Below are 110,928 nucleotides of genomic sequence, written 5' to 3' on the forward strand. Positions count from 1 at the left end.
CAATGACATCCAGCGACAATCCCGCACAGGATTTCGCTGAGCGACGATCTCTTCGAGATCGCGCAGGTGGGCATTGGCAATGAGAACGATCAAGTGTCTTAAGGGCAATTGGTGGATGCCTTGGCATGCACAGGCGATGAAGGACGTGATACGCTGCGATAAGCTACGGGGAGGTGCGAATACCCTTTGATCCGTAGATTTCCGAATGGGGAAACCCACCTAAGGTACTTGGAAAATCAGAGCAGCAGGGCAACTTGCTGCTGTGGTTTCCAAGTATCGATAATAGGTAACTTACCCTGAATAAAATAGGGGTAAAGTGGCGAACGCGGGGAACTGAAACATCTAAGTACCCGTAGGAAAGGACATCAACCGAGACTCCGGAAGTAGTGGCGAGCGAACCCGGACCAGGCCAGTGGCGATGATGAGACAAGCGGAACCTTCTGGAAAGTAGGGCCATAGTGGGTGACAGCCCCGTACGCGTAATGCAAATCATCGTCCTCGAGTAAGGCGGGACACGTGAAATCCTGTCTGAAATTGGGGGGACCACCCTCCAAGCCTAAGTACTCGTGCATGACCGATAGCGAACTAGTACCGTGAGGGAAAGGTGAAAAGCACCCCGACAAGGGGAGTGAAATAGTACCTGAAACCGATTGCCTACAAACAGTGGGAGCCCAAGGTTCGTCCTGGGTCACCACGTACCTTTTGTATAATGGGTCAGCGACTTAGTGTGACGAGCAAGCTTAAACCGATAGGTGTAGGCGCAGCGAAAGCGAGTCTGAATAGGGCGTTCAGTTCGTCGCATTAGACCCGAAACCGAGTGATCTAGCCATGAGCAGGTTGAAGGTAAGGTAACACTTACTGGAGGACCGAACCCATAACTGTTGCAATAGTTCGGGATGACTTGTGGCTAGGGGTGAAAGGCCAATCAAACTCGGAAATAGCTGGTTCTCCGCGAAATCTATTTAGGTAGAGCGTCGACCGAATACCCCAGGGGGTAGAGCACTGGATGGGCTAGGGGTCCTCACCGGATTACCAAACCTAACCAAACTCCGAATACCTGGGAGTAATAGTCGGCAGACACACGGCGGGTGCTAACGTCCGTCGTGAAAAGGGAAACAACCCTGACCTACAGCTAAGGTCCCCAAGTTATGGCTAAGTGGGAAAGGATGTGAGGATCCCAAAACAACCAGGATGTTGGCTTAGAAGCAGCCATCATTTAAAGAAAGCGTAACAGCTCACTGGTCTAAATAAGGGTCTTTGCGCCGAAAATGTAACGGGGCTAAAGCCATACACCGAAGCTTAGGGTTTGCAGCAATGCAAGCGGTAGCGGAGCGTTCTGTAAGCTGATGAAGCCATACCCGTGAGGGATGGTGGAGGTATCAGAAGTGCGAATGCTGACATGAGTAACGTAAGGGGAGTGAGAGACTCCCCCGCCGAAAGTCCAAGGGTTCCTGCTTAAAGCTAATCTGAGCAGGGTTAGCCGGCCCCTAAGTCGAGGCAGAAATGCGTAGACGATGGGAACCACGTTAATATTCGTGGGCCTGGAGGAAGTGACGGATCATTGAGGTAGTCCAATCTTATCGGATTGAAAGGGCTGCTGCGTGGTTCCAGGAAATAGCTCCTCCTTATAGACCGTACCCGAAACCGACACTGGTGGACTGGTAGAGTATACCAAGGCGCTTGAGAGAACTATGCTGAAGGAACTCGGCAAATTGCACGCGTAACTTCGGAAGAAGCGTGACCCTTTCATGCGCAAGCATGGGAGGGTGGCACAGACCAGGGGGTAGCGACTGTTTATCAAAAACACAGGGCTCTGCGAAGTCGCAAGACGACGTATAGGGTCTGACGCCTGCCCGGTGCTGGAAGGTTAAGAGGAGGGGTGCAAGCTCTGAATCGAAGCCCCAGTAAACGGCGGCCGTAACTATAACGGTCCTAAGGTAGCGAAATTCCTTGTCGGGTAAGTTCCGACCTGCACGAATGGCGTAACGACTTCCCCGCTGTCTCCAGCATAGACTCAGTGAAATTGAATTCCCCGTGAAGATGCGGGGTTCCTGCGGTTAGACGGAAAGACCCCGTGCACCTTTACTATAGCTTTACATTGGCATTCGTAGTGGCATGTGTAGGATAGGTGGTAGGCTTTGAAACCTGGGCGCCAGCTCAGGTGGAGCCACCCTTGAAATACCACCCTTATCACTATGGATGTCTAACCGCGGCCCGTTATCCGGGTCCGGGACAATGTATGGTGGGTAGTTTGACTGGGGCGGTCGCCTCCTAAAGAGTAACGGAGGCGCGCGATGGTGGGCTCAGAACGGTCGGAAATCGTTCGCTGAGTGCAATGGCATAAGCCTGCCTGACTGCGAGACTGACAAGTCGAGCAGAGACGAAAGTCGGTCATAGTGATCCGGTGGTCCCGCGTGGAAGGGCCATCGCTCAACGGATAAAAGGTACGCCGGGGATAACAGGCTGATGACCCCCAAGAGTCCATATCGACGGGGTTGTTTGGCACCTCGATGTCGACTCATCGCATCCTGGGGCTGGAGCAGGTCCCAAGGGTATGGCTGTTCGCCATTTAAAGCGGTACGTGAGTTGGGTTCAGAACGTCGTGAGACAGTTCGGTCCCTATCTGCCGTGGGTGTAGGAATATTGAAAGGATCTGTCCCTAGTACGAGAGGACCGGGATGGACGGATCTCTGGTGGACCTGTTGTGGCGCCAGCCGCATAGCAGGGTAGCTATATCCGGACGGGATAACCGCTGAAGGCATCTAAGCGGGAAACCCACCTTAAAACGAGTATTCCCTGAGAACCGTGGAAGACGACCACGTTGATAGGCCGGGTGTGGAAGAGCGGCAACGCTTGAAGCTTACCGGTACTAATAGTTCGATCGGCTTGATCGTTCTCATTCCCAATGCCCATCGTGAACACGATGGATGGCACAGAAAACAGCTTCTCGAGCAACGTGCGTTTTGCCGACCTGGTGGTTATGGCGGAGCGGCTGCACCCGATCCCATTCCGAACTCGGCCGTGAAACGCTCCAGCGCTGATGGTACTTCGTCTCAAGACGCGGGAGAGTAGGTCGCTGCCAGGTCTGCCAAGCGCACGTTGTTAAATCTTCTCCTTACGAACAGGCCCGCCAACGGGACTCCGGGCCGCGCAAGCGGCCCTTTCATTTGGCGGGAGCTTGAATCCAGTGAGCCAAGGCTTACTTCTAGGGTTGACGCGGGGTGGAGCAGCCCGGTAGCTCGTCAGGCTCATAACCTGAAGGTCACAGGTTCAAATCCTGTCCCCGCAACCAAATACGAAAACGGCCCGCCTTGTGCGGGCCGTTTTCGTATTGCTGGGCGATTGTTTCGATCCCCGTCAGGCCTCGCACGAAGCCGACACCCGGGACACCGAGACAGATCCTGCCCCCCCACCAAATTCCTTGCAATGCAAGCATCAAACCCCGGTAGCCTTACGGCGCTGGGGTTTTTGTTTTGGGGCGTGCTGCCAAACACCGAAGCTCGCGCGCCGGGACGGAGTTCCACGTCCTTGCCGGCACCTGAATGTGCTGCATGGATGCAGCTCTAGCCGGCATCCCGGTTGGTCAAAGCGATGTGGCAGCAGCCGGAACCGTGGCCCGGCGTCCAGGTGACGTTGTCGAAGCGCACCCCGGTGGCCTCGAACAGGCCGCGGTCGAAGGCGCCGGCGATGCGGCAGAGCGTGGCGAGCTTCTCGTCGCCGACGCCGGCTTCGACCCAGGCGTCCTTCAGCGGACAGCGCTTGACCTTGAAGGCGATGCGGCCTTGGCTGCGTTCGACGTCGGTCGGATACATGCGGCCGCCATCCGGGCTGACGGCCAGGAACGCCTCGCCGATCGCCGGTGCGTCGTTCGGGCCGAAATCGGCGAAGGCCGCCGCCGCAACCTCCTTGCCGCGTTGTTCGATGGTACGGATCATGATCGCCTCGGCTTTTTCCGCGCCAAGTTCCGCAGTCAGCTCATCGAGGAGCAGACGATAAAGATCGGCGCGGTTGCGGAAGGCGGAATCGAGTTCGCGCGACAGTTTTTCGGCTCGGGCTTCGGCGTCGGTCATGAGGCGTCCTGTTCGATCCTTGGCAGTCTTGGCGCTGCCGCCACAAGCGCCTTGCCGATTGCAGATTGCGGCGCGTCGATGACGTCGCGGGCGTCGCCGCTCTCGGCAATGCGCCCAGCGTCCAGAATGGCGACGCGGTGAGCGATGGCACGGACGACGCCGAGATCGTGCGAAATGAACAGATAGGCGATGCGCTCCTCGCGTTGAAGGTCGAGCAGCAGCCGCAGGATCTGCGCGCGCACCGACACGTCGAGCGCCGACACCGCCTCGTCGAGCACGACCAGCGACGGTTTTGTGGCGATGGCGCGGGCGATTGCGACGCGTTGACGTTGGCCGCCGGAAATTTCGTGAATGGCGCGGCCGGCGAGACCTGGGCTGAGGCCGACGCGCTCCAGCAGAGCGGCAATGCGGCGCGGGCGTTCGGCTCGCGAGGCGATATGGTGGATGCGCAAGGGATCGTCGAGCACGCGCGCCACCGTGGCGCGCGGGTTGAAGGCGGCGAGCGGATCCTGAAACACCATCTGCAGACGGGCGCGCCGGTCGCGCAAGGCAGCGCCGTTCAGTGACAGGAACTCGCTGCCTTCAAATTCGATATTGCCGGCGTCGGGTTCGATGAGCCGCAGCATCAGCCGAGCTATCGTCGACTTGCCGCTGCCGGAAGGTCCTGCCAGCGCCAGCGTCTCGCCAGGTTCGATGTGGAAGGAAACATCGTCGACCGCGGCGATGATCTTGCCGCCGCGACGGTATCGTTTGGTCAGGCCGGAAACGGCGAGCAGCGGACCGCTCATGTTCCGGTCTGCCGCAGCAGCGGCTCGACGTCGAGGCCGAGATGAGCTTCGAGCAGCGCCCTTGTGTAGGCGTGACGCGGCGCACTGACGACCTGCGCCGTCGAACCGAACTCGACCAGTTCGCCATGCCGGAACACGGCGATGCTCTCTGCAAGCTCGGCGGCCAGCGCGATGTCGTGGCTGATGAACAGCAGCGCCATACCGTCCTCGGCCACCAATTGCCGAATTAGCGCGACGATCTCGGCCTGCACGATGGTGTCCAGCGCGCTGGTCGCCTCGTCGGCGATTAGCAGTTTCGGGCTGGCCGCGATCGCTGCGGCGATGGCCACGCGCTGCTTCTGACCGCCGGATAGCTGGTGCGGGTAGGCGCGCATGGCGGCATCGGGAACGGGCAGACGGACGCGTTCGAGCAGGTCCCTGGCCCTGGTATAGGCGTCTCGCCAGGCAAGGCCGAGATGGGCGTGCGCGACTTCTGCGATCTGTTTGCCGACCGTCATCACCGGATCGATGCTGGCCGAGGGGTCCTGGAAGACGAAGCCGATGTCGCGACCACCGAGGGGGAGGCTATTGCGAAAAAGGAAAGATTGGCGATCCTTGGCGCCCCGGGATGGCGATGGGGGCACCCAATCGATGCGGCCCTCTATCCTGGATGAGGCCGGCAGCAGCCCGGCAATCGCAAGCGCCAGCGTGCTCTTGCCCGAACCGCTCTCGCCGATGATGGCAAAGCGCTCGCCAGTCGCGACGTCAAGGCTGATATGTTTCAGCGCCGCGACCTCAGCGCCGTCGCGGCGATAAGTCACCGACAAATCACCGATCGAAAGCAGCGCCGTCACGACAGGCTCCTCCTCACCGCCGTCGTCTCGACGACGCCTTCGCCGGTGAGATACACACCGAGCACGGTCAGCACGAGCGCTACGCCCGGAATGATCGACAAAAAGGGCGCGGTGCGCAGCACAGCGCGGCCCTCGGCGATCATGCCGCCCCAGGTTACGCGGTTGGGGTCGCCAAGGCCGAGGAAGGACAATGCCGCTTCGGTGAGAATCGCCGCGGCGACGATCACCGACGACAATGCCAGTACCGGCGGCAATGCGTTGGGCAGCACTTCGCGAAAGGCGATCTCCAGCGGATGCATGCCGATGACGCGGGCGCCGGCAACAAAATCGCGCTCGCGGATCGACAGCACTTCGGCCCGCGCCACGCGTGCCGGTCCTGTCCAGGCGCCAAGCGCTATCGCCACGACGACGACGCCGAGCGATGGCCCGACGATGCTGACGAAAGCCAAAGCTAGCAGGAAGGCCGGCACGGTCTGGAAAGCGTCGGTGATGCGCATCAGCACTTCGTCGACGAGGCCGCCGGCAAAGCCGGCCAACGTGCCGATCACGGCGCCGACGGCAAGGGCGGCGGCTGCTGCTGCCAGCCCGACCGCCAGGGAGGTACGGGCGCCATGGAAAAGCTCGGCAAGCACGTCGCGGCCCAGGCGGTCGGTGCCCAGTGGCAGCGACCAGTCCTTGAATGGCGGCAGCAATGCCGGCCCGGCAATCGCCTGCGGATCGCCGGGAAAGAACAAAGGTGCGGCAAGCGCCACGGCAAACAGTGCCGCCAGGAAGACCGCGCCGGCGATCGCTTCCGGCGTGCGAAGAAAGCGGCGAAGCGGGCTCACGCACCGGCCTCACTGGCGCCGACGCGCGGATCGAGGAAGGCGTAAGCGATGTCGACGAGAAGGTTGACGATGACGACCAGAACGGCGCTGACGAGAATGATGCCGAGCAGCAACGGCGTGTCGCGCGCGGCCACCGCTTCCTGCGCCAGCCGGCCAAGGCCGGGCACGGAAAAGACGCTTTCGATGACGACGCTGCCGCCCAGCATTTGCGCGGACTGCAGGCCAAGCATGGTGACCAGCGGCAACAATGCGTTGCGGGCGACGTGGGCGAGCACGATGCGCTGGCGGGAAAGTCCCCTGGCGCGGGCGGCGAGGACAAAATCCTGTCGCCAGACTTCGGCCATGCCGGCGCGCATCATGCGCAGGTAAAGCGCGAGATAGATGAAGCCGAGCGCGGACACCGGCAGGACGAGATGGCGGGCGATGTCGGCGGCGCGATCGAGGCCGGTCTTGCCCGAGGCGATGCTCTCGATGCCGCCGATCGGAAACCAGCGCAGGTCGACGGCGAAGACGATGATCAGCACCAGCCCGAGCCAGAATCCCGGTACGGCATAGAGCGCCAGCGAGCCGATGGACAGGAAGCGATCACGGAAGCTGCCGGGTCTGGCGCCGGCATAGATGCCGAGCGCCGAGCCGAGGCCGAAGGAGAGCGCGGTGGCGCTGCCCATCAACAGCAGCGTGGTAGGCAGGCGCTCGAGGATGACGTCGCGGATCGGCCGCGAGAAGGTGACCGACTGGCCAAGGTCGAGATGCAGCAGCGCCCAGAGATAGTTGGCCAGCCGCGTCAGCTCCAATTGGTCGAGACCCCAGCGGTGACGCAACAGCTCGATCATGCCGGCGTCGCCGCCGGTCGAGACGATATAGGCATCGACCGCGTCGCCGGGCGCTGCTTCGAGCAAAAGGAAGGTGCCGACGACGACGATCAGCAGCACGAAGATGCTGCCAACGAGACGGCGGCGAAGAAGGATGAGGGCGCGGGTCATGGCGCAGCACTGACAGGAGAGCCAAGTCTTCGGCGCTGCGTTCGGCACCCCCCTCGTGGGAGAGATGTCCGGCAGGACAGAGGGGGGCGCGAAGGAACTCTCATAGCCGAAGCTGAGCACCCACATAGGCGATGTGCAAGCCTTGAGCCGACCTGCCTAAGCCTCCAGCCAAGTGTCCGCCCAGTTCGATACCGCCCAGCGCGGGTTGTTGGCGATGTTCTTGACCGTGTCGCGGGCGACGCTGATGAAACTCCATTCGGCGACGTTGATGAGCGGCAGGTCGGCGGCAACTTTTCTCTGGAACTCCTTGTAGAGTTCGGTGCGGGCGGCGGTGTCGAGCGTCTCCGATGCCTTGGCGATCAGGGCATCGAGTTCGGCGTTCTTGTAGCCGCCCTGGTTGGAGAAGGGCACGCCGTCGGGAATGCCGCTCTGCACCAGGATGGTGGTCGAGATCGCCGGATCGCCGCGAAACACCGGCGGCCCGACCGCAAGGTCGAAGGCGTGGTCGGTGTAGACCGCCTTGATGTGCGCGGCCGAGTCGTTGTTGACCAGCTGGGCGTCGATGCCGATGGCGGCGAGCGCCTGGCGCAGATAGTCGCCGAACTGCTTGGTCTCGTTGAAGTAGGGCGCCGGCAGCAGTTTCAGCGAAAAGCGCTTGCCGTCATCGCCTCGGCTGTAGCCGGCCTCGTCAAGCAAGGCATTGGCCTTGGCAACGTCGAAATCATAGGTCGGCACGTCGGCGGTGTAGAATTGCGGGTCGTTTTTCGGCACCGGGCCGGTGGCGGTTGCGGCATAGCCGAGAAATACCGTCTTGACGACGAAATCCTTGTTGATGGCGTGAGCGATCGCCTGGCGCACTTTCAGGTCGGCCAGCTCCTTGCGGCGATGGTTGATCTCGACGATCAGTTGGTAGGTCAGCGCTTCGTAGCCTTTGGTGATAACCTTGAGGCCAGGCACCTTGGAGATGCGGTCGAGATCGGCCAACGGCACGGCGGAAAAGGCGGCGAGCTGGATTTCCTCCGCTTCGAGCGCGCTTGCGGCGGAGGTGCGGTCGGGCAGCACCTGATAGATGATCTCGTCGAGATAGGGCTGGTCCTTGCCCCAATAATCGGTGTTCTTCTCCAGCCGGTAATATTCGCCGGGCTTGTATTCGGCGAATTTGAATGGGCCGGTGCCGACCGGTGCGTTGTTGGCCGGGTTGTCCTCAATCTTTCCGGTCTCATAGATGTGCTTCGGCACCACGCTGGTGAGAGCCGGCAAGGCATTGCGGATCAGCTGGAACGGTGTCGGCTTGGCGAATTTGAACACGGCGGTGGCCTCGTCCGGCGTGTCGACGGCCTCAAGATCCTTGAACACGGTGCGGCCGAGATTCTGCAGCGGTTTCCAGACCTGCAGCGCCGAGAAGGCGACGTCGGCGGAGGTAAAGGGCTTGCCGTCATGCCATTTGACGCCCTCGCGTAGCTTGAATGTCACCGACAGACCGTCGGCGTCGCCTTCCCAGCTCAGCGCCAGGCGTGGATCGAGCCCGTCCTTGCCGTCAAAGGATGCCTCGGCCAAGGTTTCCACGACCTTGCTAGAAATGAAGAAGACACCGTTCGAGGCGACGATCGCCGGATTGAGATTGCGCGGCTCGGAATCGGCGGCAACGACCAGTCGTCCGCCCTTTTTCGGCGTCTGCGCCCAGCCGATCGTCGGCATGGCCGTGGAAGCCAGCAGCAATGCCGAACCGGCCAGCATCGTGCGTCTGGAAATGGTGAACTCTGACATGATCGAACTCCGTCCTCTCCGCGACCCGGCCGGGTCCGCCGTACCCCTCGGACGCTCATAAGCGTTCCGCAACGTGATTATGGGCCTTGTCCGGGGTTTCGCCAGAGACGGAATTGGCGCATCCTCACGTGGCTTTGAAATTTCCGTCCGCTGGACCAGTTGTACAGAAACGGTTCGATGCGCGGATTCTGGCAGGACCAGACTGGAAGGCAGCAAGTGAAGGAGCTTTTGGGGCTCGTTCGCCCATTCTGGCTGGACCAGATCGGGCAAAATGATGCAGATTTAAGCATAGCCGAGGATCAGAGCCAGAAAAGCTGGCGCCGCCGAGCGGCTGGCTAAGGGATTTCAGGGAGAGAGACATGAACATTGCCCCGGGCAAGAATGCCGTCGGCAGCGTGCCGTTCGACCAGGCCAGGGTGGACGGGCTGATGGAGGAGGCCGGCATCGACGTGCTGCTCGCCACATCCAAGCACAACACGCAATATCTGCTTGGCGGCTACAAGTTCATCTTCTTCGCCGCCATGGATGCGATCGGCCACAGCCGCTATTTGCCTGTTGTCGTCTATGAGAAAGGCGGCCCGGAGCATGCCGCCTATATCGGCAACCGCATGGAGGGCGGCGAGCACCAGAACCACCCGTTCTGGACGCCGACACTGCATGCCGCCTGCTGGGGCACACTCGATGCCGCCAATCTCGCGGTCGAACATTTGCGGAAGATCGGCAAGGGCAATGCCCGCATCGGCATCGAACCGGGCTTTTTGCCGTCCGACGCTTATATGCTGATCCGCAACGCACTGCCGGACGCCAAGCTGATCGACGCGACGCATATGCTTGAGCGCATGCGGGCGATCAAAACCGAGGCGGAGCTGGAGAAGCTGCGCATCGCCTCGGAACTGATCACCGATTCCATGCTGGCGACCATTGGCTGGGCCCGCGAAGGCACGAGCAAGAGCGAGATCATCGAGCAGCTCAGGCGCGAGGAGACCAATCGCGGCGCGCATTTCGAATATTGCCTGTTGACGCTAGGCTCCAGCCACAACCGCGCCGCGTCGCCGCAGGCGTGGAAGAAGGGCGAGGTGATGTCGATCGATTCCGGCGGCAACTACCACGGCTATATCGGCGACCTCTGCCGCATGGGCATTCTGGGCGAGCCGGACGCTGAACTCGAGGATCTGCTGGCCGAGGTCGAGGCGGTGCAGCAGGCGGCCTTCTCCAAAGTCGAGGCGGGCACGCTGGGCGGTGACATGATTTCTCATGCCGAAGGCGTGCTGAAGAAATCCAAGGTTGCGCCCTATACCGATTTCTTCGCGCACGGCATGGGGCTGATCACGCATGAAGCGCCGTTCCTGATGACCAACCATCCGGTGACGTATGAAGGCACCTATGCCGAAAAGCCGCTGGAGAAGAACATGGTGCTCTCGGTCGAGACGACCATGCTCCACCCGACACGCGGCTTCATCAAGCTCGAGGATACGGTGGCGGTCACCGATGCCGGCTATGTCATGTTCGGCGACCGGGGCAGGGGCTGGAACAGGGGCGGGGCTTAGGCGCCTTCTATCTCACTTCCCGCCTGGCGGCAGCAGCGTGAAATCCGGCAAATCCCGCAGTGCCAGTTCCGGCCCGGCCGGCGAATAGACGACGAAGAGCTGCATTGGCCCGTCGCCGGTGTTGAGCGTCGAGTGGAAGCGGCTTTCCGGCACATAGATGGTGCAGCCGGGGCCGACCTTCTCGACGACCGGGTTGCCCTTCTCGTCCTCGACCATCTGCTCGCCATTGCCTGAGATGACGAAGATGATCTCCTCGGCACCCGGATGGTTATGACGCGTATGGCCCTTGCCCGACGGCAGGTCGACGACACCACCGGAAAAGCGCGTCGCGCCGTTCACTTCGGGAGCGATCGTCAGCGACAGCTTGCCCCAGTCGAAGCCGAAGGCGCTGACGTCCTTCGGGTATACGAACACCTTGCTGTTGTCCGTCATCGTCTCATCCCTTGTTTTTCTTGCTGTTTTTTTGTGCCGCGCCGAACGTGACGGCCTTGAAATCCGCCGTCTGTCTCGCGATCGAGGCTTCCGCCGGCAGCCGTTCCATCGAACTGGCGCCGTAGAAACCATGCAGGCTCTTGCAACGCTTAAGAATATATTTGGCGTCGTCCGGCATCGAGATCGGTCCGCCGTGGCAAAGCAGGATGATATCCTCGCGCACTGAGCGTGCCGCTTCGGCGATGGCGTCGATTTCCCTCACACAGTCGTCCAGCGATTTGGCCGAGGTTGCCCCGATCGAGCCGCCGGTGGTCACCCCCATATGGGCGACAACGATGTCGGCGCCGGCTTTTGTCATGGCGCGCGCCTCGTCTGGATTGAAGACATAAGGCGTGGTCAACAGGTCAAGCTTGTGTGCCTCGGCGATCATGTCGACCTCGAGCCCGAACCCCATGCCGGTTTCCTCAAAACTCTGCCGCATCTGGCCGTCGAACAAGCCGATTGTCGGAAAGTTCTGCACACCGGAAAAGCCCATCGTCTTCAGCTCGGCCAGCAGCAGCGGCATGATGACGAAGGGATCGGTGCCGTTGACGCCGGCCAGCACCGGCGTCTTCTTCACCACCGGCAGCACTTCGTAGGCCATTTCCTTGACGATCTCGTTGGCATTGCCATAAGCGAGCAGGCCGGCGGCCGAGCCGCGCCCGGCCATGCGGTAGCGGCCGGAATTGTAGATGATGATCAGGTCGATGCCGCCGGCTTCTTCGGCCTTGGCCGAGAGGCCGGTGCCGGCGCCGCCGCCGACGATTGGCACGCCGTCGCCGATCATCTTGCGGAATTTTTCCAGGATTTTCTTGCGCGGTATGGCGGGCATGTCTTGGTGTCTCACTGTCTGGCGATGTCGAGGAAGGCCGTTGTCGCAGCCCAGGCGAATTCCGGGTCGTTGATGTGCAGCGGCAGGCGCAGCACGCGGCGCTTCTTGTCGGGTTTGATCGTGCGCTCGATCGCCTCGAACAGCACCGCATCGGCTTCAGGATCGAAGAAGGCGCCGCCTTCGATGTCGAGCGCCGACACGCCTTTCTCCGGAATGAGGAAACGAACCGGACCCTCGCAGAGGCTCAGCCTTGTGCCGATCCATTCGCCGATCGTGCGGCTTTCGTCGGCGGTGGTGCGCATCAGCGTGACGTTTGGATTGTGCTCGTAGAACAGCCGCCTGCGATAGCGTTCCGGAATTGTCGGCGGCGCCCAGAAATTGACCATGTCGAGCGCGCCGACCGAGCCGACATAGGGCAGCCTGTTGCGGGCGATGGCGCCAAAGCGATCGTCGGTCGCCGGCAGCACGCCGCCCAACAGAAAGTCGCAGACTTCCGTCGTGGTGATGTCGATGACGCCGGACAACAGGCCGCTATCGGCAAGCTTCTCCATGGCGCGGCCGCCGGTGCCGGTGGCGTGAAAGACCATGCAGTCATAGGTCGAACGAAGCTCATCGGCGATCGCCGTCACGCATGGCGTGGTGACGCCGAACATGGTGAGGCCGAGCGAAGGTCTGCCGTCAGGCGGCGGGGCCGGCTTCGCCGCCATGCCTGATATCGCCTGGGCGGCATTGTGCAGCACGACACGGGAAAGCCGGTTGAGGCCGGCCATGTCGGTCACCGACGGCATCATGACGATGTCGGAGACGTCGACATAGGGCGCGGTGTCGCCGGAAGCCAAAGTCGAAACCATGATCTTGGGCAGGCCGAGCGGCAGCGTTCGCATGCCTGCGGTGATGATCGAGGTGCCGCCACCGCCGCCAATGCCGATAATCGCGGCAATATCGCTGCGCGACTGGACAAACCGCGCGAAGGCGGTGGCCATTGCCGCCACCGATGTGCCGCGGTCGTCGATGCCGAGCACGGCATTGCGGCCACCGGGATGATGGCTGGCGACCTCGTCTGCCGAAACATCGACCGGCACGGTCGCCTCGCGTGTTCCGATGTCGACACGGGCAATCGATGCGCCGGTTGCGGCGACCGCATCGGCCAGAAAAGCGAGCTCCTCGCCCTTGGTGTCGGCGGTGCCCACCACATAGATGCGCTTCATCGCGTTTCCCCGGTCTTGGGCGTGCTCGGCGCTGCCGCCCCGTTGCCCGGCCGTTCGACGGCGCGAAGGGCCATTGCAATTTTTTGAGACGCGCGTATCGTATTGACATGGATGTCTCACGTCAACAAGCGACTGTGAACGACGATGCCGGCCAAGGGGCGAACCCGCGGGCCGAGCGCGGGCCCCGCGCCCGCACCAGGCGGCTGATGCTGGAGACGGCGACAAGGTTGATGCAGGCGGGCGCCACGCCGTCGGTCAGCGAGGTCGCGGAAGCAGCGGAAGTCTCCCGCGCCACCGCTTATCGGTATTTTCCGAGCCAGGCGGCGCTGGTGCAGGCGGTGGTCGACGAAGGGCTTGGGCCGATCCTCACCTGGCGATCGAACTCTACCGATCCCGAGCGCCGGATAGCCGAGCTGTTCGAAACCGCCATGCCGCGCATCGAGGCCTTCGAGGCGACGTTCAAGGCGGCGCTGAAACTGTCGCTCGACCAGTGGGCGCAGCGACAGGCAGGCACGCTGGGCGGTGAGCCGACCTTCACGCGCGGCCATCGCGTCGAGCTTTTGAAGGATGCGATCGCGCCGCTCAAGGGCCGGTTGCCGCCGCGCGAATTCAAGCGGCTCGCGCAAGCGCTGTCGCTGATCTTCGGCGTTGAGATGCTGATCGTATTGAAGGATATATGGGGATTGGATAGCCGCAGGATGATGTCGGTCGCGCAATGGGCAGCCAGCGCGCTGGTACGCGCGGCGGTGACGGAATCGATGATTGAAGGAGATGGGATCGCACCGGCGACGGCCGCTAGATGACGCCAATCTGGTTCGACCAGATTTGCACCCTGCATACCCATACTATTGGCGATGCAGCGGTCCAGGCAAGGCCCTTGTATATCAAATAGTAGGAAAATTCAGGGAAAACAGGGAGATACTGCGGAAACCGACTTGCCAGCCTGCCCGCCATCGGCCAAGAAAGGGCTTGACGTGCCTCTGAAATTGGTAATACCAGATTAGAATAAATAAAGCGGATCAAAGGTGAAGGCTGAGATCCGTTTCGGTCGAGCGAGGAGGCTCACAAACCGGAACGGTGCCGTCACGGGAGGACTACCAGGGCCGGCCTCGCTGCCGGTTCTCATGAACGGTAGAATGCGCACAAGGGAGGAAATCATTATGCGCAAGACAATGACCAGCGTGCTTGCTGGTATCGGCTTAGTGCTCGCCTGCGGAACGTCCGTCTACGCGCAGGAAAAGGAACTCACCATATTCTGGGCGGAATGGGATCCGGCCAATTACTTGCAGGAACTCGGCAACGAGTACGAGAAGGAAACCGGCGTCAAGATCACAGTGGAAACCACACCGTGGCCCGACTTCCAGACCAAGGCCTTCACCGAGTTCAACGCCCATGGCGACGCCTATGATATGGTCGTCGGCGACTCGCAATGGCTCGGCGCCGGCTCGACCGGTGGCCACTATGTCGACCTGACCGACTTCTTCAACAAGCACAAGGTCGGCGAAGTGATGGCGCCGGCGACGGTGAAATACTATGCCGAATATCCGGGCGGCAGCAGCAAGTACTGGGCCATTCCGCTCGAAGGCGATGCGGTGGGCTGGTCCTACCGCAAGGACTGGTTCGAAGACCCCAAGGAAAAGGAAGCCTTCAAGGCCAAGTATGGCTACGATCTCGACGTGCCGAAGGATTTCAAGGCGCTGCGCGACATCGCCGAATTCTTCTACCGGCCGGATCAGAAGCGATACGGCATCGCCATCTACACCGACAATTCCTATGACGCGATGGCGATGGGTTTTGAGAACGCGCTGTTCTCCTTTGGCGGCGAGCTGGGTGACTATAAGACCTACAAGGTCGATGGCTTCATCAACTCCGACAAGGCGATCGCGGCGCTCGACGCCTACAAGGAACTCTACAAGTTCACGCCTCCGGGCTGGGCCAAGTCGTTCTTCGTCGAGGACAACCAGGCGATCACTGAAAACCTGGCCGCCATGAGCATGAACTACTTCGCGTTCTTTCCCTCGTTGATCAACGAGGCGTCGAACCCGAACGCCAAGAACACCGGCTTCTTCGCCAATCCTGCCGGACCTGGCGGCGACCAGTTCGCCGCACTCGGCGGTCAGGGCATCTCCATCGTTTCCTACTCGCAGAAGCAGGAAGAGGCGACGAAGTTCCTTGAATGGTTCATCAAGGACGAGACCCAGAAGAAATGGGCAGCGCTCGGCGGCTACACCTGCAGTGCCGCCGTGCTCAAGTCGCCCGAATTCCAGAACGCCACGCCGTACAACAAGGCGTTCTACGAGACCATGTTCAAGGTCAAGGACTTCTGGGCGGTTCCGGAATATGCCGAACTGCTGCAGCAGCTCAACCAGCGCGTTTACCCCTACATGATCGGCGGCGAAGGCACCGCCAAGGAGACGCTGGACGCACTGGCAGCCGACTGGAACGCGACCTTCAAGAAATACGGCCGCGGCCAATAAGTATGAAGTTTCACGGAGGGGGCGTTCGTGCCTCCTCCGTTTCTTTTTCTGATTTTTGAACCGGGAGCAGGGTCTTGGCGACCACGATGATCACCACGCTGGACAGGTCCTCGCGGGCCGCCGCTCGCGGTCTCAGCGACATTTCGATCCGCAATCTCTTCATCATCCCGACGATCCTGTTTCTGATCGTCTTCAACATCTTCCCGCTGATCTATTCGCTGGGCTATTCGTTCACCGATTTCCGCGCCTCGACCAGCGCGGCGGCGAATTTCGTCGGGCTGCAAAACTATCGCGACCTGCTCGGCGATCCCTATGTCTGGTCCAACTTCGCCATCACCGCGAAATACGTCATCATCTCAGTCGCCGGCCAGCTGCTCGTCGGCTTCGGCGTGGCCATGCTGCTCAACCGCGACATTCCGCTCAAGGGCCTGCTGACGACGCTCCTGTTGTTGCCGATGATGCTGTCGATGGCCGTCGTCGGCCTGTTCTGGAAGCTGCTCTACGATCCGTCCTTCGGCATCATCAATTATGCGCTCGGCCTCGGCACCTTCGAGTGGCTGTCGGATCCGAAAATGGCGCTCTATGCGGTCGCGCTGACCGACATCTGGATGTGGTCGCCCTTCGTCATGCTGTTGTCGCTGGCCGGCCTGTCGGCCGTGCCCAAGCATCTCTACGAGGCAGCCGCGATCGACAGGGCCGGGCCGTTCTACACCTTCTTCCGCATCACGCTGCCGCTGGTGGCGCCGATCCTGATGATCGCGGTCATCTTCCGCACCATGGAGGCATTCAAGACCTTCGATCTCGCCTACATCCTGACCAGCCAGCCGACGGCCGAACTGATCTCGATCCGGCTCTATAAGATGGCATTCCAAGAATGGCAGACCGGGCGCTCCTGCGCACTCGCCTACATCGTGCTGATCATGGTGCTGGCTATCACCAATATCTATGTCAAATACCTCAACAAGGTGAAGGAGCGCTGAGATGGCTGCCGTGCGCACCTCCTCCGAAATCGGCTTCAATCGCGTTGCAATCGTCGCCGTCCTGTTGGTGACGATCATCTTCCTGGCGCCGATCTACTGGATTGCCTCGACGGCGTTCAAGCCGCGCAATCTCGCCACTACCATCCCGCCGACGGTCGTCTTCCAGCCGGAAATATCGCCCTTCGTCAAGCTGTTCACCAAGCGCTCGCAGCTACGCAACCCAGCGTCGCCGGAGGAGTATGCAGCCGCTCCCTGGTGGGAGCGCGTCGTCTTCGACGGCGGCGAAAAGATCGTGCGTGACGGCAAGGGCCAGGTGCAGTGGTCCGGCTATCCGAGCCGCTTCATGAACTCGTTGATCGTGGCCATAACCTCGACCATCCTGGCGGTCGGCATGGGCACCTTCACCGCCTACGGCTTCTCGCGCTTTAGGGTGAAGGGAGAGGCGGATCTGCTCTTCTTCATCCTGTCGACGCGCATGCTGCCGCCGGTGGTCGTCGCCATCCCCATGTTCCTGATGTACCGGGCGGTCGGCCTCAACGATTCCCACCTCGGCCTGATCATCCTCTACACCGCTTTCAACCTGTCCTTCTCGGTCTGGCTGATGAAAGGCTTCATGGACGAGATCCCGAAGGAATATGAGGAGGCGGCCCTGGTCGACGGCTACACGCGCATGGAAGCCTTCTTCAAGATCGTGCTGCCGGAGGCCGCCACCGGCATCGCCGCCACCGCCGTCTTCTGCTTTATCACGGCGTGGAACGAATATGCCTTCGCACTGATCATGACCAGCCGCCGTGCCCAGACAGCACCGCCCTTCATCCCCAGCCAGATCGGCTCCGGCCTGCCGGACTGGACGGTGATCGCTGCTGGAACCTTCCTGTTCCTGCTGCCGGTCGCGATCTTCACCTTCCTGCTTCGCAACCACCTGTTGCGCGGCATGTCCTTCGGAGCGATCCGCAAATGAGCTTTCGCGCCATCAACCAGAAATATCTCGAACCGGGCAGCCAGGTGCTGATGGTGCTCGGCATCATCGCGCTCTGCCAGCCATGGCATATGCTGCTGCACAGCTACGGCGTGACTATCATCCTGATCGGCCTGATCGGCTTCAACATCACCTCCAAGATCGCGCCGGAGGAGAAGGCCGGCACCGGGCAAGGGGCAAATCCGGGGGCACAGCATTGACCCAGATCGAGCTTCGCGGCGTCCAGAAATATTTCGGCGCCGTCCAGGTCATCAAGGACCTCAACCTGAAGATCGACGACAACGAGTTCATCGTGCTGCTCGGCCAGTCGGGCTGCGGCAAGACGACGACGCTCAGGGCCGTTGCCGGACTGGAGACGATCGACGGCGGCGACATCCTCATCGACGGCAAGCCGGTCCAGCACCTCAAGGCCGCCGACCGCGACATCGCCATGGTCTTCCAATCGTTCTCGCTCTATCCGCATATGAGCGTCTACGAGAACATCGCCTTTCCACTGAGAGCGACGCGCAAGAGCAAGGCCGAGATCGATAGCGAGGTGCGCTCGGTCGCCAAGACGCTGCAGATCAGCGATCTCCTCGCCAAGAAACCGTCGGCGCTGTCGGGCGGCGACATGCAGCGCGTCGCGATCGGCCGAGCCTTGGTGCGGCGGCCGAAGGCGATGCTGATGGACGAGCCGATCGGGGCACTCGATGCCAAGCTGCGCGAGGAGATGCGGGCCGAGATCAAGCGGCTGCACATCAAGCAGGGCTCGACCAGCATCTACGTCACCCACGACCAGATCGAGGCGATGAGCCTCGCCGACCGGATCGTCATCATGCATGAGGGCGTGCTGCAGCAGGTCGGCTCGCCGGACGAGGTCTATTCGCATCCGGCGAATCTTTTCGTCGCGCAGTTTGTCGGTAGCCCTGTGATGAACGTCGCCGACGCTTCGGTGACCGAGGAAGCCTCGTCGGCCTCGGTGACGGTCGGCGATGCGGCCGCCGGCTTCGAATTCCCGCGTGCGTTGCTGTCGAAGCTCAACGGCCATGCCGGCGGCCAGCTCGCGCTCGGCATCCGGCCGGAAGGCGTTCTCGTCCGCCGCGAAGCAGCCGAAGGGTTCCTGCCGGTAGAGACGCAGATCGTCGAGCCGCTCGGGTCGTTCGACATCGTCGACCTCAAGGTCGGCTCCAAGATGCTGCGCGCGCGCACCAAGAGCGGCTTCATCGGCGGCCCCGGCGAAAGGGTCTTCGCCAGGATCGATCCGGCCCAGGCGCATTTCTTCGACACGGCGAGCGGCAAGTCGCTGGGAGTGAGACTCTGATGGCCCACATCCAGCTCAAGAACATCTCAAAGAAATTCGGCAACCACACCGCCTTGACCGGGCTCGATCTCGACATCGCCGACGGCGAGTTCTTCGTCCTGCTCGGCGAGACCGGCGCCGGCAAGACGACGACGCTGCGCATGATTGCCGGCCTGGAAAAACCGAGCGAAGGTCAGGTCTTTATCGACGGCGTCGATGTCGCCGATTGGGGCGCGGCGGAGCGCGACGTGGCCCTGGTGCTGCAGCAATATTCGCTCTATCCGCGCTATACGGTGCGCGAAAATCTCGAATTTCCGCTAAAGCCGAAGATCCGCCGGCTGCCCGACGCCGAGATCAAGGATCGTGTCGACCGCGCTGCCAGGACGCTGCGGATCGAGCATCTGCTCGATCGCAAGACCGACCGGCTTTCAGGCGGCGAGATGCAGCGCGTCTCGATCGGCCGCGCCATCGTGCGCAAGCCGAGGGTATTCCTGATGGACGAGCCGTTGTCGGCGCTCGACGCCAAATTGCGCGAGGCGCTGCGCACCGAATTGAAGAACCTGCAGATGCAGCTTGGCGCCACCTTCCTGTTCGTGACGCACGATCAGATCGAGGCGATGTCGATGGGTGACAAGGTCGGCGTGCTCAACCATGGCCGCATCGTCCAGACCGGCACGCCGTACGAGATCTACAACAATCCGCGCGACACCTACGTGGCGAGCTTCGTCGGCTCGCCGCCGATGAACCTCATCGACGGCAAGCTCGTTAACGGACGTGCGGTGATGGCACCGCTGAATTTCGAATTGCCGCTTGCGGGGGGTGCCAAGACTTCGGGGGGTGCCAAGACGGGCGTGGCGACCGACGGTCGCCCGCTCGTCTTCGGTATTCGTCCCGAGGACGTCTATCTCGAGACCGGCGCGCCGGTTGAGGCGCGGGTCCACGATGTCGAGAACCATGGCGTGGAGAAGATCCTGACGCTGCGGGTCGGCGACACCATGCTGCGCGCCACTGTGCCGGCCAGGACCGACGTGCAGATAGAGCAGCCGGTGCGCTTTGCCTGGAACCCGGAAAAGGTGGTGCTGTTCGACAAGGGCAGCGGAATAAGCCTGCGTCACGCCGGCTAAGTACAAGCCTCTTTGCCGCAGCTGGAGCGGAATGCGTTCAAATTGAACCGTGCATCCGCTCTATCTATTTGTTTTAGCCGAATTTGTGCGACGCCAAGTGATTCCATGTGGCTGCAAAAAGCTCTAGTCTCTCGTCATCCCCCGTACGGGGGATGCGGATGCTCCGATTTGTCGAATAGGCTGATCCTTCGGTCCCAAAAAGGGCTTTGCATGCCCAAATTCGGAGGCCCAAATACGGAGGGTTGGCTATGGGAAATCTGTTCCGCAGTTTTGCGACTATCCTGCTTGTCGCGGGTATGGGATTGTCGTCCGCACATCTGAGCGAGGCGCAGGCAGCCAAGAAAGTTGTCGCCGGCGCGAAGGTGGACGCCAAGAAGATCAAAGGCCTTAACGGCACGGTCAATCTGTCCACCAGCGACTGCAAGCTGTTGTTGAGCGGCACCGTCGTCGAAGTCTCGGATGGCAGATGCGGGGCTTCCGGCAAATATTGCAAGAGCAGCGCCGGCTCGGCCTGCATCACCGAGCAATGAGCTCGGCCAGTTTTTAGCCGGCCTGGCGGATCTCCGCCTGTTCCTCGGCCCGGAAATGGCCGGGCGGCGATCCGATGACCCGCTTGAAGGCGCGGCTGAAAGAGGCGTCGGATTCGTAGCCGAGGCGCGCCGCGACGACGGAAATCTTCAGCCGGTCGCGGACCAGCCATTGCCGCGCCTGGTGCATCCGCACCTGCGTGACATACTTTGCCGGCGTCTCGCCGACGATGGTGGCGAAGCGCTCGGCAAAACCCGATCGCGACGCGCCCATCATCCTTGCCAGAGCCTCCACCGTCCAGTCGCGGTTCGGTTCCAAGTGGATCGCGGCCAGCACCCGGCCGATCTCGCGGTCCCTCACCGCCGCAATCCATCCGGAGGAGTCGCCGCAGCCGCGTTCGACCCATGAGCGGATGACGGTTGCGGCGAGCACATCGGCCAGCCGCGCCAGGATGCCGCCGGAGCCGACGCGCTCCATCGTCACCTCGCGGGCCATCGCCTCCAGCAGATGCGGGATGCCCGGCTCATAGGCTTCCAGCTCGTGCGCGCGCATCACGTCCGGCATCATGCCGAGCAATGGGTGCAAGCCATCGAGATTGAAATACATGCTGCCGAAAAACAGCAAGGTCCCTGGCCGGCAGCCCGGCACGCCGTCATTCGACATGCAATAGACATCCTTGCAGATCTCCTCGGCCTCATAGCCGTGGATCGGCGCCGCCTCGATGCCCGGTTCACTCGCCAGCGTGTGGGCTGAGCCGCGCGGCAACAACACGGCGTCGCCCGCCTTGAGCTCGACCCATTCGCCGGACGGCTGCAGCAACCAGCAGCCTTTGCGGCCGATGAAATGAAACCGTGCTGCCGCCTGAGCCGGAAAATGGATGCCCCAGGGCTCCTTCATCTCGCAACGGCCGTAATCGACGCCTTCGAGACGCAATCCGCGCAATATGTCCGTCAGCGGATCGCCGGTGGTGGGGATTTTGGACGAACGGTCAAACATAATGGTGTTTCTAGCATGGAAACTCCAGACAGTCACTCCCTATGTTGCACTGCAGCCAGATGCTGCGCTGCAACCAGATCGGAGATCATTCATGACCGAACCCGCGACAGGCGTCATGGACGCCGTTCTCGACCCGTCGGAAACCGGCGAACGATCCGAGCCCGCATGGGGGGCGGTGGTCTCCCTGGCGCTCGGTGTCTTCGGCCTGGTGACTGCGGAATTTCTGCCCGCCAGCCTGCTGACGCCGCTTGCGCAGGATCTCGGCATCACCGAAGGCGCCGCCGGGCAGGCGGTAACGGCGACGGCCGTCATTGGCGCAATAGCGGCGCCGACCATGGCTATCGTCACCAAGCGGCTGGACCGCAGGCTGGTCATGTGGGCGCTGACGGTGCTGCTCGTGCTGTCAAACCTGGTGGCCGCGTTTGCATCGTCGCTTCCCGTTCTTCTGATCGCCCGCATCATGCTCGGGATCAGTCTCGGTGGCTTCTGGTCGATGTCGGCAGCCATGGCGATGCGGCTCGTTCCGATGCGGCTGATGCCGCGCGCCATGTCGATCATCCTCACTGGCGTTTCGGTGGCGACGGTCTGCGCGGCTCCGGTCGGTGCCTATGTCGGTGACATCTGGGGATGGCGGACGGCCTTCATGATCGCCGCCGTGGTCGGCGCGCTGGCGCTGCTGGTGCAGGTGGCTACCATTCCGCGATTGCCGCCTGCAGGTACAGCAGGTTTTCGTACGCTGCTGGAGGTGATGAAGCGGCCGATGATCAGGGTAGCACTGCTGGTGGTACTGCTGGTCGCCTCGGGACACTTTGCCGGCTTCACCTATGTCCGCCCGTTTCTCGAGAAGGTGCCCGCGCTGGACATCGAGACGATCTCTCTGGTGCTGCTCGCCTACGGCATCGGTGGCTTCTTCGGCAATTTTGCCGGCGGCTTCATCGCCGAACGCAGCCTCAAGGCAGCCGTCAGCCTGGCGCCTCTGCTGATCGCGTTTTCGGCACTCCTGCTGCTGGTGGTCGGGGGCTCACCCGTAGTGGCTGCAATAGCGGTGGCCAGCTGGGGCTTCGCCTTCGGCGCCGTCCCCGTCGGGCTGCAGACCTGGCTGGTGCGGGCCGCCCCCGATCAGGCGGAAAGCGCCGGCGGGCTCATGGTTATGACGTTCCAGGTCGCCATCGCGTTGGGCGCCGTCTTCGGCGGCCTGCTGGTCGACAATACCGGCGTTGCCAGCGCCTTCGCCTATTGCGGGGCGGCGACGTTGCTGGCGGCACTGGCGGCGTTCTTCCTTGGCCCGAAGCCGATCGACAATTCTGAGGCCTAAACCGAACGACCGTCGAAGTCGAAGACCGGCACGGCGGCTAGGTCCAACGCGTCGATGCAATGGATATTGATGTAGGCACTTCGCCCGCTCCCTTCGCCGACATCCTCGGCGAAGGGGTGAATGCCGCAGCTCCGGCAGAAGCGGTGGGCGATAACATGGGCGCCGAAGCTGTAGCGGCCGAGATCATCGCCCCAGGCAAGCACCCGCAGGCTCTCATGCGGCACTGCCCATAGCAGCGCACCCTTGCGCGAGCAGATCGAGCAATTGCACCGCACGGCTCCGGTCAGCTCGCCTTCGACCTCGAACGCGACCTTGCCGCAGTGGCAGCTGCCTTTGTAGAGCATCGGGCTTCCTCCTTCGGTTCGACAGGTGCAAATCCGACCGTGCCGGGTTATGTCTCCTGCGGCCAGTTGCTGGCTACCTTAAGACGTTGCAGGCGTGCGGAGTCCGACACCGAAAATGCAATCAGCCCGTGATCGCCTCGAAGCAATTCTCTCGCGGCTTGCCGCTCGCGCCGACGATGAAAGCGTGTTCGTAAAGCTCTACCCGGAAGCTGCACGGGCGGCGGCCGACGCCGCCGATGCGCGGCGAAAAGCCGGCATCACGCTCGGGCCGCTCGACGGGGCGATCGTCTCGATCAAGGATCTGTTCGATGTCGCCGGCGAGCCGACCACGGCGGGCTCGCTGCTGCTTGCCACCGCTGCGCCCACGCTGCGGGACGCCCTTGTCGTGCGGCGGTTGCGCCAAGCCGGTGCAGTCATCCTCGGCAAGACCAATATGACCGAGTTCGCCTTCACCGCGATCGGCGTCAATCCGCATTACGGCACGCCCGGCAATGCAAGTGATGCCAGCCGTATTCCGGGCGGCTCGTCCTCAGGCGCCGCGGTTTCGGTCGGCGAAGGCACCAGCGAAATCTCCATCGGTTCCGATACCGGCGGTTCGGTGCGCATTCCGGCGTCGTTGAACGGCGTCGTCGGTTTCAAACCGACGGCGCGGCGCGTGCCGCTCGCGGGTGCGTTTCCGCTGTCGGCCACACTGGACTCGATCGGTCCGCTGGCCCGCACCGTCGCCGAATGTGCGGCGGCCGACGCGGTGATGGGGGGCGAAGAACCGAGAGCACTGTCGCCGCTTCCGCTGGCCGCCCTACGCATCGGCATTCCGCACGGCGTGCTGTTCGATGATACGGAGGAAGAGGTCGCGACGGCGTTCGACCGATGCCGTCGCAAGATGGGGCTTAACGGCGCGCGGCCTGTGGAGATGTCGATCGACGACCTGCTTGCCGAGCTGCGCGCGGCAACCAAACGCGCGTCGATCGCAGCAATGGAAGGGGCGGAGATCCATGCCGAGTGGCTGGCGACAGGAGCGGCGACGCCGGTCGACCCGCGGGTAAGCGGGCCATTGTCGCGCGCCTTCGCCATGCCGGCTACGGTCTATATCAGGGCCATGCGCCACCGCACGGCGCTGGCCGCTGCGATGGACGAGCGGCTGGCGGCGGTCGACGTGTTGGCCCTCCCGACCACGCCAGTGACGGCGCCGACGATCGTGTCGATGACGGGCGACGAAGCGTTGTGCAACAGGATGGAAGGCCTTCTGCTGCGTAACACGCAGGTCGCCAACCAGTTCGATCTATCAGCCATCTCGCTGCCAATGCCGGGAATGACGCGTCCGGCCGGGCTGATGCTGGTGGCGCGCAATGGCCATGACCACCACCTGTTGCGCATCGCCGCAGGAGTCGAGGCGCTGCTTGCAAATTAAAATGGTAGCGCGTGTGTGGCGGCGTGTCAGCGCGACGAGCAGTGGCCGCGCTCGCTGTCCTTGGCGGCGCGTTCGATGCCGGTGGCGACCAGCCAAGGCAAAGTATACTGCTTGCCGTTGAATGTCCGGATGCGGTTCTCGATGAAGCCGACAACAACGACCTTGCCGGCGTAAAGCTTGTCCGAAAGATCGAGCGCCTTGTCTTGCTGCGGCAAACGATCGATGTCGATCGAAACACCCTTGACGATCTTGCCGGTGGCGAGGTCGAGCGCGCTGTTGGATGGACAGGGTGCCGCCACGCAGCGCAGGCCGTTGTCGCAGAACACGTAGCTGCCCTGTTCGTTGGCGAAGGCCTGCGCCGTTGCCATGCAGAAACCGGCGGTCAGCAGGATTTTTGCGGCGTTTCCCATGCTGGCAACGTCGCTGACGAATTCGGGAAAATTGAGGCGCTCTCAGAGATCGACAGAGAACCGTCGCCGGTAGTGCTCGACCACTTCGGGGTTGCGCAGATTGACCGGCAATCTGTTGGCCAGCACCAGCAAAGCTTCGCCCGCCGCGCCGACGCCCATGCGCATCATCGACTGCTCGGTGATCCCAGCCATATGCGGGGTGACGATGACGTTGTCGAAGCCGAAATAAGGATGGTCGGGCGGCAGCGGTTGTGTCGCAAAAACATCGAGCGCGGCGCCGCCGATGCGGCCCTTCTGCAAGGCCTCGATCAGGGCGTCGTCATCGATCACCAGCCCGCGCGAAACATTGATCAGCAGCGCATCCGGCTTCATTCGGTCAATACGCTCCCGGCTGATCAGCCCGCGCGTTTCCGGCGTCAGCGGGCAGCACAGAACGATGACGTCGCTCTGCTCGATCAGCGCGTCGATCGACAGGAAGCCGACCCTTTCCGGCGCCGGCCGCATGCTGCGCGTCGTCGCCACCACATTCAGATCGAAACCATGTGCCGCGATATGACCAACCGCCTGACCGATCGCGCCGAGGCCGACGATGCCGATTGTTTTGCCGGCAAGCTCACTGGCCACGACGGTATGTTCGCGGCCGGCCAGCCAGCCCTTCGCCCGCAGATCGCGGTCCAACACACGAAAGCGCCGAAGCAGCGCCAGTGCCGCGAACATCACATATTCGGCGACCGACCGCGCGTTCACTCCCGGCACGTTCGCCACCAGCACGCCGGCCGCATTGGCCGCTTCCATCGGCACCATGTCCAGCCCGGCGCCGTGGCGGATCGCGGCCCTGAGCTTCGTCGCGCCTTCGAAAAGCGCCGCCGGCAAGGGAGCGCGAACGATGATGACATCGGCGTCCCTTGCCTCGGCGGCCAGCGTGTGCGCGTCGAGAGCGGAAGCAACGACGAGTTCGCCGGCCCCTGTCAGCATGGAAGAGGCACGAGGGTGCAGTCTGTGTGTCGACAGGATCTTGGGCATTTCAGGCCTTTTCGAGCGCTGGGCTGTGCGGTTCCGCCTCACGCCCTTCGATCAGCCCCTTCCAGTAGCTTTCCGCGCCTTGCAGATGAGCGCTCATCAGCGCCTGGGCGAGATTGCCGTCGCGGCGCAGCAGCGCCTCATAGATCTGGATATGCTCGGCATGCGAGCGCACGCTGCGTTCGGGATCGTTGAAATAGATCGGCAGGCGCAGCTCGCCCATCATGTAGTAGACGCTGCAGACATTGTGGAAGACGCTGTTCTTGGTCGCGCGCACGATCTCGAGGTGGAACTCGCGGTCTTCCCTGGCAAGGCCTTCGCCGGCGGCGATACGCTCCTCAGAGGCCTTCAGAATCTCGCGCAGCCGCTCGAAATTCTCCTCGGTGGCGCGCGAACAGGCAAGTTCGGCGGCCTTGATCTCGTGGATCTTGCGCAACTCGACCGTCTCGTAGATCTGGACAGGATCGAGCGGCAGGCCGGCGCGGGCGAACAGCGCCATCGCCTCGACGCTCGCCTGCTTTGTATCGATGTAGATGCCGGATTTCGCCCGTCGCTCGACGATGCGCATGGCCTCGAGAATGGCCAACGCCTCGCGGATCTGGCCGCGGCTGACGCTGAAATGCTCTGCCAGTTCGCGCTCCGACGGCGTGCGGCCCGTCTCCTTGTCCGAATGGGAGAACAGATAGGCGGCGAGTTCCGCGAGAAGGTTCTTTTCTTTCATTGTCAGCCGTGTTGCGCGTGCGCCTCCAGGAACCGCTCCGAAATGGTGAATCCCAGCCCGGGTCTATCAGGGATCGCTACCATACCGTCCTTTGCTTCGACAGTCTCTTCGATCAGATCGTGGATCATGGGGTTGGCGCCGAGCGAATATTCGACGGTGAAGCTCGCCGGCGATGCGGCGCAGATATGCAGCCCGGCAAAGAAACAGGGCGCACCGGCCCAAAGATGCGGTGCAAAGCGCAGATTGAAGGCGCTGGCGATGGTACCGATCTTCATCGCCTCGCTGATGCCGCCGCAAAAGGCCGGATCCGGCTGGAAGATATCGGCGGATCTGAGCACGGCGAGGTCGCGGAAGGCATAGCGTGTCGCCTCGCTTTCGCCGGTGGCGATCGGGATCGAGCCGCAGGCGCGCACCTCGGCCATGCCAGGTTTGTCGTCGGCAATCACCGGCTCCTCGAACCAGGCGAGATCGAGGTCGCCGGCAAGATGAATGAAGCGCTTGGCTTCGGCCACCGTGTAGGTGCCGTGCGCGTCGACCATCAGGTCGACATCGGGACCGAGCGCCTGTCTTGCGGCGCGGACGCGGGCCGCGGAGACGTGCGGGGCGCCGTCCATGGCGCCTACCCGCATCTTCAGCGCCTTGAAGCCGCCCTTGGCGATGTAGGACTGCAGCTGGTCGCCGATGTCTTCCGCAGTGGCCCAGCCGCCGGAAGCGTAGGCCGGCATGCGGTCCAGCTTGCGGCCGCCGAGCAGCCGCCAGACCGGAACGCCGAGCGATTTGCCAAGAATGTCCCACAATGCGATGTCGACGGCGCTGATAGCGGCGATGCTCATGCCGCGTCGTGCCAGTTGCGGCATGGCGTGGCCGGCGCGGGCGGCGCTGTCGTGGCGGACGCCATTGTAGAGCATCTCCCAGATGACGCCGATGTCGGCCGGGTCGAGGCCGACCAGCTGTGGGCCGACCTCGTGGTTCAGCAAATGGACGAGGGCGCCGTAGCTGCCGGCGCTGCCGGCGGCATTCTTGCCTTCGCCCCAGCCGACCAGCCCGTCGTCGGTTTCGATGCGCAGGATGGCGGCGTCGAACGTCGCCACCTGACCGAAGTCGCTGCGGTGCTGCTTCGCGGCCTCGATCGGTATGCGAATCCACCAGGCTTGGACCGTCTTGATGCGCATGTTCATCCTCGGCGCGGCCGCGGTGAGGCGGAAGGGCTCATTCCAAACGGCTCGGCTACTTGATCAGCGGCAGCAGCGTTTCCGCGTTGATGCGCATCTGGTCGGTGTAGAATTTCTCCGTGAGCACGCTGGAGCCGTGGTCCTGAATGAATTTCAGCTGCTCCGGCGATATGTCGACGGGGTTGCGTTCGACCATGTCGGGATAGGGGGCGGCCGGCGTGCGGTCGACAGGAGCGACGAATTCGTTGGTCAGCGCGCCGTCATAGCCGATCTCCTTCAGCGTGCCGACGATCTTCGGCCAGTCGATCTGCCCGAGGCCGGCGGCGAAGCGGTTGTTGTCGGCGACATGGAAGTCGTAGAGGCGCTCGCCGACCTGCCGGATCGCGTCGTAGACGTTAAATTCTTCCATGTGGATGTGGTAGGCGTCGAGGCAGACGCCGCAATCGGGGCTGACCGCATCGGCCAGCGCCAGCGCCTGGGCGCCGCGGTTGAACAGGTAGGTCTCGAAGCGGTTGAGCGGCTCGACCGCAATCTTGACGCCGACCTTCTTGGCGTGGGTGAAGCATTCCCGGGTGGCGTCTACCACCCATTTCCATTCCTCTTCCTCGGTGCCGTCCGGCACGACCTTGCCGACGGTGGCGGGAACCAGCGTGATGATCTCGCCGTCGAGCTCGCTGACCATAGTCAGCACGTCCTTGACGTATTGCACCGAGCGCTCGCGCTGGCCCTGGTCCTTGGCGGCGAGATTGCGCTCGCCCAGCATCAGCGTCACCGCTCCCCAGCAGCGGATGCCGTGCTCCTTCAATAGCGCGCGCGTTTCCTTGGGCTTGTACTGTTCGGGTTCGCCGGAAATCTCGATCGACTCATAGCCGAATTTCTTGATGCGTTTGAGCGTCGTTTCCAACGGCTCCGCCCGCATCCAATTGTGCGTCGAAAGATGCATGGTCTATCCTTCCCAGAATTCGCCTGTACCAGTTCGCCTGCAACGCGCTCTGCCGGAGCCCATCGCATGATTCCTCCCCAAGGCGTCCCAGCTTTTTTGCAAACTGGTTCGACCAATTGGGCCTGATGGGAGGTCTACAGCAATTTCATCTGGACGGCAAGAAGTGCTGCCATGACGCGCTGTTTCTCGTCTACACCATTGATTACGTTGGAATATGTGGCGCAACTCGGCATGGTTGCAAAGCTCCGGTGGCGCGTCAAATGGCTTGACCAGATTTCGACATTTGGTAATACCAGAATGGCGGTACGAAGCGCACAGTGCAAAGAGACCAAAGAGGCTGGCCCTGTTTTCAATCGGCGCTATGCTTGGTCGTGAAACATAGGGAGATGCCGATGCCGACGACGATGAAGGGCCCTGGTCTGTTCCTGGCGCAGTTTGCGGGCGATGCCGCGCCGTTCAATTCGCTGGGCTCGATCACCAAATGGGCAGCCGGGCTGGGCTACAAGGGCGTACAGATCCCGACCTGGGATGCACGACTGTTCGATCTCGAGAAGGCGGCGTCCTCCAAGGCCTATTGCGACGAGGTGAAGGGCGTCTGCGCCGACGCCGGCGTCGAGATCACCGAACTGTCGACGCATCTGCAGGGGCAGCTGGTGGCGGTGCATCCGGCCTATGACGCGCAGTTCGACGGCTTCGCGCCACCTGCGGTGCACAACAATCCGAAAGCCAGGCAGCAATGGGCGGTCGAGCAGATGAAGTTCGGCGCCAAGGCGTCGAACAATCTCGGGCTCAAGGCGTCGGTGTCGTTTTGTGGTGCCCTGGCTTTCCCTTATCTCTACCCGTGGCCGCAGCGGCCGGCGGGGTTGATCGAGGAAGCATTTGCCGAACTCGGCAAGCGCTGGAAGCCGATCCTCGACGTCTATGACGAGAACGGCGTCGATGTCGGCTACGAGATCCATCCGGGCGAGGACGTGTTCGACGGCGCGACTTTCGAGATGTTCCTCGATGCGGTCGGCGGCCACAAACGCTGCAACATCAACTACGACCCGTCGCACTTCCTGTTGCAGCAGCTCGATTATCTCGAATTCATCGACATCTACCACGAGCGGATCAAGGCATTCCACGTCAAGGACGCCGAGTTCAACCCGACCGGGCGGCAAGGCGTCTATTCCGGCTACCAGAGCTGGACCAACCGCGCCGGGCGCTTCCGCTCGCTCGGCGACGGGCAGGTGGATTTCGGCGGCATCTTCTCCAAGCTCACCCAATACAACTATGATTCATGGGCGGTGCTGGAATGGGAATGCTGCCTCAAGCACCCCGAGGATGGTGCTGCGGAAGGGGCCCCCTTCATCCAGCATCACATCATCAGGGTGACGGAAAAGGCATTCGACGATTTCGCCGGCGGCACGACCGACAAAAAGGTGCTGCGCGGCATGATGGGTATTTAGCGCTGCTTCCCTTCCCCTTGAGGGGAGGGTGGCCCGCAGGGCGGGGTGGGGTCGGTTCATGCCGAACTCTGCCTTTACGACCCCACCCCGACGCTACGCGTCGACCCGCCCCGCAAGGGGGAGGGTAACGAACAACGAGGGAGAAAATCATGGTTGGCGCATCGAAGGCGGAAACGGGGGGCGGTCCGATCCGCTACGGCATGGTCGGCGGCGGACAAGGCGCCTTCATCGGTGCGGTGCACCGCATCGCGGCGCGTATGGACAACGAGTTCGTGCTGGTTGCCGGTGCCCTGTCGTCGGATCCGGAGCGCGCCAAGGCCTCTGCGGCCGAGCTCGGGCTCGATCCGGCACGCAGCTACGGCTCCTATGCCGAGATGGCCAAGGCAGAGGCCAAGCGGCCGGACGGCATCGAGGTGGTGGCCATCGTCACGCCGAACAATGTGCACGTGCCGGCCGCCAAGGCTTTTCTCGAGGCCGGCATCCACGTCATCTGCGACAAGCCGCTGGCGACGACGCTGGCCGAGGCGAACAAGCTGGCGGCGCTGGTCGAAAAGACCGGCAAGGTGTTCGTGCTGACGCATAACTACACCGCCTATCCGATGGTACGGCAGGCACGCGAGATGGTGGCCAAGGGACAGCTCGGCGATATCCGCATCGTGCAGTCGGAATATCCGCAGGATTGGCTGACCGAAGACCTGGCCGCCACCGGCCAGAAGCAGGCGGCGTGGCGCTCAGACCCCAAGCAGGCCGGCGCCGGCGGTGCGCTGGGCGACATTGGCACGCATGCCTATAACCTCGCCCGTTTCGTCTCCGGGCTGGAGCTCGATTCACTGTCGGCCGATCTCGACGCCTTCGTGCCGGGGCGGCTGCTCGACGACAACATCAACGTGCTGCTGCGCTTCAAGCCGGTCGGCAAGTCGCACCCGGCCAAGGGCATGATCTGGGCAAGCCAGGTGGCGCCCGGCCACGAGAACGGGCTGAAATTGCGTATCTACGGATCGAAGGGCGGGCTTGAATGGGTGCAAGCCGACCCGAACTATCTCTGGTACACGCCGTTCGGCCAGCCAAAGCAATTGATCACCCGAAATGGCGCCGGCGCACTTCCCGTCGCCGGGCGCGTCAGCCGCGTTCCGCCAGGCCATCCGGAAGGCTATCTCGAAGGCTTCGCCAACATCTACCAGGAGGCCGCGCGGGCGATTCGTGCAGCACGTAGAGAGGGCGGCAAGCCGGCTAAGGATGTCGTCTTCCCGACCGTACAGGACGGCGTCGAAGGCATGGCCTTCATCGAGGCCTGCGTGAAGTCGTCCACGAAGAATGGGGCGTGGACGAAGCTCTGAAGGGATGGTGATATTCAGATGAGGCCGGCCTCATCTGAATCTCACCACTCCTCGGGTGATCGAGCGAATGATGGGAGAGGGGCGTCGATGAAAATCGGCATGTGCATGCTGTTGTGGACGACCAGTGTCTTGAAAAAACACGAGCCGCTGCTCAGGGACATCAAGGCGACCGGGTTCAACGGCGTCGAGATACCGGTCTTTGCCGGCACGCCGGACGACTACAAGAAGCTCGGTGAGCTGCTCGACCGCATCGGGCTGGAACGCACCGCGGTCTCGGCGATGGGCGATCCGGCGATGAACCTGATCTCGCCGGATGCCTCGACGCGCAAGGCCGGTATCGACTACATGAAATGGGCGATCGATTGCGCTCAAGCGCTTGGCGCGGACACCTTGAGCGGCCCGTTGCATTCGACGCTCGGGGCCTTCTCCGGCAGCGGGCCGACAGCGGCTGAGAAAAAGCGCTCGGTCGCCTCGCAACGTGCCATCGGCGACCATGCCGGCAACAAGAACATTACCATCGGACTGGAGGCGCTCAACCGTTTCGAATGCTATCTGCTCAACACGATGGACGACCTGTCGGAGCATATCGACGCGATCAACCGGCCGCACGTCAAGGCGATGTACGACACCTTCCATGCCAATATCGAAGAGGCCGATCCGATCGGCGCCTATACGCGCAATCGCAAAAACGTCGTCCATATCCACATTTCGGAGAACGATCGCGGCGTGCCGGGCCGCGGCCACGTCCCCTGGAAGGAGACGTTCTCCGCTATCCGCAAGAGCGGCTATGACGATTGGCTGACGATCGAGGCGTTCGGCCGTTCGCTGAAGGATTTGGCGGCAGCAACCAAGGTGTGGCGCGACTTTTCGGAAAGCCCGGAAGCTGTCTACCGCGACGGCTACAGGCATATCACGAGCGGCTGGAAGAAGGCGGCATAGCAACTGTTCCTTCGTCATCCTCGGGTCAAGCCCGAGGATGACGAAGGCGTGGAGACCTGCGGCCAATCGTGGTGATCACCCCTGGCCGGCCTGAATCCGGTTGTAGTCGTGGATCGTCCTGCTCAGCCGGCGGCGCAGGAAATTGGAAATGTTGTCGAAGATGAAAACGACGAGCAGGATCAGCAGCACCATGTAGAAGACATTGGCCCAGTTGGAGTTGGTGCGCATCGCCTCCCAGAGCTTCAGGCCGATACCGCCGGCACCGACAGCACCGATGATCGTCGCGCCCCTGGTGTTGGATTCCCACTGGTAGAGCGTTTGGCTGATGAAGACCGGGATCACTTCCGGCAGCACGCCATAGCGCTGCACCAGCAAGCCGTTGGCGCCGGTCGACTGGATGCCCTCGCGCGGCTTGTCGTCGATGTTCTCGAGACCTTCCGAATAGACTTTGCCGAGCGTGCCGATCTCGGTGAAGAAGATCGCGGCGCTGCCGGCCAGCGGGCCGGGGCCGAAGGCGCGGGTGAAGAACAGCGCCCAGATCAGCATGTCGACCGAACGCATGAAATCGAAAAAGCGCTTGAGCACCTGGCTAAGCAGGCCGCTCGGGGTGATGTTGCGGGCGGCGAAGAAGGCGAGCGGGAAGGCGACGATGCCGCCGAGCAGCGTGCCGAGAAATGCCATGACGATGGTCTGGAACAGCTTCGTCCAGACGTCGCCATGCTGCCATTGGGCATTGTACCAGATATTGTCGGCGGCCAGCGCAATGTTCGATGTGCCCGGCTTGAGCTCGGGTCCGGACATCAGCAACGAAACCACCTCGCCGGGCGACTTGCTGAAGAAGGGCGAGCGTGTGTCGAAGACGAAATTCGCCCAGCCGAGGAAGCGCTTGCGGACTTTGACGCGATCGACGGTTATGCGGACCTCGCCGGCAAAGCCCATCCTGGCAACGATTTCATCGTCGTGTGCGGTGATCCAGTCCGGCACGGGGCCGGATATCACCGGCTTGCCGCTGGTCAACGACACCGGTACCGTCTGGCCATTGGCGACCAGTATCGCCTCGGTCTTGTCGAAGGTGACCGATTTGGCCCGGCCGTCGATCAGGATGGTGTAGGAACCGTGGGCATTGGTGATGACCCAGTCGGGATGGGGATCTTCGCCAAGAGCCGAGAAACGCGGGTATTTGGGCGTGATCTGAGGCTGGTCGAGACGGAATTCCGGCTGCAGATCGTAGCTGATCCATTGCGTCAGGAAGAGCGGCAGGCGTTCCCAGTGCGATTCCCTCAGCACTTGCGGCAGGCTGAAGAACCACAAGGCGTAGACGAGGTAGAGCAGGATGCCGGCGAACAGAACCAGCGGGCCGAAGCGTTTGTGCACGGGCCGCCGGAACACTTGGGGAAAGCGCTCCTCGATCGACTGCATCTCATCGGCGGTCATCGCGGCCATGCTCAAGCGCGCATCATAAATGCCTGATCGCCGACGAGCTTGCGACGAAGCCAGGCGGAGAACTGGTCGACGAGGAAGATGGTGGTGAACAACAGCAGCACCAGTGCCAGTGTCTTGGCGCCGAAGCCGCGCGAGATCGAGAGCTTCAGCTCCTCGCCGATGCCGCCACCGCCGACCGCGCCGATGATGGTCGAGATGCGGACATTGATTTCGATCCTGAGCAGCGTGTAGGACATGAAATTGGGCAGCACTTGCGGCAAGCCGGCGAAACGTACGCGCTCGAACCAGTTGGCACCGACCGCGCGCAGGCCTTCTTCGGCGCGCATGTCGACGTTTTCGTTGATCTCGTAGAAGAGCTTGCCGAGGGCGCCGATCGAATGCAGGCCGATGGCGATGATGGCCGCGACCGGGCCGGTCGAGAGGATGGCTGCGAACAGGCCGGCAATGACGATCTCCGGGAAGGCGCGAAGCAGTTCCATGAAGCGCTTGACGACGAGCCTGAGCACCGGACTGGGCGTCAAATTGCGGGCCGCGATGAAGGAGAAGGGCACCGCAAAGATGAAGCCTATGAAAGTGGAAACCAGCGCCACATTAAGCGTGGTGAGCATCAGCTCGAAATATTCGGGCAGGTAAAAACCGCCCCAGAGATAGACGCGGCCAAGCGGGAAGTTGAACTCCTGGCTGCCCTTGTCGTGCGGCGATGCGATGTCGAACAGCGCGCGCCAGACGTCGTTGCAGTCCTTGGGAACAAGCCAACTAAGGAAATCCAGTATGTGCGGTAGCCGATCGAAGAAATGTCCGGCATTGGCCTCGTCGGCGAACCACATGGCTGTGCACATCGCGACAAGCAGCAAGCCGACGCCGAGCGCGGTGTAGAACCGGCGCAAGGACGTCTGGCGTTGCCAGGTGTCGGCCGTCCGCCGGGTCGTGTCTGAACGGATCGTGGCTGAGATGGTCATGATCGGGTATGCAAAAAGGGCGGCGCGGGTAACGCCGCCCTTTTCAATTGCATTCAGCCGCCGATCGCGGCTTTGCGGGCTTCGACGATGACGCTGTAGAAGTCCGGCTTCACCGGAACGTAGCCGGTGAAATCGCCGCCTTCGATGGCCTCGAAGCAAGGCTTGTCCTTGGCCGGCAGGCTGGTGAAGAAGTTGGCGAGCTTGGCGCTCATATCGCCGCCGAGCGCGGTGCGCACGACCAGCGGGCCGTTCGGGATCAGGCCGGAGCGCCAGACTTCGACGAAGTCGTTGGGGTCGACGGCGCCCTTGGCGATTTCCTTGTGGAAGGTGCCAGAAGTATAGCCGTTCTTGAAGTCGCCGATGCCCGAGGAATCGTCAACCGCAACATCGACCTTGCCGTCGCGGACGGCGAGAAGGTTGTTCTCGTGGCCGCCATTGAACTGCGTCGAGGCGAAGAAGGTTTCGTTCGAGGCGCCGGTGTCCTTCGGGATCTGGGTCAGCGGGATCAGATAGCCGGAGGTCGAATCCGGGTCGGCATAGCCAAGCTTCTTGCCCTTTGCCGACTTTATGTCGGTGATGCCGGACGACTTCAGCGCCAGGCCGATTGAATAATAGCCGGTCGCGCCGTCGGTCTGCTGGGTGGTGAGGATCGGGGTCACCGCGTTCGGATCCTTGAGATAGACGCTGGCATAGCCTGACGCGCCAAGCTCGGCGAAATCGAGCGTGCCGCCGAGCAGGCCCTGGATAACGCCGTCATAGTCGGCGGCCGGGAACAGCGAGACCTTTTCGAAGCCGAATTCGGACTTCAGGTGATCGGCGAGGCACTGAAAGTTGCGCAGCCGGTCTGCTTCATTTTCACCGCCAAGGATGCCGATGCGGAATTCCTTGATATCCTGGGCGTGAGCGGCACTTGCAGCGATGGCGAGCAATGAAACGGCGCCAAAAACCATCTTCCTAAACATTGGGTCTCTCTCCTTTGATCCGGCCTCGCGCCGGTTGCGATCGAATTTTGACGAGTGCCTTTGACGCGGGCGGGCGATCAGGCCGTTTTCATTGTTTGTCCATGATCTTTTCCGAAAACCGGTGTCCACTTTTTGCTACGCTGACCTTCGGTTCGGGATCATGGACTAGTATCCCGGAAATGCGGGCTCCAGCGGTCCGGCGGATGCAGCGATTTTCTGTTTGACGGCGACACTGGTCGAGGTGATGGCCTCGGAGATTTCGCCGCCATTGCTGTCGGCACCGTAGACCATGCGCACGGCCTCGCGGTTGAGATCTTCGGGCGGGCCGTCGAAGACGACCTTGCCGGCGGCCATGCCGATGATGCGGTTGCAATAGTTACGGGCCGTATCAAGGGTGTGTAGATTGGTGATCACCGTGATGCCTTCGCGCAAATTGATGTCCTGCAGCGAATCCATCACCACCTTGGCGTTGAGCGGGTCGAGCGAGGCGATTGGCTCGTCGGCGAGCAACACCTTCGGCCGTTGCATCATGGCACGCGCGATCGCAACGCGCTGCTGCTGACCGCCGGAAAGGGTGCCGGCAGGCTGCAGCGCGGTGCGGGCGATGTCGAGACGCTCGAGGGCTGCCACCGCCTCGGCGCATTCGTTGCGGGAGAACATGCCGAACAGGTTGGACAGGGTCGAGCGGTGGTTGAGCCGGCCGAGCAGCACATTGGTCAGCACGTCGAGGCGCGGCACCAGATTGAACTGCTGGAAGATCATGGCGCAGTCGCGCTGCCAGCGCCGGAGCGGCGAGCCGCGCAACCCGGAGACCTCGACGCCGTCGAACAGGATAGATCCCTGGCTGGGATCGATGAGGCGGTTGATCATGCGCAGAAGCGTCGATTTGCCGGCGCCCGAGCGGCCGATGATGCCGACCATCTGGCCTTGCGGAATGGAGATGTGAACATTGCTGACAGCAGTGTTCTTGCCGAACCGGCGGGTGACGCCGCGGATTTCGAGCGTAGCTGACATGGTGCAGGCTCCAGTCCAGTCGCAATTGAAGGTCTGTTAACCCTCGCTAGCGCAGCCACGTGAACCTGCGGTGTCTGATTGATGTCAGTTTTGTTACCGCCCACAGGTGTGCTGCAGGCGGCCCCGTTCGTCAGTCGGTTCCGAAGGGCATCAGCTTGCCGTTCCGCTCAGTAGGTGACTGTGACGACGACCGTATCGGTGTAGACACCGGCCGATGGCGTGGCTTGTGGCGGCACCCGACCATAAACGGTGAGGCTTTGAGGCGCGCCGGTTCCGGTGCCCGCCACTGTGCTACCAGGCGTCGACGCATCACCCCAGGGCTGAGTTCGATCGGTGTCCTTGTAGAGCCCGTAAGTCACGGTTTCCGCACCCTTCGACATCTTGCGCGCCGTCGGGGCCGAACCGGTTGTGCCGCCGCCCAGCGATACAGTGTAAGCAGCTGCCGGCGTGCAGGTTATCGAAACCTGACCGGCGGCATCGACATCTGCGGCGAGAACGCCCGTCGATCCGAAATCGACGTTGCTGGTCGATACGAGGCAATTCGCAGCGACCGTTGCATTTATGGTGAAAGTCGGAGCCGCCGCCAAGGTGCCGGTACCTGTATTGCAGTTGTTGGTGCTGCTGACGCGGTAACGAAATTCGACATTCGCACCAGAAAAGGTCGAGAGATAGGTCCCGGGTGGAGCCGTGCCCTGGCCACCAAATGCCGCGCCGTAGATTGTGGCGGTGCCCGTGGCCGTGCCCAAAAGACCCAGCGTCAACGTCAAGACCGGCGGGCGCGAAGCATAGGCCCAGGCATAAGATCCCCAGACGATGCTGCGCGCCGTATCCGAATAGAGCTGATAGTTGAGGCTGCTGGCTCCGCTCAGCATTTGTCGGGCCGCTGCCGTGGATGCGCCTCCGCTGCCGGCTGCAAGATGCGCACAAATAAGGATGCGCTGGGTGACCAAGCCCCCCGTGCAACTCATGTCTATCGTCGCGGTCGAGTTGGTCTGGCTGCTCGACAGAGTATCGACCGAGCCAAAATTCATGCCGGAAACGCCGAAACTGCAGCTCAAGGCCCAAGCGGCCGACGGGAACAGGACGACGATCAAGAGCATGACAAAGCGGAGCATCTTGTTTCCCATTGTCACCTTTCCCATTGTCACTGGCACGTCACGTCCTTGATCGCCACTTGCTGGCCGGGTGTGGGCAGGTAGAAAAATTCGGCCCGGCAGGAACTCCCATCGGAGCGAGCAATGACGAGTGCGTTTTCGGCACCCAGGTCGCGAATGTACGCCTGGCCGTCATAGCCGATGATGAAGTCTTCCGAACCACCCTCCATGCGGCCGCTCAGGCCGGCCTCGAGCGGTACCCCGCTGCTGTCGACCAAGGTGACGAGCGCCGCCTCCGGCGCTTCCGAAACACCGAATTTCACCACCACGCCGCTGCGATCGGCCGGCACCACGATTTCCCTGGTGGCCGGAATATCCGCGTCGACCGGCAGGTTCTTGGGATCGATCGAAATTGTGTTCGGCTCGTAGGAATTGAGGCCGGGGATCAGAATGCGGCCGCGACTGTCGGTCTTGCCGACCGGGCGATTCTGGAATTGCACGTCGACGTCGGGCGCGCCGACCTCGACGACCGCGAAAGCGTCGTCGATACGATTGGTGGCGAAAACGCCGCCACCTGCCACTGCGATTGCGCCATCCATCTGCGCGGTGGCTCTGAAATCCTTGTCATATTGTTGAACGTCGGCTTCGAAGCGAGCGAAGGGAGCCCTGTAGCTGACGGCAGCCGAACGGCTGGTTGTTTCTCCTTCCGACGTTCGCGCCCGCCAACCGATGCTGCCGTCCTCCAGACGCTCCGACCTGGCAACGTCGGCAACGACATTGAGGCCGTCGGGGCCGTTCTCCACGCCGGTCGAGGCGGTGATGTCGTCCCCGAATGAGATCGAGATCCCGGCAAACACGCCGAAGCTGTGATGGTCTTCGAGATCGGCAAAGGCCGTAGCGTAAAAGCTGCTTCGTTTGAATATTTGCTGACTATAGGAAAGGCCGACAATCTGGCTCTTCTCGCCTTCGGCGCTTTCGAGATGCGTATAGGAGAGATTGAGGCTCGAAAACTCAAGTGGTGCCGGAATGCTCAATGTTACTTGATCAATCGATCGCGGAACGTCCCCGCTGAAGATCGGGAAATCGCCGGGATCAGGAAAGGAAGGTTCGGCGGTCACCGAGGCGATATCCTGGTAGTCGCCGAAGGCGCGCTGAATCCGACCATAGATCGACCATCCCTCGGAACTCATCTCCAGCGACGCGTTCACCAGCGAGCCAGTGCGCCCGTCATGATTGCTGGCGGCAACGGCGAGTGAGGCAGCGCCGTAGTGTCCGAGCGGAAACGCGGCGCCCACCCCGCCATTGACCAACCCCTCGCCGCCCTCGGCATGGGCCTCGAGTGTCAGCCAGTTGGTGAGACCGTAACGCGCCGTGGCGATGCCAAACAGGCGCTCGTCATAGTCGGCGGATTCGATGCCGAAATTGCGCCGTGGAAGTCCAACTTCGGCGGAGAAATCGAGCAGCCCCTGTCCCAGCATCGAGCTGGAGGTGTAGAACGGAAGCGTGGCGGTGGTTTCACGACCGAGACTGTCTCGCAAGACAACCTGCGCTTCGCCGGCGCCTGCAAACACCGGCAGATTGGTAATCTGGAAGGGGCCGGCGGGAACCTCGCCGCTGTAGGTGCGGACGTTCTGGGTGTAGACTTCAAGCGTCGAAGGAACGGCTGCGGTTCCTCCGAAAGACGGCAGCGGCAGCGTGACCAGGTCGGATCGAAGCCGGAAGTTGCGCTGCGCCTGGACGCCGCCGAGGTAGACGGGCCGCGTCCATGACAGCCCGCCGGAAATGAAGTCACCTGCCCGATAGGTCATCAGGCGCTTCGGGTCCGAGTAGTTCCAGGTCGTGTTGAGCCGTACAAGTCCGCCAAACTCGCTGTCGGAATAGCCGGCGGTGAATGACTGGCTGAGCGTGCCGAAAGGGCTGAAAGCACGCGCGTCGAAGCCGCCGGAAATGCCCTGGAACAAGTCCAGATCATCGTCGAAGAAGCTGTTGGAGCTCGCAAAAAGCGAATAGTTCAGCACACCACCGTAGCCGGACTGCGGCTGAAGACGATCTTCCTTGTCGGTGCCGCGAATGTCGACGACGCGTGCGGCCCGACCCTCGTTGCTGGTCGTGACGTAAAGGCGCTGGGTTGCTTCGTCGATCCGAAAAGCGACCTCCGGCAGTCGGTCGAGCCTGACCAGGCCATCGTTGCCGATAGCGTCCTCCACGGGCTTCAAGCCGACTTGCTCCAGCTCGTCCGGAGTTGCCGCCAGGCCGCCGTCGGCAAATTCCGTAAAGGTGCCAATCAGTCCCGTCGAAACATCATTGATGAACACTTCGAGGTAAAGATCGCGGCGTCCCGCCGGGGGGAGAGCGGAGTCCACGACTTGCGGCTCAGCTTGCGAAACCTGAGCGACCGCCGGCAGGAGAGGGAAGATGATGCCCGCAACGACGACCGCGACCCTAGCGCCCCTTGATCGCCACTGGGGCATCGAATGGTCCACGATCACTTTGCCCTTTTAGCGTGATAGGGCTTCCAGCCAGCGATTTGCCGTTGCCGAGCGGCCATTGCATGGTCGCGCCGCCCAAAACATAACCGACAAGCCCGCTGCGACCACCCAGCTTCTTGCCGCCCTGAACCAAATTGAGATTGGACAGTCTCACGCGGCTTTCACCATTGTTGTGCGCTATCAGCATCAGCCTGCCTCCGGTCCGCGATACACTGAACGACACGTCAGATGCCTTTGCGTCGGGATTGCGAAAGAAGACAGGCACGGAATAGCGCAGCACCAGAGTGACAGTGCCGCCCTTCCTCCGCGACGGGTCAGGCAGTTCGTCCACCAGGACGCGGTAGCTTTCTTCCGTATCCACCGGCGCCTTGCTGACGCGAACGACACGAACGACGTAGTCGGCATTCGGTCCGATCCGCGTCGATGGCGGGCTGGCGACGACATCCGAGGTCGGCTCTAGTTGCTCCACGCCGCCTGCCTGGCGCCACCGAAAGACGCGGACCTGGACATTGATAGGCCGCTTGGCGTCATTGCGCAGGTTCAGAACCGCCGCGCTGTCGGGGGCGATCAATTCCAGATTGGTCGGGGCTACCCGCAAGGAAGCACCCTGAGAGTAGCCCGCGCACAGCAAGACGATCGCTGCGGCACTGACGTGTGTCAGCATGGATCGCATGCTAATTCCTTCGCGTTTGGGGAAGGTCAATAGGTTATGGTAATTGCAACGGTGTCCGTGTAGTCGCCTGCTGCCGGCGTCAGCTGCGCAGGTACCCGCCCATAGACGGTCAGGTTCTGGACGTTGCCGTCGCCGGTTCCCGTAACGGTGTCGGTGTTGACAGTGTCGCCCCATACCAGGGTGCGCGCGCTGTTACTATACATCGTGTAGTTTACCGTAGCAGCCGCCGGCGAAGTCATTTTGCGAACCGCAACCGTCGCGCCGGTGCCGGCACCTGCGCCGAGGCCCACATTGTAAGTCTGTCCGGAGGTGCATTGCACACCGATTGTGCTGGTCTCCTCGACGTTTCCATCGATGACGCCGTGCGAACCGAAATTCAGATCGCCAGCGGTTTGGACTTTGCATTGATTAGTGATCGTCAGGCGAACCGTCATACTACCGGCAGCCGTCACGGCAAAAGCGGAATTCGTCATCAATGACGCTGTCGAAAGAATAGCCAAAATGGCCGTCAGCTTGGCGCGCATCCGAGTGCTCCTTTTTTCTCGGCTGCTCGCCCATCGCGACAACCGTAGTACATACATCTCGCATGTCTCTGTTAAGATTCAGATAAGTTTAGACTCGGCTAAATTGTGGTTCCTGGTGCGCGAACGCGCGTGTCACTCGCCGGGTGGAATCTCTGCCGCGGTATCAGGGCTACGCGCCGTATTTCTCCAGAAACGCCTCGGCCGAAAGCGCGCGGAAATCGTCGAGTGCGGCGCGCAGCCGGGCATGATCCCAGTCCCACCAGGCGAGCGCCTGGTAGCGCTCCGCCGTGCGGCGGTCGAAGCGTTCGCGGATCGGTCTGGCCGGCACGCCGCCGACGATGGTGTAGGGCGCGACATCCTTCGAGACGACCGCGCCAGCGCCGACCGCCGCGCCGTCGCCGACGGTGATGCCGGGCAGGATGGTCGAGCCATGGCCGAGCCAGGTGTCGTGGCCGATGGTGACGCGTTTGGCGCGGCGCTGGGCGAAGAATTCGCTCTCGTGCTCGGCGTCGTCCCAATAGTCGGAGGCGCGATAGGTGAAATGATGCAGCGTCGGCCGCCAGGTCGGATGATTGGTGGCATTGATGCGGACGCTTGCGGCGATATTGGCGAACTTGCCGATGGTCGCGCACCAGACGGCACAGTCCTGCATCATGTAGGAATAGTCGCCAAGAATGCTTTCCGAGACCCGGCTGCGCTCAGCGATCTCGGTCCAGCGGCCAAGCGTCGAGTTCTCGACTTCCGCCGTCTCGTGGACCAGCGGCGCCTCCGACAATTTCTTGGTCATGCGGCGATTTTCCCGGCGGCGAAGGCGGTCACGTCGATGATGCGGTCGGCGACCGCCTCGCGCACGTCGTGGTCGTGGAAGATGCCGAGCAAAGCGACGCCCGCCGCCTTCTTGGCGGCGATCAACGCAATCACCACGTCGCGGTTCCTCGCGTCGAGCGAGGCGGTCGGCTCGTCGAGCAGCAGGATCGGATGCTCGGTGATGAAGCCGCGCGCAATATTGACGCGCTGCTGCTCGCCGCCGGAAAAGGTCGCCGGCGGCAGCGCCCAGAGTTTTTCGGGCAGGTTCAGCTGCCCCAGCAAGGCGCGCGCCTTGCCGCGCGCGACCTCACGGTCCTCGCCACGCTCGACCAACGGTTCGGCGACAACATCGAGCGCCGAGACGCGCGGCACGGTGCGCAGGAACTGGCTGACATAGCCGATCGTGAGTCGGCGAACTGCAAGCACGGTGCGCGGGCTGGCCGAGGCGAGATCGATGAGCCCGCCCTCGTGCTGGACGATGATCTGGCCTTCGTCGGCGGCATAATTGCCGTAGAGCATTTTCAGGATCGAGCTCTTGCCGGCGCCGGACGGACCGCCGAGCACAGAGCATTCGCCGGCCCTGATCGCGAACGAGACACCGACGACGACCGGCAATTTGATGCCGTCACGCAGATGCATGGTGAAGCTCTTGGCAACATCGGAGACAACGAGCGGGGTCGCCATGATTACACCTGCAGTATCGAGGAAACGAGAAGCTGGGTGTAGGGCGCGCGCGGATCGTCGAGCACGCGGTCGGTGAGGCCGCTTTCGACGACGCGGCCGTCCTTCATCACCATCATGCGCTGCGACAGCAGCCGCGCCACCGCGAGATCATGGGTAACGACGATGGCCGCGAGGCCGAGATCGGTGACCAGCCCGCGCAGCAGATCGAGCAAGCGCGCCTGTACCGAGACGTCGAGGCCGCCGGTCGGCTCGTCCATGAATACCAGCCGCGGCCCGGTGACGAGGTTGCGGGCGATCTGCAGGCGCTGGCGCATGCCGCCGGAAAAGGCGCGCGGCTCATCGTCGATGCGGTCCTCGTCGATCTCGACGCGCGACAGCCAGTCGACGGCCGTGGCGCGGATCCTGCCATAGTGGCGGTCGCCGACCGCCATCAGCCGCTCGCCGACATTGGCGCCGGCCGACACAGTCATGCGCAGGCCGTCGGCGGGGTTCTGGTGGACAAAGCCCCAGTCGGTGCGCATCAGGAAGCGGCGCTCGGCCTCGCTCATCCGGTAAAGCTCGCGGAACTGGCCGTCGCGCATGCGGTAGCTGGCGGTACCGGAGCTGGGTAGCAGCCGCGTCGACAGGCAGTTGAGCAGCGTCGTCTTGCCGGAACCGGACTCGCCGACCACCGCCAGCACCTCGCCCGGCCACAGGTCGAACGTGACGTTCTCGCAGCCGACGCGCGAGCCGTAGAATTTGGACAGCGCCGAGACGCGCAGCAACGGTTCGTCGATCATGGGCGCGATCCTGGCATGAATTCTATGCTGTCGGCTTCGCTGTCGATCTTGCCGTCAAGGAGTGCGAGGAAGGCCCTCCCGACCTCAACCAGACCCTTGGTTTGATAATCCAGCCCCCAGGAGTTTGTGAAACCAAGAAGGTTCATGGTTGATGCAGGGAGCTTGTCGCCATGCCGGGACAGTGCTTCGAGCAGTCTTTCGATAGCGGCGACGACGGAAGCTTTCGTTGCGGAGTCGGCAGCAGCCTCGTCGAGATGGGCGTCCATCGCCCCGACGATCTCAGCCTCTGACTGCCACAACCATTCGTCGCGCAGTAGCATAAGGGGATCTGCTCGATCTGCCTTGGTTTCCAGGTTCAAAGCCAACAGTCGCAGCCAAAGGGACAGGACAGAGTCGCGCATCCAGAAGCCTTTGTCGCCAATCGCGACGAATGAGGTGCCCATTATGTCCGCTCCTCAAGAGTGGCTGCTGGGTGCTGTCCATGACCCGCTTCGCGCCGCTTCTCGCAATGATCTGTGTCGGAGCAGACGAACATGTGGCCGCCATGATCATCGAGGATGACCTCGTCGAGATAGACGTTTTCGGCCGCGCACAGCGCGCAGGGCTGGTCGAAGGTCTGCACCTCGAACGGATGGTCCTCGAAGTCGAGGCTGACCACATTGGTGAAGGGCGGCAACGCATAGATGCGTTTTTCGCGGCCGGCGCCGAACAGTTGCAAAGCCGGCGAACGGTGCATCTTCGGATTGTCGAATTTCGGCGTCGGCGAAGGATCCATCACATAGCGGCCTTCGACTTTGACCGGATAGGCATAGGTGGTGGCGATGCGGCCGTGCTTGGCGATGTCTTCGTAGAGCTTCACATGCATCAGGCCGTACTCCTCCAGCGCATGCATTTTGCGCGTTTCGGTCTCGCGCGGCTCGAGGAAGCGCAGCGGCTCGGGGATCGGCACCTGGTAGACCAGCACCTGGCCGGCCACCAAAGGGTGTTCGGGGATACGGTGGCGGGTCTGGATGATGGTCGCCTTGGCCGTCTCGGTGGTGACGGCGACATTGGCGACCTTCTTGAAGAAGGCGCGGATCGAGACAGCATTGGTGGTGTCGTCGGCGCCCTGGTCGATGACCTTGAGCACATCGTCCGGCCCGATGATCGAAGCGGTGACCTGGACACCGCCGGTGCCCCAGCCATAGGGCATCGGCATTTCGCGCGAGGCGAACGGCACCTGATAGCCGGGGATGGCGATGCCCTTGAGGATCGCCCGGCGGATCATCCGCTTGGTCTGCTCGTCGAGGTAGGCGAAGTTGTAGGTGGCGATATCGGTTGGTTGGGCGGTCATTCCGCGGCCTCCCTTTTCTCTTCCATCTTGCCGGTGTTCTCGCGGGCGTCGTGCTCGGCGCGCATGCGGCGCACGAGGTCGAGTTCGGCCTGGAAGTCGACATAGTGCGGCAGCTTGAGGTGCTCGACGAAGCCGGTCGCCTGGACATTGTCGGAATGCGAGATGACGAACTCCTCGTCCTGGGCGGCGGCAACGACATCCTCGCCGAACTCCGAAGCGCGCAGCGCGCGGTCACATAAAGCCATGGCCATCGCCTTGCGCTCGCTCTGGCCGAAGACGAGGCCGTAGCCGCGGGTAAATTGCGGCGGCGCCTTGGCCGAGCCTTTGAACTGGTTGACCATCTGGCATTCGGTGACGCGGATTGAGCCGAGCGGGACGGCGAAGGGCAGTTCCGGCACGTCGAGTTCCAGCTCGACCTCGCCAATGCGGACTTCGCCGACGAAGGGATGATTGCGCGCATAGCCGCGCTGGGTGGAATAGCCGAGCGCCAGCAGAAACCCTTCGTCGCCGCGCGACAGCGCCTGCAGGCGGATATCACGCGCCATCGGGAATTCGAGCGGCTCGCGGGTGATGTCGCCTGGGACATGGTCCTGCGGCATGTCGCCGTCGGGCTCGATCAGGCCTTCGCGGGCAAGGATCGCCGAGACGCGCGGCATGGCTTCCGCCTCGCCCGCACGCTGCTCCGGCTCGGCGACATCGCCGCCGGCGGCAAGCTCGGGATCGAGCAGCCGGTGGGTATAGTCGAAGGTCGGGCCGAGAAGCTGGCCGCCCGGCAGGTCCTTGTAGGTCGCCGAGACGCGCCGCTCGACCAGCATCGTGCCGGTCTCAACCGCTCTGGTGTAGCCGAAGCGCGGCAGCGTCGTGCGATAGGCGCGAACCAGGAAGATCGCCTCGATCATGTCGCCGCGCGCCTGAACGATGGCGAGCGCCGCCAGTTCGCGGTCGTAGAGCGAGCCTTCGCTCATCACCCGGTCGACGCCGAGCGCCAGCTGCTCGACGATCTGGTCGAGACGAAGTGCGGGCACTGAACGGTCGCCGCGCCGGCGGTCGGCGAGCAATTGATGAGCGTTGCGAATGGCCGCTTCGCCGCCCTTTACCGCGACATACATCCTATGCCTCCATCATCTTGATGCGCGTCGTGCGCGGCAGGCAGGCAATTCCGCCAGGGGTGGCGAGGATGATGTCGACGCCACGCGGAAAGCGCTGGTTATTCTGCTTCCACTGCTCGACGAAATGACGCGGCATCCGTGCCGGCGCGATCGTCGCCGTCCGTTCGATGCCGGGGCCTTCGAGCAATAGCGGAGCGCCGGAGACGAGATCGCTGACCTCGAGGATCAGCGTCGTGGAACGGTCCGGATAGTCCTGGGTGCCTTGCGAAAAGCCGTCGAGCGCCATCATCTCGGCCGGCGAGGCGATCAGCGCGAAATGTGCGTCGGCCGGCGTGTTGGCCAGTGGCGCGCCGGTATGGAAGCCGAGCCAGGATTTGATAGCGGGCGAGGCCTGCAAAGCCGGGTCGAGCCAGAGCGGCGTGTCGTTGTCGCACAGCGCCAGGGCTATGGCGCCGGCGGTGGCCGACAGCGGCGCCGGAGGGTGGGCAAGGACCGGCAGGGGCTGCACGCTGCCCGGCCGTGCCATCGCGTCCATGACGGCGCGGAACACCGTCTGCGCGTTGAAGACCGGATCGGCGAAACCGCCTTCGATCGATTGCACGGCTGCGTCCATCAGTCTTCTCCGCGTACCATGGTGAAGAAGTCGACCTTGGTCGCCGCCGTCTCGGCGCGGCGCTGTTCACGCGCCTTGGTCAGTGCGGCCTGCAAGGGGGCGACGATCCTGGTCTCGACTGCGTTACGGTGGGCGGGGTCCTGCCAGAGCGCGTCGGCAATCGCTGCCAGCCTTGCCTTTTGCTTGTCGCGGCCGAGTGCGTAGCAGTGGCCGACCTGCCCGGACGCAAGCCGCACCGTGGCGCGGGTGACCGTCGCCTCGCCGACATTGAAGGGCGCACCGCCACCGCCAATGCGACCGCGCACCGTAACCAGGCCGGTTTCGGGACCACGCAAAAGCTCCGCCTGGGAAGGCAGGCCGGACTCATTCCAGAGACGGACGATATCGTCGCCGGGGGCTTGTGCCAGTGTCGCCATGGCGGCTTTGCGCTCGGCCTGCTCTCGCGCTTCCTGTCCCCGCATGGCCGGTGCTCCTTGTGCGCTTAATTTGTCTATTGATATAGACAACTATACAAATTATACCCGTTATCTAGCGCGTGTCCATGACGGGTGAGTGACAAGAGCCAAAGTGGGCGCAAAGTTGGGGGCGGGAATGATCGGGCATGCCAACAGCATCGAGCGGCGCAGCGGTGTTGCACTGTGGCGCCAGATCGCCGACCAGATCCTGCGTTCGATCGCTATCGGGGATTTTCCCGAGAACGCGGCACTGCCGCCGGAGATCGTGCTAGCCGAGCGCTATGGCGTCAACCGCCACACGGTGCGCAGCGCCATCGCGGCGTTGGTGCAGGAGGGTGTGCTCAAGGCAGAGCAGGGGCGTGGCACTTTCGTGCTGTCGCGCAGGCGGCTGTCCTATCCGATCGGCACGCGCACGCGCTTTTCCGAAGGCCTGCAGGGCCAGGCGTCGGAGCGCAGGAGCGTCTTGCTGGCGTCGGCGGTCGAGCCGGCCAGCCGGCGCGTCGCCGAAGGGTTGGGCCTTGCCAAAGGGTCCGACGTCATTCGCCTGGAGACGCGCGGTGAAGCCGACGGACAGGCGGTGTCACGGGCCACCGGCTGGTTCGACGCCAAGCGCTTTGCCGGCATCGATGCCGTCATGGCGGAGACCGGATCCATCACCGCATCGCTCCAGCGCTTCGGCGTCAGCGACTATCTCCGGCAGTCGACGGTGCTGTCGGCGCGCCATGCGGATGCCGCCGATCTTGCCGACCTCGACCTCCAGCCAGGGGCCATCGTGCTGGTCACGGTCGCCGTCAACGTCACGCCGGACGGAAAGCCGATCCAGTTTGCCGAAACGCGGTTCCCAGCGGAGCGCGTCGAGCTGAAACTTTCGGCTCTCTGAGGCGCGCCAGCTTCGGCATCACCCGACCTGGATGACCGCCTTGATCAACCCGGATTTCTCATGCGCCCAGCGGGCGAGGTCGCGCGGCGTCTCGCCAAGCGTCGTGCGGTGCGTGACGAGCTTTGCCAGCGGCACCGCGCCGTTGCGGATCGAGGCGGCGACATGGTCGAAATCGGCACGCAGGGCGTTGCGGCTGCCGATCAGCATCATTTCCCGCTTATGGAATTCAGGGTCGGAAAAGCTGATGTCGTCCTTGACGACGCTAACCAGCACCAATGTTCCGCCATGCGCGACATGGGCGAAGGCCGACTGCACCGATCGGGTGCTGCCGGTGGCGTCGAACACCGCGTCAAAACCATCGCCGCCGGTCGCCTGTCGGACCAGTTCGGGGGCAGCTCCCTGCGAGCCGTCGTGCGTCGCGAAGCCGAGTTCGCTTTCGGCAAAACCCAGCCTCTCCGTACTCATGTCGAGCAGTGTCACATCGAGCCCGGCGATGCGGGCAAACAGCGCCGTGCCGAGCCCGATCGGGCCCGCGCCTATGACCAGGGTGCGTGCGCCGGATTGAGCCAGCGAGCGCCGTACTGCATGGGCGCCGATCGCCAGGAATTCGACGGCGGCGGCATCGGCCAGCGACAGGCCGTTTGCCGGATAAAGATTTTGCGCCGGCACCAGGATCTGCTCGCACATGGCGCCGTCGCGGTGGACGCCGAGCACCTCGATCTTCACGCAGCAATTCGGCTTGCCTTGCCGGCAGGCGATGCATTGGCCGCAAGCGAGGTAGGGATTGACGATCACCGGCTCGCCGATTGCGAGGTCGACGCCTTCGCCAGCCTCGATCACGGTTCCCGAGACTTCGTGGCCCATGATGCGGGGATAGGCGAGGAACGGATGCTTGCCTTCGAAGATGTGATAGTCGGTGCCACAGATGCCGACATGGCTGACCGCGACCAGCGCCCAGCCGGAGGGCGGCGCGGCCGGCGCCGGCCGATCTTCAAGGACAAGGTCGCCGGGCGAGCGGCAGATGACGGCTTTCATGCTTCAATCCAGTTTATTTGCCGCGTCGGCGCAGGCCGTCGAAATAGACGATGACGATGATCAGCACGCCGGTGATGATGCGCTGCCAGAAGGCGTTGACGTTCAAGAGATTGGCGCCGTTGTTGATGGTGGCGAGGATGAAGGCGCCGAGCAGCGGCCCGTGCACGGAGCCGACAGCGCCGAACAGCGAGGTGCCGCCGATCACCGAGGAGGCGATCGCCTGCAATTCCCAGCCCTCGGCCTGCGTCGGATTGCCGATGCCAATGCGCGACGCGAGCAGCACGCCGACGAAGGCCGCGCATAGGCCCGACAGCGTGTAGGCCATGTAGATGGTGCGCTGGACGTTGACGCCTGACAGGCGCGACGCCTCGGCGTTGGAGCCGACCGAGAACAGATAGCGGCCCCAGCGGCTGTGGTGCAGGAAGATATAGGCCGGGATGCCGACCAGGATCACCATCCAGAACAGATTGGGGACGCCGACGAAGGAACTGCGCGAGAACGTCTGGAAGGCGTCGTTGTTGATCGAGATCGAGTTGCCGTTGGTCATCAACAGGCCGATGCCGCGCAGCGAGGTCAGCGTCGCCAGGGTGATGATGAAGGGCGGCAGGCCCATCTTGACGATGCCGAAGCCGTGGAACATGCCGATGGCGACGCCGACCAGCAAGGTAATCAGGATGGCGAGGAAAACCGGTGTGCCGGCGTTGATCAGCATCGCAACGATGACGGTGGCGAAGCCGACAACGGCGCCGACGGAAAGGTCGATGCCGCCGGTGATGATGACGAAGGTCTGGCCGACCGCCAGGATGGCGATCATCGACCCTTGCCGCAACAGGTTGGAGATGTTGTTGGCGGAGGCGAAGCTCGGCGTCGCTACCGACAGGATGATCCATAAAAGAACCAGCAGCGCCAGCAGTGTCAGCCCGAACAGGGCGTTGTAGTTGCGTTTCGGCCTTTCGGCAGGGATCGCCTCGGTGCTCATATCTGTCCTCCCGGTCTTTCTTGTTTCTCGGCCAGCGCCTGGGTGAGGATCTCCTCGTGATCAGCGGTCCGAAACCCATGCGTAGCCACCAGCTTGCCGCGCCGGAACACATGCAGCGTGTCGGCGAGTTCATAGACCTCCGGCAGGTAGGACGAGATCAGGATGATCCCGGCTCCCTTGGATAACAGCGCGCCGAACAGGCGGTAGATCTCGGCCTTGGTGCCGACATCGACGCCGACCGTCGGCTCGTCGAAGATGAACAGCTTGGCGCCGTGGGCGAGCCATTTGCCGATGACGATCTTCTGCTGATTGCCGCCGGATAGGCTGGAGGCCAGCGCGCTACGCGTCGGCGTCTTGATGCGCAGGTCGGCGATCTGGCGATCGGCCTGCGCCTTTTCCTGCGCGCGGGAGATCAGCAGATTGCTCGAGATGCGTTTGTAGATCGGCAAATTGAGGTTGAGCCCGACCGGCAGGTTGAGACAGAGGCCCTGGTCGCGGCGGCTTTCCGGTGCCAGCGCCATGCCAAGCCGGATCGCGTCATGTTCGGAATTGACCCTGACCTCCTTGCCCTCCCAGAGGATCTGGCCGGCCGACTTGCGGTGGCGGCCATAGAGCGTGGTGACGAACTCGCTGCGCCCGGCGCCGATCAGGCCGTAGAGGCCGACGATCTCGCCGGCACGGACGGACATGGAGACATTTTCGAAGCCCTTGCCGGACAGGTTCCTGGCTTCGACGATGGTCGCGCCGGGGGTGAAATGCTCCTTGTGGTAGACCTGCTCGATGGAGCGGTTGATCATCATCTTGACCAGTTCGGCGTCATTGGTCTCGGCGATGTTCCTGGTGCCGACCAGCGTGCCGTCGCGCAGCACCGAAACGCGGTCGGCGAGCTCGAACACTTCTTCCATGCGATGGCTGATGTAGATGATGGTGACGCCTTCGCCCTTCAGCCGGCGGATCAGCGTGAACAGCTGGTCGGCCTCCTTGCGGGTGAGGTAGGCGGTTGGTTCATCGAAGATCAGGAATTTGGTGCCGCGCACGGTGGCGCGGGCGGCGGCGATCAGCTGCTGCTGACCGATGGTCAGGTCACCCAGCATGACATGCGCCGGCAGGTCGAAGCCGAGATCGTCGATGATCTTCTGCGCCTGCCTGACCATCGCCCGCTGCTGCAGGATGCCGAAGCGGGAATCCTCCTCGCCGAGGAACATGTTGGCCGCGACCGTGAGATGTCGGCACAGGACGACTTCCTGATGCACGGCATTGATGCCGAGCGCCATCGCCTCATGCGGCGTCGCCAATGCGGCGGGCTTGCCCTCCCAGATGACGTCGCCGGATGTGCGCGGCATGACGCCGGTCAGAAGCTTGATCAGGGTGGATTTGCCGGCGCCGTTCTCGCCGACGATGGCATGGATTTCGCCGGCCTTGAAGGCGAGGTTGACCGGCTTCAGCGCGTGGGTGCCGGGATAGCGCTTTTCCAGCCCGTGCAGTTCGAGGATGGTCCTGCCCGGTTCCAGCGTTGGTGCCGGATGGAGTTCCTGCGCCGTCGAAGTCATGACAATCCTCCCAGATTGGCCCCCAGATCGGCCTCACGATTGGCGCGAGTACGGGGTGTTTCCGGGGCGAAAAGGCCCCGGAAACAGTTCGCCTGTGGCGATGCTCAGTCGAGCTTCGGGTTGAGCAGCGCGTCGATCTTCGGATCCTTCATGTTGGCCTTGGTCACCAGGTTGGCGCCGGTATCGACATTGGCCTCGACCTTTTCGCCCTTCGAGGCGGCGAGTGCCGTTTTGATGCCGTCATAGCCCATCCGGTACGGATCCTGGACGACGAGAGCCGAAATGACGCCGTCATTGAGGAACTTGATCAGCTTCTCGTCGCTGTCGAAGCCGACCAGCCCGACCTTGCCTGCGAGGCTGTTCTCGGCGATCGCCTGACCGACGCCCTGCGCCATGATCAGGTTGGACGCGAAGATGCCCTTGAGATTAGGGTTGGCGGTGATCAGGTCGGTGGCGATGTTGAGGCCGGTGGTGGCCTGGCCGTCGGCATATTTGTCGGCGACCAGCTTGAGGCCGGGATATTTGGCGGCGAGCTGTTCCTTGAAACCCTGGGCGCGCTGTTCGAGCGAGCCGGCGCCCGGAAGCGCGGTGATCAGGGCGACGTCGCCCTCGACCTTGCCGCCATTGGCTTCGCCGATGGCCGCTGCGAGGCCGTCAGCGGCGACGCGGCCGCCCTGGGTGTTGTCGGTGGTCAGGAACGAGGTGAAGGCCTTGGAGTCGGCGCCGGAGTCGATGCCGATGATCTTGACCTTGGTGGCGGCCTCGTCGATCGGCTTGCCGAGCGCCTTGGCTTCGGTCGGCGCGATGACGACGGCAGCCGGATTGCCGGCGACGGCATTTTCGAGGATCGAGATCTGGCCGTTGACGTCGGTCTCGGCCTGGGCGCCGAGTTCGGGAACATTGACGCCGAGATCCTTGCCGGCCTTGCGGGCGCCGGCCAGAACGATCTGCCAGTAGAAGGACGTGGTGTCCTTGACGATGATCGGAATGGTAACGTCGGCCGCGGATGCCGGCGCCGAATGCATCACGCCGGCAAGCATCGAGGCGGCTGCAAGTGCCACGAAGGCGCGGCGGTTGAGAATGCTGGTCACGAATTTCATTAGGAGTCCTCCCTAAGTCGCCTGGTGAACGTTACAGAAGCTCCATCCGGATGGCGCGGCCCAAACGGAACTTTATCAATAAAAAACAGTTACCGCATTTTGATAGTGTATCACCTCGGTCGGCGCAAGCGATGTTTGATGCCTGCTTCGAATGGCTGGGCGGGAGAGTTTTTTCCGTCGGAACTCCGCTGCCAATCTCCTCCAATATCCCGCATGGAATATTAATTCCATCGCTCAGTCAATATGGAATGTTCATTCTTTTTAAGGCTCGCAGAAGTGTGACACCTGGGATATGTCAGGTGTCCGCGATTCGCGGGCGGTCTGGTTTAGAGCGTCGCTCCGAGGTGCCAGGGTACGAACTCGTTGTCGCCGTAGCCGAACTCTTCGCTCTTGGTCTTGCGGCCCGAAGCTGTCTCAACGATCAGTTCGAAGATCTCGCGGCCCATGCCGGCGATGGTCTTTTCGCCCGAGGCGATGACGCCGCAATTCACGTCCATGTCCTCTTCCATCGTGTGGTACATTGTCGAGTTGCTGGCGACCTTGATCGACGGCGTCGGCCGGCAGCCGAAGCAGGAGCCGCGGCCGGTGGTGAAGACGATGACATTGGCGCCGCCCGCCACCTGGCCGGTGGCCGAGACCGGGTCGTAGCCGGGCGTGTCCATGAACACCAGCCCGTGCCCGGTGACCTTTTCGGCATAGCCGAAGACGCCGTTGAGCGGCGTCTGGCCGCCCTTGGCGACCGCGCCCAGCGACTTTTCCAGGATGGTGGTCAGGCCGCCGCGCTTGTTGCCCGGCGAGGGGTTGTTGTCGATGGAAGCGCCATGCTTGGCGACGTGGTCTTCCCACCATTTCACGTAGCCGTCGAGCTTGGCGGCGATCTCGGGGGTGGCGGCGCGATAGGCGAGCAGATGCTCGGCGCCGTAGATCTCCGTCGTCTCGGAAAGGATGCCGATGCCGCCGACGCCGGCCAGAATGTCGACGGCCGCACCCAGCGCCGGATTGGCGGTGATGCCGGACATGCCGTCGGAGCCGCCACATTGCAGGCCGACGACGATCTCGCTGACCGGGATCGGCTCACGCTGAAGCGTGCCGACCTCTTCGGCGATCTCGGCCAGCACGAGCAACGCCTTCTCGACCGATTTGCGCGAGCCGCCGGCTTCCTGGATGTTGAAATGGCGTTTTCCCGCGGCGACGCCCTTCTGGCCATAGAGGGTGAGCTGGTTGACCTCGCAGCCGAGCCCAACCATCAGCACGCCGCCGAAATTCGGGTGACGGGCATAGCCGGCAAGGGTGCGGTGCAACACCATCATGCCGTCGCCGGTGGCGCTCATGCCGCAGCCCTGGCCGTGGACGATCGGGACGAAACCGTCGATGCCGGGATATTGCGGCAGAAGCGTGCGGTTCGCCGCATCGGCGATGGCGTGGCAGACGGTGGCCGAGCAATTGACGCTGGCGAGAATGCCGATGAAGTTGCGCGTGCCGGCACGGCCGTCGGCGCGGCGGTAGCCCATGAAGGTGCGGGTGCGGTCCGCCTCGGTCGCGTGCACTGCCTCGCTCGGCGGCACCACCGGCAAACGACCGCTTTCGAAGACCAGGTTATGCGAATGGATATGCTCGCCGGGCGCGATGTCCTGCGTGGCGCGGCCGATCGCCTGGGCATATTTGACCACGGCTTCGCCGGCTGCAATCGGTTTGATCGCCACTTTGTGGCCGGGCTCGATCAGTGCGACGGCGACGGCGCCGCCCGGCAGCACGGTGCCGATCTCGATGCGGCCATTGGCGACCGCGACATTGTCGGCGGGAGACAGAAGAATGCTGGTTGCGGCGTTCACGGGAGCTTCCTGGGTATGTTCCTGGGTGCGCGAGCGGATTGACACGCGGCTCTTAACATATAATGTCTTTTATCGGGAAAAAACATTTTTGCGTCAATTGTTTTTTCGCACGAGCGCGCCGCGTCTTTTGGATGCGCGATGGAGGCACCAAAACTAGCGTTGCGCATGATGTTTTCCGAAGCGATTCCGATTTCATGCGCGAGAAACGCTTCAGGCCGGCCGCAAGCGCCGGTGCGCCACGGGGCAGGGGATGTCAAAGAGCAACAACGTTTACAAGGACGCCTATAATCGCGGTCTCCGGCTGCTCGACGAAACCAAGAGCCTGCCCTCGGAGCCGGAGCTGGGCACTCTGCTCGGCGTCAGCCGCACGACGGTCCGCACCATCCTTGCGCGCATGGAAGAGACCGGCCTGATCGACTGGAACAAGCGCAACAAGACGGTTCTGCGCGAACCGCGGCCGGACGATTTTTTCCCCGAGGAAGAGACCGACACGCTGGCTGAGATCATCGAGCGCTCCTTCATGCGGCGGCTGCTTGCCGGCGGTGCCGAAGCCGGCATGCAGATCAACGAACTCGAACTGGCGCGCGAGATCGGCGTCGGCACCACCAGCGTGCGCGAATTCCTGATCCGCTTCTCGCGCTTCGGCCTGATCGAGAAGCGCCGCAACAGCCACTGGGTGCTGAAAGGCTTTACCCGCGCCTTCGCGCTGGAGCTGACCGAAATCCGCGAAATGTTCGAACTGCGCTCGGCCGCCGCCTTTGCCGCTTTGCCCGAGGACAGCCCGGTCTGGGCCGACCTCGACCGCCTGGAGGACGAGCATCGCCGGCTGGCGCGCGAGATCGCCGCGCGCTTCAGCGAGTTCTCTGAGCTCGACGAACGCTTTCACAGGCTGATCCACCGCGCCTCGCACAACCGCTTCATCGTCGATTTCTATGACGTCATCGCCATGATTTTCCACTACCACTACCAGTGGAACAAGGCGCAGGAGCGCGAGCGCAACGAAGTCGCGGTCCAGGAGCATCTCGCCTATATCGCCGCGCTCAAATCGCGCGATCTAGCCAGGGTCGACGCCGCCTGCCGCAAGCACCTGAAATCGGCCCGCCACACGCTGCTGACGTCGATCCCGGAGGGAAGGCAGCCGCTACGCGCGTGATTGTGTTGCGTTGCCGCAGCAACGTTTTGGCGATTTTCCGGCCGCCGGCTCCGTGCTAGAGAGCTGACGTTGCTGCGTGGAGAGGCTGGTTCTTGACCATATGCCGGAAACGATGGAGCATGCCGGTCGCGTTCGCCGCGGCCTGGCTGCTCGTGCTCCAGTCGATGCTCGGCGCGTTCGCTTCCGGCATCGAACCGAACGCTTCGCAATTCGATGCTTTCGGCAACACCATCTGCACCCATGACGGTGCGACGCAACTCCCTGCCGGCGACCCGCACCCGCAGCACATGCCAGCCTGCTGCATGCTTGGTTGCAACCTCGTTTCGGCTGTCTACGCGCCACCGCCCGATGCCGGGGGCCCGGCTCGCAGCCTTTCCGTAGAAACCGTCGCCTTTATCCTGGCGGCATTCCGGCATCGCGATTTCGCCCGTGCCCGCACTCCATCCAATCCGCGCGCACCACCGGCGACGGCCTGATCCGTTCTGGTTCGCGCTGCGCAACCCTTCGCCGGCGCGTTTATCGACATCGTTCGCGACCGGCCACGGCGCGATCCCCTAAAGCTCATGGAGCAATCATGTCCCACTTTCTTCGCGCCGCCGCGTTCAGCCGCAGGCGTTTCCCGTTGCGCGGCTTCGAGGCGCATCTCGGCTTCGCGGTGTTCGTCCTTGCCCTCCTGTTCGCCAGCGCCCAGTCCGTCTTCGCGCATGAGTTCAAGGTCGGCGATATCGAGATCGGGCATCCCTGGTCGCGCGCCACACCGGCCGGCGCCAAGGTGGCCGGCGGCTATTTCACCATCACCAACTCCGGCAGTGCGCCGGATCGCCTTCTGTCGATCACCTCCGATATTTCGGCCAAGGCCGAACTGCACCAGATGGGCGTCAGCAATGGCGTCATGACCATGCGGCCGGTCACCGGCGGCCTCGAGATTCCGGCCGGCGGCAAGGTCGCGCTGGCGCCCAACGGCTATCATTTGATGTTCATGGATTTGAAGCGGCAGCCGAAGCAAGGCGAGACCTTCTCTGCCACGCTGACCTTCGAGAAAGCCGGTACCGTTACGGTCAACTTCGCCGTGCAAGGCATCGGCAGCGCGGCACCTCAGGACGACGACTGACTTGGCCGCTTCGAGAGGTACCATCATGAAGAAATCTCTTTTGCCCGGCTGCGCGCTTCTCGTCCTCGGGACCAGCATGGCCTTCGCCCACATCACGCTCGAAACGCCGGAAGCGGCGGTCGGCTCGACCTACAAGGCGGTGCTGCTTGTGCCGCATGGCTGCGAGGGCAAGGCAACGACCGCCGTTCGCGTGCAGATTCCGGAAGGGGTGCTCTCGGTCAAACCGATGCCGAAGCCGGGTTGGACGCTGCAGGTCAAGAACGGCAAGTACGAGAAGCCCTACCAGCTTTACGGCCAGGCAGTGACCAGCGGCGTCAAGGAGATCGACTGGAGCGCCGGCAGCCTGCCGGACGAATTCTACGACGAATTCGTCTTCCGCGCGACACTGGCGGCGGATCTGCCGGCAGGTCAGACGCTCTATTTCCCGGTGGTGCAGGAATGTGACGGCGTTGCCGATCGCTGGATCGAGATTCCGGCGGTCGGGCAGGCTGAGGACGCGCTGGAATTTCCGGCGCCCGGCCTCAAATTGTCGCCGAAGAAGTGAGCGCTAACGGCGGGCTTTGTTCGAAAGAGCGCGCCGCTGCTTTTGGCCATGAGATGAGCGCGGCATCCTTCCTGCGACGAGCCTGTATCGCCGGTAATTATACCGGCCGGCTTGCCGTTGGCCTGCTTGCCGCCATCATGCTGCTCGCCGCAATTGCCGCGCCGAACCCCGCCTTCGCCCACGCGGCGCTGATCAAGGCCGAGCCGGCTGACGCTGCGGTGCTGGCGCAGAGCCCGTCGCAATTGTCGCTGACCTTCACCGAGCCGGTTTCGCCGTTGGTGCTGACGCTGGTGCGGCCCGACGGCACGCCGGTCCCGCTGACCTCTTTCCGGCTCAGCGGCCAGACCGTCGAGATCGACAATCCGCAGGCGCTGACATCCGGCACGCATGTGCTGAGCTGGCGGGTGATTTCCGCCGACGGCCATCCGGTCGGCGGCTCGGTGCTGTTTTCGATCGGCACGCCGAGTGCTGCGCCGGCTGTCGCCGAAGCCGTCGACCGGGGGCTTCGTACGGCGATCTGGATCGGCAAGGTCTTTCTCTATATCGGCCTCCTTTTCGGCGTTGGCGGTGCCTTTGCGTTGGCCTGGCTGGCACAAGGCGGGCGATCCGGCCAGCGCCTGATCGCCGCGGCAATCCTGTGCGGGCTGGTCGCGGGACCCTTGTCGCTCGGCTTCCAGGGCCTGGATGCACTCGGTGCGCCGCTGGCCCGGCTGGCGCAGCCGGTCATCTGGCAGACCGCGCTCGGGACCAGCTTTGGCTGGACGGTGCTGATCGCGCTGATGGCGCTCGGCCTTAGCCTATTGTCGCTGGTTGTGCCGCCCGCCGACGCAAAGCCGCTCGCCTTGGCCGGGCTGGTTGGTGTTGGCGCAGCACTTGCCGCCAGCGGGCATGCCAGTGCTGCCGAGCCGCAGTGGCTGACCAGGCCGATGGTGTTTCTGCACGGCGCAGCGATCGCTGTCTGGGCCGGGGCGCTGGCACCGCTCGGTCTTGCCTTGAAACGGCAGCCGGCCAAAGCCGGGCCGTTGCTGCGCCGGTTTTCGCGAGCGATCCTGTTCGTCGTGGCCGTGCTTGCGGCAGCCGGCATCGTGCTCGCCGTCATCCAGGTGCAAACGCCATCGGCGCTGGTCCATACCGTTTATGGCCGGCTGCTGCTGATCAAGCTGGTGCTGCTTGTCTTTCTGTTCACGCTCGCCGCCGTCAACCGCTTTAAGCTAACGGCCCCGGCCGAGGCGGGAAATACGGAGGTCCAGAGGCGGCTGGCCCGCTCGATCGGCATCGAAGCGCTGATCGTGGTGGTGATCTTTGGCGTTGCCGCCGGCTGGCGCTTCACGCCACCGCCGCGCGCGCTGGCGATCGCCGCCGCACAGCCGGCATCGGTCCATATCCACACGCTGCAAGCGATGGCCGACCTCAGCATTGCGCCCGGCCACGCCGGGCCTGTTGCCGCTTCGATCTTCATCATGACCGGCGATTTCGGCCCGCTCGACGCCAAGCAGGTGACGCTGGTGCTGTCAAAGCCCGATTCCGGCATCGAGCCGATAAAGCGCCCGGCAACAAAGCCCGGCGACGGCACCTGGCGCGTCGACGATCTTGTCATCCCGGTCCCCGGCCGGTGGACGGCGCGGCTCGATATCCTGGTCTCGGATTTCGAGATGGTGAAGATCGAGGCACCGATCGACATCAGGCCGTGAGGACAAGCTGGTGGTCTGCAACACAATTCGGCGAGGCGGTTGACGCGGCCTTGAAGGCCCGTCAATCATCGTCATCAAGAATGGGCATCCAACCCAATCGCGGGCTCAAACCAACAAGATCCGAAAGCAGGGAAGAAACAATGGAAAAAGCCGAAATCGGCCTGATCGGCCTTGGCACGATGGGCTCCAACCTGGCGCTCAATATCGCCGAGAAGGGGCACCGCATCGCAGTCTTCAACCGCACCGCGGCGCGCACCGATGCCTTTGTCGAAAATGCCGGCGCGCTCAGGGATATGGTGGTGCCCTGCTATAGCCTCGAGGAACTGGCCTCCGCGATCCGGCCGCCGCGGCCGATCATCATCATGGTGCTGGCCGGCAAACCGGTCGACGAGCAGATCACGGCATTGCGCGGGGTGCTGTCGGCCAACGACATCGTCATCGACGCCGGCAATGCCAATTTCCGCGATACGATGCGGCGCTTTTCCGAGCTTTCCAGCTCCGGCCTGACCTTCATCGGCATGGGCGTGTCCGGTGGCGAGGAGGGCGCACGCCACGGTCCCTCGATCATGGTCGGCGGCACCGAAGAGTCCTGGAAGCGCGTCGAAAAGGTGCTGACCGCAATCTCGGCCAAGTTCAAGGGCGAGCCTTGCGCGGCGTGGCTCGGCACCGACGGCGCCGGGCACTTCGTCAAGACCATTCACAACGGCATCGAATATGCCGACATGCAGATGATCGCCGAGATCTACGGCATATTGCGCGACGGGCTCGGCATGGGGCCGAAAGAGATCGCTGAGGTGTTTTCCCAGTGGAACACCGGTCGGCTTAACTCGTATTTGATCGAGATCACTGCCAAGGTGCTGGCCGCCGACGATCCCAAGACCGGCAAGCCGGTCGTCGACATCATCCTCGACCGCGCCGGCCAGAAAGGCACCGGCAAATGGTCGGTGATCGAGGCGCAGCAGCTCGGCATCCCGGCCACCGCGATCGAGGCGGCGGTGGCGGCGCGCGTGCTGTCGTCGATCAAGGACGAGCGGCTTGCCGCCGGAAAGGTCTATGGCGGCGGCGTGAGCAAGATTTCCGGAGACAGGGACGCACTGCTCGGCGATCTCGAGCTGGCGCTGTTTGCCGGCAAGATCGCCGCCTACGCGCAAGGCTTCGCGGTGATGAGCGGCGCGTCGAAGGAATTCAACTGGAACCTGCCGATGCCGGTCATCGCCAAGATCTGGCGGGCCGGCTGCATCATCCGCTCGCAATTGCTGGATACGATGGCGGAGGCCTTCGGCGCCGGCGGCGCAGCCACCAACCTGTTGATGGCGCCGGCTTTCGTTTCATTGATGCAGGAGGCACATCCGTCGCTTCGCCGTGTCGTGGCAAGGGCAGCCGAAGCCGGCTCGCCGGTGCCGGCCCTGTCATCGGCGCTTGCCTATTTCGACAGTTACCGGCAGGGCCGCGGCACTTCGAACCTGATCCAGGCGCAGCGCGATTTCTTCGGTGCGCATGGCTTCGAGCGCATCGACGGGCAAGGCGCTTTCCATGGCCCGTGGGGAAGCGGCGCGGCGGGTTGACCGACGCCGCTTAAGTGGACGCCGGGCGGCGATAGGCCTGCACTTCGCCCGGCACGCTCAGGCTTTGCAGGGAGCCGGGTGCGGCGCCGCCGATCCAGCCCAGCACCGAGCGGGCGAGCTCGGCGCCGGCCAGCCGGAAGTTCTCGTTGACGACCAGCAATTCGCTGCGAAACAGATGCAGAAGCTCCGACGACTGCTTGGATACCACATCGACATCGCGGCCAAGCTTAAGGCCGGCATCTTCGATGCCGGCGACGATGGCGAGCGTCGCGGCGGCGGCGCTGCTGATGAAACCATCCGGACGGTTTTCGCGGCGCATCAGCTGCGCGGTCCGCATTCTGATCTGCTCGATCGAATGATCGATCGAAACGGTGTTGAACGGGATTTCGCTGGCGCCGACCTCGCTCAGCGCATCGGCAAAGCCGGCGAGCATGTGGCCGTGATAAGTCAGCTCGACGGGCGGCGCCAGCAGAGCCAGCCGGCGGCGGCCGATGCCGGCCAGATGGCGCACTGCCTCGGCCGCGAAAGCGTAATTGTCGAAATCATGGTAGGGGTGGATCAGCCCCATATCGGTGCGGCCGTGCGTGGCAAAGGGAATGCCGCGCTCCAGCATATAGCGGGCCCTCGGGTCGTTCGGCTGCGTGCGCGAAATGATGACGCCGTCGGCTGAACCGGTTTCCACGAGATAACGGATCGGGTCCAGCGGATCCTGCGAGCGCGAATAGGGCGTCACGATCAAATGATAGGGCGTATCGGCGATGACTTCCGAAACTCCGTAGATGATATCCGAGACAAAGCTCATGATCTCGTGCTCGGTGTTGAGCACCAGGCTGATGACATTGGTCTTGCCGGTCCGCAGGCGCACGCCGGCGCGGTTGGGCCGATAACCGATCTGCTTGGCGACAAGCTGGACGCGCCGCTTGGTCTCGGCGCCGATCTCAGGCGCGTCCTTTAACGCGCGCGACACGGTGGTGACGCCCAGCCCGGTCATGAAGGCGAGCGTCTTCAGTGTCGGCCGGCCCTGGCCCGACGCCTCGTCGGCCTTCTCTTTTTGATGCCTGTTCATTCGTCCCGCCCCGTCAGGCGCATAGCAGTTGCCGGGCAGGCCGGCAATCGGCGGGCCGCGGGTACGCCGCGGGCCTTCACCGAATGAGACCGCTATATACTGAAACGTTACAGATTGTCACTGCCATCGCCTTATCACTGGTGACAGGCGCAAAATGAGCGATACTTCAATCGGCGCAGAAAGAGCGACTGGAACGGGCTTTTCTCGTTTTTGGGCGCCGCAGCATTTACTTTCGCGATGCAACCTCTCTTGTTGCGTTGCGGTAGGCTGGCGAGCTGATTGATTTTATTCGTGTTTCGAAAAAATGTGATGGCGCCTTTGCCCGAGGGGTTGCGCGTCTGAAGCAATTGCCGTATCCAAAATCTGTAACGTTTCAGATTCTGGGAGGAACGAAATGCGATACCAACTCATGACTGCTGCGCTGGCAGCGACGGCCGCGCTGCAGTTCGCCGGCCCGGCGGCCGCGACGGATCTGGAAGTCACCCATTGGTGGACTTCGGGCGGTGAAGCGGCGGCGGTTGCCGAACTCGCCAAGGCTTTCGACGCGACTGGCAATCATTGGGTGGATGGCGCTATCGCCGGCTCCGGCGGCACGGCGCGGCCGATCATGATCAGCCGCATCACCGGCGGCGACCCTATGGGCGCGACCCAGTTCAATCACGGCCGGCAGGCGGAAGAATTGGTGCAGGCCGGGCTGATGCGCGACCTCACCGATCTCGCCACCAAGGAGAAGTGGACGGAAATCGTGCAGCCGAAGAGCCTGCTCGACGGCTGTACCCTCGACGGCAAGATCTATTGCGTGCCGGTCAATATCCATTCCTGGCAGTGGCTGTGGCTGTCGAACGCCGCCTTCGAAAAAGCCGGCGTGCCGGTGCCGAAGAACTGGAATGAATATGTCGCTGCCGCGCCCGCGCTGGAAAAAGCAGGCATCCAGCCGCTCGCGGTCGGCGGCCAGCCCTGGCAAGCCTCCGGCGCTTTCGACGTGCTGCTTGCGGCGGTCGGCGGCACCGACGCGTTCCTCAAGGTCTACAAGGACAAGGACGCGGAATTCGCCGCCGGGCCCGAGGTCGCCAAGGTCTTCAAGGCGGCGGACGACGCCCGCAAGATGGCGAAGAACACCAATGTGCAGGACTGGAACCAGGCCACCAATCTGGTCATCACCGGCAAGGCCGGCGGCCAGATCATGGGTGACTGGGCGCAGGGCGAGTTCCAGGTTGCCGGCCAGACCGCCGGCAAGGACTATACTTGCCTTCCGGGCCTTGGTCTCAACGAGGTCATCGCCACCGGCGGCGACGCTTTCTACTTCCCGCTGCTGAAGGACCCCGAAAAATCGAAGGCGCAGGAAGTGCTGGCCCACACGCTGCTCGATCCCAAGACACAGGTCGCCTTCAATCTCAAGAAGGGCTCGCTGCCGGTGCGCGGCGACGTCGACCTCAAGGCGGCGAACGACTGCATGAAGAAGGGGCTCGAAATCCTCGCCAAGGGCAACGTCATGCCTTGGACGGACCAGCTGCTTTCGCAGGATACGCAGAAGCAGAAGGAGGATCTTTTCTCCGAGTTCTTCGCCAAGCAGGACATGACCGTGGAAGATGCGCAGAAGCGCTTCGCCGCCATCGTCGGTTCGGCCGATTGACGATCGACAACTGCCCTCACTCCCGCCCCTGCGAGCGCAGGGTCGGGAGCGTACCGCCCTTACCCGATCCAGCGCGGCTGTGCAGATGAGCAAGAGCGAACGCCCTAGCCAACTCTTTCGCAACCTCAATGCGAAGATCGCCTCGATCCCAATGATCCTTACCGCGCTGGTGATCTTTGTCGGCGGCAGCGCGTGGACGGTGCTTTATTCCTTCACCAGTTCGAAGCTCCTGCCGCGGCTGAATTTCGTCGGGCTCGACCAGTACTACCGGCTGTGGTCGGTGCCGCGCTGGCTGGTCTCGATCGAGAACCTGCTGATCTACGGCGTGCTGTCGCTGCTGTTCTCGCTGGTGATCGGCTTCCTGCTTGCCGCCCTGCTCGACCAGAAGATCCGGTTCGAGGACACGTTCCGGACCATCTTCCTCTATCCCTTCGCCCTCTCCTTCATTGTCACCGGCCTTGTCTGGCAGTGGCTGCTCAACCCCGAATTCGGGATCCAGGGAGTGGTGCGCAGCCTCGGCTGGGAGAGCTTCAGCTTCAATCCGCTCTATGATTCCAGCATCGTCATCTACGGCATATTGATCGCCGCTCTCTGGCAGGGCACCGGACTCATCATGTGCCTGATGCTGGCCGGCCTGCGCGGGATCGACGAGGATATCTGGAAGGCAGCGCGGGTCGACGGGATACCAACCTGGAAGACCTATCTGTTCATCATCATACCGATGATGCGGCCGGTCTTCATCACCACGCTCGTCATCATCGCTGCCGGTATCGTCAAGATCTATGACCTGGTTGTCGCCCAGACCAGCGGCGGGCCCGGCATCGCCTCCGAAGTCCCGGCCAAATATGTCTATGACTACATGTTCTTCGCCCAGAACCTCGGTCAGGGGTTCGCCGCGTCGACCATGATGCTGCTGTCGGTGATCATCGTCATCGTGCCGTGGGCCTATCTCGAGTTTGGAGGCAAGAAGCGTGTCTGACCATACCGTTTCCTTGCCGGCCGGCCCCGGCACGCTCGAAGCGTACGGGCCGAGCGGGCCGAAGCCGCGGCATATGTTCTCGCGCCGCAACATCTTCCTCTACGGCACGCTCATCGTGGTGGCGCTCTACTATCTTTTGCCGCTCTACGTGATGGTGGTGACATCGCTCAAAGGCATGCCCGAGATACGCCTCGGCAACATCTTCTCGCCGCCGATGGAGATCACCTTCGAGCCCTGGGTCAAGGCCTGGTCGAGCGCCTGCACCGGGCTCAATTGCGACGGGCTGTCGCGCGGCTTCTGGAATTCCGTGCGCATCACCATTCCGTCGGTGATCCTGTCGATCGCGCTCGCCTCCGTGAACGGCTATGCGCTTGCCAACTGGCGCTTCAAAGGGGCCGACACCTTCTTCATCATCCTGATCGTCGGCGCCTTCATCCCCTACCAGGTGATGATCTATCCGATCGTCATCATCCTGCGCGAGATCGGCCTCTATGGCAGCCTCAGCGGCCTAGTGATCGTCCATTCCATCTTCGGCATGCCGATCCTCACACTTTTGTTCCGCAACTACTTCTCTTCCATGCCGGAGGAGCTGTTCCGGGCAGCGCGCGTCGACGGCGCCGGCTTCTGGGGCATCTATTTCCGCATCATGCTGCCGATGTCGCTGCCGATCTTCGTTGTCGCCATCATCCTGCAGGTGACCGGCATCTGGAACGATTTCCTGTTCGGCGTCGTCTACACCCGCCCCGACACCTATCCGATGACGGTGCAGCTCAACAACATCGTCAACTCGGTGCAAGGCGTGAAGGAATACAACGTCAACATGGCAGCCACCATCCTGACCGGCCTCGTGCCGCTGATCGTCTATTTCCTGTCCGGAAAATTGTTTGTGCGCGGCATCGCCGCCGGCGCGGTGAAAGGATGATGGCGATGACCGCAAACCGCAGCGTTGAGGTAAACGGCAGCAGGGGGGCAAACGGCACCAGCGTCTCGATCCAGAACCTGTCGCTGAATTTCGGCGCGGTATCGGTGCTGCAGACGCTCAATCTCGATGTCGCCGAAGGCGAGTTCATCGTGCTGCTCGGCCCGTCCGGCTGCGGCAAGTCGACCTTGCTCAACTGCATTGCCGGGCTGCTCGACGTTTCCGAAGGCCGCATCTTCATCAAGGGCAAGAACGTCACCTGGGAAGAGCCCAAGGACCGCGGCATCGGCATGGTGTTCCAGTCCTATGCGCTCTATCCGCAGATGACGGTGGAGAAAAACCTGTCGTTTGGGCTGCGCGTTGCCGGCCTCGCCAAGGACGAGATCGCCAAGCGCATCGCCCGGGCCGCCGAGATCCTGCAGATCGAGCCGCTTTTGCATCGCAAGCCCGCGGCTCTGTCCGGCGGCCAGCGCCAGCGCGTGGCGATCGGGCGCGCACTTGTCCGCGACGTCGATGTCTTTCTGTTCGACGAGCCGCTCTCCAATCTCGACGCCAAGCTACGCGCGGAATTGCGCGTTGAGATAAAGCTGCTGCATCGCAAGCTGGAAAACACCATGATCTACGTCACCCACGACCAGATCGAGGCGATGACGCTGGCCGACCGCATCGCGGTGATGAAGGGCGGCGTGATCCAGCAGCTCGATGCGCCGCAGACGATCTATAACCGGCCGGTCAACCGGTTTGTCGCCGGCTTCCTCGGCTCGCCGGCGATGAACTTTCTCGACGGCAGGCTGGAGCAGGCGGAAGGCGACTGGCACTTTGTCGTCGAGGATGTGCGGATCCCGCTTGCCACCTATGCTTTCGAGAAGGACCCGGTGCCGGGCCCGGCCGTGTTCGGCATCCGCCCCGAGCATGTCGCGTTCAACAGCGGGGCGGGATGGCCGTTCGCAGCCACGGCAAATGTCGAGGTCGTCGAGCCCATGGGTTCCGACACGCTGGTGTGGCTGAAGCTCGGCGGCCAGAATTTCACTGTACGCGTGACATCGGAACGCACGCCGAAGAACGCCGAGGCGGTGGGCATCGGATTTGACCCGATGCGCGCCTCGCTGTTCGACGCCGCAACCGGCAGCCGCCTCTAGATCATGATTTAACCGTCCAACATCCATCCCTCGCCCAAGACTTAACCCTCCCCCAAGACTAACCCTCCCAAGAAAACGGACAGACACGATGAACTGGTCATTCCAACTTTACAGCGCCCGCAATTTCCAGCCCTGGGAGGGCGTGCTCAAAATGCTGGGCGAGCTTGGTTACAGCCAAGTCGAAGGGTTCGGCGGCGTCTATGACGATCCCAAGGCCTTCCGTGCCGAGCTCGACAAGAACGGGCTCGCCATGCCGACCGGGCATTTCTCGATCGACGCACTCGAGAAGGATTTCGACGGCGTGCGCAGAACGGCCGATGCGCTCGGCATCACGCTGCTCATCTGCCCCTTCCTGAACGCCGAGTTCAGGCCGGCCGACGCGGCCGGCTGGCGCGGCTTCGGTGAACGGCTGGCCAAGGTCGGCGAGACGGCTGAGAAAGCCGGCTATGGTTTTGCCTGGCACAACCATGATTTCGAGTTCAAGGCGCTTGCCGACGGCTCGGTGCCGCAGGACCATATCCTGTCTTCGGCGCCCGATATCGGCTGGGAGATGGACGTCGCCTGGGTGGTGCGCGGCGGCGTCGACCCGCTGCCCTGGATCGAAAAGCACGGCAAGCGCATCGTCGCCGCCCATGTCAAGGACATGGCCAAGCCGGGCGAGGGCCTCGACGAGGACGGCTGGTCCGACGTCGGCCACGGCACCATCGACTGGCCCGGCCTGATCAAGGCGCTGCGCGCCAAAAGTGCGGCAAAATACTACGTCATGGAACAGGACAACCCCAACGACATCGAGCGCTTTGCCCGCCGCTCGATCGCAGCCGCCAAGACCTATTAGGAGCACACCAGCATGGCAACAAAACTTGGGATTGGCGTCATCGGCTGCGGCAACATCTCGAAGGCGTATTTTTCACTGGCGCCGCTATTTCGCGGCATCGAGATGCGCGCCTGCGCCGATATCAACATGGAAGCGGCGAAAGCGCGGGCAAAGGAGTTCAAGCTGCGCGCCGAGACCGTCGAGGGGCTGCTCAAGGCGGACGATATCGACATCATCGTCAACCTGACCATTCCGGCGGTGCATTACGAGGTGTCGAAGCAGATCCTCGACGCCGGCAAGCACGTCTATTCGGAGAAGCCGTTCGTACTGTCGGTCAAGGAAGGGCTCGACCTGAAGAAGCGGGCGGAAAACAAGGGGCTTCGCATCGGTTCGGCGCCCGATACGTTCCTTGGCGGCGCACACCAGCTTGTCCGCGACCTGATCGACACCGGCAGGCTCGGCAGGATCACCAGCGGCACCTGTCATGTGATGAGCCATGGGATGGAGCATTGGCACCCCAATCCGGACTTCTTCTTCCAGCCAGGCGCCGGCCCGGTGCTCGACATCGGACCCTATTATATCACCAATCTGATCCAGCTGATCGGGCCGGTGAAGCAGGTCGCCGCCTTCGCTTCGATCCCGATGACGGAACGCATCATCAGCTCGAAGCCGCGCGTCGGCGAAAAGATCCCGGTCTCCACGCCGACGACGATCCACGGGGTGTTGGAGTTCGAGAACGGCGCCGTGGTGACGCTCAATACCAGTTGGGACGTCTGGAGCCACGGCCACGCGCCGATGGAGCTCTATGGCGAGGCGGGCACGGTGTTCGTGCCGGATCCGAACTTCTTCGGCGGCGAGGTGCGCTACACCGAAGCCGCCAAGCCGGTGAAGAAGCTGCCGAAATGGCGGCACCCGTTCGGCGTGCCCAACGAGATGCACTCGCAAGGCATGATGGCCAACTACCGCACCGCCGGTCTGGCCGACATCGCGATCGCGATTACCGAAGGCCGGCCGCACCGCTGCTCGATGGAACTGGCGCTGCATGCCGTCGACGTCATGACCGGCCTGTTGCGTTCGGGCGAGACCGGAAAGTTCGTTGCCATGCAGACCAGCTGCGAGCGGCCTGAAGCGCTCGGCGTCAAGGCGGCGAAAGAGCTGCTGGCGAAGAAGAAAACGAAGTAGGCGGCGCACTCAAGGGATCGCGGCCCCCTCCCCGTTCTTACGGGGCGAGGGTAAGGGGTGAGGGGCGGAGCCGACTCACCCGTTTTCGCGGCGGCAATTGTCGAACTCGCTTCAATCTGAGGATTTCCCATGCCCTATGTCCCCGCCGAAAACCGCTACGAAAAGATGATCTACAATCGCTGCGGGCGGTCCGGCCTGAAGCTGCCGGCGATCTCGCTTGGGCTCTGGCACAATTTCGGCGACGACACACCGCATAGAACCAAGCAGGCGATCACCCGCAAGGCCTTCGACCTCGGCGTCACGCATTTCGACCTCGCCAACAATTACGGCCCGCCGCCCGGCTCGGCGGAGCGGGCTTTCGGCGAGATCCTGCGGACGGACTTTGCCGGCTATCGCGACGAGCTGATCATCTCGACCAAGGCCGGCTACGAAATGTGGGCAGGACCTTATGGCGAGTGGGGCGGGCGCAAATATGTGCTGGCCAGCCTCGACCAGAGCCTGAAGCGGATGGGGCTCGACTATGTCGACATCTTCTATTCGCACCGCTTCGACCCCGAAACACCTCTGGAAGAGACGATGGGTGCGCTCGATCACGCGGTGCGCTCGGGCAAGGCGCTTTATGCCGGCATTTCCTCCTACAATTCGCAGCGCACACGCGAGGCCGCCGACATATTGAAACAGCTCGGCACGCCTTGCGTGATCCATCAGCCGAGCTATTCGATGCTCAATCGCTGGGTCGAGGATGACGGCCTGCTCGATACGCTTGAGGGGCTTGGCGTCGGTTCGATCGTGTTCTCACCGCTGGCGCAAGGCATGCTGACCGACAAATATCTCGGCGGCATCCCCGACGGCAGCCGCGCCAGCCAGGGCAAGTCGCTGCGCCCGGCCTTCATCAACGACAAATCCATCGCCAATATCGAGGCGCTGAACGTGATCGCCCGTCGCCGCGGCCAGACGCTGGCGCAGATGGCGCTGGCCTGGGTGCTGCGCAGGGGCAGGGTGACGTCGGCGCTGATCGGCGCCAGCCGGCCGGAACAGGTCGAGGATTGCGTCAGCGCGCTGAAGGCGCTCGACTTCAGCGATGCCGAGCTCGCCGAGATCGACACCTTTGCACGCGAGTCGGATATCAATCTCTGGGCGGCGTCGGCCGAGCGCAAGGGTCCGCCAAGGAAGTAGGCGACTGCGGCATCCACGGCTCAGACCGGGAACGACGATGCGAGCATGGTGAGCCACGCGGTCAATCTACACAACGACAGCCGGGCGAACATAGTAAAGAGTGCACTGTCACCGTAATTCCTCGTAATTCCTGCCAGGCTTCAGGGAAGGTGTTCGAGTGTATCTGGCTTTGTGCGACGAAAGCTAACTTGCTCCAATTTTCCAATTTCTAGTTCGACAGAGATGCGTCCGCCGTCGTTGAGCTCTATTTCGAGGGCGTCTTGATCGAATTTTACGGGAACTATGCTCATACCTATTTTCCAAAGAATTGGAAGTGATCCTTTGTGTTTTACGACATCGTAATTTGAGAGCTCATCTGAAATATAGACTTTAAAATCTCTATTTATATCTATCGATATCCTATCGCCCATGTCTAAGGATAAAGCTTCAATCACAACCGAATACAATTCGATTCTAATCAAAGTTACTTCGGTATTCTCAACCCATGATATCCTATTACTCATTACGGAAACCTCAATGAATTGAATGGATCTACAGCATAGTAAGGCAAAGATCGCTATCATTCAGTACAGTCCACCCGGTAACTGGTGAAATTTAATTACGGTGACGGTGCACCTTTTTGAGCCGCGACATCCGTGTCGAGCAAATCGAACAGCCCGTCGACGATGGCAGCCGGTCCTTCATCGGTCTCAGATTCACAACGCCGTCGAGTTGATCCGTCAGATGCGCCCGGGCGCTTGACCAAGGCCAATCGGCCGCCTGCCTCACCAGTCCCGCGCGCACAGGGTCCGGCAACTCGCGTGCGCGGGGTCAGATTTGCCACTTCAGTTGGCAGCCGTCTTCGACCTCGACAGCCAGCGGCTAACTTTCGGCTGCCTTGAGGCTCCGCGCGGCTTCCTCGAGCGTCGCTCTATCGTTGCCAAGTCTGTCGATCAGGTCTTGCGCCTGATCACCGGTTATCCCGGTGCGCATCGCCAGCGCCTCGACCGTCAGAACGTCGGAACTGGCGATCGTTCCAGCCGGAACGCGGTCCGCGTCGTCGAGGTCAAGCTCATGTTTCGCCTGCTGCCAATGACGCTCATGGGCGCCGTGCGGGCGGCCCTCGCGCACCCAGATTTCATATGCTCGCTGCCGAATTTTTTCATGCCGATCGTCATCCATGGCGGTTCCTCCCTTGTGGGTTTTCACCAACGCCGGGAGTGCCGGAACGATCCGACGCTCGCGCCGATTTCGCACACAAGCCGGGACAAACCCGGATTTTCATCGAACAAACACCGGACAGACGCGTTTTGCGGAGGAACCTAGATAGCGGGCCGGCCGTTGATCCGAACCTGAGCAAAGGAGATAACGATGGCCGACGAACCGAACGAATCCGCAGCACCGAAAATAACTCAGCGTGAAGCTCAGGAAGCCCTGGAGAAGCAGGTCGCGCAGCTGAGGCGCGAGATCAACAAGATCAACCGGACCTTGGCCGAACGCGCGGAAGAGGCGATCGAGGACGCCGGCGATTGGTATGACAACGCTGCCGAGCGCGCCTCTCGGACGGCACAAGCCCTCCGCAACAGGGCGCAGACAGTGTCCGGGGTTGTCCAGGAGAATCCTGGCACAGTATCGTCCGCCTTCATACTCGGCGTGGCCCTAGGGGCATTACTGGGCCTCGCCTTGGCCGCCACAGACCAGCGCCGCGATCGCTGGTTCTAGTCCCAACCTAAAGTTTCCGGACAGAAACGGCGGGATTGCTCCCGCCGTTCATTCAGCAGGCGAACGCGGTCAGGGCGTGGCCGGCTTCTGAGCCGTGCCGAGGGCTTTGGGCGCTGCCGGTGCGGGAGCCGCCGTCTTCATCTTGTCCTCGATCCAGCCGATGTAATTGGCCAGCCGCGTGTAGATGCCGTAAGCGTTCTTGTGGCCGCAGGCGGCGCTGCCGTCGGCCGGACCTTCGCCCCAGCTGACGACACCGACCTGCACCGGACCGTCGGCGCCGGTCATGAACAGCGGTCCGCCGCTGTCGCCATTGCAGGCGTCGCGCTCGCCGCTGGCGGTGCCGGCGCAGATCATGTTGCCGGTCAGCGGATCGGCCATATCAGCAGCAATTGCGTTGGCGGCCGCCTCGATGCCTCTTTCCGAGTAACGCATGCGGCGGGCGAGCTCGCCGAGCGCAGCCTTCAAATCATGCGCATAAATCGCCATGATGCCGCTGTTGCAGATTGCGTTCGGCTGGAGGTCCAGGTCGGCGACCATCAGCGCCGTGGGAAATGTTCCGTCCTGCATCTTGCCCCAGCCGGTGACCGTCGTCTTACCGGCGTCGGGGGTCGGCCCACGGGCAAATTTGATGGTCGGGGCATCGGCCGGCTCGGCCAGCCGGATCAGGCCGAGATCGTTGTCCAGCGTCTGCTCGCTGTAGCCTTCGTTGACGATGATCTCCACCGCCTTGTAACGCTTGCCCTCGCTGAGATCGGTGGCGCCGGTGAGCACGGTGACCACATCAGGCGAAATCGGCTCGCCATTGTCATTGAGGCAATGTGCCGCCGTCAGCACCCATTGCGGCGCAATCAGGCTGCCGCCGCAGAACTGCGCATTCGCCTGCGAGGCCGGGCTTTCGTCCAGTCTGTCGGTGGTCAGCAACGCCACCTGGAACGGGTAAGCGCCCGTCTCGGCCTGCTTGCCGCCGTAGACGCGATCGGCGCCGTCGGGGTTCTCCGCCTTGGCTTTTGCCCGGGACTCGGTCACGGGTTTCATCGGCGAGATCGCCGCCTCCGGCCGGGCGGCCGCGTCATCGGCATGAACGGAATTGACGACCGGCAAGGCCGCCGCGATGCCAAGCAGCGAGGCGGCAGCAATCGGTCTGAACCTATGGATGATCTTCACCTCGAACCCCCTGAGACGATGTTCCGACAGATCAGCCTCGACGCATAATCCACTGAAATGGAACCGGCCGGTGAGGTCATGCCCCAAGGCGAAGCACGATCTGTCACCAAACCGAGTACCACTTCTGCTAATCGTGCTGTCGAGCCAAACCCGCCCAACATCCTATAGCCCCCCACGAGCTATGTGGAAGCAATTTGTCGTTGCCAATGTTGGATTATTTTAGGCAGTATACCGTTGCGGGCATTTTTGGCGGGGACCTAAACTGGCTGCACTGAATAATGGCCCGGTAAAGGCGCCGGCAACCAATTTCATTTTTCGGCGCCACCACGATCTCGACAATATTTCTATATCTTGATCCAGTCCTTGCTGACTTTTGGGAGCGTCTCACCATGACAAAACTGACACATAGCATTATTGTGTCCGCGTTGCTTTCCACCGCAATGTGGGCGGTTCCTGCCTTGGCTGCCGATCCAGGTTCCGCCAATGCCGGCAACGGCGAAAGCATGCGGGACGTGACATCGGGCGATTACAAGCCCGGCCGGGCGAAGCCGATCGCCCCGCCGAAACTGACCGACGACGAGGCCAACCGCGCCGCGCCGCTCGCCGACGAAGCAACGGCGGTCAAATCCTATGGCATCGTCGGCCGTTCCGCCGATGGCAAGGACATCAAGATCGACCCGAACGAGACGCTGAAGGACCTTGTCATCAAGGAAATGAACGCGCCCGCCGAGGGGCAGAAGTCCGACAATTCCGGGCTAAGCGGAGGCGAAGAGGCCGGCCGCCAGGTGTTCGGGGGGGACGACCGCGAGCAGATCAAGAATACCAAAACCTACCCGTTCACCGCGATCGGCTACCTCGAAGGCAAATCGAAGAGCGGCAGCTATGGCAGCTGCTCGGCGACGCTGATCGGTCCGCGCACGGTACTCACCGCGGCGCACTGCCTCTACAGTCACGAAGACAAGGCCTGGCTCGACAATATCCTGTTCGTGCCGGCTCTCAACGGGAAGACAGCCGACGACGCGCCGTTCGGCGCCTTCACTTATGAAAGCGCCTATATCGTCCAGGGCTTCATCGACAATTATCAGGGCTTTTACGGCTCGGTCGTGCCGTGGGATCTCGGCATCGTCACCCTGAAGCAGGATGTCGGCACCAATCTCGGCTGGCTGGGCTATGCCAATTACGTGGATCTCGGCGATTTCACTGCCAACATCATCGGCTATCCCGGCGACAAGCCGATGGGCACGATGTGGAAGGCGACCTGCGAAGTGCACGCCGAAAACATCGCCACCGAGTATTTCCAGTACGACTGCGACACTTATCCAGGATCGAGCGGCAGCTCGGTCTATGCCTATGACAATGGCTCCAAGCAGCGCGTCATCACCGGCGTGAACGTGGCCGAGAGCCCGGATGCCAATACCGCCGTGCGTCTGAACGCCATCAACGTCCAGTGGATCAACAGCCTGTACAAATAGGCCTGCCGAGTTTCCGCCGCGATCGTCGGGGCGGGCTATTTATTTAGCCGCATTTCTGCGACGCCAACTGTGATCACACTTGGCTGCAAAATGCTCCAAACCAAAGCCGGCGGCGGAGCATTTCCGTCGCCGGCTTTCGCATTTCGGGGATTATTCGGACTGGGCCGAGGGTGGCGCCTGGCGGACATAGTTCTCGATCGGCAGGGCGAAAGTCGGCGAACCGGCCTTGCGCTCCTTGTCGATATAGCCGGCAAAATAGCTCCAGAAGGAAGCGGCATAGTCGCGGAAATAGGAGTCGGCGACCTCACGCGAGCACAGCCCGCCTTCGACGCAGAAGGAAAGGCGGTTGAGGAAGTAGGCTACGCGGTCGAAATTGTCGCTGAACTCGGCAAGCGGCATGTCGCCGCCAGTTGCGCTCATCGCCTCGATACCAATGCGTTGCCTGAACACCTGTTCCTCGGTCGGCGTCGGATTGGCGCTGAGCAGATTGCCGTATTTGGCATTGAGTGCTGCAAGGCGTTGCTTGAGGGCCCGTTGCGCCTGCTGGTAGTCCTTGCTTTCCCAGAGCTCGACCAGCGACATCGTCTGCTCGACGCGCTTCTGCTCCTGGTTTGCCAGGAACTGGTAGACCGAAAAGATCAAGGTGAAGATGATCGCCAGGCGTACAAGCAATCCGGACCAGGCATAGACGAGCATGCGCCAGTCGCGATCGGTGAACGGGTTCGCCTCCTTCTTGACCTCGTGATTGCTCACCCACGGCAGGCCTTCGACGGTTTCCGGCAGTGACACCGGTTTCTTTTCCGATGTCGGCGCTGACACTGCCTGCTGTGTTGCGATGCCCCCCGCTTTTGTCATCCGCAGCTGTCCAGTTCTATGGTGGCGGACGGGTCGAGCACGATACCCGGCGTCTCAAGCTTCTTCTTCAGGCAATCCAGCTGCGCGCGCGAAACGATGAACTGCACGTCAGGCTCCACCTGCGCCTTGCCCGGCGACGGCAATGGCTCGACCACGCCGCGCGAGGCGCAGCTGCTGAGATCGACCACGACGGCGGTGTTGCCGGTTTTGGCGATTTGGTCATACTGGTCGAGAAAGCAACTCGCCAACTCGGAGTTGATGACGACCTCCTTGGCGCAGAGGCCGCAGGCCTCGTCCGCCGAGGCATTGGCGGCCAGCAACAGCCCGGCGACAAAGCCGGCGGTTGTTGCGCGCCACGAAAATACGATCCTGTTCACGAACGCCCTCATCCGTTTCGTTCGGCCGCCGACAGCGGCGGTCGAAGAATGTTCATTGTCAGCCGCCTAGGCAAGAGGCCTGGCCGGGCGCTTGATGTCGCCTCAAGCGCGCGGCACCGTCTCCATCGGGAAGATCATCACGGCGCCCTTCGATGCCTTGTCGTCGGTAAGCCGCATGGCCGACCGCGTCGCCGGCGCCATGCCGATATCGGCCAGCATGTCGGAGAAGCTTGGCTGTCCCAGTCCGCGCGTTACCGAGACAACGCCCTCTTGCGCCAGGAAGCTCAGATCCTGCTTCTCGCTCTGCGGCGGCGCTTGGGTCAAGACGGCGATCATCCGCTCCATGCCGAAGCTGGTGTCGGTGAATTTGAACAGGCCTTCCTCGAGGACGGCTCCCTCGGTTAGGCGCTCGGCGAGAAAATGCTGGATGGAATAATCAGAGCCGACATAGAGCACGTTGATGTCAACCAGGTTCGCCGAGCTGTTCCTGGCCAAAACATGCACCTGATCATCGGGCGAAACACGCGGCACCGTCGACGGCTCGATCGGCTGCAGCGTGTCACTATCGAGGCGCTTGATCCGGAACTCGACGTCGACCTCTTCCGGCCGATAGTCCGAAGCGGCGGCCAGCCTCGACAGGCCGATGGCGCGAAAGATTTTCGTCAGGTTCTTGGCCGCGGCATCGACCAACTTTCCGTGGTCATCCGGATGAATGACGATCAGCGGCGGCTTGCTGCCGTCCTTGAGCGTCATGTCGCCCGAAGCCGGCAGAAACCACAGTGCCGGCGCGTCGGTGGCATCTTCTGCAGCGCCGGCGACGGCATTCTCGCGCAGCACGGCGAGACGCAGATCGGCGCCCTTGCCCGGTTCGACCAGTGCGATATGGAAACCTGAGTTCTCCCTGGCCGCCAGTTCGTCGAGGACCGAACTGGCGAGCGCGGCCTCCGTCTCCAGGCCCTTGGTCGCCGCCGGCCGTGCGATCACGAGCTTGTAATCGACGGCGAGCTCGGCAAGCCGCGCATAGGCATTGGCGGGGATGTCGGCCAGCCTGAGCGCCGGCTTGCCGCCGAACTCGACCGGCTTGACGCGGCTTTCCAGATTCTTCGCCGATTGCACCTGGAGATAACCAAGCGCTTCGGACAGCGGCGACAGCGCCGAGGGCAATATTGCAAGCTTGCTGCCGGGGGTGAGGCGGTGCAGCAGTCCGGCGCCGATCGTGGCGTTATCGTCCTTGACGACGACCGGCCACTGCATGACCGCGTCGGTCTTGTCGGTGCCGAACACGCGTGCGTCGAGTTCTCCCTCGAATAGCGGCGTTGGCCGGTTGCGGCCGTCCGCCGAATACTGCTGCAGCACCGCCTGGCCGAGCTGGCGGTAGGTGATGTTGGGGTTCTCGGCCAATTTCGACAGGATGGTGAAGGTGAACAGGCCGAATCGAGGCGCATCGGCCGTGCCCTTGGGCAGTGGCATCTCAGGTGTCGTCTCCACCGTCTGCGCCGCGTAGAAGGCGACCAACTTACCCTTGGTGGTCGGCTCGGCGCCGGTCGGCGTCAGCTTGAAGGCCGGCTTGCGCTGGCCGTCCCCGTCAAAGCCGCGCGACGTGGCGGACGCAATCTCGTCATAGGCTTTCACCGCAGCCGCCCTGGCAGCGTCGTCGCCGCCGACCAGATCGGCGAACTCGACCTTGCGTTCCAGCTCGTCGTCGACCTCGGCCGCGCGCGTCGCCGTGCCGGAATGGCAGCAGTCGAACACGGCCCAGATAAAGGCGCCCTTGTCGCGGATGGCGTCGAGCGCGGTGCCGATCTCGTTGTCGACCAGCGCATTGGGCACGCCCTTTTCGCGGTTGACCCATTTGTCGATGTCGGACGGCAAGAAAATCTCGTCGAGGCCGTCGGTCTCGTCGCCCTTGTTCGCCGCGGGCTGCTGCGCACCATGACCGGACAAATGCAGGTAGACGAAATCGTCGCGCTGGACTTTGGCGGCAAGGTCGGCGAGTGCCGCCTTGATCGCCGCATGTGTCGGCGGTCCGTTGGCGCCCTCGACATCCTTGGCGAGCAGCGTGACGTTTTCGGCTGAGAACTTCACCGGCGCGGGCGTGTTCTTCAGAAGGAAATCGCGCACCAGGCCGGCATCGTTCTTCGGTCCGATCAGCCAGTTCTTCCGCGGCAGGTTCGGATAATCGGTGCAAGCAACGAGCAGCGCGTGGTAGGTGCGCGCCGCTGCGAATGCCCGGAACGGAAGCAAGCCGGCGGCCGCCAGCGCGGACGTGCCGGCAAGCAGCGTCCGCCGAGTCAATTTGATCATGATTGCTTCCCCAAGCCCGATCGAATTTCCAAGCACGGCCAGCCTGGCCGAGGATTTTGTCAGTATTTTGAATATCGCGCCGCTGCCCGGCCGACCACCGGCCGCGAATAGAAACAGTAGCAAAAAAGGCGGTTCGTCGCTATCTGGATGGAAGAGGCCTGATTGCATGCCCAACAGCGGCCATCGGCACGGAACGGCTTGGAACGGGATCATGGCGGCAAGGGATGTACTGACGAAGAACCAGCTTTGCGTGCTCGAGAAACTCGAGGCTGCCAGCGGGCCGCTCAGCGCCTATACGTTGCTCGACCAGCTGCGCGAGCGCGGTTTCCGCGCCCCGCTGCAGGTCTACCGGGCGTTAGACACGCTGGTGAAGTCCGGCTTCGTGCACAGGCTCGAAAGCCTCAATTCCTTCGTCGCCTGTGCCGAGCCGCACGACCATAGCCATTCGATGACAGCGTTTGCCATCTGCGATGCCTGCGGCCAGGTGACCGAGTTCTCCGACCACGATGTCGGCCACCGGCTCGACGAATGGGTGCGCTCGACCGGCTTCGCCGCCAAAAAGGCGGTGATCGAGTTTCGTGGGACTTGTGCGAAGTGTTTGGCCGAAGCGGCTTGAGGCCGGAGCCTCAGAGACAAGGCAAGGGAGCCTTTTACGTCTTGTCGGGTGACGCTAGAGTGTATCCTCATCTACGAAAGTGCCGTGGTCGGCCTCCGCGAGTCCTGCTCTGACGGCGCTGCGCTCCGATTCGGACGTGGCATATAGACCGGTTCGGCGGGCCTTGATGAGGCGGGCATAGTCGGCAAGCTCCTCCTGGTCTTCGCGAGGCCAAGCTTCCGCATGCTTTACCAGATTCTGGAGTGTCTTGGTGATCATGGGGGCTTTGTATCACACTGGGGACGGGTTTGGATTTTCACTTTGCGCCCATTCCAGCCGTTTGCGCTGCCCCTCACCCTCACCCTCTCCCCGTGAAGGACGGGGGCGTTGGTGCCGGCTTCCTTCTCCCCGTCATTTACGGGGAGAAGTGCCCGGCAGGGCGATGAGGGGCGGCGCCGAGGACTGTCAGTTGGTGCTGTTGTGAAAATGCAGAAGCCGCCATTCGCAGGGCGGCTCAGCGGCCCCGCCTCAATGTGCCTCTTCCCAGTTGTTGGCGGCGCGGGCGTCGACGTGCAGCGGCACCGACATCGATACCGCCGGCATGGCGGCGTTCTCCATGACATGGCAGACGACGGGGATCGTCGCCTCGACCTCGGCTTCGGCCGTCTCGAAAACCAGCTCGTCATGCACCTGCAGCAGCATGCGGGCGGAAAGCTTCGCCTTTTCCAGCGCCTCGTCCATACGGATCATGGCGCGGCGGATGATGTCGGCGGCGGTGCCCTGCAGGCGTGCATTGATCGAGGCGCGCTCGTTGAACGCGCGGACCGAGGGATTTGACGAGCGTATCTCCGGATAGTGGATGCGGCGGCCAAAAATGGTTTCGACGAAGCCGTGCTCGCGGGCATAGGCCTTGGTCGCGTCGATATAGTCGCGGATGCCGGGGAAGCGCTCGAAATATTTCTTGATGTAGTCGCCGGCTTCCTCGCGCGCGATCGACAGCTGGTTGGCGAGGCCAAAGGCCGAAATGCCGTAGATGATGCCGAAATTGATCGCCTTGGCACGGCGGCGCACTTCGGAAGGCATGCCCTCGACCGGCACGTTGAACATTTCCGAGGCGGTGATGGCGTGGATGTCGGCGCCGTCGGCGAAGGCCTGCTTGAGCTGAGGGATTTCGGCGACATGGGCGAGCACGCGCAATTCGATCTGGCTGTAGTCGGCGGAAACCAGCTTGTTGCCCTTGTCGGCGATGAAGGCCGTCCTGATCTTTCGGCCCTCGACGGTGCGCACCGGAATATTCTGCAGATTGGGGTCCGAGGACGACAGCCGGCCGGTTGTCGTCGCGGCAAGCGCGTAGGAGGTGTGGACGCGCCTGGTGTCGGGATGGATGAAGCCGGGCAGCGCATCGGTATAGGTCGATTTCAGCTTGGTCAGCTGGCGCCAGTCGACGATCTTGCGCGGCAATTCGTGGCCTTCGGCGGCGAGGTCTTCGAGAAGCTGCGCCGAGGTCGACCATTGGCCGGTCTTGGTTTTAGAACCGCCGGGCAGGCCCATCCTGCCGAACAGGATGTCGCCGAGCTGTTTTGGCGAGCCGATGTTGATGCGCTCGCCGACCAGCTGATAGATCTCGTCCTCGAGCCGCGCGGCACCCTGTGCCAGTTCGCCGGAGAGCCGCGACAGGATCTGCCGGTCGACGGAGATGCCGCGCTGTTCCATCCTCGCCAATACCGGCACCAGCGGCCGTTCTAGCCGTTCATAGACCGAGACAAGGCCCTTGGCGGCAAGCCGTGGCTTCAGCACCTGCCAGAGCCTGAGCGCGACGTCGGCGTGCTCGGCGCCGTAGGCGGTCGCCTTGCCGAGGTCGGCCTGATCGAGGCCGACGAAGCTTCTTCCCGAACCGGCGAGTTCCTTCAGCGGAATGGTCGAGTGGCCGAGCCATTTATCGGCCAGCGCCTCCAGCCCATGGCCACCATGGGTGCCGGCCTCGAGCACGTAGGAGATCAGCATAGTGTCGTCATAGGGGCCGATCTCGATGCCGTGACGGCTCATGACGACAAGGCGGTATTTCATGTCGTGCACGATCTTGAGGACGGATTTGTCCTCGAGCAGCGGCTTCAGCAACGCCAGCGCGTCGCGGATCGGGATCTGGTTTTCGACCGCGCCGCCGCCGAGCAGGTCGCCGTTGCCGTTCTTGTGGGCAAGCGGCACATAGGCGGCGTGGCCGGGCGCGACGGCCATGGCAAGGCCGATCAGTTCGGCCCGCATCGGATCGGGTGAGGAGGCCTTAACGTCGAAGGCGACGATGCCGGTCTCCATCGCCTCGGCGATCCAGGCCTTCAGCGTCGCGGCGTCGCGGATGCAGGCATAGGCGCCGGTGTCGATCTTACGGGCGGTGGCAGCCTCCAGGCGAAGCGCCGAAAGCAGAGATGGGGTGTCGCCTTGCGTGGCTTCGGCCGGGGCTTCGGACGCCGCTTCGTCCGACTTGACGCCCGGTGCGCTCTCGGCGGCCGCGGGCACGCCAAAACCCATGTCGGGGCCATGCGCGGTATCGGCACGCTCTATCGTGACGGCAGTGGCCGCAACGTCGCCTGCGTCGGTTCCGGTCGCTTCGGCGACGCGGCGGGTCAGCGTCGAGAATTCCATGGTCTTGAGAAAGCCGATCAGCCTGGGACCGTCCGGCGCGTGCAACACGAACTCGTCGAGCCCCTCGGTCACCGGCACGTCATTCTTCAGCGTCACCAGATCACGCGAAATGCGCGCCTTGTCGGCGTTGGCGATGATCGATTCGCGCCGCTTGTCCTGCTTGATCTCGCCGGCGCGGGCGAGCAGCGTGTCGAGGTCGCCGAACTGTTCGAGCAATTGCGCCGCCGTCTTCGGCCCGATGCCGGGCACGCCCGGCACATTGTCGACCGAATCGCCGGTCAGCGCCTGCAGGTCGATCATTTTCTCCGGCGGCACGCCCCATTTCTCGATCACCTCGGGAACGCCGATCTGACGGTCCTTCATCGGGTCGTACATGGCGACCGAAGGGCCAACCAGTTGCATCAGATCCTTGTCGGAAGAGATGATGGTGGTATCGGCGCCGGCTTCACAGGCAAGCCGGCAATAGGTGGCGATCAGGTCGTCGGCCTCGTAGCCTTCCGTCTCGATACAGGGCAGGTTGAAGGCCCTGGTCGCCTGGCGAATCAGGCCGAATTGCGGGATCAAATCTTCCGGCGGCGCCGAGCGGTTGGCCTTGTATTCAGGGTAGAGGTGGTTGCGAAAGGTTTTCGACGAATAGTCGAAGATCACGGCGAAATGCGTCGGCACGATGCCGACATCGGTGTTGCGGGCGTCCTGCGTCAGTTTCCAGACCATGTTGCAGAAGCCGAGCACGGCACTGGTCGGCAGCCCGTCGGACTTGCGGGTCAGCGGCGGGAGCGCGTGATAGGCCCGGAAGATGTAGCCGGAGCCGTCGATAAGGAAGAGATGATCGCCTTTTTTCATGGCACGAGGGATAGCGCGGCGCAGCGCCGCGGTCCATGCCAAACGCGGCTTCAGGCAAGGGTTCCGGCAACACCCTGACAGAGCTGGCCCATGAGGGCTTGGTTCAGAGCCTGGTTCAGAGCTTTGTTCGCTCACGCCTATGTTACGAAAGTGTAATTTTTGTGCCCTTGAATCGCCATGTTCGGAGACACAAATAAATGCCATCGGCAGTTTTCGCCGAAGTCCGGAGCAAGGCCCGTCCCCCGCCTATCCCGGACACTTGCGGCAGCCTATCCCCCCTCTCCGGGCTGCCGCATCGTTTCGAGTAAGGCCGCCGTGGTTCCCCCTCCACCACGGCGGCATTTTTTTGCCTTTCGACAGGATCCTACCTTGTGGCCTAACGGTCGCGGGCTTTCCGTTTCGCCGTATGGGCTCTAGATTCGCCGCCAGAATCGAAAGGCCCGCCAGATGTCTGCAGTTTCCCCGGTACTCGACCGCCTCGACAAGAATTTCGACCAGAGCCTCGAACGCCTGTTCGGCCTGCTCGGCATCAAGTCGATCTCCACCGATCCGGACTACGCGGCCGACTGCCGCAAGGCCGCCGAATGGCTGGTCGCCGAGCTCAAGCTGATCGGCTTCGACGCCAGCGTGCGCGACACGCCTGGCCATCCGATGGTGGTCGCGCATCACGACGGGCCGGCGGGCGCGCCGCATTTGCTGTTTTACGGCCATTACGACGTGCAGCCGGTCGATCCGATCGAACTGTGGGAAAGCGACCCGTTCGCGCCAGCGGTCAAGGAGATCGAGCCCGGCCACAAGGTGATCACCGGCCGCGGCGCGGCCGACGACAAGGGTCAGCTGATGACCTTCGTCGAGGCCTGCCGCGCATGGAAGCAGGTGCATGGCGGATTGCCGTGCCGCATCACGATCCTGTTCGAGGGCGAGGAGGAGTCCGGGTCGCCGTCACTGAAGCCGTTTCTCGAAGCGAATGCGGACGAGCTCAGGGCCGATTTCGCGCTGGTCTGCGACACCGGCATGTGGGACCGCGATACGCCGTCGATCTGCGTCTCGCTGCGCGGTCTGGTCGGCGAGGAGATCACGGTGACGGCCGCCGATCGCGACCTGCATTCCGGGCTCTATGGCGGCGCCGCCGCCAATCCGATCCGCATCCTGGCAAAAATCCTCGCCGACATCCACGACCAGGACGGTCACGTCACCATTCCGGGGTTCTATGACGGCGTCGAGGAAACGCCCTCGCAGATATTGCAGTCGTGGCTGTCGCTCGGCGAGACCGCCGAGACCTTCCTCGGCCCCATCGGCCTGTCGATCCCGTCCGGCGAAAAGGGCCGCTCGGTACTCGAGCTGACCTGGGCGCGGCCGACGGCCGAGTTCAACGGCATCATCGGCGGCTATACCGGCAAGGGCTTCAAGACGGTGATCGCGGCGCAAGCTTCGGCAAAAGTCTCCTTTCGCCTCGTCCACAAACAGGATCCGGAGAAGATCCGCGCCGCCTTCCAGGCGTTCGCCAGGGAACGTGTGCCGGCGGACTGCGCGGTCGAGTTCCACCCGCATGGCGCCTCGCCGGCAATCCAGCTTTCCTACGACTCGCCCTTTCTGGCCAAGGCCAAGCAGGCGCTCTCCGACGAATGGCCGAAGCCGGCCGTGGTGACCGGCAGCGGCGGCTCGATCCCTGTGGTCGGCGATTTCCAGACCTATCTCGGCATGGAATCGCTGCTGGTCGGTTTCGGCCTCGACGACGACCGCATCCACTCGCCGAATGAAAAGTACGAGATGAGTTCCTTCCACAAGGGCCAGCGCTCCTGGGCGCGCATTCTCGAGGCGCTGACACGCTGAAATTGCGCCATGATCAACTTTCTGTTGATTTTTCACCGGATCACGGCAAGGACGGGCATGGTCCGTCGCGCGTCTGTGCACGGGGCCGCGACCGGAGAAGACGATGAGCGACATCCGTTTCCACAAGAACGATCTGCCCGGCCTGCTGCATTACGATGTCGGGGCGGTCGCCATCGACACCGAGACGCTGGGGCTGAACCCGCACCGCGACCGGCTCTGCGTCGTACAGATCTCGCCGGGCGACGGCTCGGCCGACGTCATCCAGATCGCGCCCGGCCAGAAGAAGGCGCCGAACCTGGTCAGCCTGCTGCGCAACCGCAGCATCACCAAGCTCTTCCATTACGGCCGCTTCGACCTCGCCGTGCTCTACAACGCCTTCGGCGTCATGCCGGAACCGGTGTTCTGCACCAAGATCGCGTCGCGGCTGACGCGCACCTACACCGACCGGCATGGGCTGAAGGACATCTGCTTCGAGCTTCTCGGGGTCGGACTGTCGAAGGCGCAGCAATCGTCGGACTGGGCGGCCGAGACACTGTCGCCCGAGCAACTCGAATATGCCGCGTCCGACGTGCTCTATCTGCACCGGCTGCGCGACGTGCTGGGCGCGCGGCTGGCGCGCGACAACCGGACCAAGGAAGCCGATGCCTGCTTCCGCTTCCTGCCGACCCGTGCGAAACTCGACCTGATGGGCTGGGATGAAGAGGATATCTTCGCCCATAGCTGATGGCCTTCTGGCAATTTATCGCCGTCGGCCGGGAGGAACTGAAATGGCTGCCCGAAAATCAATCGAAACGGCGCCGAAGGACGGTTCCAAGGTCACCGTCTACTGGCAGGACAGCGACGGCGTCATGAACGAGAGCATCGCGCAATACCGTTCGCTCGACCGGCTGAAGGCGGCCGGCGGCGACTGGGACGAAAGCGATGCCGGCTGGTGGGCCTATACGGACGGCCATACGCAAAAGAAGATCGAGCCGATCAGCTGGCGGCCGGCTTCCGACGATCCGGACGCGGACGACTGAGGCCGGGTATGTCGCCGGCCGGCATCGCACGCTGAAGCGATTTATTCCTGGATGGCGTATTTTGTTCTTGCTTTGTGCCGGCAGCTATGCTAGTAATTTCCGTATGGTTGCTCATTCGCGCCGACGACCCGCCGACCGAGGCGGGTTTTTTCATTTCGGCTTTAGCGCCGGCGCGGGCCGCATCCGGTTGAATACAGTTTGCTTCGATTTTTCCCGACTTAACCCGCCTTTAAACCGCCGCATCTAGTCTTCAACTCGAACGCCATAGGCATCGGGAAAACAGCACAGCGCATGGCGAACCGGAAAGACAGCCGCATCGAGCCCAGCTTCGAGGCATCGCCGGCGGCGAGCTCCTCGGCCGGTTTTTCGGTGAGCGAGGAGGACCGCGTCGTGCCGAGCAACCGAAAAGCCGCTACAAAACGCAAATCGCCCAAGGCAAAACCGTCACGTGGCGGGCGCGGCAAAGGCCGGCGCGGCGTGTTCGGCGTGCTTGGCCGGCTGTTCTACTGGTGCTTCGTGCTGGCCATCTGGGGCGGCATCGCTGCTGCCGGCATCGTCGTCTATTACGGCGCGAAAATGCCGGCGGCTACCACCTGGGCCATTCCCGACCGCGCACCCAACATCAAGATCGTCTCGGTCGACGGCCAGCTGCTTGGCAATCGCGGCATGAGCGGCGGCGAAGCCGTCGGCCTGCACGAGATGTCGCCCTACATTCCCGAAGCCGTCATCGCCATCGAGGACCGCCGCTTCTATTCGCATTTCGGCATCGACCCGATCGGCCTTTCCCGGGCCATGGTGACCAATGTTCTCGGCGGGCATTTTTCGCAGGGCGGCTCGACGCTGACCCAGCAGCTGGCCAAGAACCTGTTCCTGACGCCGGACCGCACGCTGGAACGCAAGGTGCAGGAAGTGCTGCTGGCGCTGTGGCTGGAGCACAAGCATACGAAGGACCAGATCCTCGAAATGTACCTCAACCGGGTTTATTTCGGCTCCGGCGCCTATGGCGTCGAAGCGGCCTCGCGCCGCTATTTCGGCAAGAGCGCGCGCGACGTCACGCTGTCTGAGGCGGCGCTTCTCGCCGGCCTGCTCAAGGCGCCGTCGCGGCTGTCGCCGGCGCGCGACCCGAAGGCGGCCGAGCAACGCTCGCAGCTGGTGCTCGCTGCTATGCGCGACGAGGGCAAGATCAGCGCCAAGGAGCTGACCACGGCGATGAGCGCGCCGGCGACACGCGCGCCGTCCTACTGGACCGGCTCGGAAAACTACGTCGCCGACACGATCATGGAAGAACTGCCCGACCTGATCGGCGACGTGCGCCGCGATATCGTCGTCGACACGACCGTCGATCTGACGCTGCAGAAGCTCGCCGAGCAATCGATCCGCCGGCTGATCGACCAGAGCGGCAAGAAGCTCAACGTCAGCCAGGGCGCGCTGGTGTCGATCGACAATTCCGGCGCGGTGCGCGCCATGGTCGGCGGCTATGATTATTCGACCAGCCAGTTCGACCGCGCCTCGGAAGCGCGCCGCCAGCCGGGTTCAGCGTTCAAGCCGTTCGTCTATATGGCGGCGCTGGAATCCGGCCGCACGCCCGACAGCGTGCGCAACGATGCGCCGATCAAGATCGGCAACTGGACGCCCGATAATTACGGCGGCAAATATTTCGGCAAGGTGACGCTGGCGACGGCGCTGGCAAAATCGCTGAACTCGGTGGCCGCGCAGCTGACCATGGAAGTCGGACCGAGCGCGGTGGTCGAGGCGGCGCACCGCATGGGCATCCAGTCCGAGCTGACGGCCAACACATCGATCGCGCTCGGCACCTCGGAAGTGACGCCGCTGGAACTGACCTCGGCCTATGTTCCCTTCGCCAATGGCGGTTACAAGCCGGACATCCATTTCATCCGCCGGGTCACGACCAGCGACGGCAAGGTACTCTACGAAAACAATGGCGGCGGTGCGCCGCGCGTCGTCAAGCCCGACGTTGTCGGCATGATGAACTCGATGATGACCGGCACGGTCGAGATCGGCACGGCCAGGAAAGCGGCGTTCGCCTGGCCGGCCGCCGGCAAGACCGGCACCAGCCAGAACTCGCGCGACGCCTGGTTCATCGGCTATACCGCCAATCTCACCACCGGCGTCTGGTTCGGCAATGACGACGGCAGCGCGATGAAGAAGGTCACCGGCGGCGCCCTGCCGGCGCAGGCCTGGCATGAATTCATGGTCGCCGCACATGAAGGCGTGCCGGTGCGGCCGCTGCCCGGAACCTGGAAATCGACGCCGCCCGACACCATCGTCCCGGACGAGATACCGTCCGATACGGCGCCGCCTGCGCCGGTCGCTTCCGTTGGCCAATCAGCGCCGCCCGCAGCCACCCAGTCGCCTTCGCGTCCCGCGCGGCCCGCCGAGACGGTCGATGCCGGCGGCCTTGCCATGCCGGGTGTCGACGGCGCAACCGGATCGATCAAGCACCCGGTGCCGCCCGGCAATGTCGGCGGCCCGGTCAAGAAGCGGCAGACCTCGATCCTGGACATTCTGACAGGCGGCTGAGCTCTATCCCCTCGCAACCGCTGCCGCGTTCCGCTACATCTCTCGCTTGGAGGCAAGCGACATGGCCGAAACCGACACCAGAAAGACCATTGTGCTGACCGGCGCCAGCCGCGGCATCGGCCATGCCACGGTCAAGCGCTTTTCACGCGAAGGCTGGCGCGTCATCACCTGCTCGCGCCAGGCTTTTGCCGAGGACTGCCCGTGGCCGGCCGGCCCGGAAGACCACATCAAGGTCGATCTCGCCGACCAGGAGGATGTCGGCATCGCGATCTCCGAGATTCGCCACCGCCTGGAAGCACATGGCGGCCAGCTGCATGCGCTGGTCAACAATGCCGGCATCTCGCCGAAGCTCAAGGACGGCAACAGCCGCATGAACTCGATCGACACGCCGATGCATGTCTGGCGCGACGTCTTCCAGGTCAATTTCTTCGCCCCGATCATGCTGGCGCGCGGTCTGTTCAAGGAGCTGGCTTCGGCCAAGGGCTCGATCGTCAACGTCACCTCGATCGCCGGCACCCGCGTGCATCCTTTCGCCGGCACCGCCTACGCGACGTCGAAGGCGGCACTCGGCTCTCTGACGCGCGAGATGGCGCATGATTTCGGCCCGCACGGCATTCGCGTCAATGCGATCGCGCCGGGCGAGATCGACACCGCTATCCTGTCGCCGGGCACCGAAAAGATCGTCGAGACGATCCCGCTGAGAAGGCTGGGCACCACCGCGGAAGTCGCCGATATCATCTTCTTCCTGTGCTCGCAGCAGGCCTCCTACGTGACCGGCTCGGAAATCCACATCAATGGCGGCCAGCACGTGTAGAAGGCTTTTCCAGGCGAGCTATCCAGCCTGCCGTCCCGTTCCCATGTGATGGCACGCGGTCATCCTCAGCCGGCCAGGTGAATTGGGTCAGGCCGTCCCCGTCACCACTTCGACAATCCCACGGGCGATCTCGCGTTCGCCCATGATGACCGTGTCGGCACCAAGGCCCTTGAGGTGCTCGACCTCGGCATCGGAATGGGCGCGGGCGATGATTTCGATTGTCGGATTGGCGGCGCGGGCGCGCAGCACGATCTGCCCTGCCTCGAAGGCGTTGGGAATGGCCAGGATCAGCCGCTTTGCGCCCTCGGGATTGGATGCGGCGAATACGTTGCCATTCGCCGCGTTGCCGGCCACGGTTTCGACGGCTTCGGTCTTGAGCTTCGCCAGCGTCTTGTCTGCATCCTCGATGACGAGGAAGGGCAGGGCGGCCTGCTTCAGGGACGCGCCGACGAGACTGCCGACGCGGCCGTAGCCGATCAGGATGGTGTGGCCGGCCTGCCTCGTCCTGGGCGGCGGGCCATCCTCTTTCGCAGGTGCCGACACGGAAGCCACCTGGCCGGGCTCGGTTGCCGGGCCGATCGGCCTTACTTCGTCGGACGGCACCGTCTTGCCGGCGCGTTTTTCCAGCCAAGGTTTTACCCAGTCGACGGCAACAAACATCAGCGGGTTGAGGACGATCGACAGGATGGCGCCGGCGAGGATGAGGTCGCGGCCCTGTTCGGGCAGCAGCTTCAGACCGACGCCAAGTTCAGCCAGGATGAACGAGAATTCGCCGATCTGGGCAAGGCTTGCCGAAATCATCAACGCGGTTGCGATCGGATAGCGGAAAACGAGGACGATGACGAAGGCTGCCAGCGACTTGCCGATAACGATTATGGCCAGCGTCGCCAGGATCGGCCAGCCATTGCTGATCAGGCTGAACGGGTCGAACAGCATGCCGACCGAAACGAAGAACAGCACGGAAAAGGCGTCACGCAACGGCAGCGATTCCTCGGCCGCCCGGTGGCTGAGCTCGGATTCGCTCATGATCATGCCGGCGAAGAAAGCGCCCAGTGCCAGCGACACGCCGAACAGCTTGGCCGCGCCAAAGGCGACGCCAAGCGCAATGGCGAGCACCGCCAGCCGGAACAGTTCGCGCGATCCGGTATGGGCGACGTAGTGCAGGATCCAGGGGACAAGCCGGCGGCCGACCACCAGCATGACCACGACGAAGGCCGCGACCTTGGCCAGCGTGATGGCGACGACGCCCCAGATGCCGTAGTTCGCGGGCAGCGACAGCAGACTGCCGTGGACCTCGGCCTGCTGCTGGCCACCGAGCACGCCGGCCAATGCCGGCAAAAGCACCAGCGCCAGCACCATGGCCAGATCCTCGACGATCAGCCAGCCGACGGCTATGCGGCCACGCTCGGTTTCGATCAGCCGCCGCTCTTGTAGCGCGCGCAACAGCACCACGGTCGAGGCGACGGAAAGCGCCAGGCCAAAGACCAGCCCCGCACCCATCGACCAGCCGAGCATCCAGGCAAGGCCGGCGCCAAGGGCTGTCGCAAAGCCGATCTGCACGATGGCGCCGGGCACCGCGATAGCGCGGACCGACAACAGGTCCCTCAGCGAGAAATGCAGGCCGACGCCGAACATCAGCAGGATGACGCCGATCTCAGCCAGTTCATTGGCGAGGCCGGCATCGGCGACGAAACCCGGCGTGTTCGGTCCAACCAGAACGCCGGCGATGAGATAGCCTACCAGCGGCGGGACGCGGAAGCGGTTGGCAAGCGCGCCGAAGACGAAAGCCAGCCCCAGACCGGCAACGATGGTGGCGATAAGGGGCGTGTCATGCGGCATTGTCTATGGAGCGCCTTCAGGAATCGCGATGTCGGATATGCCGGCCAAAGCCGCCGCCCTGGCAGTATGGACAGTCGCGTGACAGCCCGCAATCCCATGAAATCAATGGCAAAGCAGCAAAAAGACGGAGAGCCGGCAAGATTTGCCACCACCACGGCGCGGCCTGCTCCAGCCTGGCGATTGATACGGAAATGAAGGTTGCGCGCAGCCGATGCCGCGATCAGGTCGCCTGCAGCAGGCTCTCGATATCGGGTATGCTGTGGTTGGTCAGCGTCTTTGGAATTTCCGCCGTTATCTTGTCAGCGACCTCCTTGTGCAGCTTCCTGCGCATGTCGCCCAGCACCGGCGGCGGCGCGATCAGCACGATCTCCTTGAACGTGCCGCGATGCGCGAGCTTGTAGAGCGTGTCGGCAATCTCGTCGGCAAAACGCTCCTTGCCGAGACGGTGCCAGTCGGTGTCCTCGACCGCGCTGCGGTGGACGGAAGGGCCGTCGCTGTAGCGGCCGGGGCGGTCCGTGCCTTGCTCTCGGGTCGCCGGATTTTCCTGCTCCATCTCGTGCACGACCTGAAGGTCGGGATATTGGACGTCTCCACGGTTCTCGAGGAATAGCGCCTTTTCGCCGTCGGCCACCACGATCCACAATCCGCGTTTCAGTCTGACGTAGCTCATGGGGCGCTCCTTTTTTGATTTTTCGAACCCATCGCCGGGCCTTTGCCGCAGGGGTATGACCGGGCCTGGGTCTACAGGGCAAACGCGTGCCGAGGCGTGAATGTTCCGGTAGGGATGGCGAGAGCGCCAAGCTGCCGTTAATGGCTCGGTTGGGATCCGGCGGCTTTAATCTACTAAATTGGTAGAATTTAGAAAAATCTGTTTTGTGGCGCGCTCGGCCAGCCGCTAGAAAGGCAGCGGATCAAGGGCCGCAACAGCAGCTTCAATCCGCTCCGCATTTGAATGTGGAATATTTTTCTCTTGGCCGTCATGCTTGCAGAAAAGAGATTGCCTGCTACGAAGCGATGCGCGAGTGGGTGCCTTCTGGTTTTTCGCGCCCCCGCGTAGAACTGGCAAACGGTTCCAGGATTCCGCTCGTCATGCCGCAAGCCAACCCTAAGCTCAACGCCTTTCCCGTCTTCATGCGGGTCGAGGGCGAAGCCGTGGCCATCATCGGCGGTGGCGAGGAGGCGCTGGCCAAGGCGCGGCTGCTCGCTCAGTCGAGCGCTGTGCTGCGCATCGTCAGCGATGCTGCAAGCCCCGAACTGCTGGCCTTCATCGCCGAGACAGGTGCCACCCACGTCGCCGACGCCTACGATGTCGCGCACCTCGCAGATGCGGTGATGGTGTTTGCCGCCAGCGGCAATGAGGCGCTCGACCGCCGCGTTGCAGGGGATGCGCGCCGGCTGGGCATTCCGGTCAATGCCGTCGACCGGCCGGAGCTCTGCGATTTCTTCACGCCGGCACTGGTCAACCGCGCGCCGGTCGCCATTGCCATCGGCACGGAAGGTGCCGGCCCGGTGCTGGCGCAGATGCTGCGCAGCCGCATTGACCGCATGCTGTCGCCTTCGCTCGGGCCGCTCGCCGCGCTTGCCGCATCGTTTCGCGGCGCCGCCGAAAAGCTGCTGCCGAAAGGCAATGCCCGCCGCCGCTTCTGGAGCGATTTCTTTGGCGGCGCGCCGGCCCGCGCCGTGGAAGCTGGACAGCTTTCTGAGGCGCATGACGCCGCCGTCCGCCTGCTGCTTTCGGATACACCGGCATCGGGCCATATCGCCCTGGGCAATGTTGCTTTGGTGGGGGCTGGTCCCGGCGCCGAGGACTTGCTGACGCTGCGCGCTCATCGCCTGCTGATGGAAGCCGACGTGATCGTCCATGACGCGCTGGTGCCGGAGGCGATCGTCGCCATGGGCCGCCGCGATGCCGAACGCCTGCCGGTCGGCAAGCGTAAGGGCTGCCATTCCAAGAGCCAGGCCGAGATCAATGCGCTGCTGGTCGAGCTTGGCCACGCCGGCAAGCGCGTCGTGCGGCTGAAATCCGGCGACCCGCTGGTGTTCGGCCGGGCCGGCGAGGAAATGGCGGCGTTGCGCGATGCCGGCATCGCCTATGAGGTGGTTCCGGGCGTCACCGCGGCCTTTGCCGCCGCCGCCGATTTCGAACTGCCGCTGACGCTGCGCGGCGTGTCGTCGTCAATGGTGTTCACCACCGGTCACGACTTAAAGGGAAATTCGCTGCCCGATTGGGCAAAGCTCGCTATTTCCGGTGCAACGGTCGCCGTCTATATGGGACGCTCGGTCGCCGCCGAGGTCGCCGGCCGTCTGATCGAAGCCGGCCTGTCGCCGGATACGGCCGTCGCCGTGGTCGAGAATGCCAGCCTCGCCAACCGCCGCCGTTTCCATGGCACGCTCGCCGACCTGCCGTCGCTGGAGGCGCGCGCCGATCTCAGCGGCCCGGTGATGACCATCATCGGCGACGCGGTCGCCGGCGCCAATTTCGAACGGTCCGAGCCGTTGGCGGCACACAGGCAGGAAAGCGTGGCCCGTGCTGCCGCGGTAGGAGTGAACCAATGAAAGTCCTGACCGCGAACCGCCTCGCCGACGGCATAGCCGTCTGGTACGCCAATGGCGGCTGGGCCGAGACCATCGACCACGCCGACATCGCCTATGACAAGGCGGCCGAGGACCGGCTGGAGGCGATCGGCGCCAAGGCCTCCGCCGACAACGAGGTGGTCGACGTCAATCTGATCGACGTGACCGTGCTCAACGGCACGGTCGAGGCGGTCCGGCTGCGTGAAAAGATCCGCGCCGCCGGCCCCACCACCCGTCACGATCTGGGCAAGCAGGCCCGTCCGCAAGCCGCCCGCGCGGCATAGATGACAGGAGCATGATCCCGATCATGCTCGAATGAAGAAAATAACGGGCGGACGCGCCCGGAAAGACCGAGACATGTACCGTTACGATGAGTTCGACCACGATTTCGTCAAGGCCCGCGTCGCCGAGTTCAGCGACCAGGTCGCACGGCGGCTTGCCGGCGAGATCACCGAGGATCAGTTCCGGCCGCTTCGGCTGATGAACGGCGTCTATCTGCAGCTGCATGCCTATATGCTGCGCATTGCGGTGCCCTACGGCACGCTGAACAGCAAGCAGCTGCGCATGCTTGGCCATATCGCCCGCAAATACGACAAGGGCTACGGCCATTTCACGACGCGCCAGAACATCCAGTTCAACTGGCCGGCGCTGTCGGACATTCCGGCTATCCTGGCCGACCTGGCAAGCGTCGAGATGCACGCCATCCAGACCAGCGGCAACTGCATCCGCAACGTCACCGCCGACCACTTCGCCGGCGCCGCCGCCGACGAGGTCGCCGATCCGCGCCCCTATGCCGAAATCCTGCGGCAATGGTCGTCGGTGCATCCGGAATTCTCGTTCCTGCCGCGAAAGTTCAAGATCGCGGTGACCGGCGCCGAGCGCGACCGCGCCGCCATCCAGACGCATGACATCGGCCTGCACCTGAAGAAGAATGCGGCCGGCGAGTTCGGTTTCGCGGTCTATGTCGGCGGCGGCCAGGGCCGCACGCCGATGGTGGCCAAGAAGATCCGCGACTTCCTGCCCGAAGCGGATCTGTTGTCCTACTGCACGGCGATCCTGCGTGTTTACAACCTCTATGGCCGGCGCGACAACAAGTTCAAGGCGCGCATCAAGATCCTGGTCCACGAGACCGGCGTCGAGGAGATCACCCGCCAGGTCGAGGCTGAATGGCAGGAATTGAAGGACGCCGAGCTGAAGCTGCCGGAAGCCGACATCCGTGCCATCGACGCCTATTTCGCGCCGCCGGCGCTTGTCGACCGGCCGGAAGGCGACGAGGCGGTCAAGCTTGCCCGGCTCGATTCCAAGAGCTTTTCCGAATGGCTGGACCAGAATGTGGTCACCCATCGCCATCCCGACTATGCCGCAGTGACCATCTCGCTCAAGGGCATCGGCGAGACGCCGGGCGATGCCTCCGACAGCCAGATGGAAGCGGTCGCCGACATTGCCGAAAAATATTCCTTCGACGAGCTGCGCGTCAGCCACGAGCAGAACCTGATCCTGCCGCATGTCGCGCGTGCCGACCTCAAGGCGGTCTATGACGCGCTGGTCGATATCGGGCTGGCGACGGCCAATTCCAATCTGATCAGTGACATCATCTCCTGCCCCGGCCTCGACTATTGCGCGCTGGCGACGGCGCGTTCCATCCCCGTGGCGCAGGAAATCTCGCGCCGCTTCGCTTCGCTGGAGCGCCAGCGCGACATCGGCGAATTGAAGCTGAAGATTTCCGGCTGCATCAATGCCTGCGGCCATCACCATGTCGGCCATATCGGCATCCTCGGCGTCGAGAAGAAAGGCGCCGAGCTCTATCAAGTGACGCTCGGCGGCTCGGCCGACGAGAACACCTCGGTCGGCGAGATCATCGGCCGCGGCTTCAGTTCGGAAGAGATCACCGATGCCATCGAGCAGATCGTCGAGACCTATCTCGGGCTTCGGCTGGACAGAAACGAAAGATTCATCGACGCCTACCGCCGTGTCGGTCCCGCGCCGTTCAAGGAGGCGCTCTATGCTGGCGAAGCCAAGGCCGCTTGATCGGATCGTCGACGTCGAGGCCGGCATCGCCGCCGAAGCGGCGGGTCTCGACGCGCTCTATGGCCATCTGAAGCCGCTGGAGATCATCGAGCGCTCAGCCCGGGAGTTGTTTCACGGCGAAATCGCCGCGGTTTCGTCGTTCGGCGCGGATTCGGCGGTGCTGCTGCACATGATCGCCGAGATCGACCGCACGCTGCCGGTGATCTTTCTCGACACCGGCAAGCATTTCGAGGAAACGCTCGGCTATCGTGACGCGCTGGTCGCCGATTTCGGGCTGACCGATATCCGGGTGATCAGGCCCGACGATACGGCGCTGGCAAGGATCGACCCGACCGGCAATCTCAACGAGACCGATACCGACGCCTGCTGCGACGTGCGCAAGGTCGAGCCGCTGGCGCGCGGCGTCGAGCCGTTCCGCGCCTGGTTCACCGGCCGCAAGCGCTTCCAGGCGGCGACGCGGGCAGCGCTTCCGGTGTTCGAGGCGGTCGGCTCGCGCATCCGCATCAATCCGCTGGCGCACTGGACGACATCAGACCAGGCCGGCTACATGCGCGCACATGCGCTGCGTGAAAACCCGCTGGTCGCCTATGGCTATCTGTCGATCGGCTGTTTTCCGTGCACGCAGCCGGTGCAGCCTGGCGATGACGCGCGCAGTGGCCGCTGGGCCGGGCACGCCAAGACCGAGTGCGGCATCCATTTGTCGGGGCTGGAGAAGTCACTGACCGACGCCTCGCTTTAGGATCTTTTGGGATCCCGGATTTTTGGGATCCAGGTTTTTGAACTTGGGAATTTTCTTGATGAGCGAATTGATAGCGGAAACCGCCACCCGCCTGTGGACGCCGAATGGTTTCTGCGAGGACGAGTGGGTTCATGCCGAAAGCGCCGAGGCGCTGGTCGGCAATGGCCGCTTCATCCTGCCGCTGCAGGCGTTTCTCGGCCTCGATCCGGAGGTGCGGCGGTCGGCGAAGGAACGCATTGGCGTGCTGCTGCAGCCCGGCGACCAGCTCGAAAAGATCGCCGGCCTGCTCGACCAGCTGTCGCTGGTGGCGCTGGCGTTTCCGGCGTTCAATGACGGCCGCTCGTTCTCCAAGGGCGAATTGCTGCGCAGCCGTTATCATTTTGCCGGCGCCATGCGCGCCACCGGCCAGGTTCTGATCGACCAGCTGCCGCATATGCTGCGCCTCGGCTTCGACGAATTCGAGGTGTCGCACCCGGTGCTGCTGAAGCGGCTCGAGCAAGGCCGCACCGGCGGACTGCCGCTGTTCTACCAGCCGGCGGTGAAGCCGGAGGCCAAAGGCCCGAAATATTCCTGGCGGCGGGTGCGCGCCGGCTGATCCGCCCCGCGGAACCAAAGCCGCATCTGGTCGGACCACATTGCCGATTCAGTCTTTTATTTTGCCCGTCCCCGCTTTAGGATAGGTCTATTATTTCGAGATCCGAAATAAATGTGTGGCCACAAGGGAGGAACCGGATATGGCTGGCAAGAAGATATTGATGCTCGTTGGCGAGTTCAGCGAGGAATACGAGATTTTCGTCTTTGAACAGGCCATGCATGCGGTGGGCCACACCGTCCATGTCGTCTGTCCCGACAAGAAGGCGGGCGATATCCTGAAGACCTCGCTGCACGACTTCGAAGGCCACCAAACCTATACGGAAAAGCTCGGCCACGACTACATTCTCAACAAGACGTTTTCCGAGGTCAACCCGGCCGAATACGACGCCGTCTACGCGGCGGGCGGGCGGGGCCCGGAATATATTCGTATCGACAAGCGCGTGCAGGCGCTGGTGCGGCATTTCCACGACACCGGCAAGCCGATCTTCACCATCTGCCACGGCGTGCAGATCCTAATCGCGGTCGACGGCGTCGTGCGCGGCAGGGAAGTCGCGGCGCTGCAGTATTGCGAGCCGGAAGTCACGCTGGCCGGCGGCATCTATATCGACGTTGCGCCGACCGGCGCCCATGTCGACGGCAATCTTGTGTCGGCCAAGGGCTGGCCGGGCCTTGCCGCCTTCATGCGCGAATGCCTGAAAGTGCTGGGCACCGAGATCCGCCAGGGCGAGATCCTGATGCGCGACGAACGCCAGGCGGCTTGATTTAGAGTCCTAAATAAACCGCCGCGCAGGCAGCGCGGCGGTGCGTCTACATGGCCATCCGCGCTTCGCGGAACGACACCAGCTTGTTGCGGCTCTCGTCCCACAGCGCCAGCTTGACGCAGCGCAGGCTGTCGAACAGCGTTATGCGGCCGATCTCACGCAGCTCCGGATAGTCCCTCAGCACTTCCGGAAGCCGGTAGCATGGCACCTTGGCGGAGAGGTGGTGCACGTGATGGACGCCGATATTGCCAGTGAGCCAGCTCAGCACCGGCGGCAGGTCGTAATAGGACGAGCCGTGCAGGGCGGCGCGCTGGAATTCCCACTCGGAGTCCTTTGTCCACTCCGTCTCCTCGAACTGATGCTGGACATAGAACAGCCAGATGCCGGCCGATCCGGCGAGGATGACGATCGGCAAATGGACGACCAGGAACGCGCCGGGGCCAACAAACCAGATGAGCAGGGCAGCGATGACGGCGATGGCGAGATTGGTGGACATCGACGACACCCAAGGGGTGAGACCGCCCCGCATCATGCCCAAGGGCAGTCTCTGCTCGAAAATGAAGATCCAAATCGGGCCAAGGCCAAACATCACCAGCGGGTGGCGATAGAGGCGATAGGCGAGCCGACCTCGCCACGACAGTTGCCGATATTCGGCCACGGTCAGCGTCTTGATGTCGCCCGTGCCGCGCTCGTCGAGATTGCCGGCGCTGGCGTGATGGGTTGCGTGGGCGCGGCGCCAGCAATCGTATGGCGTCAGCGTCAGCACGCCAAGCACGCGGCCGATCCAGTCGTCGGCATAGCGATTGGCAAAGAACGAGCCGTGGCCGCAATCGTGCTGGATCATGAAGATCCGCACCAGAAAGCCGGCGGCCGGAAGGATGAGGACCAGACCCCACCAATGGCCATAGGCATAAGCGGCCGAGGACAATGCCCACAGCGTGGCGAAAGGGATGAGGGTGATGGCGAGTTCGACGGCGCTGCGACGCCTGTCGGGCTTTTTATAGCGCGACAGGATTTTCAACCAGGCACGCTTGCTGTTTGCCACAGCTTCGGGGGAAATCATGTTCATCATGAAACATAGGCGGTGCAGGGCGCTGCCACAAGATGGGGTCACGCAAAGTTACTGCGCGTAAATGTCGCGCGATGCGAGGAGTTTCCGGCCGCAATCGCCGGGCGCGCCGCCGGCAACGGGGTCTACCGACGGCGCCCGCCTGCGACCATGTTGGCTTCGATGCCGTCCAGGCGGTCAAGCAATTCCTTCAAACGGTCGGGAATATCGGACTCCGTGCGGAAGGCCGGCAAGGTGCGCAGAAAGCGCTTGGTCGCTTCGGTGCCGAGCTGGCGCCGGATATCGGCGGCGAGCCCGTCGCGTTTTTCGCCATTCCTGCGGGGCATCATCCAAAATCCTGTGTCGGCTTCGAAACTCTTCCAGGGGAGGAATGGTTCCCGCTTTGTAGTATCCTGGCAAGCAAAGCCGGCAGCTGTGGTAAAGTTTGAATTAAAATCGAAAGGTCTGCGCCGTCCGCCATCAAGCCGCGACAGCGGCTGCAGTATCGCTTGCCCCTTGATTTTTGGCCGCTAAACCTCGATATCGGGCGCAAATCCACACCATTCGAAATGACGGGAAACGGCGATGAGCGACCAGGCAAAAGACGAACGCGCGCTCGATGAAGCCGAGAAGACCGAGGCTGCCGCGGAGCCAAGGGAAGGCGGCGTCGACGGCGACTATGAAGCGCTTGTGCGGCTTCTGAAGGAAAACGAAGAGCTGAAGGATCGCGCGCTGCGCGTCGCGGCCGACATGGAGAATTTGCGCCGCCGCACCGCCCGAGACGTCCACGACGCGCGCGCCTATGCGGTCGCCAATTTTGCCCGCGACATGCTGTCGGTATCAGACAATCTGCGCCGTGCGCTGGATGCCATCCCGGAGGAGGCCAAGGCATCGGGCGATGCCGGCTTCAAGGCGCTGATCGACGGCGTCGAGATCACCGAGCGCGCCATGCTGTCGGCGCTGGAGCGGCACGGTGTGAAGAAGCTCGAGCCCGAGGGGGAGAAATTCGATCCGAATTTCCACCAGGCGATGTTCGAGGTGCCCAATCCCGACGTGCCCGCCAACACGGTCGTCCAGGTCGTGCAGCCCGGCTATTCGATCGGCGAGCGCGTGCTGCGGCCGGCCATGGTCGGCGTCGCCAAGGGCGGCCCCAAGCATGTGGCAAGCGAAGCGCCGGAGCCGGGGCCGGTCAACGAGCAGGCTGAGAAGGATGCGTGAATGATGAATGGTCAATAGTGAATGGTTAGTAGTTGGTAGAAAGTAGTTTGTAGAAGCCAGACGGGCTTCGTTTCTATCATTCACTATTCATCATTCACTATTCACTATTCACGCAGCGAAGCGCTGCGCTTCCCCGCCATAATAGTTGACGTAGCGGGCGCCGATCTCCTTGACCGGCATCACCACGAACACGTCGACCGTCGAGAATTCACGATCGATGACGCAGCCGTCGCCGATGCGCGCGCCGACGCGCAGATAGCCCTTGACCAGCGGCGGCATGGCGGCGATCGCCGCCTTGGCATTGACGGCCTCGATCGGCATCAGATCCATGGAACAATAGCGCCCGGCGACGGCACGCACGTCCCAGGATGAATTCGTCCGGCAGTGATGGGCAAGATAGGTCAGCGCCTCGGCATGTGCCGCCGGCACGGTGCCGTGGAACGACGCGCAGCCTGTCATCACGCCGATGCCGTAATGGTTGATATAGGCCCAGATGCCTTGCCACAGCGCCTCGATGGTGCGCTTCGAACGGTATTCCGGCAGAACACAGGAGCGGCCAAGCTCAAGGAAGCGCTGGCCGGGATGCCGGGCGATCAACTTGGTCAGCTCGAATTCGCCCTCGGAATAGAAGCCGCCGGCTGCTGCGGCAATCTCCTGCCGCAGCAGGCGGTAGGTGCCGACGATGCGGCGATGCTCGGGGCCGGAAAGCGAAGTATCGAAGACCAGCAGATGATCGCAGAGGGGATCGAAGCGGTCGGCATCGCGGCGGTCCTGCATCTGGAACAGGTCCTTCCTGGCACCAAGCTCGTCGTAGAACACCCGGTAGCGCACTTCCTGCGCGGCAGCGATCTCGGCCTCGTTGCGGGCGAGCCGCACTTCGAGATTGCCGATGCGGCCGAGCGATGCGCCTTTTATGACGGCATCGGCGTTCCGGCCGACAAGCAAAGGCCCGCTGGCGTTCGGCCGAGCATCACATTCCGGCATGACTGTATGCACGAGTGATTCTCCTTCGAGCCATCCCTCTTGGCACGGGGATACGGTGTAGGTGCAACAGGATTGTGACAGTACCGTGATACGGCTCTGCGGGCAATACTTCGTCGGCTGGGTATCGCATGACCCCGGAAACCGAAATTGGTTTCCGGAAAGGATCATGCGAAAAAGTCAAAGTGTTAGAGCGTCCTTTGCGCGTCCAAGAGACGCGGGCGCTCTAATGCCAACCGGCTATCGGGTGATCGAAAGCGGCTCAGGCAGCCACTTGCCCTTCGACCGCGTGAACCAGGGCATCGGGGTCGAGCGGCTTGGTGACGAAGCCGCTGGCACCGTGAGCGAGCACGGCGTGGCGGGTCTTTTCCTGGCTGTCGGCCGACAGCACCATGATCGGCACCGGCGGCACCGCGGTCTCCTCCTCATAGCGGCGGATGGCGGCGATGGCGTCCAGACCGTCCATCACCGGCATATGCAGGTCCATCAGCACCACATCGAAGCGGTGCTTGTGGCCGGTGCTGATGACCGCCTCGACCGCGGCCTTGCCGTTGCCGACCACTTTTACGCGATGCCCGGCCTTCAGCAGCGTGGCGCGGGCCAGCATGGCGTTGATGTCGTTGTCCTCGGCGATCAGCACCGACAGGCCCTGCTGGCGGCCGCCAATGGCGTGCACAGCTTGCGCGCCGCGCTTTTGCGGCTGCGGCTCGGCGATGACCGGCGCATGGCTGGTCAAAAGCACGCGCAGCAGTGTCTCGCCGCGCACCGGCCTTGCCAGGAAGGTGGCGTAACCGTTGGCGCGGAACTCGCCAAGCATGCCGCGGTCGGTCGGCGCGATCAGCGTCACCGCCTCGCAATCGGCAAAGCCGCCCTGGCGCAGGCGCCTGAGCAGCCTGCCGTCACTTTCCTCCATGGCAGCATCGACCAGAAGCACGTCGCAGCCCTCGGCGAAAGGGGTGGCCTGGGCGGCGGTGGTGGCCAGATCGACCGTGCCGCCATTGGCGCGAATGGTGCGGGCGATGGCTTCGGCCTCGACGAGATTCTTCGACACGATCACCGCATGCCGGCCCGACAGCGCGTTCTGGCGGATCTGCGGCGCCTCGACTGCGGAAATAGCGGGAATCTCGAAGACGAATTCGGACCCCTGGCCAAGCCGGCTCGACACCGAGATAGTGCCGCCCATGGCGGTCACCAGGCGCTTGGAAATGGCAAGACCGAGGCCGGCGCCGCCATGCGCACGGGTCGAGGTGCCGTCGGCCTGTTCGAAGTCCTCGAAGATGCGCTCCATGTCCTCCTCACGCAGACCGGGGCCGGTGTCAGCGATGGTGAAGCGGATGCGATCGGTGGTTTCGGTGCGGACGCGGGCGATGCTTACCAGAACGCCGCCGCTGTCGGTGAACTTGACGGCGTTGCCGATGAGGTTGAGCAGCACCTGCCTGACCCTGCCGGGGTCGGCGGTGATCAGCTGCGGCACGTCGGGTTCGACATGGCAGCCGAGGCCGATATCCTTGGCAAAGGCCCGCGCCGCCAAGAGTTCGACGACGTTGTCGGCGATCTCACGCACCGACATCGGCTGCGGTTCCGGATCGAAGCGGCCGGCCTCGATCTTGGAGTAATCGAGCAGGTCCTCGATCAGAGCCAGCAGCGCGCTGGCCGAGGTCGAGATGGCGCCGACATAGGTCCGCTGCTCGGGCGAAAGGCTGGTGTCGGCGAGAAGCCGCGCCATGCCCATGATGCCGTTCATCGGCGTGCGGATCTCGTGGCTGACGGTGGCGAGGAAGCGCGATTTGGCTTGGCTGGCATATTCGGCCCGCTCGCGGGCGGTGATCAGCGACGATTCGGCGCGCTTGCGGGCAGTGATGTCGCGGGCGATGGCACGATGCGAAACGGCGCCGCTGTCCTTGTCGCGCACCGACAGCTCGATCCAAGAGAACCAGCGTGGACCGTCCGGCGTGCGAATGGCGACGTCGGTGGAACTCAGGCATTCATGGTCGGAAAAGGCGGCGTCGGGGACGATGCCGACATCGATGCCGAGTTCGGCCAAGGTCTTGCCGGCAAGGTCGCGCTGGTCGGTTTCGACAAGGTCGGCGAAAACCTTGTTGGCGTAGACGATGTGGCCGTCGCGGTCGCGGTGGACGACGAGATCGCCGAGCGCATCGATCAGCCCGCGGAAGCGCTCCTCGCTCTCCTGCATCTCCCACATGCGGTCGGCCAGCGTCTCGATCTCGGCGCGGCTGCGGGCCGCCGTCGCGCCGAGCAAGGCCACCGCGCGGCGCTCGGCGCGCCTGTTGCGCAGATGCATGGCGAGCCCGGCCATGGCTGTCGCCAAAAGGCCGATGGTGATGAAGATCGGCGCTCCGGTCAGATGCGACAGGCCTGCCAGCACGACGATGGCGACGAGCGTCAGGAACGGCAGGCCTTCGCGGTTGGCATCCGGCAATTCCGGCGCCAGCGGTGGAGCGGCGACAAGCTGCCGCCCTGGCGCCTCGGGAGCCGTCCCGTCGGCCCGTTCGGCTGGTTCCGCCTCTCTGATGCCGGGTTCCGCAATCATACGGAACTCCTGCCAGATAGAGCTTATGGAAGGTTGTGGCGGATCGTTCGAATTTTAGCGGTCGCGCTCTTTTTGTCCCTTGTTGCCCTTGGGCTCACATGTCCACCACCACTCGGCCGCGGATCCTGCCCTCGACGATGTCATGCGCCGCGCCGATGATGCCGTCGAAGCCGATGCTCGTCGACAGGCTGGCAAGCTTTGCGTGATCGAGATCGGTGCCGATGCGGCGCCAGGCCTCGATGCGGACCGCCTTGGGCGCCATCACGGAATCGATGCCGAGCAGGGAGACACCGCGCAGGATAAACGGAGCGACGCTTGCTGGCAGGTCCATGCCGCCGGCGAGGCCGCAAGCGGCGACGGCGCCGCCATAGGAGGTCATCGACAGAACGTTGGCCAGCGTGTGGCTGCCGACAGCATCGACGCCGCCGGCCCAGCGTTCCTTGGCGAGCGGCTTTGCCGGCTGGGTAAGCTCGTCGCGTGAGATCACTTCGGCCGCGCCAAGGTCTATCAGGTAAGGGCGTTCGGCACTGCGGCCGGTCGAAGCGATGACGTGATAGCCGAGGCTGGACAGGATCGAGACCGCAACCGAGCCGACGCCGCCGGCAGCACCCGTCACCACCACCGGGCCGCGGTCGGGCACGATGCCGTGCCGCTCCAGCGCGATGACGCAAAGCATGGCGGTGTAGCCGGCGGTGCCGACCGCCATCGCATCATGCGGGCTCATGCCGTCCGGCAGCGGCACCAGCCAGTCGCCGTTGACGCGGGCGCGTCCGGCATAGGCGCCGAAATGCGTCTCGCCGACGCCCCAGCCGTTCAATATGACGCGATCGCCCTTGCGCCAGTCGGGATTGGAAGACGAGGTGACGGTGCCGGCGAAATCGATGCCCGGCACCAGCGGCCAGCGGCGGATCACCGGTGCCTTGCCTGTTATGGCAAGACCGTCCTTGTAGTTCACCGTCGTCGCCTCGACCGCGACGGTAACGTCCCCCTCCATCAGGTCTGCCTCGGTGAGTTCGGTCACTGCGACCGACTGTTTTTTCTCGGCGTCGCGCGAAACGAGGATGGCTTTGAAGGTTTCGAGCATTTTTTCTCCTCGAGGCGTTCGGTTCTGAAGTGTGTGGCGCCCAGCCAGTGAGGTCAATCGTGCGAGGTCCCGCGCCCCCAGCCAATGAGTTCATCGAAGACGACCAGCACGGCACCGACCGAAATGAAGGCGTCGGCGAGGTTGAAGACGGCGAAGGACCAGACCGGCGTATGGAACAGGATATAGTCGATGACATGGCCATAGGTAGCGCGGTCGATCAGATTGCCGAGCGCACCGCCAACGATCAGCGCGAAACCGACGCGGGCAAGCAGGTGGCCGGGCGGCGTGCGGGCAGCGAGGTAGAGCACGAAAGCGACCACCAGGACCGCGACGACCACCAGGCCGGTGTCGCCAAAGGACGAAAACAGCGAAAACGCGATGCCGGTGTTGTAGGTGCGGTACAGTGCCAGGAACGGCAACAGATCGAGCCTTTGCTGAAAGGCAAGGCCGGTCTCGACCAGATACTTCAGCCACTGGTCGAACGCTATCGCGGCGACGACCAGAAGAGCGTAGGGGCTCCAGGACTTCATGGTTTGCAGTTTCACGGTTTGGGATGTCACGATCCGGCTTCCTCCGGGCCGAGCTTCAGCGCGCCGCGCCGGATCTCGAACAGCATGACGCCGGTGGCCACCGCCAGGTTGAGCGAATCGGCGCGGCCGGCCTGCGGTATCCGCAGCAATCTGTCGCAGCTTGCAGCCAACTCGTCAGGCAGGCCTTGCTGCTCGTTGCCCATCATCAAAAGCACCGGACCTTTTGAAAAATCGACCGATCTGTAATCGACCGCACCCTTAAGATGTGTGCCGGCGACGAGGCCGGGAAAGCTCTTTCGCCAGGCGAGGAAAGCCTCAGGCGTCGCCTTGGCGACCGGCACGGCGAAGATCGAACCCATGGTGGCGCGCACCGTCTCGACCGAAAAAGGATCGGTTGTCTCGCCGACCAGGATGACACCCGTGGCGCCGACGGCGTCGACTGTGCGGATGACGGTGCCGAGATTGCCGGGGTCGCGCACGCGGTCGAGCGCCACCCAGACGTCGCCGTCCTGGGCGCGGATGTCCTTCAGCGGCAGGAATTTCTGTGAGAACACGCCGACGACCATTTGCGGATTGTCGCGGCGGGTGATGGCGACCAGCACCTTTTCCGAAACTTCAAGCACGGTGCCGCCGGCGGCAACTGTGCGCGCCGCGACTTTTTCGACCGCCGCATTGCCGCGTGCGGCCTTGGCGAAGACCAGTGTCCTGATCGTCCAGCCGAGATCGAGCGCGTCGATGACCAGCTTCAGGCCTTCGGCCATGAAGGCATTCTGCTGGTCGCGGAATTTCTTCAAGGCGAGCGCCTTGATGTCCTTGATCAGCGGATTGGCGAGGCTGGTGACTTCCTTCACCTGCCCTGGCGCGCCTGCGTGCCGTTCGTATGTACTCATTCAGGCCACCCAGCGCGAGAACAGCGAGGTCGACAGCGCCCGGCCGGCGGATTTCTCGCGAATGATCAACTCGCCCGATTCGACCGTGCCGCCCATGCCGGCGAAGGTGTCGCGCAGCAAGGCATGGATGGCGAAGAAGGAGGCGCGGATCGAATAGGCGGTCAGCACCACGGCGAGCGGCTTCGGCGTCAGGATGGCGCGGCAGATGTCGGTCAGCGCCGGCAGATCCTCGAATAGCTGCCAGACCTCGCCCTTCGGTCCGCGGCCATAGGCGGGCGGGTCGAACAGGATGATGTCATAGCGGTTGCCGCGGCGCTCCTCGCGTTCGGCGAATTTCACGGCATCGTCGACGATCCAGCGGATCGGCTTTTGCGACAGGCCCGCCATCTCCTGGTTTTCGCGGGCCCAGCCGATCGCTTTCTTGGAAGCATCGACATGGGTGACCTCGGCGCCAGCACGCGCCGCCACGAGCGAAGCAAGGCCGGTGTAACCGAACAGGTTCAGCACCTTGACCGGCCGTTTTGCCGCCGCGATCAGCCCGGCCATGTGGTCCCAATGCGAGGCCTGCTCGGGAAAGACGCCGACATGGCGAAACGAAGTGAAGCGGCCGAGATAGTCGATGCCGTCATGCTTCATCGGCCAGGTCTCGCCGAGCGGTGTCTTCGGAAAGCGCCAGCGGCCGATGCCTTCCTCGTCGGTATCGCCGGTGAAAATGGCGTCGGCGCGCTCCCAGTCTCTGGCCGGCAAAGCCTTTTGCCAGATCGCCTGGCCCTCCGGCCGAACGATGCGGTAGGGGCCGTATTGCTCGAGCTTTTCTCCGGCGCCGCTGTCGAGCAGCGCGTAGTCCTGATTGGGACCGACTTCGAGGATCAGCGGCAAATGTTCGGCAGGCAGCGCGCCGTCGCGGCGCGACAGCAGGCGTGGCGCGGCTTTAGGCTCGGACCGGTCCTGCGGTTTTGTCTCCGGACCAGCAGTTCGATTGGCGTCGCGCTGCCGCGGCTGCTCCGCCACGCCCTTCGCGGGCGGGCGGCTGTCGCGGCGTTTGTCGCGAAAAGGTTTCAAGAAGGCGCATCTCCGGGCGGCGGCTCGGCCGCTTCTGCCACAGCACATTGACCGGCGCAACAAAGCGGCCGCCGGCATTTGCGAAAGGATCAGCCGCGCCGGATCGAAAGCAGGGCGACGACGAGCGCTATGAAACCGGCGGCCTTGAAGCCGGTGACGACCATATGGCCCGTTTCCCAGCGGCTCCGGATAGTTTCGAAATTGTCCGGGATCGGTCCGGGCACCCAGGTAGCCAGGACATCGTTTGCCGGTTTGACCAGCGCAACCCACGCCACAAGGGCCATCAGGTAAAGCATGGTGGCGGCCAACGCCCACCAGAATGCCGGGCGGTCGCCGCGCAGCATCCATGCGAGTAGACCCGGACAGACGATCGCCGCCACGTCCAGCGGTGCGCCGATAGTCGCGAAGAATTGGAACTGAGCGTTGAAGACCGTAGTTTCACGCCAAAGCGAAGGCGACCATCTGGTCAGTCGCGGCACCGATTCTAGCACATGGGCGAAGGATGGCCCAAGGCTGAGCGCAGCGACGGTGGTGGTCAAAATCGACCAGAACAATAGGAACCCGCGGATTTCCATAGGTTCGAACAACGGAGCGAGGCCGTAGATGTTCCCGTCCGCTACCATGTTGCTTGCCGCCGAAAGTGCTGGGGCTCTATCGTCGATTGAAACCAGGTTATGATTCATGTCCCGTGCTGAACGCCTGCTCGACCTGATCCAGATACTGCGCCGTCATCGCCGGCCGGTCAGCGGTCGCAGCCTTGCAGGCGAAATGGGCGTGTCGATCCGCACGCTCTATCGCGATATTGCCGCGCTGCAGGGGCAGGGCGCGCGGATCGAGGGCGAGGCGGGATTGGGTTATGTGCTCAGGCCCGGCTTCATGCTGCCGCCCTTGATGTTCACCGACGAGGAGATCGAGGCGATCGTGCTCGGTTCGCGCTGGGTGGCCAAGCAGCCGGATTGGCGGCTTGCGAACGCTGCCACCGACGCGCTGGCCAAGGTCGCCGCGGTGCTGCCGGACGATTTGCGTGAAGATCTCGATGCCTCGACGCTGCTGGTCGGATCGCGCACCGAGGTCATCGAAGGCATCGATCTCGGCGTGGTGCGGCAGGCCATCCGCGAGGAGCACAAGCTGAGCTTTGTCTATCGCGATGCCGGCGGCGCTGCCTCCGAGCGCACCGTCTGGCCATTTGCGCTCGGCTTCTTCGACAAGGTGCGCGTCGTCGCGGCGTGGTGCGAGATGCGCCAGGACTTCAGACACTTTCGCGCCGATCGGATATCCGGCCTCAACGCCACCGAGATGCGCTATCCGCGCCGTCGCCAGGTGCTGCTGAGGGAATGGCGGGCGACGCTCGACAAGCCAAGCTAAGGCTGCTGCCCAGGTTAAAGGCTGCCCGCAATAAAGGCTGCTGCCAGAATCTGGCAGTGGGATGCCTTATGCTCCTCCAGTCGAAACCATCTGGAGAGCAATTCATGACACCGCCCAATTTCGTCATCCTCTATGTCGACAAGCCTGAGTACAGCGGCGCCTTTTATAGCGCTCTGCTCGGGCGGGAGCCGGTCGATACCTCGCCGACCTTCGTGCTGTTCGTGCTCGACAACGGCTTCAAGCTCGGCCTCTGGTCGCGTCACACGGTGGAGCCGGCCGCCGCGGCAGCAGGTGGCGGCGCCGAGGTCGTCTTTGCGCTGGATACGCCTGCAGCCGTCGACGCCACCCATGCCGAGTGGGCCGGCCGCGGCCTGACAATCCTGCAGAGCCCGGCCGACATGGATTTCGGCCGGACCTTCGTCGCGCTCGATCCGGATAACCACCGGCTGCGGGTTTATTGGCAAAGGGAATAAGGCAGTAGGTTAGTAAGGCAGTAAGGCAGTAGGTGAATAGGAAATATGATTGGCACGAAGCCGCACGATTGGTACGGCTCCCTACTGCCCTACTGCCCTACTGCCCTACTGCCCTACGCTTGCGCGATACACGGCAATGCCGGCGGCGAGGTCCTCGAGGGCCGCACCGACCGACTTGAACAGCGTGATCTCGTCATCGCTCTGCCGACCTTTTTTCTGGCCGCGTGCCAGTTCATGCAGGTCTGCGACGATGGCTTCCGGTTTCAGCACGCCGGAGGCCAGCGGCTGGACGATATCGCCGGCTTCCTTGATGGCGCCAGCGCGGGTGTCGACATAGACGCGGGCGCGTGCAATCGCGTCGTCGTCGCTTTCGCGCATCGCCGGCGTGAAGCCGCCAACCAGATCGACATGGGCTCCTGGCTTCAAGAGTGCGCCCTTGATCAGTGGCGTGGTGGTGATGGTCGCCGACGACACGATATCGGCCTGGCCGAGTTCGGCGTCGAGATCGCCTGCTGCTTCGGCCGCAAAACCCTCGGCACGCAATTTTGCCGCGAGCTTTTCGGCATTGGCCGGCGTGCGGTTCCAGATGCGGATGTTCTTGATCGGCCGCACCGCCGAATGCGCCTTTGCAAGGAATGGCGACAGCGCGCCGGCGCCGACCACCAGCAGCCGCGAGGCGTCCTCGCGGGCCAGATACGAGGCGGCCAGCGCCGAGGCACAGGCCGTGCGCCACTGCGTCAGCCGCTGGCCGTCGATCAAGGCCTGCGGCTCGCCGGTGGCGCCGTCGAGCAAGAGGTAAAGCCCCATCACCGCAGGCTTGCCTACGGCATTGTTGTCGGGTGACACGGTGACAATCTTGACGCCGATATGGCCATCGGCCGAGGTGCCGGCTGCGTTGAAGTCGGTCCAGGCCGGCATCAAAAGCAGCGTCGAGGCGGCGCCATCGGGCCGCTCGACCGTGTGATGGTGCCTGATCGGCTGCACAGCGCCGTCGCGAAAAGCGGCGCGCAACGTCTCGACCAGCCCGGAAAAGGTCAGCGCACGGTCGACCTCGGCGGCGGAAATGGTCAGCATGGAAGGCTCCGTGGAGAAATAGGCCAGCTGCGCTTCAGGCCCGAACCGCGGCTCAGTTCGTCGGCTTCGGCAAGGCCGGGCCCTGCGCCGCGGTGGGCGCGCGGCTGACCGCCTGGCGCAGGTTCTCAGCCTCGGCGCCGCGCTGGCGCGCCAGCTTGCGGTAGCGACCCTGCTTGATCCAGGTCGCCAGGCTGCCGACGATCATGCCGATGGCCAGCGCCAGGAACAGGAAAATGAAGAGCGGCAAGGTCAGCGTCAGCGCCGGATTGCCGGGATTGAACGGATCGAGCGTGAAGGCCACCGGTTCGCGGTTGGCGACGGCCAGCGCAATCAGGATGACGGCCAGCGGCACGAAAACCACGATGAGGATGAAGCGATTGAACATGTTTTTCCGTTCGGAAGAAAAGGCAGGAGCGGGTCGGCGGGCGCCGCGCCTATTTGCCTCCGTTCAGCCTTTCACGCAATTCCTTGCCGGTCTTGAAGAACGGCACCCATTTCTCCTCGACCTCGACGGATTCGCCGGTGCGCGGATTGCGGCCGGTGCGGGCAGGGCGGTTTTTCACCGAAAACGCACCGAAGCCGCGCAGCTCGACCCGGTTGCCCTCGGCAAGGGCGTCGGTGATTTCATCGAAGATGGCGCCGACAATGTTTTCGACGTCGCGCAGGAAAAGATGCGGGTTGCGCGTGGCGATGATCTGCACAAGTTCGGATTTGATCATGAAAAGGCTCCCCGTGAAAGCAGTGCCGTCGAAATTATCAGAATGATTTTATTTGCTTTTTTCACTCGTCTCAAGGGTGCCAGACGGAAACGAGACCGTCAAGAAACAAGCGGTCCGCTCCAATTTCGTGAAGGACGTCGCCGCCATAGCCGGGCAGGCCAAGCGCACCGCCGATGGTCTGCGCCATCGTCTTGGAGAACAGGAAACCGCTGCGTTTTTCCGTGTCCTTCCATTCCACCACTTTGAGCTTGGCATCGACACCCTTGCCTGCAAGCCAGTCAATCGCTTCGGCCTCGCCGCCGACCGCGTCGATCAATCTGTTGGTGACCGCCTGCCGGCCGGTGAAGATCGATCCGTCGGCGAGCGCCAGCACCTCCGGTTTGGTCATGTTGCGGCGTTCGGCGACGATGCCGACGAACCAGTCGTAGCTGTCGAGAATGAGCTTGCGGACCATGGCGCGCTCATCATCATTGGTCGGCTTGAAGGGAGACGGCGAGGCCTTCAAGGGCGAGGATTTCACCTCCTCCAGCTTAATGCCAAGCTTGTCCATAAGGCCGCTGACGTCCGGGTACTGGATCAGCACGCCGATCGAGCCGACGATCGATGATTTGCGTGCGACAATATGGTCGGCCGCGGTGGCGATCATATAACCCGCCGACGCGGCGAGCGTGCCGACCTCGGCCACCACCGGCTTGTCGGCGGCGAGCTTGCGCACTTCCTCGTAGATCGACTCGCCACCGACGGTGGTGCCGCCGGGTGAATCGATCGACAGGATCACAGCCTTGACGCGCGGCGACTGACGGATGGCTTCCAGCCGCTTGATCAGTTCTTCGTCTTCGGTGATGGTACCTTCGATCTTGACCTTGGCAATGTGGTCGACAGCCGCGCCAGTGAAGTCGTCGCCATAAATCCAGGCGGAAAAGGCGATCAGCCCGGCTGCTGCGACAACAATCGCCGCAACACGCCAGAATGTCAGCTTGCGGCGCAAGCGGCGGCGGTCGATCAGGTCGTCGGCTCTCAATGCCATGGTCAGCCTCGTAGTCGGTGGGAGCAGATGCTTTTAAAGCAACCATTCGCGCCCGGCTACCGTTTCCTGACGGCCTTGCGCCAAAGGCCGTCTTCGGCGTTCGCGGCACGCTTCAACCTGTCACGTTTACAGGCTCTAACACTCTGCGCCCATATCTGGTATGAGGTACAGGCGCGCC

107 protein-coding genes, 1 tRNA gene and 2 rRNA genes (1 of these 110 only partly in view) are annotated in these 110,928 nt (G+C 63.0%); 48 read left to right on the forward strand and 62 right to left on the reverse strand.

Features of this window, described 5'->3' with window-relative positions:
• Positions 1-93: the 5' end (the start) of a hypothetical protein gene (locus NKJ94_RS11420; RefSeq protein ID WP_352525052.1), read on the reverse strand. Its footprint begins 189 nt before the window's first position; only the first 93 of its 282 coding nucleotides appear in the window; the start codon lies at positions 91-93; its stop codon lies off the left edge, out of view.
• Between NKJ94_RS11420 and NKJ94_RS11425 the strand changes: the two genes are divergently transcribed.
• From NKJ94_RS11425 to NKJ94_RS11435, 3 genes are all read left to right on the forward strand, one after another.
• Positions 88-2,894: ribosomal RNA gene (locus tag NKJ94_RS11425) — 23S ribosomal RNA — on the forward strand. The two genes, NKJ94_RS11420 and NKJ94_RS11425, sit on opposite strands and share 6 nt — an antisense overlap.
• 76 nt (positions 2,895-2,970) lie before the next feature.
• A 5S ribosomal RNA gene (gene rrf / locus NKJ94_RS11430) occupies positions 2,971-3,085 on the forward strand.
• Positions 3,086-3,215: 130 nt separating this feature from the next.
• A tRNA-Met gene (locus tag NKJ94_RS11435) sits at positions 3,216-3,292 on the forward strand.
• Between the two features lie 271 nt (positions 3,293-3,563).
• Here NKJ94_RS11435 and NKJ94_RS11440 read toward each other — a convergent pair.
• The 6 genes from NKJ94_RS11440 to NKJ94_RS11465 form a co-directional block, all read right to left on the reverse strand.
• A complete protein-coding gene (locus tag NKJ94_RS11440) occupies positions 3,564-4,070 on the reverse strand; it encodes an L-2-amino-thiazoline-4-carboxylic acid hydrolase (protein ID WP_352525054.1) in 507 nt (168 codons plus the stop codon).
• The gene (locus NKJ94_RS11445) at positions 4,067-4,858 is read right to left on the reverse strand and encodes an ATP-binding cassette domain-containing protein (protein WP_352525056.1); all 792 of its coding nucleotides are present in this window, start codon (positions 4,856-4,858) and stop codon (positions 4,067-4,069) included. Before NKJ94_RS11445 ends, NKJ94_RS11440 begins: the two co-directional genes overlap by 4 nt.
• Positions 4,855-5,691, reverse strand: a complete 837-nt coding sequence (locus tag NKJ94_RS11450; RefSeq protein ID WP_352525058.1) for an ABC transporter ATP-binding protein — start codon at positions 5,689-5,691, stop codon at positions 4,855-4,857. The genes NKJ94_RS11445 and NKJ94_RS11450 overlap by 4 nt, the downstream gene beginning before the upstream one ends.
• On the reverse strand, positions 5,688-6,518 hold the full coding sequence (locus tag NKJ94_RS11455) for an ABC transporter permease (RefSeq protein WP_352525060.1): 831 nt from the start codon (positions 6,516-6,518) through the stop codon (positions 5,688-5,690). The genes NKJ94_RS11450 and NKJ94_RS11455 overlap by 4 nt, the downstream gene beginning before the upstream one ends.
• The gene (locus NKJ94_RS11460) at positions 6,515-7,501 is read right to left on the reverse strand and encodes an ABC transporter permease (protein WP_352525062.1); all 987 of its coding nucleotides are present in this window, start codon (positions 7,499-7,501) and stop codon (positions 6,515-6,517) included. Before NKJ94_RS11460 ends, NKJ94_RS11455 begins: the two co-directional genes overlap by 4 nt.
• A gap of 156 nt (positions 7,502-7,657) precedes the next feature.
• A complete protein-coding gene (locus NKJ94_RS11465; RefSeq protein WP_352525064.1) occupies positions 7,658-9,268 on the reverse strand; it encodes an ABC transporter substrate-binding protein in 1,611 nt (536 codons plus the stop codon).
• A 359-nt stretch (positions 9,269-9,627) separates the two neighbouring features.
• Between NKJ94_RS11465 and NKJ94_RS11470 the strand changes: the two genes are divergently transcribed.
• Entirely contained in the window at positions 9,628-10,815 is a 1,188-nt protein-coding gene (locus NKJ94_RS11470) for a M24 family metallopeptidase (RefSeq protein ID WP_352525065.1), read from the forward strand.
• Between the two features lie 12 nt (positions 10,816-10,827).
• On the opposite strand, the gene NKJ94_RS11475 is transcribed toward NKJ94_RS11470, so the two are convergent.
• Genes NKJ94_RS11475 through NKJ94_RS11485 form a run of 3 tightly spaced genes read right to left on the reverse strand, consistent with a single transcriptional unit; the run spans position 10,828 to position 13,326 of the window.
• Entirely contained in the window at positions 10,828-11,247 is a 420-nt protein-coding gene (locus NKJ94_RS11475; RefSeq protein WP_023675172.1) for a cupin domain-containing protein, read from the reverse strand.
• A gap of 4 nt (positions 11,248-11,251) precedes the next feature.
• Positions 11,252-12,118 carry a phosphoenolpyruvate hydrolase family protein gene (locus tag NKJ94_RS11480; RefSeq protein WP_352525067.1) on the reverse strand — a complete coding sequence of 289 codons (867 nt, stop codon included), beginning with the start codon at positions 12,116-12,118 and terminating at the stop codon, positions 11,252-11,254.
• An 11-nt stretch (positions 12,119-12,129) separates the two neighbouring features.
• Positions 12,130-13,326 carry a Tm-1-like ATP-binding domain-containing protein gene (locus NKJ94_RS11485; protein WP_352525069.1) on the reverse strand — a complete coding sequence of 399 codons (1,197 nt, stop codon included), beginning with the start codon at positions 13,324-13,326 and terminating at the stop codon, positions 12,130-12,132.
• Positions 13,327-13,433: 107 nt separating this feature from the next.
• Here NKJ94_RS11485 and NKJ94_RS11490 point away from each other — a divergent pair, with 107 nt between their 5' ends.
• From NKJ94_RS11490 to NKJ94_RS11525, 8 genes are all read left to right on the forward strand, one after another.
• Positions 13,434-14,129, forward strand: a complete 696-nt coding sequence (locus tag NKJ94_RS11490) for a TetR/AcrR family transcriptional regulator (protein ID WP_352525071.1) — start codon at positions 13,434-13,436, stop codon at positions 14,127-14,129.
• Positions 14,130-14,486: 357 nt separating this feature from the next.
• Complete coding sequence (locus tag NKJ94_RS11495) at positions 14,487-15,803, forward strand: ABC transporter substrate-binding protein (RefSeq protein ID WP_023675176.1); 1,317 nt, start codon at positions 14,487-14,489, stop codon at positions 15,801-15,803.
• A gap of 74 nt (positions 15,804-15,877) precedes the next feature.
• On the forward strand, positions 15,878-16,783 hold the full coding sequence (locus tag NKJ94_RS11500) for a carbohydrate ABC transporter permease (protein WP_023675177.1): 906 nt from the start codon (positions 15,878-15,880) through the stop codon (positions 16,781-16,783).
• A 1-nt stretch (position 16,784) separates the two neighbouring features.
• On the forward strand, positions 16,785-17,744 hold the full coding sequence (locus NKJ94_RS11505) for a carbohydrate ABC transporter permease (RefSeq protein WP_352525073.1): 960 nt from the start codon (positions 16,785-16,787) through the stop codon (positions 17,742-17,744).
• The gene (locus tag NKJ94_RS11510) at positions 17,741-17,962 is read left to right on the forward strand and encodes a hypothetical protein (RefSeq protein WP_352525075.1); all 222 of its coding nucleotides are present in this window, start codon (positions 17,741-17,743) and stop codon (positions 17,960-17,962) included. Before NKJ94_RS11505 ends, NKJ94_RS11510 begins: the two co-directional genes overlap by 4 nt.
• Positions 17,959-19,062, forward strand: a complete 1,104-nt coding sequence (locus tag NKJ94_RS11515; protein ID WP_352525076.1) for an ABC transporter ATP-binding protein — start codon at positions 17,959-17,961, stop codon at positions 19,060-19,062. Before NKJ94_RS11510 ends, NKJ94_RS11515 begins: the two co-directional genes overlap by 4 nt.
• Positions 19,062-20,165, forward strand: coding sequence for an ABC transporter ATP-binding protein (locus tag NKJ94_RS11520; RefSeq protein ID WP_352525078.1), 1,104 nt, complete (start codon positions 19,062-19,064; stop codon positions 20,163-20,165). Before NKJ94_RS11515 ends, NKJ94_RS11520 begins: the two co-directional genes overlap by 1 nt.
• Positions 20,166-20,413: 248 nt before the next feature.
• Positions 20,414-20,695 carry a hypothetical protein gene (locus tag NKJ94_RS11525; RefSeq protein ID WP_352525079.1) on the forward strand — a complete coding sequence of 94 codons (282 nt, stop codon included), beginning with the start codon at positions 20,414-20,416 and terminating at the stop codon, positions 20,693-20,695.
• Positions 20,696-20,708: 13 nt separating this feature from the next.
• Here the strand turns inward: NKJ94_RS11525 and NKJ94_RS11530 are convergent, their stop codons facing one another.
• Positions 20,709-21,689: an AraC family transcriptional regulator gene (locus NKJ94_RS11530; RefSeq protein WP_352525081.1), complete on the reverse strand. Its 981-nt coding sequence runs from the start codon at positions 21,687-21,689 to the stop codon at positions 20,709-20,711.
• 91 nt (positions 21,690-21,780) lie between these two features.
• Here NKJ94_RS11530 and NKJ94_RS11535 point away from each other — a divergent pair, with 91 nt between their 5' ends.
• Positions 21,781-23,004, forward strand: coding sequence for an MFS transporter (locus NKJ94_RS11535; RefSeq protein ID WP_352525083.1), 1,224 nt, complete (start codon positions 21,781-21,783; stop codon positions 23,002-23,004).
• Here the strand turns inward: NKJ94_RS11535 and NKJ94_RS11540 are convergent.
• Positions 23,001-23,348, reverse strand: a complete 348-nt coding sequence (locus NKJ94_RS11540) for a GFA family protein (protein ID WP_352525084.1) — start codon at positions 23,346-23,348, stop codon at positions 23,001-23,003. The two genes, NKJ94_RS11535 and NKJ94_RS11540, sit on opposite strands and share 4 nt — an antisense overlap.
• Positions 23,349-23,463: 115 nt before the next feature.
• Between NKJ94_RS11540 and NKJ94_RS11545 the strand changes: the two genes are divergently transcribed.
• Positions 23,464-24,759, forward strand: a complete 1,296-nt coding sequence (locus tag NKJ94_RS11545) for an amidase (RefSeq protein WP_352525086.1) — start codon at positions 23,464-23,466, stop codon at positions 24,757-24,759.
• A 26-nt stretch (positions 24,760-24,785) separates the two neighbouring features.
• On the opposite strand, the gene NKJ94_RS11550 is transcribed toward NKJ94_RS11545, so the two are convergent.
• Genes NKJ94_RS11550 through NKJ94_RS11570 form a run of 5 tightly spaced genes read right to left on the reverse strand, consistent with a single transcriptional unit; the run spans position 24,786 to position 29,025 of the window.
• The gene (locus tag NKJ94_RS11550) at positions 24,786-25,169 is read right to left on the reverse strand and encodes a DUF6748 domain-containing protein (RefSeq protein ID WP_352525088.1); all 384 of its coding nucleotides are present in this window, start codon (positions 25,167-25,169) and stop codon (positions 24,786-24,788) included.
• Between the two features lie 42 nt (positions 25,170-25,211).
• Positions 25,212-26,192, reverse strand: coding sequence for a hydroxyacid dehydrogenase (locus tag NKJ94_RS11555; RefSeq protein ID WP_352525089.1), 981 nt, complete (start codon positions 26,190-26,192; stop codon positions 25,212-25,214).
• A 1-nt stretch (position 26,193) separates the two neighbouring features.
• Positions 26,194-26,910: a FadR/GntR family transcriptional regulator gene (locus tag NKJ94_RS11560; RefSeq protein ID WP_352525090.1), complete on the reverse strand. Its 717-nt coding sequence runs from the start codon at positions 26,908-26,910 to the stop codon at positions 26,194-26,196.
• Positions 26,911-26,912: 2 nt separating this feature from the next.
• Positions 26,913-28,082, reverse strand: a complete 1,170-nt coding sequence (locus NKJ94_RS11565; RefSeq protein WP_352525091.1) for a mandelate racemase/muconate lactonizing enzyme family protein — start codon at positions 28,080-28,082, stop codon at positions 26,913-26,915.
• A 55-nt stretch (positions 28,083-28,137) separates the two neighbouring features.
• On the reverse strand, positions 28,138-29,025 hold the full coding sequence (locus tag NKJ94_RS11570; RefSeq protein ID WP_352525093.1) for a sugar phosphate isomerase/epimerase family protein: 888 nt from the start codon (positions 29,023-29,025) through the stop codon (positions 28,138-28,140).
• Positions 29,026-29,417: 392 nt separating this feature from the next.
• On the opposite strand from NKJ94_RS11570, the gene NKJ94_RS11575 reads away from it, so the two are divergent.
• The 3 genes from NKJ94_RS11575 (at position 29,418) to NKJ94_RS11585 (ending at position 32,749) form a co-directional block, all read left to right on the forward strand.
• Positions 29,418-30,473, forward strand: coding sequence for a sugar phosphate isomerase/epimerase family protein (locus NKJ94_RS11575; RefSeq protein WP_352525095.1), 1,056 nt, complete (start codon positions 29,418-29,420; stop codon positions 30,471-30,473).
• Positions 30,474-30,622: 149 nt separating this feature from the next.
• Positions 30,623-31,810, forward strand: a complete 1,188-nt coding sequence (locus NKJ94_RS11580) for a Gfo/Idh/MocA family protein (RefSeq protein ID WP_352525096.1) — start codon at positions 30,623-30,625, stop codon at positions 31,808-31,810.
• An 87-nt stretch (positions 31,811-31,897) separates the two neighbouring features.
• Positions 31,898-32,749 carry a sugar phosphate isomerase/epimerase family protein gene (locus tag NKJ94_RS11585; RefSeq protein ID WP_352525097.1) on the forward strand — a complete coding sequence of 284 codons (852 nt, stop codon included), beginning with the start codon at positions 31,898-31,900 and terminating at the stop codon, positions 32,747-32,749.
• Between the two features lie 75 nt (positions 32,750-32,824).
• Here the strand turns inward: NKJ94_RS11585 and phnE (NKJ94_RS11590) are convergent, their stop codons facing one another.
• From phnE (NKJ94_RS11590) to phnG, 16 genes are all read right to left on the reverse strand, one after another.
• On the reverse strand, positions 32,825-34,192 hold the full coding sequence (phnE, locus tag NKJ94_RS11590) for a phosphonate ABC transporter, permease protein PhnE (protein WP_352525216.1): 1,368 nt from the start codon (positions 34,190-34,192) through the stop codon (positions 32,825-32,827).
• Between the two features lie 2 nt (positions 34,193-34,194).
• A complete protein-coding gene (gene phnE, locus NKJ94_RS11595; protein WP_352525098.1) occupies positions 34,195-35,151 on the reverse strand; it encodes a phosphonate ABC transporter, permease protein PhnE in 957 nt (318 codons plus the stop codon).
• Between the two features lie 53 nt (positions 35,152-35,204).
• A complete protein-coding gene (gene phnD / locus NKJ94_RS11600; RefSeq protein WP_352525099.1) occupies positions 35,205-36,113 on the reverse strand; it encodes a phosphonate ABC transporter substrate-binding protein in 909 nt (302 codons plus the stop codon).
• A gap of 165 nt (positions 36,114-36,278) precedes the next feature.
• The gene (phnC, locus tag NKJ94_RS11605) at positions 36,279-37,127 is read right to left on the reverse strand and encodes a phosphonate ABC transporter ATP-binding protein (RefSeq protein WP_352525101.1); all 849 of its coding nucleotides are present in this window, start codon (positions 37,125-37,127) and stop codon (positions 36,279-36,281) included.
• Between the two features lie 167 nt (positions 37,128-37,294).
• A complete protein-coding gene (locus NKJ94_RS11610; RefSeq protein ID WP_352525217.1) occupies positions 37,295-38,242 on the reverse strand; it encodes a Csu type fimbrial protein in 948 nt (315 codons plus the stop codon).
• Between the two features lie 29 nt (positions 38,243-38,271).
• On the reverse strand, positions 38,272-40,692 hold the full coding sequence (locus NKJ94_RS11615) for a fimbria/pilus outer membrane usher protein (RefSeq protein WP_352525102.1): 2,421 nt from the start codon (positions 40,690-40,692) through the stop codon (positions 38,272-38,274).
• Complete coding sequence (locus NKJ94_RS11620; protein WP_352525103.1) at positions 40,664-41,383, reverse strand: fimbrial biogenesis chaperone; 720 nt, start codon at positions 41,381-41,383, stop codon at positions 40,664-40,666. Before NKJ94_RS11620 ends, NKJ94_RS11615 begins: the two co-directional genes overlap by 29 nt.
• Before the next feature lie 26 nt (positions 41,384-41,409).
• Positions 41,410-41,856, reverse strand: a complete 447-nt coding sequence (locus NKJ94_RS11625) for a Csu type fimbrial protein (RefSeq protein ID WP_352525219.1) — start codon at positions 41,854-41,856, stop codon at positions 41,410-41,412.
• A 220-nt stretch (positions 41,857-42,076) separates the two neighbouring features.
• Positions 42,077-42,694: a DapH/DapD/GlmU-related protein gene (locus NKJ94_RS11630; RefSeq protein WP_352525104.1), complete on the reverse strand. Its 618-nt coding sequence runs from the start codon at positions 42,692-42,694 to the stop codon at positions 42,077-42,079.
• On the reverse strand, positions 42,691-43,398 hold the full coding sequence (gene phnL / locus NKJ94_RS11635; protein ID WP_352525105.1) for a phosphonate C-P lyase system protein PhnL: 708 nt from the start codon (positions 43,396-43,398) through the stop codon (positions 42,691-42,693). Before phnL ends, NKJ94_RS11630 begins: the two co-directional genes overlap by 4 nt.
• A gap of 2 nt (positions 43,399-43,400) precedes the next feature.
• On the reverse strand, positions 43,401-44,177 hold the full coding sequence (gene phnK / locus NKJ94_RS11640) for a phosphonate C-P lyase system protein PhnK (protein WP_352448383.1): 777 nt from the start codon (positions 44,175-44,177) through the stop codon (positions 43,401-43,403).
• Positions 44,174-44,620: a hypothetical protein gene (locus tag NKJ94_RS11645; protein ID WP_352525106.1), complete on the reverse strand. Its 447-nt coding sequence runs from the start codon at positions 44,618-44,620 to the stop codon at positions 44,174-44,176. Before NKJ94_RS11645 ends, phnK begins: the two co-directional genes overlap by 4 nt.
• Positions 44,620-45,510, reverse strand: a complete 891-nt coding sequence (locus tag NKJ94_RS11650) for an alpha-D-ribose 1-methylphosphonate 5-phosphate C-P-lyase PhnJ (protein ID WP_352525108.1) — start codon at positions 45,508-45,510, stop codon at positions 44,620-44,622. The genes NKJ94_RS11645 and NKJ94_RS11650 overlap by 1 nt, the downstream gene beginning before the upstream one ends.
• Positions 45,507-46,619 carry a carbon-phosphorus lyase complex subunit gene (locus NKJ94_RS11655; RefSeq protein ID WP_352525109.1) on the reverse strand — a complete coding sequence of 371 codons (1,113 nt, stop codon included), beginning with the start codon at positions 46,617-46,619 and terminating at the stop codon, positions 45,507-45,509. The genes NKJ94_RS11650 and NKJ94_RS11655 overlap by 4 nt, the downstream gene beginning before the upstream one ends.
• 1 nt (position 46,620) lies before the next feature.
• Positions 46,621-47,232, reverse strand: a complete 612-nt coding sequence (phnH, locus tag NKJ94_RS11660) for a phosphonate C-P lyase system protein PhnH (protein WP_352525111.1) — start codon at positions 47,230-47,232, stop codon at positions 46,621-46,623.
• Positions 47,232-47,693: a phosphonate C-P lyase system protein PhnG gene (phnG, locus tag NKJ94_RS11665; protein ID WP_352525112.1), complete on the reverse strand. Its 462-nt coding sequence runs from the start codon at positions 47,691-47,693 to the stop codon at positions 47,232-47,234. Before phnG ends, phnH begins: the two co-directional genes overlap by 1 nt.
• A gap of 130 nt (positions 47,694-47,823) precedes the next feature.
• Here phnG and phnF point away from each other — a divergent pair, with 130 nt between their 5' ends.
• On the forward strand, positions 47,824-48,567 hold the full coding sequence (gene phnF / locus NKJ94_RS11670; RefSeq protein ID WP_352525113.1) for a phosphonate metabolism transcriptional regulator PhnF: 744 nt from the start codon (positions 47,824-47,826) through the stop codon (positions 48,565-48,567).
• A gap of 18 nt (positions 48,568-48,585) precedes the next feature.
• On the opposite strand, the gene NKJ94_RS11675 is transcribed toward phnF, so the two are convergent.
• The 5 genes from NKJ94_RS11675 to NKJ94_RS11695 all read right to left on the reverse strand — a co-directional run bounded on the left by NKJ94_RS11675 (position 48,586) and on the right by NKJ94_RS11695 (position 55,063).
• On the reverse strand, positions 48,586-49,602 hold the full coding sequence (locus NKJ94_RS11675) for a zinc-binding alcohol dehydrogenase family protein (RefSeq protein ID WP_352525114.1): 1,017 nt from the start codon (positions 49,600-49,602) through the stop codon (positions 48,586-48,588).
• A 13-nt stretch (positions 49,603-49,615) separates the two neighbouring features.
• Entirely contained in the window at positions 49,616-50,581 is a 966-nt protein-coding gene (locus NKJ94_RS11680; RefSeq protein WP_352525115.1) for an ABC transporter permease, read from the reverse strand.
• Positions 50,578-52,131: a sugar ABC transporter ATP-binding protein gene (locus NKJ94_RS11685; protein WP_352525116.1), complete on the reverse strand. Its 1,554-nt coding sequence runs from the start codon at positions 52,129-52,131 to the stop codon at positions 50,578-50,580. The genes NKJ94_RS11680 and NKJ94_RS11685 overlap by 4 nt, the downstream gene beginning before the upstream one ends.
• A 104-nt stretch (positions 52,132-52,235) precedes the next feature.
• Positions 52,236-53,231, reverse strand: a complete 996-nt coding sequence (locus NKJ94_RS11690; protein ID WP_352525118.1) for an ABC transporter substrate-binding protein — start codon at positions 53,229-53,231, stop codon at positions 52,236-52,238.
• Between the two features lie 326 nt (positions 53,232-53,557).
• A complete protein-coding gene (locus NKJ94_RS11695) occupies positions 53,558-55,063 on the reverse strand; it encodes a UxaA family hydrolase (RefSeq protein ID WP_352525120.1) in 1,506 nt (501 codons plus the stop codon).
• Positions 55,064-55,313: 250 nt separating this feature from the next.
• Here NKJ94_RS11695 and NKJ94_RS11700 point away from each other — a divergent pair, with 250 nt between their 5' ends.
• The 6 genes from NKJ94_RS11700 (at position 55,314) to gnd (ending at position 61,127) form a co-directional block, all read left to right on the forward strand.
• Positions 55,314-56,216, forward strand: coding sequence for a GntR family transcriptional regulator (locus NKJ94_RS11700; RefSeq protein ID WP_352525122.1), 903 nt, complete (start codon positions 55,314-55,316; stop codon positions 56,214-56,216).
• Positions 56,217-56,335: 119 nt separating this feature from the next.
• On the forward strand, positions 56,336-56,692 hold the full coding sequence (locus NKJ94_RS11705) for a DUF2946 family protein (RefSeq protein WP_352525123.1): 357 nt from the start codon (positions 56,336-56,338) through the stop codon (positions 56,690-56,692).
• A 98-nt stretch (positions 56,693-56,790) separates the two neighbouring features.
• Positions 56,791-57,327 (forward strand): copper chaperone PCu(A)C, encoded by a 537-nt coding sequence (locus tag NKJ94_RS11710; protein ID WP_352525125.1) that lies wholly within the window; start codon positions 56,791-56,793, stop codon positions 57,325-57,327.
• 25 nt (positions 57,328-57,352) lie between these two features.
• Positions 57,353-57,871: a YcnI family copper-binding membrane protein gene (locus NKJ94_RS11715; protein ID WP_352525127.1), complete on the forward strand. Its 519-nt coding sequence runs from the start codon at positions 57,353-57,355 to the stop codon at positions 57,869-57,871.
• A 53-nt stretch (positions 57,872-57,924) separates the two neighbouring features.
• Positions 57,925-59,562: a copper resistance CopC/CopD family protein gene (locus NKJ94_RS11720; protein ID WP_352525128.1), complete on the forward strand. Its 1,638-nt coding sequence runs from the start codon at positions 57,925-57,927 to the stop codon at positions 59,560-59,562.
• 140 nt (positions 59,563-59,702) lie between these two features.
• Entirely contained in the window at positions 59,703-61,127 is a 1,425-nt protein-coding gene (gene gnd / locus NKJ94_RS11725; RefSeq protein ID WP_352525129.1) for an NADP-dependent phosphogluconate dehydrogenase, read from the forward strand.
• A 10-nt stretch (positions 61,128-61,137) separates the two neighbouring features.
• Here gnd and NKJ94_RS11730 read toward each other — a convergent pair whose 3' ends face one another.
• Together NKJ94_RS11730 and NKJ94_RS11735 are read right to left on the reverse strand one after the other, a co-directional pair.
• Positions 61,138-62,193, reverse strand: coding sequence for a LacI family transcriptional regulator (locus tag NKJ94_RS11730; protein ID WP_352525131.1), 1,056 nt, complete (start codon positions 62,191-62,193; stop codon positions 61,138-61,140).
• A 134-nt stretch (positions 62,194-62,327) separates the two neighbouring features.
• On the reverse strand, positions 62,328-62,540 hold the full coding sequence (locus NKJ94_RS11735; RefSeq protein WP_352525132.1) for a hypothetical protein: 213 nt from the start codon (positions 62,538-62,540) through the stop codon (positions 62,328-62,330).
• Between the two features lie 47 nt (positions 62,541-62,587).
• Here NKJ94_RS11735 and NKJ94_RS11740 point away from each other — a divergent pair, with 47 nt between their 5' ends.
• The 7 genes from NKJ94_RS11740 (at position 62,588) to mgrA (ending at position 70,035) form a co-directional block, all read left to right on the forward strand.
• Complete coding sequence (locus NKJ94_RS11740) at positions 62,588-63,826, forward strand: ABC transporter substrate-binding protein (protein WP_352525133.1); 1,239 nt, start codon at positions 62,588-62,590, stop codon at positions 63,824-63,826.
• Positions 63,827-63,911: 85 nt separating this feature from the next.
• Entirely contained in the window at positions 63,912-64,805 is an 894-nt protein-coding gene (locus tag NKJ94_RS11745) for a carbohydrate ABC transporter permease (protein ID WP_352456791.1), read from the forward strand.
• Positions 64,798-65,727 (forward strand): carbohydrate ABC transporter permease, encoded by a 930-nt coding sequence (locus tag NKJ94_RS11750; protein ID WP_352525134.1) that lies wholly within the window; start codon positions 64,798-64,800, stop codon positions 65,725-65,727. The genes NKJ94_RS11745 and NKJ94_RS11750 overlap by 8 nt, the downstream gene beginning before the upstream one ends.
• Before the next feature lie 5 nt (positions 65,728-65,732).
• On the forward strand, positions 65,733-66,863 hold the full coding sequence (locus NKJ94_RS11755) for an ABC transporter ATP-binding protein (RefSeq protein WP_352525135.1): 1,131 nt from the start codon (positions 65,733-65,735) through the stop codon (positions 66,861-66,863).
• An 88-nt stretch (positions 66,864-66,951) separates the two neighbouring features.
• Positions 66,952-67,698, forward strand: coding sequence for a sugar phosphate isomerase/epimerase family protein (locus NKJ94_RS11760; protein ID WP_352525136.1), 747 nt, complete (start codon positions 66,952-66,954; stop codon positions 67,696-67,698).
• Between the two features lie 12 nt (positions 67,699-67,710).
• Positions 67,711-68,859: a Gfo/Idh/MocA family protein gene (locus tag NKJ94_RS11765; protein ID WP_352525137.1), complete on the forward strand. Its 1,149-nt coding sequence runs from the start codon at positions 67,711-67,713 to the stop codon at positions 68,857-68,859.
• A gap of 129 nt (positions 68,860-68,988) precedes the next feature.
• Positions 68,989-70,035: an L-glyceraldehyde 3-phosphate reductase gene (mgrA, locus tag NKJ94_RS11770; RefSeq protein WP_352525138.1), complete on the forward strand. Its 1,047-nt coding sequence runs from the start codon at positions 68,989-68,991 to the stop codon at positions 70,033-70,035.
• A 140-nt stretch (positions 70,036-70,175) separates the two neighbouring features.
• Here the strand turns inward: mgrA and NKJ94_RS11775 are convergent, their stop codons facing one another.
• Together NKJ94_RS11775 and NKJ94_RS11780 are read right to left on the reverse strand one after the other, a co-directional pair.
• Positions 70,176-70,538, reverse strand: a complete 363-nt coding sequence (locus NKJ94_RS11775; protein WP_352525139.1) for a hypothetical protein — start codon at positions 70,536-70,538, stop codon at positions 70,176-70,178.
• 358 nt (positions 70,539-70,896) lie between these two features.
• The gene (locus NKJ94_RS11780; RefSeq protein WP_352525140.1) at positions 70,897-71,196 is read right to left on the reverse strand and encodes a DUF2934 domain-containing protein; all 300 of its coding nucleotides are present in this window, start codon (positions 71,194-71,196) and stop codon (positions 70,897-70,899) included.
• A gap of 189 nt (positions 71,197-71,385) precedes the next feature.
• Here NKJ94_RS11780 and NKJ94_RS11785 point away from each other — a divergent pair, with 189 nt between their 5' ends.
• Positions 71,386-71,736, forward strand: coding sequence for a hypothetical protein (locus NKJ94_RS11785; RefSeq protein WP_352525141.1), 351 nt, complete (start codon positions 71,386-71,388; stop codon positions 71,734-71,736).
• A gap of 69 nt (positions 71,737-71,805) precedes the next feature.
• Here the strand turns inward: NKJ94_RS11785 and NKJ94_RS11790 are convergent, their stop codons facing one another.
• The gene (locus NKJ94_RS11790) at positions 71,806-72,900 is read right to left on the reverse strand and encodes a S1 family serine peptidase (RefSeq protein ID WP_352525142.1); all 1,095 of its coding nucleotides are present in this window, start codon (positions 72,898-72,900) and stop codon (positions 71,806-71,808) included.
• Between the two features lie 389 nt (positions 72,901-73,289).
• Between NKJ94_RS11790 and NKJ94_RS11795 the strand changes: the two genes are divergently transcribed.
• The gene (locus NKJ94_RS11795) at positions 73,290-74,372 is read left to right on the forward strand and encodes a trypsin-like serine peptidase (RefSeq protein WP_352525143.1); all 1,083 of its coding nucleotides are present in this window, start codon (positions 73,290-73,292) and stop codon (positions 74,370-74,372) included.
• Positions 74,373-74,522: 150 nt separating this feature from the next.
• Here NKJ94_RS11795 and NKJ94_RS11800 read toward each other — a convergent pair whose 3' ends face one another.
• From NKJ94_RS11800 to NKJ94_RS11810, 3 genes are all read right to left on the reverse strand, one after another.
• Entirely contained in the window at positions 74,523-75,227 is a 705-nt protein-coding gene (locus NKJ94_RS11800) for a DUF4760 domain-containing protein (RefSeq protein WP_352525144.1), read from the reverse strand.
• Positions 75,224-75,604, reverse strand: coding sequence for a hypothetical protein (locus NKJ94_RS11805; RefSeq protein ID WP_352525145.1), 381 nt, complete (start codon positions 75,602-75,604; stop codon positions 75,224-75,226). The genes NKJ94_RS11800 and NKJ94_RS11805 overlap by 4 nt, the downstream gene beginning before the upstream one ends.
• A 102-nt stretch (positions 75,605-75,706) precedes the next feature.
• Positions 75,707-77,908: a caspase family protein gene (locus NKJ94_RS11810; RefSeq protein ID WP_352525147.1), complete on the reverse strand. Its 2,202-nt coding sequence runs from the start codon at positions 77,906-77,908 to the stop codon at positions 75,707-75,709.
• Between the two features lie 211 nt (positions 77,909-78,119).
• Between NKJ94_RS11810 and NKJ94_RS11815 the strand changes: the two genes are divergently transcribed.
• Positions 78,120-78,524, forward strand: a complete 405-nt coding sequence (locus NKJ94_RS11815) for a Fur family transcriptional regulator (protein ID WP_352525149.1) — start codon at positions 78,120-78,122, stop codon at positions 78,522-78,524.
• A 507-nt stretch (positions 78,525-79,031) separates the two neighbouring features.
• On the opposite strand, the gene polA is transcribed toward NKJ94_RS11815, so the two are convergent.
• Positions 79,032-81,986 carry a DNA polymerase I gene (polA, locus tag NKJ94_RS11820; RefSeq protein WP_352525220.1) on the reverse strand — a complete coding sequence of 985 codons (2,955 nt, stop codon included), beginning with the start codon at positions 81,984-81,986 and terminating at the stop codon, positions 79,032-79,034.
• A 447-nt stretch (positions 81,987-82,433) separates the two neighbouring features.
• On the opposite strand from polA, the gene NKJ94_RS11825 reads away from it, so the two are divergent.
• From NKJ94_RS11825 to NKJ94_RS11845, 5 genes are all read left to right on the forward strand, one after another.
• On the forward strand, positions 82,434-83,819 hold the full coding sequence (locus NKJ94_RS11825; RefSeq protein ID WP_352525150.1) for a M20/M25/M40 family metallo-hydrolase: 1,386 nt from the start codon (positions 82,434-82,436) through the stop codon (positions 83,817-83,819).
• 103 nt (positions 83,820-83,922) lie between these two features.
• On the forward strand, positions 83,923-84,543 hold the full coding sequence (locus tag NKJ94_RS11830; protein WP_352525151.1) for a ribonuclease D: 621 nt from the start codon (positions 83,923-83,925) through the stop codon (positions 84,541-84,543).
• A 43-nt stretch (positions 84,544-84,586) separates the two neighbouring features.
• A complete protein-coding gene (locus NKJ94_RS11835; RefSeq protein WP_352525152.1) occupies positions 84,587-84,838 on the forward strand; it encodes a hypothetical protein in 252 nt (83 codons plus the stop codon).
• A gap of 291 nt (positions 84,839-85,129) precedes the next feature.
• A complete protein-coding gene (locus NKJ94_RS11840) occupies positions 85,130-87,379 on the forward strand; it encodes a transglycosylase domain-containing protein (RefSeq protein ID WP_352525154.1) in 2,250 nt (749 codons plus the stop codon).
• A 61-nt stretch (positions 87,380-87,440) separates the two neighbouring features.
• On the forward strand, positions 87,441-88,193 hold the full coding sequence (locus tag NKJ94_RS11845; protein WP_023675240.1) for an SDR family NAD(P)-dependent oxidoreductase: 753 nt from the start codon (positions 87,441-87,443) through the stop codon (positions 88,191-88,193).
• An 87-nt stretch (positions 88,194-88,280) separates the two neighbouring features.
• Here the strand turns inward: NKJ94_RS11845 and NKJ94_RS11850 are convergent, their stop codons facing one another.
• Together NKJ94_RS11850 and NKJ94_RS11855 are read right to left on the reverse strand one after the other, a co-directional pair.
• A complete protein-coding gene (locus NKJ94_RS11850) occupies positions 88,281-90,032 on the reverse strand; it encodes a cation:proton antiporter domain-containing protein (RefSeq protein ID WP_352525155.1) in 1,752 nt (583 codons plus the stop codon).
• A gap of 220 nt (positions 90,033-90,252) precedes the next feature.
• Entirely contained in the window at positions 90,253-90,702 is a 450-nt protein-coding gene (locus tag NKJ94_RS11855; RefSeq protein ID WP_352525156.1) for a baeRF12 domain-containing protein, read from the reverse strand.
• A gap of 419 nt (positions 90,703-91,121) precedes the next feature.
• Between NKJ94_RS11855 and cysG the strand changes: the two genes are divergently transcribed.
• The 6 genes from cysG (at position 91,122) to NKJ94_RS11885 (ending at position 96,728) form a co-directional block, all read left to right on the forward strand.
• Positions 91,122-92,588: a siroheme synthase CysG gene (cysG, locus tag NKJ94_RS11860; RefSeq protein WP_352525157.1), complete on the forward strand. Its 1,467-nt coding sequence runs from the start codon at positions 91,122-91,124 to the stop codon at positions 92,586-92,588.
• Positions 92,585-92,890 (forward strand): DUF2849 domain-containing protein, encoded by a 306-nt coding sequence (locus NKJ94_RS11865; protein ID WP_352525158.1) that lies wholly within the window; start codon positions 92,585-92,587, stop codon positions 92,888-92,890. Before cysG ends, NKJ94_RS11865 begins: the two co-directional genes overlap by 4 nt.
• A gap of 73 nt (positions 92,891-92,963) precedes the next feature.
• On the forward strand, positions 92,964-94,634 hold the full coding sequence (locus tag NKJ94_RS11870) for a nitrite/sulfite reductase (protein ID WP_352525160.1): 1,671 nt from the start codon (positions 92,964-92,966) through the stop codon (positions 94,632-94,634).
• On the forward strand, positions 94,609-95,373 hold the full coding sequence (locus NKJ94_RS11875) for a phosphoadenylyl-sulfate reductase (protein WP_352525162.1): 765 nt from the start codon (positions 94,609-94,611) through the stop codon (positions 95,371-95,373). The genes NKJ94_RS11870 and NKJ94_RS11875 overlap by 26 nt, the downstream gene beginning before the upstream one ends.
• Positions 95,374-95,431: 58 nt before the next feature.
• Positions 95,432-95,968, forward strand: a complete 537-nt coding sequence (locus NKJ94_RS11880; protein WP_352525163.1) for a DUF934 domain-containing protein — start codon at positions 95,432-95,434, stop codon at positions 95,966-95,968.
• A gap of 139 nt (positions 95,969-96,107) precedes the next feature.
• The gene (locus tag NKJ94_RS11885) at positions 96,108-96,728 is read left to right on the forward strand and encodes a DJ-1/PfpI family protein (protein ID WP_352525164.1); all 621 of its coding nucleotides are present in this window, start codon (positions 96,108-96,110) and stop codon (positions 96,726-96,728) included.
• Positions 96,729-96,774: 46 nt separating this feature from the next.
• Here the strand turns inward: NKJ94_RS11885 and NKJ94_RS11890 are convergent, their stop codons facing one another.
• Both NKJ94_RS11890 and NKJ94_RS11895 read right to left on the reverse strand, forming a co-directional pair.
• On the reverse strand, positions 96,775-97,797 hold the full coding sequence (locus NKJ94_RS11890; protein WP_352525222.1) for a fatty acid desaturase: 1,023 nt from the start codon (positions 97,795-97,797) through the stop codon (positions 96,775-96,777).
• 125 nt (positions 97,798-97,922) lie between these two features.
• Positions 97,923-98,126, reverse strand: a complete 204-nt coding sequence (locus NKJ94_RS11895; protein WP_352525166.1) for a hypothetical protein — start codon at positions 98,124-98,126, stop codon at positions 97,923-97,925.
• A gap of 235 nt (positions 98,127-98,361) precedes the next feature.
• Between NKJ94_RS11895 and grpE the strand changes: the two genes are divergently transcribed.
• The gene (gene grpE / locus NKJ94_RS11900) at positions 98,362-98,994 is read left to right on the forward strand and encodes a nucleotide exchange factor GrpE (RefSeq protein ID WP_352525167.1); all 633 of its coding nucleotides are present in this window, start codon (positions 98,362-98,364) and stop codon (positions 98,992-98,994) included.
• 108 nt (positions 98,995-99,102) lie between these two features.
• On the opposite strand, the gene olsB is transcribed toward grpE, so the two are convergent.
• From olsB to NKJ94_RS11935, 7 genes are all read right to left on the reverse strand, one after another.
• Positions 99,103-99,978 carry a l-ornithine N(alpha)-acyltransferase gene (gene olsB, locus NKJ94_RS11905; RefSeq protein WP_292664606.1) on the reverse strand — a complete coding sequence of 292 codons (876 nt, stop codon included), beginning with the start codon at positions 99,976-99,978 and terminating at the stop codon, positions 99,103-99,105.
• Positions 99,979-100,237: 259 nt separating this feature from the next.
• On the reverse strand, positions 100,238-102,526 hold the full coding sequence (locus NKJ94_RS11910; RefSeq protein ID WP_352525169.1) for a PAS domain-containing hybrid sensor histidine kinase/response regulator: 2,289 nt from the start codon (positions 102,524-102,526) through the stop codon (positions 100,238-100,240).
• Between the two features lie 94 nt (positions 102,527-102,620).
• Complete coding sequence (gene acuI / locus NKJ94_RS11915; RefSeq protein ID WP_352525170.1) at positions 102,621-103,610, reverse strand: acrylyl-CoA reductase (NADPH); 990 nt, start codon at positions 103,608-103,610, stop codon at positions 102,621-102,623.
• A gap of 53 nt (positions 103,611-103,663) precedes the next feature.
• Positions 103,664-104,140: a signal peptidase II gene (lspA, locus tag NKJ94_RS11920; protein WP_352525223.1), complete on the reverse strand. Its 477-nt coding sequence runs from the start codon at positions 104,138-104,140 to the stop codon at positions 103,664-103,666.
• 26 nt (positions 104,141-104,166) lie between these two features.
• Positions 104,167-105,030, reverse strand: a complete 864-nt coding sequence (locus NKJ94_RS11925; protein WP_352525171.1) for a TrmH family RNA methyltransferase — start codon at positions 105,028-105,030, stop codon at positions 104,167-104,169.
• Positions 105,031-106,092 carry an RsmD family RNA methyltransferase gene (locus NKJ94_RS11930; protein ID WP_352525173.1) on the reverse strand — a complete coding sequence of 354 codons (1,062 nt, stop codon included), beginning with the start codon at positions 106,090-106,092 and terminating at the stop codon, positions 105,031-105,033.
• An 89-nt stretch (positions 106,093-106,181) separates the two neighbouring features.
• The gene (locus tag NKJ94_RS11935) at positions 106,182-106,667 is read right to left on the reverse strand and encodes an anthrone oxygenase family protein (RefSeq protein ID WP_352525225.1); all 486 of its coding nucleotides are present in this window, start codon (positions 106,665-106,667) and stop codon (positions 106,182-106,184) included.
• 106 nt (positions 106,668-106,773) lie between these two features.
• On the opposite strand from NKJ94_RS11935, the gene NKJ94_RS11940 reads away from it, so the two are divergent.
• Together NKJ94_RS11940 and NKJ94_RS11945 are read left to right on the forward strand one after the other, a co-directional pair.
• Positions 106,774-107,457 (forward strand): helix-turn-helix transcriptional regulator, encoded by a 684-nt coding sequence (locus tag NKJ94_RS11940; RefSeq protein WP_352525174.1) that lies wholly within the window; start codon positions 106,774-106,776, stop codon positions 107,455-107,457.
• A 104-nt stretch (positions 107,458-107,561) separates the two neighbouring features.
• Positions 107,562-107,930: a VOC family protein gene (locus tag NKJ94_RS11945; protein ID WP_352525175.1), complete on the forward strand. Its 369-nt coding sequence runs from the start codon at positions 107,562-107,564 to the stop codon at positions 107,928-107,930.
• 105 nt (positions 107,931-108,035) lie between these two features.
• Here NKJ94_RS11945 and lhpI read toward each other — a convergent pair whose 3' ends face one another.
• The 4 genes from lhpI to sppA form a co-directional block, all read right to left on the reverse strand.
• Positions 108,036-109,004, reverse strand: coding sequence for a bifunctional Delta(1)-pyrroline-2-carboxylate/Delta(1)-piperideine-2-carboxylate reductase (gene lhpI, locus NKJ94_RS11950; protein ID WP_352525176.1), 969 nt, complete (start codon positions 109,002-109,004; stop codon positions 108,036-108,038).
• Between the two features lie 52 nt (positions 109,005-109,056).
• The gene (locus NKJ94_RS11955) at positions 109,057-109,389 is read right to left on the reverse strand and encodes a LapA family protein (protein ID WP_352525177.1); all 333 of its coding nucleotides are present in this window, start codon (positions 109,387-109,389) and stop codon (positions 109,057-109,059) included.
• 49 nt (positions 109,390-109,438) lie between these two features.
• Entirely contained in the window at positions 109,439-109,723 is a 285-nt protein-coding gene (locus NKJ94_RS11960; RefSeq protein WP_006200394.1) for an integration host factor subunit beta, read from the reverse strand.
• Between the two features lie 70 nt (positions 109,724-109,793).
• Positions 109,794-110,750: a signal peptide peptidase SppA gene (gene sppA, locus NKJ94_RS11965; protein ID WP_352525178.1), complete on the reverse strand. Its 957-nt coding sequence runs from the start codon at positions 110,748-110,750 to the stop codon at positions 109,794-109,796.
• Between the last annotated feature and the right edge of the window lie 178 nt (positions 110,751-110,928).

It is taken from the genome of Mesorhizobium sp. M0060, from assembly GCF_040323155.1.
Classification (GTDB): Bacteria; Pseudomonadota; Alphaproteobacteria; order Rhizobiales; family Rhizobiaceae; genus Mesorhizobium.

What these genes read in the sequence shown, in the direction of transcription:
- NKJ94_RS11440 (WP_352525054.1), bottom strand. Translation starts at nt 4,070, where the DNA reads ATGACCGACGCCGAAGCCCGAGCCGAAAAACTGTCGCGCGAACTCGAT.
- NKJ94_RS11445 (WP_352525056.1), bottom strand. Translation starts at nt 4,858, where the DNA reads ATGAGCGGTCCGCTGCTCGCCGTTTCCGGCCTGACCAAACGATACCGT.
- NKJ94_RS11460 (WP_352525062.1), bottom strand. Translation starts at nt 7,501, where the DNA reads ATGACCCGCGCCCTCATCCTTCTTCGCCGCCGTCTCGTTGGCAGCATC.
- NKJ94_RS11465 (WP_352525064.1), bottom strand. Translation starts at nt 9,268, where the DNA reads ATGTCAGAGTTCACCATTTCCAGACGCACGATGCTGGCCGGTTCGGCA.
- NKJ94_RS11470 (WP_352525065.1), top strand. Translation starts at nt 9,628, where the DNA reads ATGAACATTGCCCCGGGCAAGAATGCCGTCGGCAGCGTGCCGTTCGAC.
- NKJ94_RS11475 (WP_023675172.1), bottom strand. Translation starts at nt 11,247, where the DNA reads ATGACGGACAACAGCAAGGTGTTCGTATACCCGAAGGACGTCAGCGCC.
- NKJ94_RS11480 (WP_352525067.1), bottom strand. Translation starts at nt 12,118, where the DNA reads ATGCCCGCCATACCGCGCAAGAAAATCCTGGAAAAATTCCGCAAGATG.
- NKJ94_RS11485 (WP_352525069.1), bottom strand. Translation starts at nt 13,326, where the DNA reads ATGAAGCGCATCTATGTGGTGGGCACCGCCGACACCAAGGGCGAGGAG.
- NKJ94_RS11490 (WP_352525071.1), top strand. Translation starts at nt 13,434, where the DNA reads ATGGATGTCTCACGTCAACAAGCGACTGTGAACGACGATGCCGGCCAA.
- NKJ94_RS11495 (WP_023675176.1), top strand. Translation starts at nt 14,487, where the DNA reads ATGCGCAAGACAATGACCAGCGTGCTTGCTGGTATCGGCTTAGTGCTC.
- NKJ94_RS11505 (WP_352525073.1), top strand. Translation starts at nt 16,785, where the DNA reads ATGGCTGCCGTGCGCACCTCCTCCGAAATCGGCTTCAATCGCGTTGCA.
- NKJ94_RS11510 (WP_352525075.1), top strand. Translation starts at nt 17,741, where the DNA reads ATGAGCTTTCGCGCCATCAACCAGAAATATCTCGAACCGGGCAGCCAG.
- NKJ94_RS11520 (WP_352525078.1), top strand. Translation starts at nt 19,062, where the DNA reads ATGGCCCACATCCAGCTCAAGAACATCTCAAAGAAATTCGGCAACCAC.
- NKJ94_RS11525 (WP_352525079.1), top strand. Translation starts at nt 20,414, where the DNA reads ATGGGAAATCTGTTCCGCAGTTTTGCGACTATCCTGCTTGTCGCGGGT.
- NKJ94_RS11530 (WP_352525081.1), bottom strand. Translation starts at nt 21,689, where the DNA reads ATGTTTGACCGTTCGTCCAAAATCCCCACCACCGGCGATCCGCTGACG.
- NKJ94_RS11535 (WP_352525083.1), top strand. Translation starts at nt 21,781, where the DNA reads ATGACCGAACCCGCGACAGGCGTCATGGACGCCGTTCTCGACCCGTCG.
- NKJ94_RS11540 (WP_352525084.1), bottom strand. Translation starts at nt 23,348, where the DNA reads ATGCTCTACAAAGGCAGCTGCCACTGCGGCAAGGTCGCGTTCGAGGTC.
- NKJ94_RS11545 (WP_352525086.1), top strand. Translation starts at nt 23,464, where the DNA reads ATGCAATCAGCCCGTGATCGCCTCGAAGCAATTCTCTCGCGGCTTGCC.
- NKJ94_RS11550 (WP_352525088.1), bottom strand. Translation starts at nt 25,169, where the DNA reads ATGGGAAACGCCGCAAAAATCCTGCTGACCGCCGGTTTCTGCATGGCA.
- NKJ94_RS11555 (WP_352525089.1), bottom strand. Translation starts at nt 26,192, where the DNA reads ATGCCCAAGATCCTGTCGACACACAGACTGCACCCTCGTGCCTCTTCC.
- NKJ94_RS11560 (WP_352525090.1), bottom strand. Translation starts at nt 26,910, where the DNA reads ATGAAAGAAAAGAACCTTCTCGCGGAACTCGCCGCCTATCTGTTCTCC.
- NKJ94_RS11565 (WP_352525091.1), bottom strand. Translation starts at nt 28,082, where the DNA reads ATGCGCATCAAGACGGTCCAAGCCTGGTGGATTCGCATACCGATCGAG.
- NKJ94_RS11570 (WP_352525093.1), bottom strand. Translation starts at nt 29,025, where the DNA reads ATGCATCTTTCGACGCACAATTGGATGCGGGCGGAGCCGTTGGAAACG.
- NKJ94_RS11575 (WP_352525095.1), top strand. Translation starts at nt 29,418, where the DNA reads ATGCCGACGACGATGAAGGGCCCTGGTCTGTTCCTGGCGCAGTTTGCG.
- NKJ94_RS11580 (WP_352525096.1), top strand. Translation starts at nt 30,623, where the DNA reads ATGGTTGGCGCATCGAAGGCGGAAACGGGGGGCGGTCCGATCCGCTAC.
- NKJ94_RS11585 (WP_352525097.1), top strand. Translation starts at nt 31,898, where the DNA reads ATGAAAATCGGCATGTGCATGCTGTTGTGGACGACCAGTGTCTTGAAA.
- phnE (WP_352525216.1), bottom strand. Translation starts at nt 34,192, where the DNA reads ATGGCCGCGATGACCGCCGATGAGATGCAGTCGATCGAGGAGCGCTTT.
- phnE (WP_352525098.1), bottom strand. Translation starts at nt 35,151, where the DNA reads ATGACCATCTCAGCCACGATCCGTTCAGACACGACCCGGCGGACGGCC.
- phnD (WP_352525099.1), bottom strand. Translation starts at nt 36,113, where the DNA reads ATGTTTAGGAAGATGGTTTTTGGCGCCGTTTCATTGCTCGCCATCGCT.
- phnC (WP_352525101.1), bottom strand. Translation starts at nt 37,127, where the DNA reads ATGTCAGCTACGCTCGAAATCCGCGGCGTCACCCGCCGGTTCGGCAAG.
- NKJ94_RS11610 (WP_352525217.1), bottom strand. Translation starts at nt 38,242, where the DNA reads ATGCTCCGCTTTGTCATGCTCTTGATCGTCGTCCTGTTCCCGTCGGCC.
- NKJ94_RS11615 (WP_352525102.1), bottom strand. Translation starts at nt 40,692, where the DNA reads ATGCCCCAGTGGCGATCAAGGGGCGCTAGGGTCGCGGTCGTCGTTGCG.
- NKJ94_RS11620 (WP_352525103.1), bottom strand. Translation starts at nt 41,383, where the DNA reads ATGCGATCCATGCTGACACACGTCAGTGCCGCAGCGATCGTCTTGCTG.
- NKJ94_RS11625 (WP_352525219.1), bottom strand. Translation starts at nt 41,856, where the DNA reads ATGACGAATTCCGCTTTTGCCGTGACGGCTGCCGGTAGTATGACGGTT.
- NKJ94_RS11630 (WP_352525104.1), bottom strand. Translation starts at nt 42,694, where the DNA reads ATGACCAAGAAATTGTCGGAGGCGCCGCTGGTCCACGAGACGGCGGAA.
- phnL (WP_352525105.1), bottom strand. Translation starts at nt 43,398, where the DNA reads ATGGCGACCCCGCTCGTTGTCTCCGATGTTGCCAAGAGCTTCACCATG.
- phnK (WP_352448383.1), bottom strand. Translation starts at nt 44,177, where the DNA reads ATGATCGACGAACCGTTGCTGCGCGTCTCGGCGCTGTCCAAATTCTAC.
- NKJ94_RS11645 (WP_352525106.1), bottom strand. Translation starts at nt 44,620, where the DNA reads ATGGGCACCTCATTCGTCGCGATTGGCGACAAAGGCTTCTGGATGCGC.
- NKJ94_RS11650 (WP_352525108.1), bottom strand. Translation starts at nt 45,510, where the DNA reads ATGACCGCCCAACCAACCGATATCGCCACCTACAACTTCGCCTACCTC.
- NKJ94_RS11655 (WP_352525109.1), bottom strand. Translation starts at nt 46,619, where the DNA reads ATGTATGTCGCGGTAAAGGGCGGCGAAGCGGCCATTCGCAACGCTCAT.
- phnH (WP_352525111.1), bottom strand. Translation starts at nt 47,232, where the DNA reads ATGGACGCAGCCGTGCAATCGATCGAAGGCGGTTTCGCCGATCCGGTC.
- phnG (WP_352525112.1), bottom strand. Translation starts at nt 47,693, where the DNA reads ATGCGGGGACAGGAAGCGCGAGAGCAGGCCGAGCGCAAAGCCGCCATG.
- phnF (WP_352525113.1), top strand. Translation starts at nt 47,824, where the DNA reads ATGATCGGGCATGCCAACAGCATCGAGCGGCGCAGCGGTGTTGCACTG.
- NKJ94_RS11675 (WP_352525114.1), bottom strand. Translation starts at nt 49,602, where the DNA reads ATGAAAGCCGTCATCTGCCGCTCGCCCGGCGACCTTGTCCTTGAAGAT.
- NKJ94_RS11680 (WP_352525115.1), bottom strand. Translation starts at nt 50,581, where the DNA reads ATGAGCACCGAGGCGATCCCTGCCGAAAGGCCGAAACGCAACTACAAC.
- NKJ94_RS11685 (WP_352525116.1), bottom strand. Translation starts at nt 52,131, where the DNA reads ATGACTTCGACGGCGCAGGAACTCCATCCGGCACCAACGCTGGAACCG.
- NKJ94_RS11690 (WP_352525118.1), bottom strand. Translation starts at nt 53,231, where the DNA reads ATGAAATTCGTGACCAGCATTCTCAACCGCCGCGCCTTCGTGGCACTT.
- NKJ94_RS11700 (WP_352525122.1), top strand. Translation starts at nt 55,314, where the DNA reads ATGTCAAAGAGCAACAACGTTTACAAGGACGCCTATAATCGCGGTCTC.
- NKJ94_RS11705 (WP_352525123.1), top strand. Translation starts at nt 56,336, where the DNA reads ATGCCGGTCGCGTTCGCCGCGGCCTGGCTGCTCGTGCTCCAGTCGATG.
- NKJ94_RS11710 (WP_352525125.1), top strand. Translation starts at nt 56,791, where the DNA reads ATGTCCCACTTTCTTCGCGCCGCCGCGTTCAGCCGCAGGCGTTTCCCG.
- NKJ94_RS11715 (WP_352525127.1), top strand. Translation starts at nt 57,353, where the DNA reads ATGAAGAAATCTCTTTTGCCCGGCTGCGCGCTTCTCGTCCTCGGGACC.
- NKJ94_RS11720 (WP_352525128.1), top strand. Translation starts at nt 57,925, where the DNA reads ATGAGCGCGGCATCCTTCCTGCGACGAGCCTGTATCGCCGGTAATTAT.
- gnd (WP_352525129.1), top strand. Translation starts at nt 59,703, where the DNA reads ATGGAAAAAGCCGAAATCGGCCTGATCGGCCTTGGCACGATGGGCTCC.
- NKJ94_RS11730 (WP_352525131.1), bottom strand. Translation starts at nt 62,193, where the DNA reads ATGAACAGGCATCAAAAAGAGAAGGCCGACGAGGCGTCGGGCCAGGGC.
- NKJ94_RS11740 (WP_352525133.1), top strand. Translation starts at nt 62,588, where the DNA reads ATGCGATACCAACTCATGACTGCTGCGCTGGCAGCGACGGCCGCGCTG.
- NKJ94_RS11745 (WP_352456791.1), top strand. Translation starts at nt 63,912, where the DNA reads ATGAGCAAGAGCGAACGCCCTAGCCAACTCTTTCGCAACCTCAATGCG.
- NKJ94_RS11755 (WP_352525135.1), top strand. Translation starts at nt 65,733, where the DNA reads ATGACCGCAAACCGCAGCGTTGAGGTAAACGGCAGCAGGGGGGCAAAC.
- NKJ94_RS11760 (WP_352525136.1), top strand. Translation starts at nt 66,952, where the DNA reads ATGAACTGGTCATTCCAACTTTACAGCGCCCGCAATTTCCAGCCCTGG.
- NKJ94_RS11765 (WP_352525137.1), top strand. Translation starts at nt 67,711, where the DNA reads ATGGCAACAAAACTTGGGATTGGCGTCATCGGCTGCGGCAACATCTCG.
- mgrA (WP_352525138.1), top strand. Translation starts at nt 68,989, where the DNA reads ATGCCCTATGTCCCCGCCGAAAACCGCTACGAAAAGATGATCTACAAT.
- NKJ94_RS11775 (WP_352525139.1), bottom strand. Translation starts at nt 70,538, where the DNA reads ATGAGTAATAGGATATCATGGGTTGAGAATACCGAAGTAACTTTGATT.
- NKJ94_RS11780 (WP_352525140.1), bottom strand. Translation starts at nt 71,196, where the DNA reads ATGGATGACGATCGGCATGAAAAAATTCGGCAGCGAGCATATGAAATC.
- NKJ94_RS11785 (WP_352525141.1), top strand. Translation starts at nt 71,386, where the DNA reads ATGGCCGACGAACCGAACGAATCCGCAGCACCGAAAATAACTCAGCGT.
- NKJ94_RS11795 (WP_352525143.1), top strand. Translation starts at nt 73,290, where the DNA reads ATGACAAAACTGACACATAGCATTATTGTGTCCGCGTTGCTTTCCACC.
- NKJ94_RS11800 (WP_352525144.1), bottom strand. Translation starts at nt 75,227, where the DNA reads ATGACAAAAGCGGGGGGCATCGCAACACAGCAGGCAGTGTCAGCGCCG.
- NKJ94_RS11810 (WP_352525147.1), bottom strand. Translation starts at nt 77,908, where the DNA reads ATGATCAAATTGACTCGGCGGACGCTGCTTGCCGGCACGTCCGCGCTG.
- NKJ94_RS11815 (WP_352525149.1), top strand. Translation starts at nt 78,120, where the DNA reads ATGGCGGCAAGGGATGTACTGACGAAGAACCAGCTTTGCGTGCTCGAG.
- polA (WP_352525220.1), bottom strand. Translation starts at nt 81,986, where the DNA reads ATGAAAAAAGGCGATCATCTCTTCCTTATCGACGGCTCCGGCTACATC.
- NKJ94_RS11825 (WP_352525150.1), top strand. Translation starts at nt 82,434, where the DNA reads ATGTCTGCAGTTTCCCCGGTACTCGACCGCCTCGACAAGAATTTCGAC.
- NKJ94_RS11830 (WP_352525151.1), top strand. Translation starts at nt 83,923, where the DNA reads ATGAGCGACATCCGTTTCCACAAGAACGATCTGCCCGGCCTGCTGCAT.
- NKJ94_RS11835 (WP_352525152.1), top strand. Translation starts at nt 84,587, where the DNA reads ATGGCTGCCCGAAAATCAATCGAAACGGCGCCGAAGGACGGTTCCAAG.
- NKJ94_RS11840 (WP_352525154.1), top strand. Translation starts at nt 85,130, where the DNA reads ATGGCGAACCGGAAAGACAGCCGCATCGAGCCCAGCTTCGAGGCATCG.
- NKJ94_RS11845 (WP_023675240.1), top strand. Translation starts at nt 87,441, where the DNA reads ATGGCCGAAACCGACACCAGAAAGACCATTGTGCTGACCGGCGCCAGC.
- NKJ94_RS11850 (WP_352525155.1), bottom strand. Translation starts at nt 90,032, where the DNA reads ATGCCGCATGACACGCCCCTTATCGCCACCATCGTTGCCGGTCTGGGG.
- NKJ94_RS11855 (WP_352525156.1), bottom strand. Translation starts at nt 90,702, where the DNA reads ATGAGCTACGTCAGACTGAAACGCGGATTGTGGATCGTGGTGGCCGAC.
- cysG (WP_352525157.1), top strand. Translation starts at nt 91,122, where the DNA reads ATGCCGCAAGCCAACCCTAAGCTCAACGCCTTTCCCGTCTTCATGCGG.
- NKJ94_RS11865 (WP_352525158.1), top strand. Translation starts at nt 92,585, where the DNA reads ATGAAAGTCCTGACCGCGAACCGCCTCGCCGACGGCATAGCCGTCTGG.
- NKJ94_RS11870 (WP_352525160.1), top strand. Translation starts at nt 92,964, where the DNA reads ATGTACCGTTACGATGAGTTCGACCACGATTTCGTCAAGGCCCGCGTC.
- NKJ94_RS11875 (WP_352525162.1), top strand. Translation starts at nt 94,609, where the DNA reads ATGCTGGCGAAGCCAAGGCCGCTTGATCGGATCGTCGACGTCGAGGCC.
- NKJ94_RS11880 (WP_352525163.1), top strand. Translation starts at nt 95,432, where the DNA reads ATGAGCGAATTGATAGCGGAAACCGCCACCCGCCTGTGGACGCCGAAT.
- NKJ94_RS11885 (WP_352525164.1), top strand. Translation starts at nt 96,108, where the DNA reads ATGGCTGGCAAGAAGATATTGATGCTCGTTGGCGAGTTCAGCGAGGAA.
- NKJ94_RS11890 (WP_352525222.1), bottom strand. Translation starts at nt 97,797, where the DNA reads ATGAACATGATTTCCCCCGAAGCTGTGGCAAACAGCAAGCGTGCCTGG.
- NKJ94_RS11895 (WP_352525166.1), bottom strand. Translation starts at nt 98,126, where the DNA reads ATGATGCCCCGCAGGAATGGCGAAAAACGCGACGGGCTCGCCGCCGAT.
- grpE (WP_352525167.1), top strand. Translation starts at nt 98,362, where the DNA reads ATGAGCGACCAGGCAAAAGACGAACGCGCGCTCGATGAAGCCGAGAAG.
- olsB (WP_292664606.1), bottom strand. Translation starts at nt 99,978, where the DNA reads ATGCCGGAATGTGATGCTCGGCCGAACGCCAGCGGGCCTTTGCTTGTC.
- NKJ94_RS11910 (WP_352525169.1), bottom strand. Translation starts at nt 102,526, where the DNA reads ATGATTGCGGAACCCGGCATCAGAGAGGCGGAACCAGCCGAACGGGCC.
- acuI (WP_352525170.1), bottom strand. Translation starts at nt 103,610, where the DNA reads ATGCTCGAAACCTTCAAAGCCATCCTCGTTTCGCGCGACGCCGAGAAA.
- lspA (WP_352525223.1), bottom strand. Translation starts at nt 104,140, where the DNA reads ATGAAGTCCTGGAGCCCCTACGCTCTTCTGGTCGTCGCCGCGATAGCG.
- NKJ94_RS11925 (WP_352525171.1), bottom strand. Translation starts at nt 105,030, where the DNA reads ATGAGTACATACGAACGGCACGCAGGCGCGCCAGGGCAGGTGAAGGAA.
- NKJ94_RS11935 (WP_352525225.1), bottom strand. Translation starts at nt 106,667, where the DNA reads ATGGAAATCCGCGGGTTCCTATTGTTCTGGTCGATTTTGACCACCACC.
- NKJ94_RS11940 (WP_352525174.1), top strand. Translation starts at nt 106,774, where the DNA reads ATGTCCCGTGCTGAACGCCTGCTCGACCTGATCCAGATACTGCGCCGT.
- NKJ94_RS11945 (WP_352525175.1), top strand. Translation starts at nt 107,562, where the DNA reads ATGACACCGCCCAATTTCGTCATCCTCTATGTCGACAAGCCTGAGTAC.
- lhpI (WP_352525176.1), bottom strand. Translation starts at nt 109,004, where the DNA reads ATGCTGACCATTTCCGCCGCCGAGGTCGACCGTGCGCTGACCTTTTCC.
- NKJ94_RS11955 (WP_352525177.1), bottom strand. Translation starts at nt 109,389, where the DNA reads ATGTTCAATCGCTTCATCCTCATCGTGGTTTTCGTGCCGCTGGCCGTC.
- NKJ94_RS11960 (WP_006200394.1), bottom strand. Translation starts at nt 109,723, where the DNA reads ATGATCAAATCCGAACTTGTGCAGATCATCGCCACGCGCAACCCGCAT.
- sppA (WP_352525178.1), bottom strand. Translation starts at nt 110,750, where the DNA reads ATGGCATTGAGAGCCGACGACCTGATCGACCGCCGCCGCTTGCGCCGC.